104 protein-coding genes, 1 tRNA gene and 3 pseudogenes (2 of these 108 only partly in view) are annotated in these 115343 nt (G+C 40.2%); 86 read left to right on the top strand and 22 right to left on the bottom strand.

Annotated features, from left to right (window positions below; all coding sequences use genetic code 11):
• The 4 genes in view from AXE83_RS07375 to AXE83_RS07360 are tightly spaced (at most 11 nt apart) and all read right to left on the bottom strand, a layout consistent with a single transcriptional unit that may run on beyond the window.
• Window positions 1–1886, bottom strand: partial view of a cation:proton antiporter gene (locus tag AXE83_RS07375; protein ID WP_060955972.1) — the 5' portion only. It extends 169 nt beyond the left edge of the window; 1886 of the gene's 2055 nt are visible here — the first part of the coding sequence; its start codon is at window positions 1884–1886; the stop codon falls past the left edge of the window.
• An 11-nt stretch (window positions 1887–1897) separates the two neighbouring features.
• Window positions 1898–2152: a hypothetical protein gene (locus tag AXE83_RS07370; RefSeq protein ID WP_060955971.1), complete on the bottom strand. Its 255-nt coding sequence runs from the start codon at window positions 2150–2152 to the stop codon at window positions 1898–1900.
• Window positions 2145–2702 carry a tRNA (mnm(5)s(2)U34)-methyltransferase gene (locus tag AXE83_RS07365; protein ID WP_060955970.1) on the bottom strand — a complete coding sequence of 186 codons (558 nt, stop codon included), beginning with the start codon at window positions 2700–2702 and terminating at the stop codon, window positions 2145–2147. The genes AXE83_RS07370 and AXE83_RS07365 overlap by 8 nt, the downstream gene beginning before the upstream one ends.
• Window positions 2686–3633, bottom strand: a complete 948-nt coding sequence (locus AXE83_RS07360) for a TIGR01212 family radical SAM protein (RefSeq protein ID WP_060955969.1) — start codon at window positions 3631–3633, stop codon at window positions 2686–2688. The genes AXE83_RS07365 and AXE83_RS07360 overlap by 17 nt, the downstream gene beginning before the upstream one ends.
• A gap of 200 nt (window positions 3634–3833) precedes the next feature.
• Between AXE83_RS07360 and AXE83_RS07355 the strand changes: the two genes are divergently transcribed.
• From AXE83_RS07355 to AXE83_RS07330, 6 genes and pseudogenes are all read left to right on the top strand, one after another.
• Window positions 3834–6020, top strand: a complete 2187-nt coding sequence (locus AXE83_RS07355; RefSeq protein ID WP_150114538.1) for a PTS transporter subunit IIBC — start codon at window positions 3834–3836, stop codon at window positions 6018–6020.
• A gap of 51 nt (window positions 6021–6071) precedes the next feature.
• Window positions 6072–6890, top strand: coding sequence for an endonuclease/exonuclease/phosphatase family protein (locus tag AXE83_RS07350; RefSeq protein WP_060955968.1), 819 nt, complete (start codon window positions 6072–6074; stop codon window positions 6888–6890).
• Window positions 6891–7038: 148 nt separating this feature from the next.
• Entirely contained in the window at window positions 7039–7764 is a 726-nt protein-coding gene (locus tag AXE83_RS07345) for a CppA N-terminal domain-containing protein (protein ID WP_060955967.1), read from the top strand.
• Entirely contained in the window at window positions 7761–8693 is a 933-nt protein-coding gene (locus AXE83_RS07340; RefSeq protein ID WP_060955966.1) for a serine hydrolase domain-containing protein, read from the top strand. Before AXE83_RS07345 ends, AXE83_RS07340 begins: the two co-directional genes overlap by 4 nt.
• Window positions 8694–8701: 8 nt before the next feature.
• Window positions 8702–9613 carry a DMT family transporter gene (locus AXE83_RS07335; protein WP_060955965.1) on the top strand — a complete coding sequence of 304 codons (912 nt, stop codon included), beginning with the start codon at window positions 8702–8704 and terminating at the stop codon, window positions 9611–9613.
• A 115-nt stretch (window positions 9614–9728) separates the two neighbouring features.
• Window positions 9729–10488: pseudogene (locus tag AXE83_RS07330) on the top strand (CPBP family glutamic-type intramembrane protease).
• A 110-nt stretch (window positions 10489–10598) separates the two neighbouring features.
• Here AXE83_RS07330 and AXE83_RS07325 read toward each other — a convergent pair.
• Together AXE83_RS07325 and rsmG are read right to left on the bottom strand one after the other, a co-directional pair.
• Window positions 10599–11882, bottom strand: coding sequence for a uracil-xanthine permease family protein (locus AXE83_RS07325; protein WP_060955964.1), 1284 nt, complete (start codon window positions 11880–11882; stop codon window positions 10599–10601).
• Between the two features lie 460 nt (window positions 11883–12342).
• On the bottom strand, window positions 12343–13056 hold the full coding sequence (gene rsmG / locus AXE83_RS07320; RefSeq protein WP_060955963.1) for a 16S rRNA (guanine(527)-N(7))-methyltransferase RsmG: 714 nt from the start codon (window positions 13054–13056) through the stop codon (window positions 12343–12345).
• A 94-nt stretch (window positions 13057–13150) separates the two neighbouring features.
• Between rsmG and AXE83_RS07315 the strand changes: the two genes are divergently transcribed.
• On the top strand, window positions 13151–13711 hold the full coding sequence (locus AXE83_RS07315) for a LemA family protein (RefSeq protein ID WP_060955962.1): 561 nt from the start codon (window positions 13151–13153) through the stop codon (window positions 13709–13711).
• A 1-nt stretch (window position 13712) separates the two neighbouring features.
• Window positions 13713–14612 carry a zinc metalloprotease HtpX gene (gene htpX, locus AXE83_RS07310; protein WP_060955961.1) on the top strand — a complete coding sequence of 300 codons (900 nt, stop codon included), beginning with the start codon at window positions 13713–13715 and terminating at the stop codon, window positions 14610–14612.
• A 44-nt stretch (window positions 14613–14656) separates the two neighbouring features.
• Here the strand turns inward: htpX and AXE83_RS07305 are convergent, their stop codons facing one another.
• Both AXE83_RS07305 and AXE83_RS07300 read right to left on the bottom strand, forming a co-directional pair.
• Entirely contained in the window at window positions 14657–16216 is a 1560-nt protein-coding gene (locus AXE83_RS07305) for an ATP-binding cassette domain-containing protein (protein WP_060955960.1), read from the bottom strand.
• Between the two features lie 345 nt (window positions 16217–16561).
• Window positions 16562–16891, bottom strand: a complete 330-nt coding sequence (locus AXE83_RS07300; protein ID WP_060955959.1) for a hypothetical protein — start codon at window positions 16889–16891, stop codon at window positions 16562–16564.
• 169 nt (window positions 16892–17060) lie between these two features.
• Between AXE83_RS07300 and AXE83_RS07295 the strand changes: the two genes are divergently transcribed.
• The 7 genes from AXE83_RS07295 to AXE83_RS07265 all read left to right on the top strand — a co-directional run bounded on the left by AXE83_RS07295 (window position 17061) and on the right by AXE83_RS07265 (window position 26333).
• Window positions 17061–17603 carry a YceD family protein gene (locus tag AXE83_RS07295; protein WP_060955958.1) on the top strand — a complete coding sequence of 181 codons (543 nt, stop codon included), beginning with the start codon at window positions 17061–17063 and terminating at the stop codon, window positions 17601–17603.
• The gene (gene nth, locus AXE83_RS07290) at window positions 17604–18233 is read left to right on the top strand and encodes an endonuclease III (protein ID WP_060955957.1); all 630 of its coding nucleotides are present in this window, start codon (window positions 17604–17606) and stop codon (window positions 18231–18233) included.
• 209 nt (window positions 18234–18442) lie between these two features.
• Window positions 18443–18964, top strand: a complete 522-nt coding sequence (gene pyrR, locus AXE83_RS07285) for a bifunctional pyr operon transcriptional regulator/uracil phosphoribosyltransferase PyrR (protein ID WP_049530069.1) — start codon at window positions 18443–18445, stop codon at window positions 18962–18964.
• 19 nt (window positions 18965–18983) lie between these two features.
• Window positions 18984–19907 carry an aspartate carbamoyltransferase catalytic subunit gene (locus AXE83_RS07280; protein WP_060955956.1) on the top strand — a complete coding sequence of 308 codons (924 nt, stop codon included), beginning with the start codon at window positions 18984–18986 and terminating at the stop codon, window positions 19905–19907.
• A 49-nt stretch (window positions 19908–19956) separates the two neighbouring features.
• Entirely contained in the window at window positions 19957–21036 is a 1080-nt protein-coding gene (locus tag AXE83_RS07275) for a carbamoyl phosphate synthase small subunit (protein WP_060955955.1), read from the top strand.
• Between the two features lie 337 nt (window positions 21037–21373).
• On the top strand, window positions 21374–24550 hold the full coding sequence (carB, locus tag AXE83_RS07270; protein WP_060955954.1) for a carbamoyl-phosphate synthase large subunit: 3177 nt from the start codon (window positions 21374–21376) through the stop codon (window positions 24548–24550).
• Window positions 24551–24998: 448 nt separating this feature from the next.
• Window positions 24999–26333 (top strand): Nramp family divalent metal transporter, encoded by a 1335-nt coding sequence (locus tag AXE83_RS07265; protein WP_000094598.1) that lies wholly within the window; start codon window positions 24999–25001, stop codon window positions 26331–26333.
• A gap of 158 nt (window positions 26334–26491) precedes the next feature.
• Here AXE83_RS07265 and AXE83_RS07260 read toward each other — a convergent pair.
• Window positions 26492–26579 (bottom strand) — tRNA-Ser (locus AXE83_RS07260).
• A 161-nt stretch (window positions 26580–26740) separates the two neighbouring features.
• On the opposite strand from AXE83_RS07260, the gene AXE83_RS07255 reads away from it, so the two are divergent.
• The 7 genes from AXE83_RS07255 (at window position 26741) to AXE83_RS07220 (ending at window position 49420) form a co-directional block, all read left to right on the top strand.
• A complete protein-coding gene (locus AXE83_RS07255; RefSeq protein ID WP_060955953.1) occupies window positions 26741–27481 on the top strand; it encodes a DeoR/GlpR family DNA-binding transcription regulator in 741 nt (246 codons plus the stop codon).
• Entirely contained in the window at window positions 27478–28389 is a 912-nt protein-coding gene (gene pfkB, locus AXE83_RS07250; protein WP_049549066.1) for a 1-phosphofructokinase, read from the top strand. The genes AXE83_RS07255 and pfkB overlap by 4 nt, the downstream gene beginning before the upstream one ends.
• Window positions 28386–30341: a PTS fructose transporter subunit IIABC gene (locus AXE83_RS07245; RefSeq protein ID WP_060955952.1), complete on the top strand. Its 1956-nt coding sequence runs from the start codon at window positions 28386–28388 to the stop codon at window positions 30339–30341. The genes pfkB and AXE83_RS07245 overlap by 4 nt, the downstream gene beginning before the upstream one ends.
• A gap of 256 nt (window positions 30342–30597) precedes the next feature.
• A complete protein-coding gene (locus AXE83_RS07240; protein ID WP_060955951.1) occupies window positions 30598–31386 on the top strand; it encodes a HEAT repeat domain-containing protein in 789 nt (262 codons plus the stop codon).
• Between the two features lie 131 nt (window positions 31387–31517).
• A complete protein-coding gene (locus AXE83_RS07230; protein WP_083501002.1) occupies window positions 31518–33848 on the top strand; it encodes a DNA translocase FtsK in 2331 nt (776 codons plus the stop codon).
• 329 nt (window positions 33849–34177) lie between these two features.
• Entirely contained in the window at window positions 34178–41035 is a 6858-nt protein-coding gene (locus AXE83_RS07225) for a SpGH101 family endo-alpha-N-acetylgalactosaminidase (RefSeq protein WP_083501001.1), read from the top strand.
• A gap of 156 nt (window positions 41036–41191) precedes the next feature.
• Complete coding sequence (locus AXE83_RS07220; protein ID WP_060955948.1) at window positions 41192–49420, top strand: SIALI-17 repeat-containing surface protein; 8229 nt, start codon at window positions 41192–41194, stop codon at window positions 49418–49420.
• A gap of 178 nt (window positions 49421–49598) precedes the next feature.
• Here AXE83_RS07220 and AXE83_RS07215 read toward each other — a convergent pair whose 3' ends face one another.
• Window positions 49599–50015: a DUF6556 family protein gene (locus AXE83_RS07215; protein WP_060955947.1), complete on the bottom strand. Its 417-nt coding sequence runs from the start codon at window positions 50013–50015 to the stop codon at window positions 49599–49601.
• Between the two features lie 136 nt (window positions 50016–50151).
• Between AXE83_RS07215 and AXE83_RS07210 the strand changes: the two genes are divergently transcribed.
• From AXE83_RS07210 to AXE83_RS07165, 10 genes are all read left to right on the top strand, one after another.
• Complete coding sequence (locus AXE83_RS07210; RefSeq protein WP_060955946.1) at window positions 50152–51294, top strand: cysteine desulfurase family protein; 1143 nt, start codon at window positions 50152–50154, stop codon at window positions 51292–51294.
• Between the two features lie 8 nt (window positions 51295–51302).
• Window positions 51303–52517 (top strand): tRNA uracil 4-sulfurtransferase ThiI, encoded by a 1215-nt coding sequence (gene thiI / locus AXE83_RS07205; RefSeq protein ID WP_060955945.1) that lies wholly within the window; start codon window positions 51303–51305, stop codon window positions 52515–52517.
• A 135-nt stretch (window positions 52518–52652) separates the two neighbouring features.
• Window positions 52653–53477 (top strand): alpha/beta hydrolase, encoded by an 825-nt coding sequence (locus AXE83_RS07200; protein ID WP_049509803.1) that lies wholly within the window; start codon window positions 52653–52655, stop codon window positions 53475–53477.
• Between the two features lie 21 nt (window positions 53478–53498).
• Window positions 53499–54239: an esterase family protein gene (locus AXE83_RS07195; RefSeq protein ID WP_060955944.1), complete on the top strand. Its 741-nt coding sequence runs from the start codon at window positions 53499–53501 to the stop codon at window positions 54237–54239.
• Between the two features lie 12 nt (window positions 54240–54251).
• A complete protein-coding gene (locus tag AXE83_RS07190; RefSeq protein WP_060955943.1) occupies window positions 54252–55418 on the top strand; it encodes an ATP-grasp domain-containing protein in 1167 nt (388 codons plus the stop codon).
• Between the two features lie 158 nt (window positions 55419–55576).
• A complete protein-coding gene (gene gla / locus AXE83_RS07185; RefSeq protein WP_060955942.1) occupies window positions 55577–56446 on the top strand; it encodes an aquaglyceroporin Gla in 870 nt (289 codons plus the stop codon).
• A gap of 273 nt (window positions 56447–56719) precedes the next feature.
• A complete protein-coding gene (locus tag AXE83_RS07180; protein WP_060955941.1) occupies window positions 56720–57253 on the top strand; it encodes a YutD family protein in 534 nt (177 codons plus the stop codon).
• Window positions 57254–57269: 16 nt separating this feature from the next.
• Window positions 57270–58355: a 23S rRNA (adenine(2503)-C(2))-methyltransferase RlmN gene (gene rlmN / locus AXE83_RS07175; protein ID WP_060955940.1), complete on the top strand. Its 1086-nt coding sequence runs from the start codon at window positions 57270–57272 to the stop codon at window positions 58353–58355.
• A 1-nt stretch (window position 58356) separates the two neighbouring features.
• On the top strand, window positions 58357–58830 hold the full coding sequence (locus tag AXE83_RS07170) for a VanZ family protein (protein ID WP_060955939.1): 474 nt from the start codon (window positions 58357–58359) through the stop codon (window positions 58828–58830).
• Window position 58831: 1 nt separating this feature from the next.
• The gene (locus tag AXE83_RS07165) at window positions 58832–60373 is read left to right on the top strand and encodes an ABC-F family ATP-binding cassette domain-containing protein (RefSeq protein WP_049503000.1); all 1542 of its coding nucleotides are present in this window, start codon (window positions 58832–58834) and stop codon (window positions 60371–60373) included.
• Between the two features lie 61 nt (window positions 60374–60434).
• Here AXE83_RS07165 and AXE83_RS07160 read toward each other — a convergent pair whose 3' ends face one another.
• The 4 genes and pseudogenes from AXE83_RS07160 to AXE83_RS11620 all read right to left on the bottom strand — a co-directional run.
• Window positions 60435–60674 carry a zinc-ribbon domain-containing protein gene (locus AXE83_RS07160; protein ID WP_083501000.1) on the bottom strand — a complete coding sequence of 80 codons (240 nt, stop codon included), beginning with the start codon at window positions 60672–60674 and terminating at the stop codon, window positions 60435–60437.
• Between the two features lie 28 nt (window positions 60675–60702).
• Window positions 60703–61509, bottom strand: coding sequence for a peptidylprolyl isomerase (locus AXE83_RS07155; RefSeq protein WP_060955938.1), 807 nt, complete (start codon window positions 61507–61509; stop codon window positions 60703–60705).
• Between the two features lie 81 nt (window positions 61510–61590).
• Window positions 61591–61806: a hypothetical protein gene (locus tag AXE83_RS07150; protein ID WP_060956389.1), complete on the bottom strand. Its 216-nt coding sequence runs from the start codon at window positions 61804–61806 to the stop codon at window positions 61591–61593.
• Between the two features lie 739 nt (window positions 61807–62545).
• Window positions 62546–62742, bottom strand: a pseudogene (locus AXE83_RS11620) (hypothetical protein); the annotation flags it as partial.
• 178 nt (window positions 62743–62920) lie between these two features.
• Here AXE83_RS11620 and rpsP point away from each other — a divergent pair.
• The 7 genes and pseudogenes from rpsP to AXE83_RS07110 all read left to right on the top strand — a co-directional run bounded on the left by rpsP (window position 62921) and on the right by AXE83_RS07110 (window position 66431).
• Window positions 62921–63193, top strand: coding sequence for a 30S ribosomal protein S16 (gene rpsP, locus AXE83_RS07140; protein ID WP_000268760.1), 273 nt, complete (start codon window positions 62921–62923; stop codon window positions 63191–63193).
• A gap of 19 nt (window positions 63194–63212) precedes the next feature.
• The gene (gene kphA, locus AXE83_RS07135) at window positions 63213–63452 is read left to right on the top strand and encodes an RNA-binding protein KphA (protein WP_000379617.1); all 240 of its coding nucleotides are present in this window, start codon (window positions 63213–63215) and stop codon (window positions 63450–63452) included.
• A 186-nt stretch (window positions 63453–63638) separates the two neighbouring features.
• Window positions 63639–63938: pseudogene (locus AXE83_RS07130) on the top strand (MazG nucleotide pyrophosphohydrolase domain-containing protein); the annotation flags it as partial.
• A gap of 95 nt (window positions 63939–64033) precedes the next feature.
• Window positions 64034–64816, top strand: a complete 783-nt coding sequence (locus tag AXE83_RS07125; RefSeq protein WP_060955937.1) for an alpha/beta fold hydrolase — start codon at window positions 64034–64036, stop codon at window positions 64814–64816.
• Window positions 64817–64852: 36 nt separating this feature from the next.
• Window positions 64853–65371 carry a ribosome maturation factor RimM gene (gene rimM, locus AXE83_RS07120; protein WP_060955936.1) on the top strand — a complete coding sequence of 173 codons (519 nt, stop codon included), beginning with the start codon at window positions 64853–64855 and terminating at the stop codon, window positions 65369–65371.
• A complete protein-coding gene (gene trmD, locus AXE83_RS07115; protein WP_060955935.1) occupies window positions 65361–66080 on the top strand; it encodes a tRNA (guanosine(37)-N1)-methyltransferase TrmD in 720 nt (239 codons plus the stop codon). The genes rimM and trmD overlap by 11 nt, the downstream gene beginning before the upstream one ends.
• A gap of 12 nt (window positions 66081–66092) precedes the next feature.
• A complete protein-coding gene (locus AXE83_RS07110) occupies window positions 66093–66431 on the top strand; it encodes an ATP cone domain-containing protein (RefSeq protein WP_001196044.1) in 339 nt (112 codons plus the stop codon).
• 30 nt (window positions 66432–66461) lie between these two features.
• Here the strand turns inward: AXE83_RS07110 and AXE83_RS07105 are convergent, their stop codons facing one another.
• Complete coding sequence (locus AXE83_RS07105; RefSeq protein ID WP_060955934.1) at window positions 66462–66782, bottom strand: hypothetical protein; 321 nt, start codon at window positions 66780–66782, stop codon at window positions 66462–66464.
• A 98-nt stretch (window positions 66783–66880) separates the two neighbouring features.
• Between AXE83_RS07105 and AXE83_RS07100 the strand changes: the two genes are divergently transcribed.
• Window positions 66881–67096, top strand: coding sequence for a YdbC family protein (locus AXE83_RS07100; protein ID WP_060955933.1), 216 nt, complete (start codon window positions 66881–66883; stop codon window positions 67094–67096).
• A 51-nt stretch (window positions 67097–67147) separates the two neighbouring features.
• Here the strand turns inward: AXE83_RS07100 and AXE83_RS07095 are convergent, their stop codons facing one another.
• Window positions 67148–67687, bottom strand: a complete 540-nt coding sequence (locus AXE83_RS07095; protein ID WP_060955932.1) for a biotin transporter BioY — start codon at window positions 67685–67687, stop codon at window positions 67148–67150.
• Window positions 67688–68023: 336 nt separating this feature from the next.
• The gene (gor, locus tag AXE83_RS07090; protein ID WP_060955931.1) at window positions 68024–69370 is read right to left on the bottom strand and encodes a glutathione-disulfide reductase; all 1347 of its coding nucleotides are present in this window, start codon (window positions 69368–69370) and stop codon (window positions 68024–68026) included.
• A 241-nt stretch (window positions 69371–69611) separates the two neighbouring features.
• On the opposite strand from gor, the gene AXE83_RS07085 reads away from it, so the two are divergent.
• From AXE83_RS07085 to AXE83_RS06995, 19 genes are all read left to right on the top strand, one after another.
• Entirely contained in the window at window positions 69612–70799 is a 1188-nt protein-coding gene (locus AXE83_RS07085) for an efflux RND transporter periplasmic adaptor subunit (RefSeq protein ID WP_060955930.1), read from the top strand.
• The gene (locus tag AXE83_RS07080) at window positions 70783–71484 is read left to right on the top strand and encodes an ABC transporter ATP-binding protein (protein ID WP_060955929.1); all 702 of its coding nucleotides are present in this window, start codon (window positions 70783–70785) and stop codon (window positions 71482–71484) included. Before AXE83_RS07085 ends, AXE83_RS07080 begins: the two co-directional genes overlap by 17 nt.
• A 1-nt stretch (window position 71485) precedes the next feature.
• Window positions 71486–72745 (top strand): ABC transporter permease, encoded by a 1260-nt coding sequence (locus tag AXE83_RS07075; RefSeq protein WP_060955928.1) that lies wholly within the window; start codon window positions 71486–71488, stop codon window positions 72743–72745.
• A 134-nt stretch (window positions 72746–72879) separates the two neighbouring features.
• Window positions 72880–74877: a methionine--tRNA ligase gene (gene metG / locus AXE83_RS07070; protein ID WP_060955927.1), complete on the top strand. Its 1998-nt coding sequence runs from the start codon at window positions 72880–72882 to the stop codon at window positions 74875–74877.
• A 100-nt stretch (window positions 74878–74977) separates the two neighbouring features.
• Entirely contained in the window at window positions 74978–75904 is a 927-nt protein-coding gene (locus AXE83_RS07065; RefSeq protein ID WP_060955926.1) for an aldo/keto reductase, read from the top strand.
• A 98-nt stretch (window positions 75905–76002) separates the two neighbouring features.
• Complete coding sequence (locus AXE83_RS07060) at window positions 76003–76239, top strand: DUF2829 domain-containing protein (protein WP_049479736.1); 237 nt, start codon at window positions 76003–76005, stop codon at window positions 76237–76239.
• Window positions 76232–76930, top strand: coding sequence for a 3-oxoacyl-ACP reductase (locus AXE83_RS07055; RefSeq protein WP_060955925.1), 699 nt, complete (start codon window positions 76232–76234; stop codon window positions 76928–76930). Before AXE83_RS07060 ends, AXE83_RS07055 begins: the two co-directional genes overlap by 8 nt.
• 36 nt (window positions 76931–76966) lie before the next feature.
• Window positions 76967–77302, top strand: a complete 336-nt coding sequence (locus AXE83_RS07050; RefSeq protein ID WP_060955924.1) for a hypothetical protein — start codon at window positions 76967–76969, stop codon at window positions 77300–77302.
• Between the two features lie 18 nt (window positions 77303–77320).
• Window positions 77321–77740: an SMI1/KNR4 family protein gene (locus AXE83_RS07045; protein WP_060955923.1), complete on the top strand. Its 420-nt coding sequence runs from the start codon at window positions 77321–77323 to the stop codon at window positions 77738–77740.
• Between the two features lie 18 nt (window positions 77741–77758).
• On the top strand, window positions 77759–78097 hold the full coding sequence (locus AXE83_RS07040; protein WP_060955922.1) for a DUF7716 domain-containing protein: 339 nt from the start codon (window positions 77759–77761) through the stop codon (window positions 78095–78097).
• A gap of 53 nt (window positions 78098–78150) precedes the next feature.
• The gene (locus AXE83_RS07035; protein WP_060955921.1) at window positions 78151–78522 is read left to right on the top strand and encodes an Imm51 family immunity protein; all 372 of its coding nucleotides are present in this window, start codon (window positions 78151–78153) and stop codon (window positions 78520–78522) included.
• 50 nt (window positions 78523–78572) lie between these two features.
• Window positions 78573–79178: a DUF6707 family protein gene (locus AXE83_RS07030; protein WP_060955920.1), complete on the top strand. Its 606-nt coding sequence runs from the start codon at window positions 78573–78575 to the stop codon at window positions 79176–79178.
• Window positions 79179–79217: 39 nt separating this feature from the next.
• Window positions 79218–79718 (top strand): NUDIX hydrolase, encoded by a 501-nt coding sequence (locus AXE83_RS07025; RefSeq protein ID WP_060955919.1) that lies wholly within the window; start codon window positions 79218–79220, stop codon window positions 79716–79718.
• Window positions 79705–80433, top strand: a complete 729-nt coding sequence (locus AXE83_RS07020) for a GNAT family N-acetyltransferase (protein ID WP_060955918.1) — start codon at window positions 79705–79707, stop codon at window positions 80431–80433. Before AXE83_RS07025 ends, AXE83_RS07020 begins: the two co-directional genes overlap by 14 nt.
• 41 nt (window positions 80434–80474) lie before the next feature.
• Window positions 80475–81323, top strand: coding sequence for a putative PEP-binding protein (locus tag AXE83_RS07015; protein ID WP_060955917.1), 849 nt, complete (start codon window positions 80475–80477; stop codon window positions 81321–81323).
• A complete protein-coding gene (locus AXE83_RS07010; RefSeq protein WP_060955916.1) occupies window positions 81320–81760 on the top strand; it encodes an ASCH domain-containing protein in 441 nt (146 codons plus the stop codon). The genes AXE83_RS07015 and AXE83_RS07010 overlap by 4 nt, the downstream gene beginning before the upstream one ends.
• A 122-nt stretch (window positions 81761–81882) precedes the next feature.
• Window positions 81883–84429 (top strand): M1 family metallopeptidase, encoded by a 2547-nt coding sequence (locus AXE83_RS07005; protein ID WP_060955915.1) that lies wholly within the window; start codon window positions 81883–81885, stop codon window positions 84427–84429.
• Between the two features lie 115 nt (window positions 84430–84544).
• Window positions 84545–85216, top strand: coding sequence for a response regulator transcription factor (locus AXE83_RS07000; RefSeq protein ID WP_000590624.1), 672 nt, complete (start codon window positions 84545–84547; stop codon window positions 85214–85216).
• On the top strand, window positions 85209–86543 hold the full coding sequence (locus AXE83_RS06995) for a sensor histidine kinase (protein WP_060955914.1): 1335 nt from the start codon (window positions 85209–85211) through the stop codon (window positions 86541–86543). Before AXE83_RS07000 ends, AXE83_RS06995 begins: the two co-directional genes overlap by 8 nt.
• Window positions 86544–86652: 109 nt before the next feature.
• Here AXE83_RS06995 and AXE83_RS06990 read toward each other — a convergent pair whose 3' ends face one another.
• On the bottom strand, window positions 86653–86928 hold the full coding sequence (locus tag AXE83_RS06990) for a DUF3270 family protein (protein ID WP_060955913.1): 276 nt from the start codon (window positions 86926–86928) through the stop codon (window positions 86653–86655).
• A 361-nt stretch (window positions 86929–87289) separates the two neighbouring features.
• On the opposite strand from AXE83_RS06990, the gene AXE83_RS06985 reads away from it, so the two are divergent.
• The 10 genes from AXE83_RS06985 (at window position 87290) to AXE83_RS06940 (ending at window position 96951) form a co-directional block, all read left to right on the top strand.
• Window positions 87290–88345: an ABC transporter permease gene (locus AXE83_RS06985; RefSeq protein WP_060955912.1), complete on the top strand. Its 1056-nt coding sequence runs from the start codon at window positions 87290–87292 to the stop codon at window positions 88343–88345.
• 13 nt (window positions 88346–88358) lie between these two features.
• Complete coding sequence (locus tag AXE83_RS06980) at window positions 88359–89039, top strand: ABC transporter ATP-binding protein (protein WP_060955911.1); 681 nt, start codon at window positions 88359–88361, stop codon at window positions 89037–89039.
• A gap of 238 nt (window positions 89040–89277) precedes the next feature.
• Complete coding sequence (locus AXE83_RS06975; RefSeq protein ID WP_060955910.1) at window positions 89278–90207, top strand: peptidase U32 family protein; 930 nt, start codon at window positions 89278–89280, stop codon at window positions 90205–90207.
• A 105-nt stretch (window positions 90208–90312) separates the two neighbouring features.
• The gene (gene rpiA, locus AXE83_RS06970) at window positions 90313–90996 is read left to right on the top strand and encodes a ribose-5-phosphate isomerase RpiA (protein ID WP_060955909.1); all 684 of its coding nucleotides are present in this window, start codon (window positions 90313–90315) and stop codon (window positions 90994–90996) included.
• A gap of 12 nt (window positions 90997–91008) precedes the next feature.
• On the top strand, window positions 91009–92220 hold the full coding sequence (locus tag AXE83_RS06965; RefSeq protein WP_060955908.1) for a phosphopentomutase: 1212 nt from the start codon (window positions 91009–91011) through the stop codon (window positions 92218–92220).
• A gap of 1 nt (window position 92221) precedes the next feature.
• Window positions 92222–92779 (top strand): DUF1697 domain-containing protein, encoded by a 558-nt coding sequence (locus AXE83_RS06960; protein WP_060955907.1) that lies wholly within the window; start codon window positions 92222–92224, stop codon window positions 92777–92779.
• On the top strand, window positions 92779–93588 hold the full coding sequence (locus AXE83_RS06955; RefSeq protein ID WP_060955906.1) for a purine-nucleoside phosphorylase: 810 nt from the start codon (window positions 92779–92781) through the stop codon (window positions 93586–93588). The genes AXE83_RS06960 and AXE83_RS06955 overlap by 1 nt, the downstream gene beginning before the upstream one ends.
• A gap of 2 nt (window positions 93589–93590) precedes the next feature.
• A complete protein-coding gene (locus AXE83_RS06950) occupies window positions 93591–94871 on the top strand; it encodes a chloride channel protein (RefSeq protein ID WP_060955905.1) in 1281 nt (426 codons plus the stop codon).
• A 408-nt stretch (window positions 94872–95279) separates the two neighbouring features.
• Window positions 95280–95990 (top strand): purine-nucleoside phosphorylase, encoded by a 711-nt coding sequence (deoD, locus tag AXE83_RS06945; protein WP_049502964.1) that lies wholly within the window; start codon window positions 95280–95282, stop codon window positions 95988–95990.
• Window positions 95991–96219: 229 nt separating this feature from the next.
• Complete coding sequence (locus tag AXE83_RS06940; RefSeq protein WP_060955904.1) at window positions 96220–96951, top strand: NAD-dependent protein deacylase; 732 nt, start codon at window positions 96220–96222, stop codon at window positions 96949–96951.
• A gap of 230 nt (window positions 96952–97181) precedes the next feature.
• Here the strand turns inward: AXE83_RS06940 and AXE83_RS06935 are convergent, their stop codons facing one another.
• The 3 genes from AXE83_RS06935 to coaA all read right to left on the bottom strand — a co-directional run bounded on the left by AXE83_RS06935 (window position 97182) and on the right by coaA (window position 98980).
• Complete coding sequence (locus tag AXE83_RS06935; protein WP_060955903.1) at window positions 97182–97694, bottom strand: DNA topology modulation protein; 513 nt, start codon at window positions 97692–97694, stop codon at window positions 97182–97184.
• Between the two features lie 64 nt (window positions 97695–97758).
• Window positions 97759–98007, bottom strand: a complete 249-nt coding sequence (gene rpsT, locus AXE83_RS06930) for a 30S ribosomal protein S20 (protein WP_029689628.1) — start codon at window positions 98005–98007, stop codon at window positions 97759–97761.
• Between the two features lie 52 nt (window positions 98008–98059).
• Entirely contained in the window at window positions 98060–98980 is a 921-nt protein-coding gene (gene coaA, locus AXE83_RS06925; RefSeq protein ID WP_060955902.1) for a type I pantothenate kinase, read from the bottom strand.
• Window positions 98981–99181: 201 nt separating this feature from the next.
• Between coaA and AXE83_RS06920 the strand changes: the two genes are divergently transcribed.
• From AXE83_RS06920 to AXE83_RS06875, 10 genes are all read left to right on the top strand, one after another.
• Window positions 99182–99586: a hypothetical protein gene (locus AXE83_RS06920; protein ID WP_000698113.1), complete on the top strand. Its 405-nt coding sequence runs from the start codon at window positions 99182–99184 to the stop codon at window positions 99584–99586.
• Between the two features lie 169 nt (window positions 99587–99755).
• Window positions 99756–100034: a hypothetical protein gene (locus AXE83_RS06915; protein ID WP_060955901.1), complete on the top strand. Its 279-nt coding sequence runs from the start codon at window positions 99756–99758 to the stop codon at window positions 100032–100034.
• A gap of 107 nt (window positions 100035–100141) precedes the next feature.
• Window positions 100142–100732 carry a class I SAM-dependent methyltransferase gene (locus AXE83_RS06910; protein WP_150114537.1) on the top strand — a complete coding sequence of 197 codons (591 nt, stop codon included), beginning with the start codon at window positions 100142–100144 and terminating at the stop codon, window positions 100730–100732.
• The gene (locus AXE83_RS06905; protein WP_060955900.1) at window positions 100729–102012 is read left to right on the top strand and encodes a pyrimidine-nucleoside phosphorylase; all 1284 of its coding nucleotides are present in this window, start codon (window positions 100729–100731) and stop codon (window positions 102010–102012) included. Before AXE83_RS06910 ends, AXE83_RS06905 begins: the two co-directional genes overlap by 4 nt.
• Before the next feature lie 17 nt (window positions 102013–102029).
• A complete protein-coding gene (gene deoC, locus AXE83_RS06900) occupies window positions 102030–102692 on the top strand; it encodes a deoxyribose-phosphate aldolase (protein WP_060955899.1) in 663 nt (220 codons plus the stop codon).
• Complete coding sequence (locus AXE83_RS06895; protein WP_060955898.1) at window positions 102679–103068, top strand: cytidine deaminase; 390 nt, start codon at window positions 102679–102681, stop codon at window positions 103066–103068. The genes deoC and AXE83_RS06895 overlap by 14 nt, the downstream gene beginning before the upstream one ends.
• 90 nt (window positions 103069–103158) lie before the next feature.
• On the top strand, window positions 103159–104214 hold the full coding sequence (locus AXE83_RS06890; protein WP_060955897.1) for a BMP family lipoprotein: 1056 nt from the start codon (window positions 103159–103161) through the stop codon (window positions 104212–104214).
• 141 nt (window positions 104215–104355) lie between these two features.
• Complete coding sequence (locus AXE83_RS06885; protein ID WP_060955896.1) at window positions 104356–105885, top strand: ABC transporter ATP-binding protein; 1530 nt, start codon at window positions 104356–104358, stop codon at window positions 105883–105885.
• The gene (locus tag AXE83_RS06880; protein ID WP_000038693.1) at window positions 105885–106943 is read left to right on the top strand and encodes an ABC transporter permease; all 1059 of its coding nucleotides are present in this window, start codon (window positions 105885–105887) and stop codon (window positions 106941–106943) included. The genes AXE83_RS06885 and AXE83_RS06880 overlap by 1 nt, the downstream gene beginning before the upstream one ends.
• 2 nt (window positions 106944–106945) lie before the next feature.
• Window positions 106946–107902 carry an ABC transporter permease gene (locus tag AXE83_RS06875; RefSeq protein ID WP_049509105.1) on the top strand — a complete coding sequence of 319 codons (957 nt, stop codon included), beginning with the start codon at window positions 106946–106948 and terminating at the stop codon, window positions 107900–107902.
• Between the two features lie 30 nt (window positions 107903–107932).
• Here AXE83_RS06875 and plsY read toward each other — a convergent pair whose 3' ends face one another.
• Window positions 107933–108574, bottom strand: a complete 642-nt coding sequence (plsY, locus tag AXE83_RS06870) for a glycerol-3-phosphate 1-O-acyltransferase PlsY (RefSeq protein ID WP_049504383.1) — start codon at window positions 108572–108574, stop codon at window positions 107933–107935.
• 215 nt (window positions 108575–108789) lie between these two features.
• Between plsY and AXE83_RS06865 the strand changes: the two genes are divergently transcribed.
• The 7 genes from AXE83_RS06865 to AXE83_RS06835 all read left to right on the top strand — a co-directional run.
• Window positions 108790–109431 (top strand): amino acid ABC transporter permease, encoded by a 642-nt coding sequence (locus tag AXE83_RS06865; protein ID WP_060955895.1) that lies wholly within the window; start codon window positions 108790–108792, stop codon window positions 109429–109431.
• 10 nt (window positions 109432–109441) lie between these two features.
• Window positions 109442–110071: an amino acid ABC transporter ATP-binding protein gene (locus AXE83_RS06860; protein WP_060955894.1), complete on the top strand. Its 630-nt coding sequence runs from the start codon at window positions 109442–109444 to the stop codon at window positions 110069–110071.
• Window positions 110072–110080: 9 nt separating this feature from the next.
• On the top strand, window positions 110081–110923 hold the full coding sequence (locus AXE83_RS06855; protein WP_060955893.1) for an amino acid ABC transporter substrate-binding protein: 843 nt from the start codon (window positions 110081–110083) through the stop codon (window positions 110921–110923).
• Window positions 110924–111071: 148 nt separating this feature from the next.
• Entirely contained in the window at window positions 111072–113021 is a 1950-nt protein-coding gene (gene parE, locus AXE83_RS06850; protein WP_060955892.1) for a DNA topoisomerase IV subunit B, read from the top strand.
• 1 nt (window position 113022) lies between these two features.
• The gene (locus AXE83_RS06845) at window positions 113023–114060 is read left to right on the top strand and encodes a hypothetical protein (protein WP_060955891.1); all 1038 of its coding nucleotides are present in this window, start codon (window positions 113023–113025) and stop codon (window positions 114058–114060) included.
• Between the two features lie 81 nt (window positions 114061–114141).
• Window positions 114142–114825: a hypothetical protein gene (locus tag AXE83_RS06840; protein WP_060955890.1), complete on the top strand. Its 684-nt coding sequence runs from the start codon at window positions 114142–114144 to the stop codon at window positions 114823–114825.
• A 116-nt stretch (window positions 114826–114941) separates the two neighbouring features.
• Window positions 114942–115343: the 5' portion of an aminoglycoside 6-adenylyltransferase gene (locus tag AXE83_RS06835; protein WP_060955889.1), read on the top strand. 441 nt of this gene lie beyond the right edge of the window; only the first 402 of its 843 coding nucleotides appear in the window; it begins with the start codon at window positions 114942–114944; its stop codon lies beyond the right edge, outside the window.

Raw genomic sequence — 115343 nt, 5'->3', positions numbered from 1 at the left:
CCTCTTAACATTTCGTCGATATTATTGGGTTTGATACGATTGATAACCCGTTCCACAAAGGCACCACTGGTAATATGACTGGTTTCACGGAGACGTGATTCCTGCATAAAGCTAATCAAGGAACTCTTATAAATCCCTTTCAGGTTTTCCAAACTTTCGATGATGATTTCAGTGTTGGCTAGGTAGAGTTCAGCAATCTGGTCATAATCAATGGCAAGAAGTCTCTGTTTTTCCTTGTCTTTCCATGAACGGAATGTTTTCCCAAATGTGAGCAATTCATGAAGTAGAAAACGAAGAATGCGTATGGAGACAAGGAAGTAGTAGGTTAGTCGAGAAGCAAAGTTTCGCTTAATATTTTTCTCCATGCTTTTCAAGTAGCGTTGGTAGACACGATAAGCACGATCTCCAATCTTTCCTTCTTCATAGGCTTGTTCCAAGCCATCGCTTTCAACACTGAGAATCAAGAGTTTAAGAGCTTCCCAGTCCTCCTGAATTTCTTTGTTTTCTTGACTAAGAATAAGATTTTCAATACGTCCATGATAATTGTCAATAGCCGCATAGAGTGGAACCTTGTTTTTTGTGTTCTTTAAATCCTTCTCTAATTCCATGGCGACATCGTTTAAGATAGCGATGTGCATGAGCTGATCCTTAGATGGTTCTTTCTCTTCAGAAAGGTGTGGGAGTACTAGTAATCCCGTCAGGAAACTTACCAGGGTTACACCAGCTACGAGGAAGAGAAGAAGAGGGTATTCTTGTTCCAGATTAGACGGTATCAAAAGGATAGTGGCAATGGATACAGTTCCCTTAACACCAGAAAAGGTAAGGAGGAGCATGTCTTTGACATATTTGTCTAAACTTTTATGAAGCTTCTTAATCCGAAATGCGTAAAATCCATAGATCATGACAAAGCGGATAGCAAAAAGCAGGAAGGTCAAGAGAAAAACACTGAGTAAGAGAAGTACTTTATTGTAGAAAGCACTCTTAAGAATTGGTTCCGCGATCATTTCCAGTTCCATCCCAAGAATGACAAAGACTGAACCATTGAGCATAAAGGTTACAGTCTGCCAAACAGTCTCAGTAACTGTATCAACTTGCGCTTCAAGGAGATTTATTTTCTTGAAACGACTGGCTTTCAGAATCCCAGCAACAACAACGGCGATGATGCCTGAAACATGAATTTCTTCGGCTATGAAAAAAGTCAAGAGAGGTAAACTAAGTTCCAATAAGAGCTCACTTGCGATATCTGTTGCTCGGACACTGAGTAGAAAAGTATGGAGGAAGCGATTGATTAGGGCTGTTATAAAGCCGACTGCAAATCCTCCAACGATGGAAATGGCTAATGAAGTTCCGGCTTGGGTAAGGGAGAATGTTCCTGTTGTCCAAGCGATGAGAGCCATTCGAAAGGCTACTAGTCCAGAAGCATCATTCAGAAGACCTTCCCCTTTTAGGATATTAGAAACCCGCTTTGGGAATGAAAAGCGTTGAGAAAGGGATGCGAAGGCTACTAGGTCTGTAGGCCCTAAAGCGGCACCAACTGCTACGCAGGCGGCTAATGGAAGGCTAGCCCAAAGGACATGAGCGACTCCCCCCATGCTCAGAGCTGAGATAAAGATAACTGGAAAAATCAAGTAGAGGACAATCCGCCAGTGTTTTAGGATAGAAGTAATGTCTGCTTCTTGAGCCTCTCGAAAGAGAAGCGGGCCAATGACTAAAGCTAGGAATAACTCAGTATCTAAATGATATTGGTTGTTGGGTAAACAAAGTCCAATTCCAATCCCTAACAAAATTTGAATCAGAGGCATGGGTAAAAAGGGCAGAAGCTTATTGGTCGTACTAGAAACAATAAGAACTAGTAAAAACACCAAGAGATAAAAAAGTAAATTCATTTTCCACCTCCCTATTTTTGTTTACGACAATTTTCAAAAAGTTCCTTTTGTTCTTGGATTTTTTGATCAATCTTCGAGCAATCCTTGTGCTCAATTTTCTTTTGACAGCGCTCCATTTCAAGTGTTATCATTTTTTTCTTGATTTTTAACATCTTCTTGCTCATATGAGCTTCATCTAACATACCAACTGCTCGTTCATGTTGGGTTGATTCAACGAATTTTTGGCGAAGACCTTCTATTTTATCTCGTAGGTATTGTTTATCCATGGCGATACCTTTCTAATTTTTCAATCATGACTAAAAACGGTGGATTGTTGATTTGGTTGAGAGTGCGATAGATCGTAGCAGTATATTCTTGTTGTGGTAAGTGACTGACAAAATCCATGACTGCATCCCGTTCTATATCTCCGCCTTCATGCCCGTAATAAATCATGATGGCTATTCGTCCACCTTTAACGAGCATCTGACAGAGTTTGTCTAGTGCCTCAAGGGTTGTATGGGGTTGAGTGATAATGCTTTTATCAGCAGAAGGAAGATAACCTAGATTAAAGATAGCTGCCTTGACTTCGCCTACAAATTGGTCCACAGTCTCATGGCCTTGTAGGATTAATTCTGCATTGGCCAAACCAGCTTCTTGTAGGCGTTGACTAGTTTTTTCCAGAGCTTGTTCCTGTATATCGAAAGCATAGACTTGTTTAGCTAACTGAGCTAGAAAAAGGGTATCATGGCCATTTCCCATGGTCGCATCAACGACAATATCCTCTTGGGTGATGACTTGGGCAAGAAAATCATGCGCCATTTCAAGTGGTCTTTTCATTCATAAACTCCTGTTTTACAGCCTTGCATCCTTGGACGCTACCGCGTCGTCTCATTTCAGCCTCAATGCTATTTAGAACTTCCCATTTATTGAGACTCCACATAGGACCAATCAACATATCCCTAGGCGCATCACCCGTAATCCGATGGATAACGATATGCTTGGGAATAATTTCTAGTTGATCACAGATGACCTTGACATATTCATCCTGACTCATGAGTTGCAAACGACCTTCATGATAATCCCTTTGCATTCGAGTGTTGGTCATGAGGTGAAGTAGGTGAAGTTTAATCCCTTGGATATCATTGTCCCTTACACAACGCTGAACGTTTTCCACCATCATGTCATGAGTTTCACCGGGCAAACCATTGATCAAATGGGCAACAATCTCGATCTTCGGATACTTCCGAAGTCGTTTGACTGTATCTACGTAGAGTTCATAGGAGTGGGCGCGGTTAATCAATTCTGAAGTTTCTTCATAAGTAGTTTGTAAGCCTAACTCTACGGTGACATGCATGCGTTCCGACAATTCGGCCAAATATTGGATAGTCTCGTCGGGTAAACAGTCTGGGCGTGTTCCGATGTTGATACCGACAACCCCAGGTTCGTTGATAGCTTGTTCATAGCGTTCGCGAATCACTTCCAATTTTTCATGGGTATTGGTAAAGTTTTGAAAATAAACCAGATATTTTTTGACATCTGGCCACTTACGATGCATAAAGTCAATTTCCTTATAAAATTGTTCGCGAATAGGGGCATCAGGAGCAACGATTGCGTCTCCAGAACCAGAAACCGTACAAAAAGTACAGCCCCCATGTGCTACAGTTCCATCACGGTTTGGACAGTCAAAGCCAGCATCAATAGGAACTTTAAAAGTTTTTTCTCCGAATAAATTTCGATAATAATCATTCAAGGTATTATAGGATTTCATAGCTAATATTATAACAAAAAATGGCAGTAAACTCAAAAATGGTCAGTAAGAGATAGCCTACCAGAAAGTGAAGCGAAAGAAAAAGTCAAATTTTTTTTATAAAAGCCTTTACAAAAAAATAAAAAGTGGTAAAATTAAAACATAAACATGCGCAAACGTTTTCGTAAAACGTTTGCCGAATAAATATAAAGGAGATTTGAATGATGAAAGATACATTCAAAAATGTCTTGTCTTTCGAGTTTTGGCAGAAATTCGGTAAGGCTCTAATGGTGGTTATCGCTGTTATGCCAGCGGCTGGATTGATGATTTCAATCGGTAAGTCACTTGCAATGATTGACCCAAACCTTGCTCCCCTAGTTATTACTGGTGGCGTACTAGAGCAAATTGGTTGGGGTGTTATCGGTAACCTTCATATTTTGTTTGCCCTTGCTATTGGAGGAAGCTGGGCTAAGGAACGTGCTGGTGGTGCTTTTGCGGCAGGTCTTGCATTTATCCTTATTAACCGTATCACTGGTACAATCTTCGGTGTATCAGGGGATATGTTGAAGGATCCTAACGCTATGGTTTCAACAATCTTTGGTGGATCTATCAAGGTTTCTGATTACTTCATTAGCGTACTTGAGGCACCAGCGCTTAACATGGGGGTATTTGTAGGGATTATCTCAGGTTTTGTTGGAGCGACTGCTTTTAACAAATACTACAACTTCCGTAAACTTCCTGATGCACTTTCATTCTTTAACGGGAAACGTTTTGTACCATTTGTAGTTATTCTTCGCTCAGCAATCGCTGCAATTCTTCTTTCAGCTTTCTGGCCACTGATTCAGACAGGTATCAACAACTTCGGTATCTGGATTGCCAATTCACAAGAAACAGCACCAGTACTTGCACCATTCTTATATGGTACTTTGGAACGCTTGCTCTTGCCATTTGGTCTTCACCACATGTTGACTATCCCAATGAACTATACAGCTCTTGGTGGTACTTACGATATTTTAACTGGTGCAGCAAAAGGCACTCAAGTATTTGGACAAGATCCACTTTGGCTTGCATGGGTAACAGACCTTGTAAACCTTAAAGGTACTGATGCTAGTCAATACCAAACATTGCTAGATACAGTTCATCCAGCTCGTTTCAAAGTTGGACAAATGATTGGTTCATTCGGTATTTTGATGGGTGTGGCTGCTGCTATTTACCGTAATGTTGAAGCAGACAAGAAACACCAATACAAAGGTATGATGATTGCGACAGCTCTTGCAACTTTCTTGACAGGTGTTACTGAGCCAATTGAATATATGTTCATGTTCGTTGCAACACCTCTTTACCTTGTCTACGCTGTTGTTCAAGGTGCTGCCTTTGCTATGGCTGATATTGTTCACCTTCGTGTGCACTCATTCGGTTCAATTGAATTCTTGACTCGTACTCCACTAGCTATCAATGCTGGTCTTGGTATGGATATCATTAACTTTATCTGGGTAACAGCACTATTTGCAGTTATCATGTACTTTATCGCCAACTTCATGATTCAAAAATTCAACTATGCTACTCCAGGACGTAACGGAAACTACGAAACTGCTGAAGGTTCATCAGAATCTGCTGCTTCTGGTGAGTCAAAAGTTGCAGAAGCTTCTCAAGCTGTTAACATCATTAACCTTCTTGGTGGACGTGCTAACATCGTTGATGTGGACGCATGTATGACTCGCCTTCGTGTTACTGTAAAAGACGCTGAAAAAGTTGGAACAGAGGAACAATGGAAAGCTGAAGGAGCTATGGGACTTGTCATGAAAGGACAAGGTGTCCAAGCTATCTACGGACCTAAAGCTGACGTTTTGAAATCAGATATTCAAGACCTTCTTGACTCAGGTGAAGTGATTCCTGAAACTCTTCCAAGTCAAAAGGCAGCAGCTCAACAAGATGCTGTTGTATACAAAGGTGTGACTGAAGAAGTATACTCAGTTGCTGACGGTCAAGTGATTGAATTGGACCAAGTGAAGGATCCTGTATTCGCACAAAAAATGATGGGTGATGGATTTGCAGTGGAACCAGCAAACGGAAACATTGTATCTCCAGTATCAGGTACTGTGTCAAGCATCTTCCCAACTAAACACGCTCTTGGTCTTGTAACTGAAGCAGGCCTTGAAGTACTTGTTCACATTGGTTTGGACACAGTAAGTCTTGAAGGAAAACCATTTACAGTTCGTGTTACTGAAGGACAACAGGTTGCTGCTGGTGATCTTCTTGTCACAGCTGACTTGGGTGCAATCCGTGAAGCTGGTCGTGAAACTACAACTGTGGTTGTCTTCACAAATGGTGACGCGATCAAATCAGTTAAATTAGAACAAACAGGTTCTCTTGCAGCTAAAACAGCAGTTGCAAAAGTAGAATTGTAATATTTAGGAGGTTGGAAGCTGTTTCCAACCTCTTGTTTATAGGAGAAAAGCATGAAGTTTTTAACACTCAATACCCATAGTTGGATGGAAAAAGATCCTGAACAAAAGTTTCAACTTTTACTTCAAGATATACTTGAAAACAGTTATGATTTGATTTGTTTTCAGGAAATTAACCAGGAAATTACTTCAGCGCAAGTAGAAGCTGGTGCACTTTATCAGCCATTACCATCTGCTGAGCCGATTCATCAAGACCACTATGTGCGACTTTTGGTAGAGAAGTTGGCTGAGCAAGGTCAAAACTATTATTGGACTTGGGCCTATAACCATATCGGTTATGATCGTTACCATGAAGGTGTTGCAATCCTATCTAAAACACCAATTGAAGCGCGTGAAATTTTGGTTTCAGATGTAGATGATCCGACAGATTACCACACTCGTCGAGTTGCTCTAGCAGAGACAGTAGTTGAAGGTAAAGAACTTGCAGTTGCGAGTGTCCATCTCTCTTGGTGGGATAAAGGCTTCCAAGAGGAATGGGCGCGCTTTGAAGCAGTTCTGAAAGAATTGCACAAGCCACTCTTGCTAGCAGGTGATTTTAATAATCCTGCAGGTCAAGAGGGCTACCAAGCTATTTTAGCTAGTCCACTAAACTTACAAGATGCATTTGAAGTTGCAAAAGAAAGAAGTGGTAGTTACACTGTTCCGCCTGAAATTGATGGTTGGAAGGGAAATAGCGAACCTCTTCGAATCGATTATATCTTTACAACAGAGGATGTGCAGGTAGAAAAACTTCACGTGGTCTTTGATGGTAAAAACAGTCCACAAGTTAGTGATCATTACGGTCTGCAAGCAATACTATCTTGGAAAGACTAAATAAGCTATTTTAGTAAAAATAATCAAGCCCCCTTCTACAAACAGAAGGGGGAATTTAATTTAAAGAGTTAATATAGTTAAAGTTTTTTATTGAATAACTTGTAAAAAAAGATAAAATCCTTTAAAATAAAAAGTGTTGGAGGAATTTATGATTGTAAATCAAATAAAGCGTATGATCCCGACGCTAAAGGTAAATAATAGAAATTTAAATGAGTTGTTTTATATTGAGACTTTGGGGATGAAACCCTTGCTTGAAGAGTCAGCCTTCTTATCACTAGGAGACCAGTCAGGCATTGAAAAGTTAGTTTTAGAAGAGTCACCAAGTATGAGGAGCCGTAAGGTTGAAGGAATTAAAAAATTAGCTAGATTACTTGTAAAGGTAGAGAAGCCATCTGAGATTGAAGCACTACTAGCTAGAATGGAAGCAATCCCTCAACTCTATAAAGGAAATAAGGGATATGCTTTTGAGGTTCTTTCTCCAGAAGGGGATTGTATTCTTATTCATGCCGAAGATGATATCAAGGATTTGAAAAAAGTTGAGGAAGAAGTCACTTTTTCAAAAGATGAGAAACTGAGATATTTGACAGCCTTTGAAATCTCTGTGGAAATTAACTTGCCAGAAAAGACAGCTAGTCTGCTTGAAAAAGAAGAGATCGAAAACCGACTAGCTTTTAATCAAGCTCAAGGTAGTGATTTGCTGGTTGAAAATAATGTAACTTGGGACTTGTCCATGTTGAAATTTCAAGTAGAGAATCTGGATCTTGCTGTATTGCGTCAGCGTTTCGAAGAAGCTGGTTACTTTATTCCAAAAACTGAGAAGTTTTTCCTAAGTAAGGATACCAACAACATCGAATTGTGGTTTGAAGAAGTATGAAACAAGAAATCATTCAAAAAATAAAGCAACAAATTGAGGCAGGGATTTATCCTGGTGCCTCTTTTGCATATTATCAGGATGGCGCTTGGTCTGATTGGTATCTAGGAGAAGCAAATCCAGAAATTGGCGAGCAGACTCGTGAGGGTTTGGTCTATGATTTGGCCAGTGTGAGTAAGGTTGTTGGAGTAGGAAGTGTCTTAATCTTCTTGTGGAAGGAAGGTAAGATTGAGCTAGATAACTCCATAAGAGACTATCTTCCAGAGGTGGATTATCCAGACATCACTCTTCGACAACTCCTAACGCATGGGACGGATTTAGATCCTTTTATCCCAAATAGGGATCAGCTTTCAGCTGACCAGCTAAGAAAAGCTATGTTTCATTTGAATCGACGAGAGAAGAGGGCTTTTCTATACTCAGATGTGCATTTCCTCTTATTGGGATTTTGGCTGGAAAACTGTTTTAAAAAGGACTTGGATCAGATTTTACAGGAGCAAGTTTTGGATCCGTGGAAGTTGAAGGAAACACAGTTTGGTCCAGTTAGCAGTGCTGTTCCAACCGTTCGTGGACAGAAAGCAGGAGTGGTCCATGATCCCAAAGCTCGTATGCTTGGGAAACATGCAGGTAGTGCAGGTTTGTTTTCAACAGTTCATGATTTAAAAATCTTTCTTGAGCATTATTTGCAGGATAATTTTGCTGCAGACTTAAGTCAGAATTTTTCGGTTCTGAGTGATAAAGAACGCTCATTGGCCTGGAATCTTGAAGGTGACTGGCTAGACCATACAGGCTATACTGGGACCTTTATCATGTGGAATCGTAAGAAGCAAGAGGCGGCAATTTTTCTATCTAACCGAACCTACGAAAAAGATGAGCGTGCTCAGTGGATATTAGATCGTAATCAGGTCATGGACTTGATTCGAGATAGAGACTAGGGGGAAGTATGTCAAAAGCTTTAAAAGGAACTCTTTTTACAGTGATTGCAGGTATTGCCTGGGGCTTGTCTGGCACCAGTGGTCAGTACTTGATGGCTCATGGGATTTCTGCTCTTGTTCTGACCAATATCCGTTTGATAATTGCTGGATTACTCTTGGTTCTTCTGGCCTATACTAAATCGAGGGATAAATTTGTGGCCTTTCTGAAGGATAAATCAAGTCTGATTTCTCTCTTGCTATTTTCTTTATTTGGTCTTTTTCTGAATCAATTAGCTTATCTATCGGCTATTCAGGAGACAAATGCTGGGACAGCGACAGTCCTCCAGTATGTCTGTCCAGTTGGGATTCTTGCTTACACTTGTATCAAGGATAAGGTGGCTCCGACGCTTTCAGAAATCATCTCTATGTTTTTAGCTATAGGTGGGACCTTTCTCATTGCAACCCATGGGCAATTGGATCAACTCTCGATGACTCCATCTGGTCTATTTTGGGGTTTGTTCTCGGCCCTGACCTATGCTCTTTATATCATTTTACCCATAAAATTAATTCAAAAATGGGGGAGCATATTGGTTATTGGTGTTGGAATGACCATCTCAGGTTTTCTAGCAGTACCTTTTACAGGCCTTATTGGGGCCAGTATTCCCATATCTTTTGATATCTTTCTAGCTTTTGCTGGCATCATTCTGATTGGAACGGTCTTTGCCTATACAGCCTTCCTCAAGGGAGCCAGTATGATAGGACCAGTCAAGTCTAGCCTTTTGGCTTCGATTGAGCCTATCTCGGCAGTATTTTTTGCCTTCATGATTATGGGGGATATCTTTTATCCAGTAGATTTTCTTGGTATGGCAATGATTTTATTAGCCGTGACTATCATTTCATTGAAGGATTTAATGCTTGAAAAGAAACATCATTCCGTTTAATGGATTAAAACAGTCTTTGATAAGGCTGTTTTTTAATCTTCCAGCAAGTTGGTTCATATAACTTTAAGAATGAATGTTTATAATCAATTCATACATTTAAAGATAAGGAGGAAATATGAATTTGCTACAAAGTATTCATCCAGCTAAACCTTTAAGATACTTAAAATGGTTCGATATCCTCATCATCACTGTTTTAATGTTTGGAGAGTTTATCATTCGTTCTACTCAACGATTTATGGAGAGTTTATCGCCCTCAACTCTTACTAGCGTCGCAGAAACTACGACAAATCTAGCAAGTGATGGGGCAGCTTATTCTAGTAATTTCAATTTTCAATTGATGATGTTAGGGATTACCTTCCTTTATCTTGTGATTCGAAATTATGATTTTAAACAGCTTCCTATACGTTGGAGCTGGTCTGTTTTAATTTGGATTCCCCTTATCTTTGCTGTAGTTGGTATCTTTGGTGATATCATTACAACCCTTAGTGGTGAGTATAACTACTTCAACCCCTAACTGCTTCCTTTTTATAGACCCTATGGAAATCATTCGAAAATTCATGGCTTTAACGCCGATGGCGATTTGCTATGCTTTATTAAATGGTTTTTACGAAGAATTTTTCTTCTTAGGCTTACTGACTTCAGTAAAAGAAAAGCACAAGTGGTTGGCTCTAGTCTACTCGGTAATTATACGGATTTCTTTCCATACCTATCAAGGCTTACTCTGGGCCTTGGTGATTGGGCTTGTTTATGGTCTCTTTTATTATTTCTTGTACAAGTATGTAGTCAAGAATTTACTGCCATTTTTTCTCATGTATGCTCTGGCAGATATGTTTGGTTCAAGTCTCTTGTATCTTTTGATCGCTTGGGGAAATTAAGAAATCAAACTTTTTGACAACAGTCCAATGAGTCACTGTATCAAAGGCTTCTTGTTCATAAAAACGAGGTCGGGATTTTTGGTCCCGACCTCTTGTTGATTCTATATGGATTAGTCTTTGTTTTCGTATGGCAAGATCAAGTTTAGGATGATACCTGTCATAGCTGATAGGGCAGTACCTGAAAGGGTAACTGGTCCAAGTTTAAGGATAGCACCACCAAGTCCAAGCACCAACATAGCACTTGCGATGATAAGGTTGCGCATCTGACCGAAGTCAACACGTTCTTTGATCAAGACTTTCAAACCGTTACTTGCGATAACCCCGTAAAGAAGGATAGACATACCACCAAGTACAGAGTTTGGAATTGTTGAAATCAATGCAGTGAATTTACCAAGGAAGCTAAGGGCAATTGCGATAAAGGCAGCGTTACGGATAACTGAGACAGAAGCGATACGAGTCATTCCGATAACCCCTGTATTTTCACCGTAGGTTGTATTGGCTGGTCCACCGAGGAAGGCAGAAACAGATGTTGCAATACCATCACCAAGAAGGGTACGGTGAAGACCTGGTTCTTTCAAGAATTGGCGTCCACAGATTTGACCTAGAACGGTGTGGTCTCCGATATGTTCAGAAATGGTTACGATTGCGATTGGTAGGATGGCAATTGTTTCAGGACCGAAGTAAAGGTCGTATTGTTTGAAGGCACCACCTGTATTGAATGGTAGGTAGAAACCAGGGATTTCAAACCAGTTAGCTTCAAGAACAGGAGTGAAGTCAACCAATCCAAGTGCTAGGGCAAAGAGGTAACCACCGATAATGGCAAATAGGAATGGGATAATTCGTAGGAAGCCTTTTCCTTTTGTATTGATAAAGGCAGCAATCAAGAAAGTAACAACTGCTACAAGAGCGTTTTTCCAATTTCCGTCCGCTACAAGACCAGCGTTGGTAACAGCTGAACTAGCAAGTCCAAGACCGATAACGATGATCATAGGACCGATAATGATTGGAGGTAAGAGTTTGTCGATCCACTTTGTACCTGCAAAGCGAACACTTGCAGCAACAAGGACATAGACAAAACCTGTAAGAATAACCCCAGTTTGAGCGGCAGATACATCGCCACCCATTTCTTTCATAGCAAGTGACATGGCTGTGATAAAGGCGAAAGAAGAACCCAAATAAACTGGAACTTTAAAGCCAGTACAAACCATGTAAATGAGTGTTCCTACACCTGATGCAAAAAGGGCAACCGATACAGGCATTCCCAAGATTAAAGGTACCAAGATAGTAGCACCAAACATGGCGAATACGTGCTGGAAGCTAAGAAGAATTCCCTTTCCAGCTGAAGGACGTTGGTCAACGTCTAAAAGCAAATCAACAGTTGATTCCTGTTTCATAAATACCTCACTTTTTGGGCATCAAAAAAGAGCCCATTATTTTATAGCAATAGGCTCCCAGAGTAAGACCTCTCTAAAACAAGACTCCTTCATCAAGTTTTAAAGAGTTTTATATAGATCTGCGCCTTCGTCACCTCACGGGATGACATTAAAAACCTTTGCTTAGGATAGTATAGCAGAAAAAAATGATTTTGTAAATCATTTTTTCCTGAGCCTTGAAATGAGAAAGCGAGGTATGATTTTGTAAATCATTTTTTCCCGAGCCTTGAAATGAGAGAGCGAGGCATGATTTTGTAAATCATTTTTTCCCGAGCCTTGAAACGAGAAAGCGAGGTATGATTTTGTAAATCATTTTTTCCCGAGCCTTGAAACGAGAAAGCGAGGTATGATTTTGTATATCATTTTTTCCCGAGCCTTGAAATGAGAGAGCGAGGTATGAGTTTGCAGATTTTTAATTTTTCTAAAGTGGACGTTTGTTAGGCATGCCAGCCTTTCTTGGGTATTTATTTGGAGTTTCTTTTTTCTTTTCTACAATAGTAATGTAGCGAGGGTCTCCGTTAGGAAGTGTGTAACTGAGATTATCTTCAACCTTACTAAAGAGAAGGTTAAGGGCATTTTTAGCCTCAGTTAATTCCTCTGGGGCATTGCTAGCCTTCAGTGCTAGCAATTTTCCACCGACTTTTAAGTAGGGAATAGTCAACTCGGACAAGACCTGCATACGGGCAACAGCACGAGCTGTAACGATATCAAACTGAGCACGGAAATTCTTATCTTGGGCAAAATCTTCGGCACGTCCATGATAGAAGTGAACATTTTCTAAGCCTAGTTCTTGGGCTAATAGATTCAGAAAGTTAATTCGTTTATTAAGGGAATCAATAATGGTCACATCTAGCTGAGGATAGAGAATCTTCATAGGGAGGCTAGGAAAACCTGCTCCAGCACCAATGTCTAAGAGTTTAATGGGCTGGTTTTCAATCAATCCCTGTAAAATAGGAGCGATGGAATCATAGAAGTGTTTGAGATAGACTTCTTCTTTTTCTGTAATAGCAGTTAGGTTGATTTTTTCATTCCATTCGACCAAGAGTTCAAAATAACGCTCAAATTGAACTTTTTGCTGGTCAGAAAGATGGATATTTTGTTCAGCTAGTAGTTGATAAAATGTTTCTGGTTTCATAGTAGTTTCCTTCTTTAGTATCATCTTATTTTACCACAAAAAGATGGAAATTTGATATACTGGTACTAATCTAAAAGCAGAAAGGAATTATATGATGACTTGGATTATTCTTGGAGTTCTTGCTCTTATTGTTACTTTCGTAATTGTTAGTTATAACGGTTTGGTTAAAAATCGCATGCAAACTAAGGAGGCATGGAGTCAGATTGATGTTCAGTTGAAACGTCGTAACGATCTCTTGCCAAACTTGATTGAGACTGTAAAGGGATATGCAAAGTATGAAGGTTCAACACTTGAAAGAGTTGCAGAGCTTCGCAATCAAGTAGCCGCTGCAACATCACCGGCAGAAGCTATGAAAGCTAGTGATGCCCTTTCACGCCAAGTATCAGGAATTTTTGCTGTTGCAGAAAATTATCCAGACCTAAAAGCGAGTGGCAACTTTGCACAATTGCAAGAGGAGTTGACCAATACTGAAAATAAAATTTCTTACTCTCGCCAACTTTATAATAGTGTTGTTAGCAACTATAATGTTAAATTGGAAACTTTCCCTAGCAACCTAGTTGCTGGACTCTTTGGTTTTAAAGTGGCTGATTTCCTTCAGACTCCTGAAGAAGAAAAGGCAGTACCAAAGGTTGATTTTAGTGGTTTAGGTGACTAGGATGTTGTATGATCAAATCGCGAGTAATAAGCGAAGAACTTGGATTTTACTACTAGTATTCTTTTTACTTTTGGCTTTGGTTGGATATGCAGTTGGTTATCTCTTTATGCGATCTGGTCTTGGTGGCTTAGTTATCGCTCTGATTATCGGCTTTATCTATGCCTTGTCCATGATTTTTCAATCAACAGAGATAGTCATGAGTATGAATGGTGCGCGTGAGGTGAATGAGCAGACTGCACCAACCCTCTATCATGTTGTGGAAGATATGGCTATGGTGGCGCAAATCCCTATGCCACGTGTCTTTATCATCGATGATGCTAGTTTAAATGCCTTTGCTACGGGTTCAAATCCCCAAAATGCAGCTGTAGCCGCAACTTCAGGACTCTTAGCGGTTATGAATCGTGAAGAGTTAGAAGCGGTTATAGGTCATGAAGTCAGTCACATTCGTAACTATGATATTCGTATTTCTACTATCGCGGTTGCCCTTGCCAGTGCCATTACGCTTTTATCAAGTATGGCTGGACGCATGATGTGGTGGGGTGGTGCAGGTCGTGGTCGTAGAAGTGATGACCGTGATAGTGGTGGACTTGAAATTATTATGCTAGTTGTTTCTCTCCTAGCAATTGTTTTGGCTCCCCTAGCAGCAACCTTGGTACAACTAGCCATCTCTCGTCAACGAGAATTTTTAGCAGATGCTTCCAGTGTGGAGTTGACTCGTAATCCTCAAGGGATGATTAATGCTCTACGTAAGTTGGACAATAGTAAACCCATGAGCCGTCATGTAGATGATGCTAGCAGTGCACTTTACATCAACGATCCTCAAAAACGAGGTGGGTTGCAAAAACTCTTCTATACCCATCCGCCAATCTCAGAACGGATTGAGCGTCTGAAACATATGTAAAAACATCCAGAGATTTTCCTCTGGATGTTTGCTATTTTCTACAGTTATAAATCTTGTAAATCAACTATTTCCAAACCATGTTCTGTCAAACGATAGATATTCGTACAGACTTCTTTTAAGAAACGTCGATCATGCGAAACAGTAACCAGACCACCGGGATAATTGGCAAAGAGTTTTCTGATTTCTGGTTGAGAAGTTGGAGAAAAATTTCGTGTGGGTTCATCCAGAAGGAGAAAATTTGGTTTTCGCAGCACTAAATTCAAAAGAAGAAGTTTACCTTGTTGACCGCCCGATAATGAGCGGATATGGTGGTGCATCTCTGGATAGCTGAAGTTGAGGCTAGCTAAGTGAGATTGGATTTTCTGTAATTCCTCTTTGTGTCCAGTCTGGCTAAGAAATTCTACTGGAGATAGATCCAAATTCAATGTTTCTTGGTAATCTTGTGGCATAAATCCAAGCGAAATCTCTCTTTTGTCGCTTAGTAGTTGCTGCAACTTGCCTAACAGAGTGGATTTGCCAACACCATTTGGCCCGATGATACCGATTTTTTCTTGACCACGGACAGTTAATTGTAGCCCTTGAGCTAAAACACGCTGGCCAATGGATAAAGTCTCATTTTCCAGTCGAACCAAGACTTTTGAAGCAGCTAATGGCTCTATATCTGAAAAGAAAAGTTGGATTTCTTCCTCTTCAAGTGGCTTTTGGGTCATGGACTGAGCTTCCTTTTCAAAGCGTTTTTCTTGAGAGAGAACATTTTTCATCTTTTTAGCCAGTAGGCGCCCGGCAACATCATTTTTAGTGTTTCGCAAGGTATTTTCTACATTTTGCTTAACTCGGCGATGTTTTTCCATGGTTTTGTCATAGGCTCTCTGGTCGTTAGCAGCTTGCTGACTTTGTCTTGCAAAATTAGCCTTTCTCTGCTCACTATAGCGATCATAATCTAAGTGCTCGACTAGGGTTTCAGCCTCCTTCCGATGCTTGACCAGTCGCAAGTGGATAATGGTGTCTGCCGTTTGAGAGAGGAAGTCTTCATCATGAGAAATGAAAATAACGGTCTGCCCAATCTTCTGAACCTGCTTTTTTAGCCAATTAACTGTCTCAAGGTCCAGGTCATTTGAAGGTTCATCTAAAAATAGAATCTCAAAGGGCTTAGCCAATTCATGGATGAGCTGAATTTTCAAAGCTTCACCACCCGATAGGCTACCTATCTCTTGGTCACTAGCAAAACGACTGCTATCAAATTGCAATTCCTCAGCTAAACGATAGAGAATACTGTAGTCCAAATCAGCAGACTCTAAAAAGAAGTAGTCCTGTAGAGATTTTATCTTCAGTTCTTCAGGGAGGTGTTGGGGAATGTAGGCCAGGGACTGAAGGTCAGATTGGATTTCTCCTCTGATAGTGAAATCAGCTAATCTTTCCCCCATTAAAGCTCGAAGCAAGGTTGATTTGCCATTTCCTTCTTCCCCAATAATAGCAACCTTCTCCCCGTCTTGGATAGTCATGGTTAGGTCAGATACAAGATCTCGGAGATCTTTGTTTTGTGTAATGGTTAGATGATTGATTTTTATCATTTTGTTGCCCTTTCTAGAATGTCCATATTGCATAACAAAAAGCTCTACTTTACCTAGTAGAGCCAATGTCTATGTCAAAAAAACTCTATTAATACTCTTCGAAAATCAAATTCAAACCACGTCAGCGTCGCCTTACCGTACTCAAGTACAGCTTGCGGCTAGCTTCCTAGTTTGCTCTTTGATTTTCATTGAGTATAAAATGCCAGAAAAAGAGCATAAAAGAGCACACAAAAAGAGACAAAAACAAAATCTACTAAATAAAGTTTCTTTATTTGATAGACTTAGTTGTTCATGTCTCCCTTACCTCCGAGTATTGTTGCAATCATCATACTCTTTTTGAGAAACTTTGTCAAGATTAAGCCAGAAAATCCTCTATTTTTAAAAACCAAAAACAGGTCCACAGAGTGTCAAAACGTGCTTTACTTGATCGTAGTGGAATTTGTCATAGTTTCGCCAAGCAGTGCGGGCTTGGTCATTTAATTTCAGTGAACCAAGTCCAATCAAAAGACTAGTCCGTTGGTAAAAAGATTCCAGTTCAATTAAGATGGCGTTGTCTACTTTCTCAGCCTTTTTGAGTTGATTGAGAAGCTCGTCAATATTTTGCTGCAAGCGTATATCATCAGGCAATCCTTGTTTGCAGGTCTGATAGGCTTTATTTAACTCGGAAATGAGTTGATAAGCTTCTAAAATTAGTTCTTTGTCTTCCATATGAGCGTCCTCCTTTGCTCATGTATTGATGTCTATAGTATAGCACTAAAAGCAAAATATGTCATAGTAAATATATCAAAAATTCATTAATATTTAAAACAAGGTCTGCAGCGATTAAATTAGGTGATTTCATGGTATAATCAAGATAGAAAATCTTTATGGAGGAAGTATGAAATTAAATATTCAAGAAATCCGTAAGCAGCCTGAAGGCTTGCACTTTGAGCAGACTTTAGACTTAGCAGCTGACTTGCGTGCCCGTAATCAAGAAATTTTAGATGTAAAAGATATTGTTACGGTAGGGAAGGTTCAGTACGAAGACCGTATGTTTTTCCTAGACTATCAATTGTCTTATATAATCGTTTTAGCTTCTAGTCGTAGCATGGAACCGGTAGAATTGAAAGAGTCTTATCCAGTAACGGAAATCTTTATGGAAGGTGCTACCAATCAACTGGACCAAGAAGTTCTAGATGATGACTTGGTTTTACCGATTGAAAATGGGGAAATCGACTTGTCTGAAAGTGTTTCAGATAATATCTTGCTCAATATTCCAATCAAGGTCTTAACAGCTGAGGAAGAAGCTGGTCAGGGATTTGTTTCTGGAAATGACTGGCAAATTATGTCTGAGGAAGAGTATCAAGCTCAACAGGCAGTCAAGAAAGAAGAAAATAGTCCTTTTGCAGGTTTACAAGGGCTGTTTGATGGAGATGAATAGATGGTTTTATCCAAGAAACGTGCCCGTCATGTCATTGAGGAAATCATCGCTCTTTTTCCAGATGCAAAACCTAGTCTAGACTTTCGCAATCATTTTGAACTTCTGGTTGCTGTTATGCTGTCAGCTCAGACGACAGATGCAGCAGTCAACAAGGCTACACCTGGACTTTTCGTGGCCTTTCCAACCCCACAAGCTATGGCAGATGCAAGTGAGAGTGAGATTGCCTCGTATATTTCTCGTCTTGGGCTTTATCGAAATAAAGCTAAGTTCCTTAAGAAGTGTGCCCAGCAACTACTGGATGATTTTGATGGTCAAGTCCCTCGGACTAGAGAAGAATTAGAGAGTTTGGCAGGAGTTGGCCGAAAAACTGCTAACGTAGTTTTGAGCGTAGGCTTCGGTATTCCGGCCTTTGCAGTTGATACTCACGTAGAGCGAATCTGTAAACACCACGATATTGTTAAAAAATCAGCTACACCCCTTGAGGTCGAAAAACGTGTTATGGATGTATTGCCACCAGAAGAATGGTTGACAGCCCATCAGGCTATGATTTACTTTGGTCGTGCTATTTGTCATCCGAAAAATCCAGAATGCGATCAGTATCCGCAATTATATGATTTTAGTTCGTTATAAGGCTTAGCATTGAATGTTTTTACTTGCTTTGAACTAGGCTTTGTGATATAGTAAGGACAATAAAATATTCCTTTAAACCTGTCCCGTGAGGCAGGCAAGGAGCTCGATTAAGTAGAAGGGTAAGTCTATACTGTTTACAGTAAGGCTCGCTTAGTTATACATTCTCAAGTCTCCTTGAAAAAGGAGACTTTTCTTTTTGGAGGTTTGTCATGAAGACAAAAGAAGTTGTAGACGAATTGACCGTCAAACGAGCGATTACTCGGATTACCTACGAGATTATCGAGCGCAATAAAGATTTAAACAAGATTGTATTGGCTGGGATAAAAACACGTGGTGTCTTTATCGCCCACCGCATCCAAGAGCGCTTGGAACAATTGGAAAACATTTCTGTTCCTGTTGTAGAATTAGACACAAAACCTTACCGTGACGATGTCAAAAGTGGTGAAGATACTTCGTTAATTTCTGTTGATGTGACAGATCGCGAAGTCATTTTGGTGGATGACGTACTTTATACAGGTCGTACAATCCGAGCTGCTATCGATAACATTGTCGGACATGGTCGCCCAGCGCGCGTGAGTCTTGCGGTACTGGTTGACCGCGGGCATAGAGAATTACCGATTCGTCCAGACTATGTAGGGAAAAATATCCCAACCAGTCGTTCAGAAGAAATCATCGTAGAGATGACTGAACTAGATGGACAAGATCGTGTTCTTATTACCGAAGAAGCTTAGATAGCCAAAGGAGTTAGACATGTCAGAAAATCAACAAGCCATTCAACATGTAGTCTCAATGGAAGACCTTACTGTAGAACAAGTCATGAAATTGATTAAACGCGGGATCGAATTTAAAAATGGAGCAAAGGCTTCTTATGAAGACCAACACATCGTCTCTAATCTCTTCTTTGAGAGTTCGACTCGTACCCACAAATCTTTTGAAGTAGCAGAGATTAAACTGGGCCTTCAGCTACTGGACTTCGATGTGAAAACAAGTTCAGTCAACAAGGGTGAAACACTCTACGATACAATTTTGACCTTGTCAGCCTTGGGAGTAGATGCCTGTGTCATCCGACATCCAGAGGTAGATTACTACAGAGAGTTGATCGATAGTCCGACGATTACGACTTCGATTATCAATGGTGGCGATGGTTCGGGGCAACACCCAAGCCAGAGCTTGCTTGATTTAATGACGATTTATGAAGAATTTGGACACTTTGAAGGACTCAAGGTAGCCATTGCTGGTGACCTTGACCATTCGCGTGTGGCCAAATCCAATATGCAAATCTTAAAACGCTTAGGAGCAGAACTCTACTTTGCTGGGCCTGAGGAATGGAGAAGTCAAGAGTTTGCAGACTATGGACAGTTTGTAAGCATTGATGAAATCATTGACCAAGTTGATGTGATGATGTTTCTCCGTGTTCAGCATGAGCGTCATGAAAGTGGAACAGTCTTTTCAAAAGAAGGCTATCATGCCCAGCATGGTTTGACTCAAGAACGCTATGATCGCTTGAAAGATAAAGCTATTCTGATGCATCCTGCTCCTGTAAATCGCGATGTTGAAATTGCTGATCACTTGGTCGAAGCACCAAAATCACGTATTGTTCAACAAATGACCAATGGTGTCTTTGTCAGAATGGCAATTTTAGAATCTGTATTGACTTACAGAAACGCAAAATAAGACACAAAACGTTAAAAGATGCCTGAGAGCATCCACGAGAGGTGAATTTATGACTAAACGACTTCTAGTTTTAGAAGATGGAACAATTTTTGAAGGAAAAGCCTTTGGGGCTGACATCGATGTAACTGGTGAAATTGTCTTTAATACCGGGATGACTGGCTACCAAGAATCCATTACAGATCAGTCTTACAATGGACAAATCCTAACCTTTACCTATCCCTTGGTTGGAAATTATGGGATTAACCGTGATGACTACGAGTCTATCAGTCCAACCTGTAAAGGTGTAGTAGTATTTGAAGAAGCTCGTAGAGCCAGCAACTGGCGCAACCAGATGACACTGGATGAATTTTTGAAGTCTAAGAAAATCCCTGGTATTTCAGGTATTGATACACGTGCTTTGACAAAAATCATTCGCAAACATGGGACTATGAGAGCGACTCTGACACATGTGGGAGATAGTATCGATCACATCACAGATCAGCTACAAGCAACTGTTCTACCAATTGACAATATCAAACAGGTTTCTACAAAAACTGCTTACCCAGCTCCAGGAGTAGGTTTGAGCGTGGTACTTGTAGACTTTGGTCTTAAGCATTCAATCTTAAGAGAGTTGTCTAAGAGAGATTGTAATGTAACGGTCGTTCCTTATACTACAACAGCAGAGGAAATCCTCCACCTAAATCCAGACGGAGTTATGTTGTCAAATGGACCGGGAAATCCAGAAGATGTACCAGAAGCACTCGAAATGATTCGTGGTATTCTCGGGAAAATTCCAATCTTTGGTATTTGTATGGGGCACCAGCTCTTTGCAATGGCAAATGGTGCCAAGACCTATAAGATGAAGTTTGGTCACCGTGGATTTAACCACGCTGTACGCGAAATTGCGACAGGGCGCGTGGACTTCACGAGTCAAAACCATGGATATGCAGTGAGCCGTGAAGATTTTCCAGACCATTTGATGATTACTCATGAAGAAATCAATGACAAGTCAGTTGAAGGTGTACGTCACAGATACCAACCAGGTTTCTCTGTGCAATTCCACCCAGATGCTGCACCAGGTCCGCACGATGCAAGTTATCTATTTGACGAGTTCATCGAGATGATGGAAGCCTTCAAACAAACAAACTAAAGACGAGTGTGAAATCGTCGGAGAATTTATTTAATGGCAACCCGAGAGTTGCCGAATAGAAAGGCAGGTCGTTTCTTTTAGTCGCTATTAGGCGAACTAAAAACTCCCTGCACTAGATTTTTTACAGAAAAGTATCGTTTCGCTAAAAAATCGTCGGAGAATTTATTTAATGTCGCCCTGTGAGGCGACGAATAGAAAGGAGAAGGGTGAGCCGTATTTGCTGAACTGAATACGGGCTACGGACGGTGCTAAAAAGATAGTTATTCCTAGAACTGACAGTTCTTCGTCATAACTCCTATTTTAGCTTTGTCCACTTGACGCCCTTAATATCTTATAAATGCCTAAACGTACTGATATTCAAAAAATTATGGTGATTGGTTCTGGTCCGATTATTATTGGTCAGGCTGCTGAGTTTGACTATGCTGGGACTCAGGCTTGCTTGTCTTTGAAAGAGGAAGGGTATGAGGTTGTCTTAGTAAACTCAAACCCTGCAACTATCATGACTGATAAGGAAATTGCAGACAAGGTTTATATCGAACCGATTACACTTGAGTTTGTGACTCGTATTCTCCGTAAAGAACGTCCAGATGCCTTGCTTCCAACTCTTGGTGGTCAAACAGGGCTTAACATGGCCATGGAATTGTCTAAAAATGGCATTCTTGATGAATTGGGAGTAGAACTTCTCGGGACTAAATTGTCTGCCATAGACCAAGCTGAAGACCGCGATCTCTTTAAACAATTGATGGAAGAATTGAATCAACCTATTCCAGAATCTGAAATTGTTAACACTGTGGAAGAAGCCGTTGCCTTTGCAGCGACAATTGGCTACCCAGTGATCGTCCGTCCAGCCTTTACCCTAGGTGGTACTGGTGGTGGTATGTGTGCCAACGAGGAAGAATTGCGTGAAATCGCTGAAAATGGGTTGAAGCTATCACCTGTTACTCAATGTTTGATTGAGCGTTCGATTGCTGGTTTTAAGGAAATCGAATACGAAGTCATGCGTGACTCGGCTGACAATGCCCTTGTTGTATGTAACATGGAAAACTTTGACCCAGTCGGGATTCATACAGGGGATTCCATCGTATTTGCCCCAGCGCAAACCATGTCAGATTATGAAAATCAAATGCTTCGTGATGCCAGCTTGAGCATTATTCGTGCCCTCAAGATTGAAGGTGGATGTAATGTTCAGCTAGCACTTGATCCACATAGCTTTAAGTACTATGTCATCGAAGTAAATCCTCGTGTATCTCGTTCTTCAGCTCTTGCCTCTAAGGCAACAGGTTACCCAATCGCCAAATTGGCTGCCAAGATTGCGGTAGGGTTGACCTTGGATGAAGTTATTAACCCAGTTACAGGTTCAACTTATGCAATGTTTGAGCCAGCCCTTGACTACGTAGTTGCCAAAATTCCGCGCTTCCCATTTGACAAGTTTGAAAAGGGTGAGCGCCGTCTTGGTACTCAGATGAAGGCGACTGGAGAAGTTATGGCCATCGGTCGTAACATCGAGGAGTCACTTCTTAAAGCTTGTCGCTCTCTAGAAATTGGTGTCCATCACAATGAAATGCCTGAACTTGCAGATGTTTCAGATGATGCCTTGATTGAAAAAGTTGTTAAGGCTCAAGATGACCGTCTCTTCTACGTATCAGAAGCCATTCGTCGTGGTTATACACCTGAGGAAATTGCTGAGCTTACAAAAATTGATATCTTCTATCTGGATAAACTCTTACATATCTTTGAAATTGAGCAAGAATTGGTCTCACATCCACAAGATCTTGAAGTTTTGAAAACTGCAAAATTGAATGGTTTTTCAGACCGTAAGATTGCTGAACTCTGGAATACTACAGCTGATCAAGTTCGTCAACTTCGTTTAGAAAACAAGATTGTTCCAGTTTACAAGATGGTTGATACCTGTGCGGCAGAGTTTGAATCAGAAACTCCATATTTCTATTCAACCTATGGTTGGGAAAACGAGTCTATCAAGTCTGATAAGGAATCCGTTCTAGTTCTAGGTTCTGGTCCAATCCGTATAGGTCAAGGGGTTGAGTTTGACTACGCAACTGTTCACTCGGTTAAGGCTATTCAGGCGGCTGGCTATGAAGCTATCATTATGAACTCAAACCCAGAGACCGTTTCAACAGACTTCTCTGTATCAGACAAGCTTTACTTTGAGCCATTGACATTCGAAGATGTCATGAATGTCATCGATTTGGAGAAACCAAAAGGTGTTATCGTTCAGTTTGGTGGTCAAACAGCTATCAACCTTGCTGAGCCATTAGCAAAAGCAGGTGTGACTATCCTTGGTACGCAGGTTGCTGACCTAGACCGTGCCGAAGACCGTGACCTCTTCGAACAAGCCCTAAAAGATTTGGATATCCCACAACCGCCTGGACAGACTGCTACAAACGAAGAAGAAGCAGTACTTGCAGCCCGCAAGATTGGTTTCCCAGTCCTTGTTCGTCCCTCTTATGTCTTGGGTGGACGTGCTATGGAAATTGTAGAAAACGAAGAAGATCTCCGTTCTTACATGCGCACAGCCGTTAAGGCAAGTCCAGATCATCCAGTTCTTGTAGACTCTTATATCGTCGGTCAAGAGTGTGAAGTAGATGCTATCTCAGATGGACAAAATGTCCTCATCCCAGGTATCATGGAACATATCGAACGTGCCGGTGTCCACTCAGGTGACTCCATGGCTGTTTACCCTCCACAAACCTTGTCTCAAAAAGTGCAAGAAACGATTGCAGACTACACAAAACGCCTAGCAATCGGCCTTAACTGTCTTGGTATGATGAACATTCAGTTTGTCATCAAGGATGAGAAAGTCTACGTTATTGAGGTCAATCCACGTGCCAGCCGTACTGTTCCATTCCTATCAAAAGTAACCAATATCCCGATGGCTCAGGTTGCAACTAAGTTAATTCTTGGTCAAAGTCTTGAAGAACTTGGTTACCAAGATGGACTTTACCCAGAAAGTAGTCGTGTTCATATTAAAGCACCAGTCTTCTCATTTACCAAGCTAGCGAAAGTAGATAGCTTGCTTGGTCCTGAAATGAAGTCAACAGGGGAGGTTATGGGTTCTGATACGACTCTTGAAAAAGCTCTCTACAAGGCCTTTGAAGCTTCTTATCTTCACTTGCCAACCTTTGGAAATGTTGTCTTTACTATCGCTGATGATGCCAAGGAAGAAGCTTTGGATTTGGCTCGTCGTTTCCAAAATATTGGTTATGGTATCCTTGCGACTCAAGGAACAGCAGCTTTCTTTGAAAGTCATGGCTTGAAGGCTCAACTCGTTGGTAAGATTGGTGATGATGAACATGATATCCCAAGCTATGTTCGTAAAGGGAAAATCCAAGCTATCATCAACACAGTTGGTACTAAGCGAACTGCTGATGAAGATGGTGAACAAATCCGCCGTTCAGCTATTGAACACGGAGTTCCTCTCTTTACAGCTTTGGATACAGCGGATGCTATGCTTAAGGTACTTGAAAGCCGTAGCTTCGTTACAGAAGCCATTTAGTTTCTTGTTAAATGATCTAAGTAGCTTTTATCCAGCGTCAAAAGACGCTGGTTTTTCCTCTTTTATAGAGAAATCGAGTTAGAAATAATAGTTACAGTTCACCATTAAATGTCAAAGTTTATCAATAGATTTATCATTATCGTTAATGAGTAGACTTATTCTGACTTTCCCTAAAATTTTGTTGAATTTTCTTAAGTTTTTATCATATTTTTTATAATTAAGGTGCCTTAAGAAAAATAATGAAAAAACTAAATGTTTTTCATATAGTTTTCATTTTTTGTGTTATAATTAAGGTGCCTTAAGAAAAATATTAAGGTGACTTAAGAAAAATAATGAAAAAACTAAATGTTTTTCATATAGTTTTCATTGTTTTAATAGTTTAAAGTCAATCTTATTTTTCTCTAATAGAAAATAATGAAAAAGTAGGTTTAGAAAGAGGTAAGTATCTATGTCTTCTCATAAAAAAGTGTCACTCTCTGAGATTAATCAATCTATCGATACTCCAAATAACAATCATTTCTGGCAAAATTTAAAGGCCTTTTTAGGTCCGGGTGCTCTTGTCGCAGTTGGTTATATGGATCCAGGAAACTGGATTACCAGTGTAGTCGGTGGTGCTTCCTATAAGTATAGTCTCTTGTTTGTTATCTTGATTTCATCTCTCATTGCCATGCAACTTCAGCAGATGGCAGGAAAGCTTGGTATTGTAACCCAGATGGACCTGGCTCAAGCAACGGCTCATCATTCACCTAAATGGCTTCGTTATAGTCTATGGGTGATTTTAGAATTAGCCTTGATGGCGACAGATCTGGCAGAAGTTCTAGGTTCAGCGATTGCTCTCAATCTTCTCTTTAAGATTCCGATTATGATAGCCATCCTTTTGACGGTTCTAGATGTCTTTCTCTTATTGCTTTTGATGAAATTTGGCTTTAAGAAGATTGAAGCTATTGTGACAACACTGATTTTAACGATTTTAGCAATCTTTACTTATCTGGTAGCTTTGTCACATCCAAGCTTCCAAGGAATCGTTGAGGGTTATCTACCGAATGCAACCTTATTTGAAAGTCCTTTGCCAGGGCATGAAAGTCAATTAACCTTGGCGTTAGGTATCGTGGGTGCGACAGTGATGCCCCATAACCTCTATTTGCATTCTTCCTTGTCTCAAACTCGGAAAATCAATCACAAGGACAAGAATGATGTTCGAAAAGCCGTGCGCTTTATGACCTGGGATTCAAATCTCCAATTATCCTTGGCCTTTGTGGTTAACTCCCTTCTATTAATTCTCGGGGCGGCTCTCTTTTTCGGCCATGCATCTGAGATTTCTGCCTTCTCTCAAATGTATAATGCCTTGCAGGATTCTACTATTGCAGGAGCTATAGCTAGCTCGACCTTATCAACCTTGTTTGCCTTGGCTTTATTAGCCAGTGGTCAAAATTCGACAATTACGGGTACCTTGACTGGACAAATCGTTATGGAAGGTTTCTTGCATATGAGATTACCTCAATGGTTCATTCGTTTGGCAACTCGTCTCTTTGCCTTGTTGCCTGTCATGATTGTAGCGGTTCTGTTTGGTCATCAGGAAAAAACATTGGATCAGTTATTGGTTTATTCACAAGTCTTTCTTTCGATTGCTCTTCCATTTTCAATCTTCCCACTGATTTATCTAACTTCTAAGAAATCACTGATGGGAGAATTTACCAATGCCAAATGGAATACTATCCTTGGTTATATTGTTTCCATTATCTTAACTGTTCTCAATGTGAAATTGCTATTTGATATTTTTTAAGACCTTTTAACATGAAGTAGAAAAAATATCATTTTGATAATTAAAATTGAAGAAAAAAACACCCAAGATTCAATTCTTGGGTGTTTTTTTGGAATTCTCATCTTAGATGAAAAATCCATTATAAAAAGCTGCATGAAGATGCAGCTACACTATAGCAACGGAAGACATGGGATTCGAACCCACGCACGCTTTCACACGCCTACCGCGTTTCCAACACGGCCTCTTAAGCCTCTTGAGTAATCTTCCAATACTTACTAAGATAGTTTAACATAAAGGCAAGTATCTTGCAAATAAAATTCAAACAATTGGCAAAATGATAGAAAATGAAAGAAAATGACAAAATGTGCTTGACTTTGCTATTTTTTGTGATAGAATGATTATTGTAATCGTTAACAGGAGGTGAGTAAGTGCTAAAAACTGAGAGAAAAAAGTTGATTTTAGAGGAGCTGGGTAAACATAAAGTCGTTACTTTAGAGAAATTAGTAGGCTTGCTAGATACTTCAGAATCAACAGTTAGACGCGATTTAGATGAATTGGAGTCTAAAAATAAACTTCGCCGAGTGCATGGAGGAGCAGAGTTGCCTCACTCCTTGCAAGAAGAAGAAACCATTCAAGAGAAATCTGTCAAAAACCTTCAAGAGAAAAAATTGATTGCGCAGAAAGCAGCTTCCCTCATCAAAGAAAAAGATGTTATCTTTGTGGATGCAGGAAGTACAACAGCCTTTCTCATTAAGGAATTGGAGCGAAAAGACATTACTGTTGTGACCAACTCCATTCACCATGCGGTTCAATTAGTGGATAAGCAAATCCCGACAGTTATTATTGGCGGTGGGGTTAAAATGACAACTGATGCCAGCATCGGTGGTGTCGCGCTTAATCAGATTAACCAACTTCACTTTGATCGTGCCTTTATCGGAATGAACGGTGTGGATGAAGGTTATTATACAACTCCAGATATGGAGGAGGGAGCTGTTAAGCGTGCTATTCTAGAAAATGCCAAACAAACCTATGTCTTGGCGGATTCGTCTAAGGTTGGTCAGTCTTGTTTCGCTAAGGTCGCCCCTATAAAACGAGCTATTGTCATTACAAGCAAGGGTCACGAACTCTTGTCAGCTATCAAAGAGAAAACGGAGGTTATCGAAGTATGATTTATACAGTCACACTAAATCCATCTATTGACTACATTGTCCGTCTGGATAAAGTGGAAGTTGGTAGTGTCAATCGTATGGACAGTGATGATAAGTTTGCTGGTGGTAAGGGAATCAATGTTAGCCGTGTCTTGAAACGCTTGGATATTCCAAATACAGCGACAGGCTTCATCGGTGGCTTTACAGGTAAATTTATCACTGATACTTTGGCTGAAGAGCATATTGAAACACGCTTTGTCCAAGTAGCAGAAGATACGCGTATCAACGTCAAGATAAAAGCAGATCAAGAAACAGAAATCAATGGGACTGGTCCTACTGTTGAAGCTGAACAACTTGAAGAGTTAAAAGCTATTCTTTCAAGTTTAACAGCAGAAGATACAGTTGTCTTTGCGGGTTCGAGTGCAAAAAACTTAGGCAATGTCATTTATAAGGATTTGATTGCCTTGACTCGTCAGACAGGCGCTCAAGTAGTCTGTGACTTTGAAGGTCAAACCTTGATTGATAGTTTGGATTATCAACCACTTTTGGTCAAACCAAATAATCATGAACTGGGAGCTATCTTTGGAGTCAAGCTTGAAAGCCTTGATGAAATAGAGAAATACGCTCGAGAATTGCTAGCTAAAGGTGCTCAAAACGTAATTATCTCTATGGCTGGCGATGGAGCACTTCTGGTAACATCGGATGGAGCATACTTTGCTAAACCGATCAAGGGAACAGTGAAAAACTCAGTGGGTGCTGGTGACTCGATGGTTGCTGGATTTACTGGTGAGTTTGTCAAATCAAAAGACGCAGTAGAAGCCTTCAAATGGGGAGTGGCTTGTGGAACAGCAACAACCTTCTCAGATGACTTGGCGACTGCAGCATTTATTAAAGAGACTTATGAAAAAGTTGAGGTAGAAAAAAGATGAAAATTCAGGATTTATTGAGAAAAGATGTCATGTTGCTTGATTTGCAAGCAACTGAAAAAACAGCAGCTATCGAAGAAATGATTCATAGCTTGGTAGAGCACGGATATGTGACAGATTTTGAAACTTTTAAAGAAGGAATCTTAGCGCGTGAAGCTTTGACTTCTACAGGTTTGGGTGATGGTATTGCAATGCCACACAGCAAAAACGCTGCTGTCAAAGAAGCGACTGTTCTCTTTGCTAAATCAAACAAGGGTGTTGACTACGAAAGTTTAGATGGACAACCAACTGACCTCTTCTTTATGATTGCTGCTCCAGAAGGTGCCAATGATACTCACTTGGCTGCCTTGGCAGAATTGTCACAATATTTGATGAAAGACGGCTTTGCTGACAAACTTCGTCAAGTAACATCAGCTGATCAAGTTATTGACCTCTTTAACCAAGCTTCAGAAAAAGATCAAGAGCCAGTACAAGCTCCTGCGAATGAATCTGGTGACTTTATCGTTGCTGTAACTGCTTGTACAACAGGAATTGCCCACACATACATGGCACAAGAAGCTCTTCAAAAAGTGGCCGCGGAAATGGGTGTCGGTATCAAGGTTGAAACCAATGGTGCTAGCGGTGTTGGCAACAAATTGACATCAGAAGATATTCGTAAGGCTAAAGCTGTTATCATCGCTGCAGATAAGGCAGTTGAAATGGATCGTTTCGATGGCAAACCATTGGTAAATCGTCCAGTTGCAGATGGTATTCGTAAGACAGAAGAGTTGATCAACTTGGCTCTTTCTGGTAATGCTGAAGTATATCGTGCTGCTAATGGAGTGCAAGCTTCAACAGCATCTAACGAAAAACAAAGTGTCGGTGGTGCTTTCTACAAACACTTGATGAGTGGTGTATCTCAAATGTTGCCATTCGTTATCGGTGGTGGTATCATGATTGCCCTTGCCTTCTTAATTGATGGTGCTATGGGTGTGCCAAACGATAGCCTCGGAAATCTTGGATCTTACCATGAACTCGCTTCTATGTTCATGAAAATTGGTGGTGCGGCCTTTGGTTTGATGCTTCCAGTATTTGCAGGATATGTTGCTTACTCAATCGCTGAAAAACCAGGTTTGGTAGCAGGTTTCGTAGCTGGAGCTATTGCCAAAGAAGGTTTTGCCTTTGGTAAAATCCCTTACGCTCAAGGTGGTGAAGCAACTTCAGCTCTTGCAGGTGTATCATCAGGTTTCCTAGGAGCCCTTGTTGGTGGATTTATCGCTGGTGCCTTAGTTCTCTTGGTTAAGAAATACGTGAAGGTTCCACGTTCTCTTGAAGGTGCTAAATCAATCCTTCTCTTGCCACTTTTTGGAACAATCTTGACAGGATTTGTTATGCTGGCTGTGAACATCCCTATGGCTGCTATCAACACCGGTATGAACAACTTCCTTTGTGGTCTTGAAGGTGGTTCGGCTGTCCTTCTAGGAGTCGTTCTTGGAGGAATGATGGCTGTCGATATGGGTGGACCTGTTAATAAAGCAGCTTATGTCTTCGGTACTGGTACTCTTGCAGCAACAGTGTCAACAGGTGGTTCAGTAGCCATGGCAGCGGTTATGGCTGGAGGAATGGTTCCACCACTTGCAATCTTTGTCGCAACTCTTCTTTTCAAAGATAAATTCACCAAAGAAGAACGTAACTCTGGTTTGACAAATATCGTAATGGGCTTGTCATTCATCACTGAAGGTGCGATTCCGTTTGGTGCAGCTGACCCAGCTCGTGCTATCCCAAGCTTTATCCTTGGTTCAGCAGTAGCAGGTGGACTTGTTGGTCTTGCAGGAATCAAACTGATGGCACCTCACGGAGGAATCTTCGTTATCGCTCTTACAACAAATGCCCTTCTTTACCTTGTCTTTGTCTTGGTAGGAGCACTTGTTAGTGGTGTAGTTTATGGTTACCTTCGTAAACCATTAGAAAAATAATCACAAATAGATTCAAATGACTGAACACGAAAGTGGGCAGTCATTTTTTGATAATGGAGTTAGAGAGACCGGTCTCTAAAGTGATATAATAGAGGTAAATCGTAGAGAATTTAATACTCAATGAAAATCAAAGAGCAAACTAGGAAGCTAGCCGCAAGCTGTACTTGAGTACGGTAAGGCGACGCTGACGTGGTTTGAATTAGTATAAATAACAGAATTCTAAAGTTCTACAAATACCTTAGAGGAGAAAAGTGTCATGAGTGATTCTAGAAAAGAAGAAATCGACAAACGAGAGAAATCTAAGATTTGTTGCCAAAATCTTACAAAGGAAGAGTTGCAAGAGACCTATTCCAGCTTGGTGAAAGAGAATTTTCCCGATTCTAAACGAATTCATTTTATAGCTGATTTAGGTAGGAGCCCAGAAATTGCCTATCATTTTGAGCTTATTTGCAACGATTGGGAGGAAGGAACTGACCTGAATTTTGAAGCGAGTTTTGACCAGCATGGGCAGGCGGGAATCGATTATCTTTTAGAAACTCTCAATCAAGAGGAAGTGGAGAGTCAACGCGTTTTGATTGTATATCTTCTAGCGAAAATCCTCTCCAAAGCAAGACATAGAGATTTTTATGCGTTTTCTTGCAAGCAAGTACTTCCTGTTCTAATCTCTCTTTTACCTAGTTCAGAAGCTTCGAATCGTAGAAAGCTAATCATTTCTCTAGGTTGGATTGGTTCAATAAGTGAGATAGAAATCTTAGGACAACATCTCTTGACTGACCAAGATGCTCTTTGTCGTGCCTGGTCTGCCAGTAGTCTAATGCAATTATCTTTTCATCAAGTAAAAAAAGAAATCTTAATGGAAAAAACGAAGGATTTGTTTTGTGAAGCAATTACAGAAGAAAAGGACTTGCAGGCTTGCGCTCTGATGATAGAAGCAGCCCAGGTATTGTTTGGGAAAAGATGGATCCCTACATCTGCTGTAGAGAAGTTGGAAATCGAAAAGATTGAGAAAGCAAGAAAATCAGCAATTAGATTTTTAAAGAAATAGTGAGACAAGGTTGTTGAAAAATCATATAGAAAAGAAAGTGCAGAAATATCAACGAAAAATGATTGTATCTAGCAGATTCAGTCATTTTTTTGATTTTTCTAGATGTTTCTGAAATATGGTATAATAGAAGCATGGCAAACAAGAATACAAGTAAAACAAGACGGAGACCGTCAAAAGCTGAATTAGAAAGAAAGCAAGCTATCCAACGGATGTTAATTTCCTTAGTCATAGCTTTTTGCTTAATGTTCGCTGCTTTGAGATTAGGAGCAGTTGGACTCACCCTCTATAATCTTATTCGATTACTAGTAGGAAGTCTGGCCTATCTGGTCATCTTTGTCGTTCTAGTCTATCTTTTTTTCTTCAAATGGATTCGGAAGCAAGAAGGTCTGATCTCAGGTTTTCTTTGCATTTTTTCAGGCTTATTGCTGATTTTTGAAGCTTATCTTGTATGGAAATATGGCTTAGAGCAGTCGGTCTTTAAGGGAACTTTAGCCCAAGTATTGACAGATTTGACCGGTTTTCGTGTGACTAGCTTTGCTGGAGGAGGGTTGCTAGGTGTTGCCCTTTATATTCCAGTCGCCTTTCTTTTTTCAAATATTGGTACTTACTTTATCGGAGCCATCTTAATCTTGATTGGTGCTCTTCTAGTCAGTCCCTGGTCTGTCTATGACGTTGCTGATTTTCTTGGAGCACGTTTTTCGCTTTGGATGGAGCGACGCGAGCTGAAGAAACAAGAACGCTTCATCAAACGGGAAGAAGAAAAAGCGCGTAAGGAGATAGAGGAGCAGGAAAGACTAGAAAAAGAACAAGCAGAGCAAGCCTTGTTGGATATACCTCCTGTTGATATGGAAACTGGCGAGATTTTAGAAGCTCCCCCTGTTCACTTTGATGATTTACCACCTCTTCCTGAGGAAGAATGGATAGAACCTGAAATTATTCTCCCTCAAGCAGACTATGAAGTTCCTAGCGAAGTTGATATTCCAGAGGAAGCTGAATTCTTAGATGATGAGGATGTTGAGGTAGATTTTTCTGCTAAAAAAGCTTTAGAGTACAAACTCCCCAGCTTGCAACTCTTTGCACCTGATAAACCAAAAGATCAGTCAAAAGAAAAGAAAATCGTTCGCGAGAATATCAAGATTTTGGAAGAAACCTTTGCGAGTTTCGGTATCAAGGTAACGGTTGAACGTGCTGAAATCGGACCATCAGTTACCAAGTACGAAGTCAAGCCAGCCGTTGGTGTTCGTGTCAATCGTATTTCCAATCTAGCAGATGACTTGGCTTTGGCCTTGGCTGCGAAAGATGTCCGTATCGAAGCTCCAATTCCAGGGAAATCCTTGGTCGGGATTGAAGTGCCTAACTCTGAAATTGCGACCGTATCTTTCCGAGAACTCTGGGAACAATCGCAAACTAAACCTGAAAATCTGCTAGAAATTCCCCTTGGCAAAGCCGTTAATGGAACTGCACGTAGTTTTGATTTGGCTAAAATGCCTCACTTACTTGTGGCTGGATCGACCGGTTCAGGTAAATCTGTTGCAGTTAATGGGATTATCGCAAGTATTCTCATGAAGGCTCGCCCAGACCAAGTCAAGTTTATGATGGTGGATCCTAAGATGGTCGAGTTGTCGGTCTACAACGATATTCCCCATCTCTTGATTCCGGTTGTAACCAATCCTCGAAAGGCAAGTAAGGCTCTTCAAAAAGTCGTAGATGAAATGGAAAATCGCTATGAACTCTTTGCTAAAGTCGGCGTTCGGAATATTGCTGGTTTCAATTCGAAAGTTGAGGAATTCAACGCTCAGTCCGAGTACAAACAAGTACCTCTGCCTTTGATTGTCGTGATCGTGGACGAGTTGGCTGATCTTATGATGGTTGCTAGCAAAGAAGTAGAAGATGCCATTATCCGACTCGGACAAAAGGCGCGTGCAGCTGGTATTCACATGATTCTTGCAACCCAACGTCCTTCAGTAGATGTTATTTCTGGTCTTATTAAGGCCAATGTACCGTCACGTGTAGCCTTTGCTGTTTCTTCAGGAACGGATTCACGTACGATTTTGGATGAAAATGGTGCGGAAAAATTGCTTGGTCGAGGGGACATGCTCTTTAAACCAATCGATGAAAACCACCCTGTTCGTCTGCAAGGTTCCTTTATCTCGGATGATGATGTGGAACGTATTGTTAGCTTTATCAAGGCTCAAGCAGATGCTGATTATGATGAAAGCTTTGATCCCGGAGAGGTTTCTGAGACAGAAGGTGAGTCTGGCACAGGAGATGAAGGTGGAGATCCGCTATTTGAAGAAGCTAAGGCTCTGGTCATTGAAACTCAAAAAGCGAGCGCATCCATGATTCAACGTAGATTATCAGTTGGTTTTAACCGAGCAACTCGCTTGATGGAAGAGTTAGAGATGGCTGGGGTTATTGGTCCAGCAGAAGGAACGAAGCCACGAAAGGTTTTACAACAATAAAAAACGTAAAAATAGTATAAAAATGCATGGAAACTTTATTGAAAAGTTAGTCAAAAATGGTCTAACTTTTACGATGAAGTTTCCTTTTTATAGCGATTTCTTTAGAAATAAGGCTATCTGAAAATCGTTTCAGACTTGCCTAATAATCGGATTTTACTTTTACTAGTTTTACCTGTTAAAGTATTGATTTTTTAAACTGTTTTTGATATATTAATTTGGTATAGAAAAAATTATATGTTTATCCAGAAGTGTTTAAAAATTGAGGAGGATATTTTTTTAAAATAAAATGCAAACGCTTACTTGGTAAACTGAAAGGAACAAAAAAACCGATGGATAAAGGATTATTTGAAAAACGTTGCAAATATAGTATTCGGAAATTTTCATTAGGGGTTGCTTCTGTTATGATTGGTGCAGCTTTCTTTGGAACTAGCACTGTTCTCGCAGATTCTGCACAAACAGGTTCAACAGCGACTATGCCAGCTGATTTGGCGGCAGCTCTTGCCAATGCTAAAGAGGATGATGGGCATGACTTTGAAGCACCAAAACCAGGTGAAGATCAAGGCTCTCCTGAAGTAACTGAAGGACCAAAGACTGAAGAAGAATTGCTGGCAAAAGAAAAAGAAACTGCAACAAGCTCAGCAACTTCAGATACTCTTCCTGAAGAACTACGTGGAAAACTTGATAAGGCTGAAGAAAATGGCCGCACTGCCTCAAAAGAAGAACTAGAAAAAGAAGATAAAAGTTTAGTCCCAGAAGATGTTGCTAAAACAAAAAATGGAGAATTAAACTACGGCGCGACTGTCGAAATTAAAAGCCCTGCTGGTCTCGGTAGTGGTATCGTTATCGGGGAAAATCTCGTTTTGTCTGTTTCTCATAACTTTATCAAAGATGTTCCAGATGGCAATAATCGTAAGGTAGCTGATAATGTTGAAAGTGATGAAGATGTTTACACAATTTCTTATCAAGGGGCACCAGACGTCAAATTCAGTAAAAATGATGTGAAACACTGGGATCGTGAAGGATTCCTCAAAGGATATAAAAATGACCTGGCAATCATTAAGCTTCGTACACCTCTTGCAAACGCGCCTGTTGAAGTGACTGATAAACCTGCGACAACTAAGGTAGGAGATAAGGTCCATGTATTTGGATATCCAAAAGGAGAGCTTGATCCGATTCTGAATACAACTGTTGAGGATATTAATAATCACGGAGAAGGTGTTCGTGGAATTAGCTATCAAGGAAGTGAACCAGGTGCCAGTGGTGGTGGCATTTTCGATGAAAATGGGAAATTGATTGGTATTCACCAAAATGGTGTATCTGGTAAACGTAGTGGTGGTATACTCTTCTCACCTGCTCAGCTAGAATGGATTCAAAACTATATCAAGGGTATTGAAACAACGAAACCAGCTGGTCTAGATGCTCTCGATAAACAAGATGAGGACAAGGAAGAAAAACCAAAAGAGGATAAACCTCAAGAAGAAAAACCAGCTGACAATAAGCCAGCAGAAAACAAACCAGCAGAAAATAAACCTGCTGAGAATAAACCGGCTGAATCGAAAGAAGTGACTCCAGAATGGAAAACGGTTGAGAATAAAGACCAACAGGGAACAGTAACAATCCGTGAAGAAAATGGAGTTCGTTATAACCAACTAGCTTCAACTGCTCAAAATGACAATGGTAAGAAACCAGCCTTGTTTGAAAAAGATGGTTTGACAGTTGATGCTAATGGGAATGCCACAGTTGATTTGACCTTTAAAGAAGAATCTGAAACAGGTAAATCTCGCTTTGGTGTCTTTATGAAATTTAAAGATACCGATAACAACGTTTTTGTAGGTTATGACCAAGGCGGATGGTTCTGGGAATACAAGTCAAATGGAAGTGGACTTTGGTACCAAGGTGGACGTGTTGCAGCTCCAGTAAATGGTTCTGAGAATCACTTGACGATTAGCCTTAAATCGGATGGACAGCTCAATGCAACTAACAATGATGTCAAACTCTTTGACACAGTGACCTTGCCATCTGCAGTAAATGACAAACTCAAAGATGAGAAGAAAATTGTTCTTAAAGCTGGAACTTATAACAGTAGCGAACGAACAATTGTCAATGTCAAAACTGATGACCAAGAAGGTGTGAAAAACAATCAAGAAGCCGCTGAAAAAGAAAAGGGAAATACAGTGGATGATAGCAATGTCAAGTACGATACTATCGAATCTACAGTCTTAAAAGCAGTCATCGACCAAGCCTTCCCACGTATTAAAGAATACGTCCTAAACGGCAACAAACTTCCAGGTCAAGTGCAACCAATTAATCAAGTGGTGATTAACAAGCACGCTGTGACTCCTGAAGTTACCTATAAGAAGGTCAATGCAACGACTGCCGAGTATGAAATGAAACTCCGTGATGAGGAAAACCTCATCAATGCAGATATGACTGTTCGTTTGCAAGTAGTGGACAACCAACTTCACTTTGATGTGACTAAGATTGTCAACCATAACCAAGTGACACCAGGACAAAAGATTGATGACGAACGTAAATTACTTTCTTCCATCAGCTTCCTAGGAAATGCCTTGGTATCTGTTTCTAGCGAGCAAGCAGGAGCTAAGTTTGATGGGGCAACCATGTCAAACAACACTCACGTCAGTGGTGATGACCATATCGAAGTAACAAATCCAATGAAAGAATTAGCCAAAGGCTACATGTACGGATTTGTTTCAACAGATAAACTCGCTGCAGGTGTATGGAGCAACTCACAAAATAGCTATGGTGGTGGTTCTTACGACTGGACACGTTTGACAGCTTACAAGAATACGATTGGCAATGCCAACTATGTGGAAATTCATAGCTCTGAATGGCAATGGGAAAAAGCCCACAATGGAGTTGTCTTCCCAGCATACACTCAAGAACTTCCAAGTGCAAAAGTTGTCATCACTGAAGATGCTAATGCTGACCATAAGGTTGACTGGCAAGATGGTGCCATCGCTTACCGTAGCATCATGAACAACCCTCAAGGTTGGGAAAAAGTTAAAGACATTACAGCTTACCGTATCGCTATGAACTTTGGTTCACAAGCACAAAACCCATTCCTCATGACCTTGGATGGTATCAAGAAGATCAACCTCCACACCGATGGTCTTGGTCAAGGTGTTCTTCTTAAGGGATACGGAAGTGAAGGACATGACTCTGGTCACTTGAACTACGCGGATATCGGTAAACGTATCGGTGGTGTTGAAGACTTTAAGACTCTTATTGAGAAAGCTAAGAAATATGGTGCACACCTTGGTATCCACGTTAATGCTTCAGAAACCTATCCTGAGTCTAAATACTTTAATGAAGATATTCTTCGTAAAAATGCAGATGGTAGCTACAGCTACGGTTGGAACTGGCTTGACCAAGGTATCAATATTGATGCTGGTTATGACCTCGCTCATGGGCGTCTAGCCCGTTGGGAAGAGTTGAAGAAGGAATTGGGTGAAGGTCTAGACTTCATCTATGTCGACGTATGGGGTAACGGTCAATCAGGTGACAACGGTGCCTGGGCAACTCACGTTATTGCTAAAGAAATTAACAAACAAGGTTGGCGCTTTGCTATTGAGTGGGGTCATGGTGGTGAATATGATTCTACCTTCCAACACTGGGCAGCTGACTTGACCTACGGTGGCTATACAAATAAAGGTATTAACAGTGCCATCACTCGCTTTATCCGTAACCACCAAAAAGATTCTTGGGTTGGTGACTACAGAAGTTATGGTGGTGCAGCTGACTACCCACTTCTAGGCGGTTATAGCATGAAGGACTTCGAAGGATGGCAAGGACGTAGTGATTATAACGGTTATGTAACAAACTTGTTTGCTCATGACGTTATGACTAAGTACTTCCAACACTTCACAGTCAGCAAATGGGAAGATGGTAAACCAGTAACCATGACTGACAATGGTAGTACCTATAAATGGACTCCAGAAATGAAAGTCGAATTGGTTGATGCTGCAAATAACAAGGTTGTGGTAACTCGTAAATCCAATGATGTCAACAGCCCACAATATCGTGAACGAATTGTTACACTTAACGATCGTGTCATTCAAGATGGTTCAGCCTACTTGACACCTTGGAACTGGGATGCAAATGGTAATAAGCTTGAAAGTGACAAGGAAAAAATGTACTACTTCAATACTGAAGCAGGTGCAACAACTTGGACACTTCCTAGCGACTGGGCAAATGGTAAGGTTTACCTTTATAAACTAACTGACCAAGGTAAGACTGAGGAAAAAGAAGTTGCCGTGAAAGACGGTAAGATTACCCTTGATCTCACTGCAAATCAGCCATATGTTCTCTATCGTTCTAAACAAACAAATCCAGAAATGTCATGGAGTGAAGGAATGCACATCTATGACCAAGGATTTAACAGTGAATCTTTGGATCATTGGAAGATTTCAGGAGATGCTTCTAAGGCTGAAATCGTGAAGTCTCAAGGTGCAAACCAAATGCTCCGCATCCAAGGCAATAAAGAAAAAGTTAGTCTCACTCAAAAATTGACTGGCTTGAAACCAAATACTAAATACGCAGTGTATGTCGGTGTCGACAACCGTAGTGATGCTAAAGCAAGTATTACCGTTAATACTGGTGAAAAAGAAGTAACCAACTACACAAACAAGTCACTCGCTCTCAACTATGTAAAAGCCTATGCTCACAATACTCGTCGTAGCAATGCAACAGTTGATAACACAAGTTACTTCCAAAATATGTATGCTTTCTTCACAACAGGTTCAGATGTATCAAATGTAACCTTGACCTTGAGTCGTGAAGCAGGCGATGAGGCAACTTACTTCGATGAAATTCGTACCTTTGAAAATGAATCAAATATGTACGGAGACGGTCACGATACTGCAACAGGCGTCTTCAAACAAGACTTTGAAAATGTTGGTCAAGGTATCTTCCCATTTGTCATCGGTGGTATCGAGGGTGTTGAAGATAACCGTACTCACTTGTCTGAAAAACATGCTCCATACACACAACGTGACTGGAACGGCAAGAAAGTTGATGATGTTATCGAAGGAAATTGGTCACTCAAGACAAATGGACTTGTAAGTCGTCGTAACTTGGTTTACCAAACAATTCCGCAAAACTTCCGCTTTGAAGCAGGCAAGACCTATCGTATTACATTTGACTATGAAGCTGGATCTGACAGTACTTACGCCTTTGTAGTCGGTAAGGGAGAATTCCAATCTGGACAAGCAAGTAATTTGGAAATGCATGAATTGGCAAATACTTGGACAGATTCTAAGAAAGCGAAACGTGCAACCTTCCTAGTAACAGGTGCAGAAACTGGCGATACCTGGGTAGGTATCTACTCTACAGGTAATGCAAGTAACACTCGAGGAGACTCAGGTGGTAATGCTAACTTCCGTGGCTACAATGACTTCATCATGGACAGACTTCAAATCGAAGAAATTGTCTTGACTGGTAAGATGATGACAGAAAATGCTGTCAAGAACTATCTTCCAACTGTTGCGATGACTAACTACACTAAAGAAACAATGGATGCTTTGAAAGAAGCTGTCTTCAACCTCAGCCAAGCAGACGATGATATCAGTGTAGAAGAAGCTAAGTCTGAAATTGCTAAGGTCAATGCTCTTAAAGACGCTTTAGTGATGAAGAAAACAGCTCTTGTAGCAGATGACTTTGCAAGTCTTACAGCTCCTGCTCAGGCTGGTGAAGGTCTTGAAAATGCCTTTGATAGCAACGTGTCAAGTCTATGGCATACATCATGGAGCGGAGGAGATGTTGGTAAACCTGCAACTATGGTCTTGAAGGAACCAACTGAAATTACTGGCTTCCGTTACGTTCCACGTGGTTCAGGATCAAATGGTAACTTGAGAGATGTCACTCTTGTGGTTACTGATGAAACAGGTAAGGAACATACCTTCAATGCAACCAATTGGGCTAACAATAATAAACCAAAAGATATTGACTTTGGTAAGACTATCAAGGCTAAAAAGATTGTTCTAACTGGAACAAGAACCTACGGTGATACTGAAAACCAATATCAATCAGCTGCAGAATTGATCTTTGCTCGTCCACAAGTTGCTGAAACTGGTCTTGATACTGCAGCCTATGAAGCAGCCTTGGCAAAAGCTCAAAAATTGACTGATAAGAGTAATCAAGAGGAAGTAGCAAGTGTTGTTGCCAGCATGAAATTTGCAACAGATAATCATCTCTTAACAAATAGAATGCTTGAATTCTTTACAGATTATCTCGACCAATTGAAAGACCAAACACCTACCCCAACTCCAGATCCAGAACCAACTCCAGAACCTAAACCTGAAACTCCAACTTCAAGCAAGGGTGATGAAGCAGCACCAGTTGTTGACCTTCCAGAATTCACAGGTGGTGTAAATGGTGTTGAAGCCGCAATCCATGAAGTACCAGAGTTTACTGGTGGTGTGAACGCAGCTGAAGCCGCTGTACACGAAGTTCCAGAGTATACAGGTGCAATCGGAACAGCAGGTGACCAAGCTGCACCTACAGTAGACAAACCAACTGAAGGTGTTCGTGTCTTGTCAGATAAGACTACAGGAGTTGTAGTTGCAGGACTTGCAAGAGATTTGGCTACAGATCTTAATCTTAAAGTTCAAAAAGTAACAGACCAAAGTCTACAAGGTGTGAAATTTGATGCTTATGCTCTTCATCTAGTTGATAAAGATAAGCATGAGGTTCAAGCGAAGGGTGTAGTGCTCGTTCGACTTCCAGTTTCTGGTGAAGTAGCTGGAGTATATTACACTGCATCAGGTGAAGCAGTAAGCTTTACAAATGGTCAAGGTACAGTTGAGTTTACAACTAGTCAGCTAGGACACTTTGCAGTAGTTTATAAACAAGTTTCTAAACCACAAACGCCATCAGTAGGAGAGCCAGGACATAAACCACAAACTCCATTAACTGAGGAACCTGGAAGTCAAGTACAGACTCCATCAACAGAGAAACTGGATCATAAACCACAGGATGCTGCAGTACAAAAACTTGATCAGAAATCAGTTGATACTGCTAAACCAGAAATGAAGGAAGTAGCAGCTAAACAAGAAGCGAAGGATAAACTTCCAGAAACTGGTACTAGCAAGTCAGAGCATCTCTTCTTCCTTGCCAGCCTCAGTCTAGCAATGTCTGCTCTATTTCTTGCAAAAAGAAAAGAAGATTAAAATACAAAAAAGTTTTCATTAAAAGAGAGCTTAGACTCCACATTCATTGTCGTGGAGAAAAAGAAAACCCAGAGAGGACCCTCTAGGTCCTCTCTTTTTCTAAAGGGGAATGAGAGCGCTTACCACTCGTGAGCGTATGAAAGGAAATAGGAAAAAATGGGAAAACATTTTTTTGAGAAACGGTGTCATTACAGTATACGTAAATTTACAATCGGCGCAGCTTCTGTTATGATTGGTGCCAGTATCTTTGGAGCTGGTATGGTTCAAGCTGCTGAAACAGAAGGAACTGCTGAGACAGAAGGAACAATAACACAGGCTCAGCCTCTGGATAAACTGCCAGCAGATATAGCAGCAGCTATTGAAAAAGCAGAAGCGAGTGCTGGAACTGTAGATGATCAACCTGCAGCATCAGAAACTGAAGTAACTGCAGCTGAAACAACTACTCCAAAACCAACTGAAACTCCTGCTCCTAAGGAAGAAGCAGCTCCAAAACCAGCAGAAACTCCAAAAGAAGAAGTAACTCCAGCAGTTGAACCAGCTGCAAGTCCTGCGACTAAAGATGTAGTAGATACACCAGATGTCAATCATTTAGAAAAAGCTTCTGCTACAGCATCAAACCATGAAGCCAACACACAATACACAGCAGAAAAGGCAATTGACGGAAAACCTGACACTCGCTGGGCTACTGACCAAAATGTTGAGAAACCAACCATCGAATTTACGCTTGAAAAGACAACAGTGATTAAGCATGTGGAGATTGATTGGGACCGCCGCGTTCGTGGTGAACAAAATGATCCAAATATCAAATCATGGAATCTCTACTATGCTGGTCAAGATGATGTGAATGGCTCAGGAGCTAAAGAATGGAAGTTAGCCTATCAAAGAACAGGAACTCCTCTTCTTGATGAAAAAATTGACTTGAAAGAAGCTATCCAAGCCAAATACCTTAAACTTGAAATTACAGATTATCAAGCAGGTACAATGAACTGGAAAAATGTTGGAATTCAAGAAATTCGAGCTTACTCAAACATTCCAGACGCTAGCAAACCAACAGATATTCGCCAAGTGACAGAATTAGCTGTTGCTGAAGATGGGAAATCACTTGTCTTGCCTAAATTACCAGGTCAAGTCAGCTTGATTGGTAGCAACAAACAGGGAGTTGTTGATCTTAATAACAAAATCTACAAACCCTTAACAGATCAAACTGTTAAGGTTATGGTCCAACAAGTCAAGGATACTCATACCTTCACAAAAGAATTTGAAGTAGTCATTAAAGGCTTGCATACGGACGAAGGCGTTGGCACTAAACCAGCAGTTGCTCCAGCAGTTCAACAATGGTATGGAACTGAAGGCAAAACTTCTATTACAGCTGATACCGTTATTTCAGTCGGAGAATCTGGATTTGGTCAAGAAGCTAAATTTTATCAGACTGACCTTGAAAGTCGTGGGTTAGAAATCGCTACAGGTGATCAAACAGCTCAAAAACGGATCGAATTTAAAAAGGTTGAAGACAAGGGCTATGGCAAGGAAGGCTATGGTATCACTGTAAAAGATGGTGTTATCACCGTAGAAGCTGCGACCAATGCAGGAGCATTTTATGCTACACGTACCCTTCTTCAAATGGGCGAAAATGATTTGCAAAATGGGGAAATCCGTGACTTCCCAAGCTTTAGCTATCGTGGTTTTATGCTAGATACAGGTCGTAAGTTTATCCCTTATGATACGCTTGTAGATATCATGCTAAACATGGCCTACTACAAGATGAACGACTTGCAGTTGCACTTGAATGATAACTATATCTTCTTAAAAGATCATTTAGCAGGAAAAAATCTTACTCCTCAAGAGGAACTGGATTATGTTCTTAAAAATGCTAAGACAGGTTTCCGTGTAGAGACTGATGTTGTCGGTGAAAATGGTGAAAAATTAACATCTGACGAGCATTATACCAAGGAAGAAATGCAAGAAATTATCAAGTTAGCTAAAGCTTTGCATATCAACCTTGTTCCTGAAATTGACACACCAGGCCACGCCCTCTCATTTGTTAAGGTCCGTCCAGACTTGATGTACAAGGGGCAACTTAGTGCGAGAAAACACAATGTAGAACGTGTAGCTATGTTGGACTTAGATAACAAGTACGAAGAAACGCTCGCTTTTGTTAAATCAGTCTATGATAAATTGCTCGATGGTGAAGACGCACCACTTCATGGCGTTTCTACTGTTCATATCGGTACAGATGAGTACTATGGAAGTCCAGAAAGCTATCGTCGCTATGTCAATGATATGATCCAGTACATCAAAGGCAAAGGCCTAACACCGCGTATTTGGGGTTCCCTCAGTGCTAAACAAGGAACTACACCTGTTGATTGGAAAGATGTAGAAGTTGATATCTGGAGTATTGGTTGGCAACGACCAGCAGCGGCCATTGCTCAAGGTGCAAAAATTATCAATATCACAGATATTCCAACCTATAGTGTTCCAAGTGGAAGCAATAGTCAAGGTGGCTATGGAGATTATGCAAACTATGAAACTCAATACAATCGCTGGACACCAAATGATTTCTCAACAGGTGGAGGACCACGTCTAGAAGCCTCTAATCCAAATATCCTTGGTGGTGGTCATGCAGTATGGAATGATAATATTGACCTCCATGAAACTGGACTCACTTCTTACGATATCTTTAAACGCTTCTTCAAGAGTATGCAATCAACTGCAGAACGCACTTGGGGTTCAGACCGTGCAGCCAAGACCTATGCAGAACGTGTTCAACCAGCAAGTGTCTATGCACCACAATCTAACCCAGATAAGACCGTAGCTGAAGAAGACTTGTTCAAGATCAATCCTGAGACTGTCAAAGATTATCTTGCTAAGAAAGTACAGAAGACTGAAGCAGGTTTGAACTTCGAAAAAGATAGCACTATCGAAGGCCTAGTTGGTGATGCTGGACCAAGTCATGTCTTGAAATTGGATGTGACAGTGACTGGTGATGGCGAGCAAACCTTCTCAACAAGTGGAAACAATCAACTCTATCTTGCGGACAAAGATGGATACCTTGCCTATACTTTTGAACAATTCCATATTCAATTTAACAAGAAACTTGAAAAGAACAAACGTTATCAAATTTCTGTTGTAACCAAACCTCAAGTGACTGAAGTTTATGTGGACGGTGAAAAGGTTGAACGGATTGCAAATCCAGCTAATCCACGTTTGGCTCATAATAGCTTAGTCTTACCACTTGAAACAATCGGTGGCTTCAAAGGAATCTTGCATAGTGCTGAGTTGTCAAATGAAGCATTTGTAAACCCACGTTTGATTCCAAATGATCATTTTACAGTTTCTGCAACAAGTCAGGAATTGCCAGGAACCAATGCAGAAGGTCCAGTCGAAAAAGCATTTGACAATGATCCAAATACCTTCTGGCATTCAAAATGGTCTGGTCATCAGGCTCCATTTACAGTGGCAATGAATTTGAAAGCAGCTGAAACAGTGAATGGTTTGACTTATCTTCCACGTCCAGGTGGAGGCAACGGTGTTGTGACATCTTATGAAATCTATGCTCAAAAAGATGGTCAAATGGTTAAAGTTGCTTCAGGAACTTGGGAAAACAATGCCAAAGAGAAAACAGTTAACTTTGATGCCATTGAAACCGATAAGGTAGAATTTAAAGTTCTAGCTGGTGCTGCAGGATTTGGTAGTGCTGCAGAAATTCAACTTCTGAAACCAGTTTCTACTAACAAGGTAGAAGAGCCAGTTAGTCCAGAGAAACCTGTGACACCAGAAAAACCTGAAACTCCAGAAAAACCTAAAGTTGAGGAAATGGGCGATGGTACAACTGAGCTTGCTGATAGCTTTGTAGCTACGAAACCTACAAGTGACGAAGCAGTTGCCGCAGCAGCCCAAAGTCAGGATTATCTCAAGAAAGAGTACAAGGTCTTCCCAACACCACAAAAAGTAACTTACGATGAAGGTGTTACGAAACTCCATAAACAAGTCAATCTTGTCATGGGCGATCAATTAGATATCTATACTCGTAACCGCTTGAAGAGTGTCCTACAAGATCATCAAATCTCATACACAAGCAGTCAAACAGCAGTGGCAGGTGCTACCAACATTTACCTTGGTGTTCATGGTCAAAATTCACAGGCTGAAAAAGAAGTGTCTGGCATTTCTCAAGGACTCTTTGATAAGATTGATGCCTATGCCTTGTCTATCAAGAACAATACAATCTCTATCGTCGGTAAGGATACAGATGCTGTCTTCTACGGTTTGACAACTCTCAAACACATGCTTAATGAAAGTGAAGCTCCAGTCTTGCGTAATGTAACAGTTGAAGACTTTGCTGAAATTAAGAACCGTGGTTTTATCGAAGGTTACTATGGAAATCCATGGAGCAATGCCGATCGTGCTGAATTGATGCGCTATGGTGGTGACTTGAAGTTGACTCAATACTTCTTTGCACCAAAAGATGATCCATACCACAACAAGAAATGGCGTGAACTTTATCCAGAAGAAAAATTAGCTGAAATCCGTGAATTGGCGCGTGTCGGAAACCAAAACAAGACTCGTTATGTTTGGACCATCCACCCATTCATGAACAACCGTATCCGTTTTGGCAACGATGCTGATTACCAAAAAGACCTTGAAACCATTAAGGCTAAATTCACTCAATTGATGGATGTCGGTGTTCGTGAGTTCGGTATCCTAGCTGATGACGCTCCAAGTCCAGTTGGTGGCTACAATAGCTACAACCGCTTGATGAAGGACATGACAGACTGGTTGACTGAAAAACAAGCAACTTATGTTGGTCTTCGTAAGGAAATGATCTTCGTTCCAGGTCAATATTGGGGTAATGGTCGTGAAGATGAGTTGAAATCTCTAAATGAAAATCTTCCAACTTCAACTTCTATGACCCTTACTGGTGGTAAGATTTGGGGTGAAGTATCTGAAAGCTTCCTTTCAAACCTTAAGAATAATCTGACTGCAGGAGGTAAGACCTACCGCCCAGTTTCTCTATGGATTAACTGGCCTGTTACAGATAACTCTAAACAACACTTGATTTTGGGTGGCGGTGAGAAATTCCTTCATCCAAATGTGGACCCAAGTCTCCTATCAGGTATCATGTTGAACCCAATGCAACAATCTGAGCCTTCTAAGATTGCCCTCTTCTCTGCAGCTCAATATGCATGGAAACAATGGAAGTCAGAAGAAGAAGCTAAGAGAGTGAATGATATCGCCTTCAACTTTGTTGAAACTGGTAAGTTTACAGATAGCGAAGCATCTGTTGCTTTCCGTGAGCTTGGTAAACATATGATCAACCAAAACATGGATGGTCGTGTTGTGAAGTTGGAAGAATCTGTTGAACTTGCACCGAAATTGGCAACCTTCATGTCTAAGTTGAAAGCTGGTCAAGATGTTGGTGCAGAGCGTGAAGGTTTGCGTGCAGAATTTGCTAAACTAAAAGCAGCAGCTCAACTTTATAAAGCATCTGGTGATGAAAAGATGCGTGCTCAAATCCACTATTGGTTGGATAATACCATTGACCAAATGGACGCCTTGAGTGCTCTTCTTGATGGTACAGAAGCTATCGAAAAGAACGATTCTGCAAAACTTTGGGATAGCTACTATAAGGGCTTGAAACTCTACGAACAATCACAAACTTATACCTTCCACTATGTAGACCATGATGAAAGAGCTGAGTTGGGTGTTCAACATATCCGTCCATTCTTGCTTGGCCTTCGTGAAATCCTTGCAACAGAAGTTCAAAAAGCCTTGCATCCTGACCAAGTCATTAGTACCTTTATCACAAACCGTACAGGTGTCGAAGGTGGACTTGCTGAAGTGACTGACGGAGATTTAGGAACACATGCCCTTATCAAGTCACCAAATAGCATTCAAACTGGTGACTACATTGGCTTGAAATTTAATAAGGCTGTTTCAGTTCAAAACTTGACCTTTGCAATGGGAACTCAAGCAAATCCTCGTGATACCTTCAACAACGCTAAAGTTGAGTATCTCAATGAAAATGATGAGTGGGTAACCCTTTCAGAACCAAGCTACACTGGTAATGAGCCTCTGCTTAAATTTGAAAACCTCAACATCAATGCTAAAGCTGTTCGCATGATTGCAACTTCAGATCGTGGAAACACTTGGTTTGCGGTAAGAGAAATTGCTGTTAACCGTCCTGTAGAAGTTGTTCGTAACAAACAGGCAGCTACAGTGACCATCAGTCCAAATCTTATGTACAAGTACAACACAACAGTTGGACAGATTACAGATGGACGTGATAATACTGAAGCCATGCTTGCAAATGCTGATAGAACAGACACAACTCCAGTCAATGGTTGGGTACAACTTGACTTGGGTGAGGTCAAACCTGTGACCAAGGTTCGTCTGGTTCAAGGATCAGGAGATAAATTGGCAGAAGGTGTTCTTGAATATTCTGCAGATGGTAGCTCATGGCAAGAATTGGATCGCTTGACTGGTGAACAAACCAAAGAAATCGAAACTCCAATTTCAGCTCGCTACGTCCGTGTTCGCAATACTAAGAACATCAACTTATGGTGGCGTATCGCTGACTTCTCAGTTGAAACACGTGCAGGCAATAGCGAATTGACGGATACAAACGTTGAAAGCTTGAAGTCAACTCCAGTTTATGACAGCCTAGGCCGTTATGACCTTCAAATTCCAAGCGGAACTAAGCTTCCAGCTAATAGCTACTTGGGTATGAAACTTGATCGTCTGCACCAAGCTGAAAGCATTCAAGCACTTGGTACAGAAAATCCATCTCTCAACTTGGAATACTCTCCAAATGCTCAAGAATGGTATCCAGCTGATCAAGTGACAGATAAGTCCTTGGTACGTTATGTTCGTTTGATTAATAAGACTGACCAAGAACAAGCAGTGACAGCGACATCACTACTCGTTCAGACAAAAGAAGTTCAACCAACAACACTTGATTCTACATCAATGGGAATCCACCCAACATACGGTCGAAATGACGTTCGTAAGATCAAGAACTTGGATCAATTATTTGATGGTGTTTACAATAACTTTGTGGAGTTTTCAGACTATGCTCGTAAAGACGGTCATATCACCTTGAAACTTGGTAGCGAACGTGACATCAAGAAGATTAGAGCCTACATCCAAGACGGCACTCAAAACTATCTACGTGATGGTAAGATTCAAGTCAGTCAAGATGGTAAGACTTGGACAGATGTTGTAACAGTTGGTGACGGTCTTGCTAATGAAACACGTGATGATTCCTTGACAGATGGATGGACACATGATTCTAAGATGCCAGGAAATCGCTACATCGAGGGTGAACTTTCAAGCCCAGTTAAAGCTAACTATCTCCGTGTTCTATTTACAGCAGACTATGATGCTCGTTTTGTAGGCTTCACTGAGTTGGTGATTAATGATGGCGAATTCGTAAAACCAATCAATGACCCTACTGTTCAAGGAAACAGCGGTGAAAGCCAAGGCAACCTTTACACGAACCTCGTAGATGGTAAAGTCTTAACAAGCTACAAGGCTGAGAAAGAACAAGGTGAGCTTGTTTACCACTTGTCAGAACCAACAGACGCTAACCATATTCGCCTTGTTTCAAGTATTCCTCAAGGAGTGAAAGCTCGTGTGCTTGCTCGTACTCTGAAAGAAGATAAAGCAGATGCTTGGTCAGAACTAGGTGAAATTACCTCAAGCTTCCAAACATTTGCAGTGAGAGAAAAAGCGCCATTGTTGGATGTCAAACTCGTTTGGGAAGGTGGCAAACCTGAGTTTTACGAAATGACGACCTTCCACCAAGAACTTCCGGAAGAACCAGAGAAACCAGCTCCAACTACAAGTAAGGGTGACGAACCAGCACCAGTAGTAGAAGTCCCAGAATTCACAGGTGGCGTAAATGGTGTCGAAGCGGCTATCCATGAAGTCCCAGAGTATACTGAAGCTACAACAGAAGCAGACAAGATTCCAGCACCAGTAGTAGAAGTCCCAGAATTCACAGGTGGTGTCAATGGAGCAGAAGCAGCTGTTCATGAAGTCCCAGAATATACTGGTGGGGTGAATGGTGTCGAAGCAGCTGTTCATGAAGTCCCAGAGTTTACTGGTGGAGTGAATGGTGAAGCAGCAACTGTTCAAGAAGCAGGTCCAGAATTCACAGCTGGTGTCAATGGGGCAGAAGGAGCAATCCATGAAATTCCAGAATACACAGATGAGCAGTCTCTTGTAGCTCTTGCTATGTCACAAGATAAGACTTATCAAGCACCTGCAAGTCATCCATACAAACTCCCAGAGACAGGTACTAAAGAAAATGCTGGCCTTGCAGCTATTGGTGTTGTAGGAGCACTTCTTGGTATGTTTGCTATGGGAAAGAAAAAAGATGACGAATAAAATGATGTTATAGCATCCAAGTCATAGAGATTGGATCAAGAGACTAATCTCGATTATAAAAAGCGGACAAAACTAGTTTTCTGATAAACAGAATCTGGTCTTGTTCGCTTTTTTATGGGATTGATAATGAATCATGTAAAAAACCAGCGATTCAATCACTGGCTGTTAGATCGTTCTTTTAGGAAGCTCCATTAGTATTAGACGTTTTTGTATCTGTTGTTTGAGTGCTAGATGAAGGAACAGTCGGTTGTTCTTGTTTACTGCTAGTATCTTCTTTCTTACTTTCTACACTGCTACTAGATTGAGTTGTTGTTTCTTCTTGTGTGTTTTCTTTTGTAGAAGTGTTGTCCTTGTTTGGAGTAGTATTCTCTTGAGGGGATTCCTTTTGAATCTCTTTTATGACTGTTGTCTGGGTTGTCGTAGTTTCTTTTTTAGAGTTATTGTTGTTATTATTATTCATAGCATTCATGATGGTGATACTTGCAGTAATCAGCCCCAGAATACTACCGATAGTAGCTATCGTTTTTTGAAAAACAGTAAATCCTTTTTTGATGTGTTCTGTTTTGGGTTTTGATGTTCTACGATAATTAGACATAATATCTCTCCTTTACTAAAATTCATTATACCGAAAATCTTTAAAAAAAACTTAAATGAACCTGAATTGCCTTTCTTGTCGCCTGAACTGTTTCGTGATACAATAGAAGGAGTGATTTTAGAAAGCGTGAGAAACCATGATTTACTTTGATAATTCGGCAACGACTAAGCCTTATCCAGAAGCACTTGAAACCTATATGCAAGTGTCTGCAAAAATTATTGGAAATCCTTCAAGTCTCCATCGTTTGGGAGACCAATCTAGCAGAATTTTAGAAGCTTCTCGACAGCAGATTGCAGATTTGATTGGCAAGAAAAGCGAAGAAATCTTCTTTACCTCTGGTGGGACTGAAGGAGATAGTTGGGTTATCAAAGGTGTGGCTTTTGAAAAAGCGCAATTTGGTAAACACGTTATTGTGTCTGATATTGAGCACCCAGCAGTCAAGGAGTCGGCTCTCTGGCTCAAGACTCAAGGTTTTGAAGTGGATTTTGCACCTGTAAATGAAAAAGGATTTGTAGATGTAGCTGCTTTAGAAAACCTACTTCGTCCTGATACAACGCTAGTCTCTGTTATGGCAGTCAACAATGAAATCGGCTCAATCCAGCCTATTGAAGCTATATCAGAACTATTAGCTGATAAGCCAACGATTTCCTTCCATGTTGATGCGGTTCAAGCTTTAGCTAAGATTCCGACAGAAAAGTATTTGACTGACCGAGTGGATTTTGCGACCTTCTCTAGTCATAAATTCCACGGAGTTCGTGGTGTTGGATTTGTCTATATCAAGTCTGGCAAGAAAATTACACCGCTTTTAACTGGTGGTGGCCAAGAGCGTGACTATCGTTCAACAACTGAGAATGTAGCAGGAATTGCAGCAACAGCCAAGGCACTGCGTCTAGCTATGGAAAGATTGGAATTGTTTTCTAACAAAACGAGTCAGATGAAGGAAGTCATCCGTCAAGCTCTTCTCGACTATCCAGATATTTTTGTTTTCTCAGGTGAGGAAGACTTTGCTCCTCATATTCTGACCTTCGGAATTAAGGGAGTTCGTGGGGAAGTTATCGTTCATGCTTTTGAAGACTATGATATTTTCATTTCTACAACATCAGCTTGCTCGTCCAAGGCTGGGAAACCTGCTGGAACCCTGATTGCCATGGGGATTGAAAAGGATAAAGCCCAGTCAGCAGTACGCCTCAGCCTAGACCTAGAAAATGACATGAGTCAAGTTGAGCAATTTTTGACCAAACTAAAATTAATCTACAATCAAACTAAAAAAGTAAGATAGGAGCATTCATGCAGTATTCAGAAATTATGATTCGCTACGGAGAGCTTTCAACCAAGGGTAAAAATCGGATGCGTTTCATCAATAAACTACGTAATAATATCTCAGACGTTTTGTCCATTTATCCTCAAGTCAAAGTGACAGCAGACCGCGATCGTGCCCATGCTTATCTAAATGGTGCCGACTATGCAGCAGTTGCCGAGTCACTCAAGCAAGTTTTCGGAATTCAAAACTTTTCGCCAGTATACAAGGTTGAAAAATCTGTAGAAGTTCTGAAATCTGCTGTCCAAGAGATTATGAAGGACATCTACAAGGAAGGTATGACCTTTAAAATCTCAAGCAAGCGAAGCGACCACAACTTTGAGTTAGACAGTCGTGAGTTGAACCAAACTCTTGGTGGTGCAGTCTTTGAAGCCATTCCCAATGTACAAGCACAAATGAAAAATCCTGACATCAATCTTCAGGTGGAGATTCGTGAAGAGGCGGCCTACCTTTCTTATGAAACCATTCGAGGAGCTGGTGGTTTACCGGTTGGAACTTCAGGGAAAGGCATGCTCATGTTGTCAGGTGGGATTGACTCACCAGTAGCTGGTTATCTAGCTCTAAAACGTGGAGTGGATATCGAAGCTGTTCACTTTGCTAGTCCACCATATACCAGTCCAGGTGCCCTCAAAAAAGCCCAAGATTTGACCCGTAAATTGACTAAATTTGGTGGCAATATCCAGTTTATCGAAGTACCTTTCACGGAGATTCAAGAAGAGATTAAGGCTAAGGCTCCAGAAGCTTATCTCATGACTCTGACTCGCCGCTTTATGATGCGCATTACGGACCGTATCCGAGAAGTGAGAAATGGTTTGGTCATCATCAATGGTGAAAGTCTTGGTCAGGTGGCAAGCCAAACCCTGGAGAGTATGCAGGCTATCAATGCGGTGACTAATACACCGATTATCCGACCAGTTGTGACCATGGATAAGTTGGAAATCATAGATATCGCTCAGGAAATTGACACCTTTGAAATTTCTATCCAGCCTTTTGAAGACTGTTGTACGATTTTTGCACCCGATCGTCCGAAGACAAATCCAAAGATTAAGAATGCAGAGCAGTATGAAACACGTATGGATGTCGAAGGTCTGGTTGAACGTGCAGTAGCAGGAATCATGATTACTGAAATTACGCCTCAAGCTGAGAAGGATGCAGTTGATGAGCTAATTGACGATCTCCTCTAATTAGAAAATCCAGAAGAATAGAGAAAATAAGTAGAAAAAGTTAGTTTTTTGTTCTAAATTTAGACGGAAACTGACTTTTTTTCTATTTTTGTGCTATAATAAGATAAAATTTTGAATATAGAGAGTTTTCTGACAATGAATCAATCCTACTTTTACCTGAAAATGCGAGAGCATAAATTAGTGGTTCCCTACACAGGTAAGGAGCGTCGCGTACGTGTTCTCCTCCCCAAAAACTATGATAAAGATACGGATAGAAGCTACCCAGTTGTGTATTTTCACGATGGACAAAATGTCTTTTATAGTAAGGAATCTTACGTTGGACATTCATGGAAGATTATCCCAGCCATCAAGCGAAATCCAGATATCAGCCGTATGATTGTTGTGGCTATTGACAATGATGGACTTGGACGGATGAATGAGTATGCAGCATGGAAATTCCAAGAGTCCAACATTCCTGGCCAACAATTTGGTGGTAAGGGAGTCGAGTACGCTGAGTTTGTCATGGAAGTGGTCAAACCCTTTATTGACGAAAACTATCGGACAAAGTCGGATCGCAAGCACACTGCTATGGTTGGGTCTTCTCTAGGCGGCAATATTACCCAGTTTATTGGCTTGGAGTATCAGGATCAAATTGGATGTTTGGGAGTTTTCTCATCAGCTAACTGGCTTCACCAAGAGGCCTTTGATCGCTATATCGAGCGAAAAAAACTCTTGCCTGACCAGCGTGTCTTTATCTATGTTGGTACGGAAGAAGCAGACGACACAGACAAGACCCTCATGGCTGGCAATATTAAGCAGGCCTATATCGACTCTTCCCTTCGCTATTATCATGATTTGATAGCAGGAGGAGTTCAGTTGGAAAATCTCTCTCTCAAGGTTCAGGCTGGAGCCATTCACCATGAAGTGCCATGGTCAGAAAATCTCCCAGCTTGCCTACGCTTTTTTGCAGAAAATTGGTAACTAGTATAAAGGAGACAGGATATGAATATTGAACATCTTAGCCACTGGAGTGGTCATCTTAACCGTGAAATGTATGTTAATCGTTACGGACACGCAGGTATCCCAGTTGTTGTCTTTGCTTCCTCAGGTGGTAGCCACAATGAATACTATGATTTTGGCATGATTGATGCTTGTTCATCCTTCATCGAAGAAGGCCGTGTTCAGTTCTTTACACTGTCAAGTGTCGATAGTGAGAGTTGGCTAGCAACATGGAAAAATGGTCATGACCAAGCTGAAATGCACCGTGCTTATGAGCGATACGTTATTGAAGAAGCCATTCCTTTTATCAAGCACAAGACAGGCTGGTTCGACGGCATGATGACGACAGGCTGCTCTATGGGAGCCTATCATGCCCTCAACTTTTTCCTGCAGCATCCAGATGTCTTTACCAAGGTTATCGCCCTCAGTGGTGTCTATGACGCACGCTTCTTTGTAGGGGACTACTATAATGATGATGCTATCTATCAAAATTCACCAGTAGACTATATCTGGAATCAAAATGATGGTTGGTTTATTGACCGTTACCGTCAGGCTGAGATTGTGATTTGTACTGGCTTAGGTGCTTGGGAGCATGATGGCCTGCCTTCTTACTACAAGTTAAAAGAAGCCTTTGACCAAAAACAAATTCCTGCCTGGTTTGCAGAATGGGGACATGATGTTGCCCATGATTGGGATTGGTGGCGCAAACAAATGCCATATTTCCTCGGTCACATGAGTCTATAAAAGGAGTAGCTTATGAATTATCTTGTAATTTCACCCTATTACCCACAAAATTTCCAACAGTTTAGTATTGAGCTAGCCAATAAAGGAATCACCGTTCTAGGGATTGGGCAAGAACCCTATGAACAACTAGATGAGCCATTGCGCAATAGCTTGACTGAGTATTTCCGTGTTGATAATCTTGAAAATATTGATGAAGTTAAACGTGCAGTTGCCTTTCTCTTTTATAAGCATGGTCCAATTGACCGCATCGAATCTCACAATGAATACTGGCTAGAGTTGGATGCTGCTCTTCGTGAACAATTTAATGTCTTTGGTGCCAAACCAGACGACCTCAAAAAGACCAAGTTCAAGTCTGAAATGAAGAAACTCTTCAAAAAAGCTGGAGTTCCAGTGGTTCCAGGTGCTGTCATTGAAACAGATGCAGATGTTGACAAAGCTGTGAAAGAAATTGGCCTTCCTATGATTGCCAAACCTGACAATGGAGTGGGAGCGGCAGCAACCTTCAAGCTTGAAACAGAAGAGGATATCCATCATTTCAAGGCAGAGTGGGACCATTCAACCGTTTATTTCTTTGAAAAATTTGTCACCTCTAGTGAAATCTGTACCTTTGATGGTTTGGTAGATAGAGATGGAAATATCGTCTTTTCTACGACCTTTGACTATGCCCATACACCCCTTGATCTCATGATTTACAAGATGGACAATTCTTATTATGTTCTTAAAGATATGGATCCAAAATTGCGCAAGTATGGTGAGGCAATCGTTAAAGAATTTGGCATGAAAGAACGTTTCTTCCATATCGAGTTCTTCCGTGAAGGTGATGATTATATTGCCATTGAGTACAATAACCGTCCAGCGGGTGGGTTCACCATAGATGTTTATAACTATGCCCATTCTTTTGATTTGTACAAGGGCTATGCAGCGATCGTTGCGGGTGAGCCATTCCCTGCTTCACAATTCGAGCCCCTGTACTGCTTGGCGACATCACGTCGTGCCAACGCCAACTATGTTTATTCAGAAGAAGACTTGCTCGCCAAATACGGTCAGCAATTTAAGGTTAAGAAAATCATGCCTGCAGCCTTTGCTGAATTGCAAGGAGACTTTCTCTATCTGCTAACGACACCAAGTCGTGAGGAAATGGATCAGATGATTAAGGACTTTGGTCAGCGTCAAGAATAATCAAAATTTTGACTTAACAAACTAGGTTTGTTAGGTCTTTTTTTAAGAACTAAAATAAAAGCGTTTTCCCGTAGTATTCTTTTAGAAAATCTGTTGCTAAAAGGCTTAAAAATTGATAGAATAGGGATTGTCTAAAAAATATTAAGGAGAATCTATCAATGGATTTCGCATGGGCAGTCAAATATGCCACTGAATTTTTGGGAACAGCCATCTTGATCATCTTGGGAAATGGTGCAGTTGCCAACGTTGAACTTAAAGGTACGAAAGGTCACCAAAGTGGCTGGCTCGTTATCGCTGTTGGTTACGGTATGGGGGTTATGATCCCTGCCTTGATGTTTGGTAATGTTTCTGGTAACCACATCAACCCAGCCTTCACTCTTGGTCTAGCAGTTAGCGGACTTTTCCCTTGGGCACAAGTAGTACCATACATCGTTGCACAAGTCTTGGGAGCAATCTTCGGACAAGCCTTGGTTGTTGCAACTCACCGTCCTTACTACTTGCAAACTGAAAAAGCAAACAATATCTTGGGATCATTCTCAACTATTTCAAGTTTGGACCAAGGTACAAAAGAATCACGCTTCGCTGCAACAGTTAACGGTTTTATCAACGAGTTTGTTGGTTCATTCGTTCTTTTCTTTGCAGCTCTTGGTTTGACAAAGAACTTCTTTGGAGCTGAAGTCCTCCAATACATGAAACAAATGGCAACTCAAGCTGGTCAAAATGTTGACTTCTCTGATTTGGCAATTAAAGCTCAAGTAGCGCCTCATACAGCATCAGGACTTTCTGTTGCTCACTTGGCACTTGGTTTCCTAGTAATGGCTTTGGTTACTTCACTTGGAGGACCTACAGGACCTGGTTTGAACCCAGCTCGTGACTTTGGACCACGTCTCCTTCATGCCTTCCTTCCAAAATCAATCCTTGGTCAACACAAGGGTGATTCAAAATGGTGGTATGCTTGGGTACCAGTAGTTGCACCGATTGCAGCGGGTATTGCAGCAGTAGCACTTTTCAAATTACTTTACCTATAATCACAAGAAAAAACTGGGAAGCCCCAGTTTTTTCTTGTCTAGGAAAGTCGAGTTTTTAGATAGAGATTCTTATACTCAATGAAAATCAAAGAGCAAACTAGGAAGCGAGCCGCAGGCTGTACTTGAGTACGACAAGACGAAGCTGATGTGGTTTGAATTTGATTTTTGAAGAGTATTAAATCGTCAGATTTTTTTCATTTTAATACTAAAGGTGAAAATGTGGCGAAAATATGGTAAAATAGAGTATTAAGTAATCGTTGAAAAAGGAAGATTATGCGTAAAGAAATTGCACCCGAATTATATAATTACAATAAATTCCCTGGTCCCGAATTTCAACTGACTGGAAACAGAGTGGAAGCTGAAGATTTTGTTTTTACTCTAGTTGAAAATAGCAAGGATGCTTTTGATGCAACAGCTTTTACTCAACGCTTTTCAGAAGTACTAACCAAGTTTGATTATATTGTTGGAGACTGGAGTAATGAGCAGTTACGCTTACGGGGATTTTATAAGAATGAACGAGCTGAAGAGTCTTTAGAAAAAATTAGTCGCTTGCAAGACTACCTACTAGAGTATTGTAGCTATGGTTGTGCCTATTTTGTTTTAGAAAATGAAGTTCCTAAACGAGCACCATTTGACCAAAAGATGCGCAAAAAAGAGGAAGAAAAGGACTCTCGCAAAGGGAAAAAGACTTCTCAAAGTAAGAAAAAAAATCATACGGATAAGAGAAATAGACGCCGTTCAAAAGACCAAAAATCTCAGAAAGAAGACAAGGTGCAACGTCATTTTGTCATCCGTAAGAAGGACTAGAAAGTAAGGAGAAAAGATGAAACCGTCGATTTATAGTTTAACACGTCAAGGAATGCAAGAGTGGGTCTTGGAGCAAGGAGAAAAGAAATTCCGTGCTGATCAAATCTGGGAATGGCTTTACCGTAAACGTGTTCAATCATTTGAAGAAATGACCAACTTGTCTAAGGATTTGATTGCCAAACTCAATGAGCAGTTTGTGGTAAATCCTTTGAAACAACGCATTGTGCAAGAGTCAGCCGATGGTACTGTCAAGTACCTCTTTGAGTTGCCTGATGGTATGCTAATTGAGACAGTGCTTATGCGTCAGCACTATGGTTTGTCAGTCTGTGTAACCACTCAGGTAGGCTGCAATATTGGTTGTACCTTCTGTGCATCAGGCTTGATCAAGAAGCAACGTGACCTCAATAACGGAGAAATTGTTGCCCAAATTATGTTGGTTCAAAAGTATTTTGACGAACGTGGACAAGATGAACGTGTTAGTCATATCGTTGTTATGGGTATTGGAGAACCTTTTGATAACTACAATAATGTCTTGAACTTTATCCGTACCATCAATGACGATAAGGGAATGGCTATCGGTGCTCGCCATATCACCGTATCAACTTCAGGTTTGGCTCACAAAATCCGTGAATTTGCTAATGAAGGAGTTCAGGTCAACCTTGCTGTTTCTCTTCATGCGCCAAATAATGAACTTCGTTCAAGCATCATGAAGATTAACCGTGCCTTTCCAATTGAAAAACTCTTTGCAGCTATCGAGTATTATATTGAAACAACTAACCGTCGCGTAACTTTTGAATACATCATGCTCAATGAAGTCAATGATGGAGTTGAACAAGCACTTGAATTGGCTGAATTGCTTAAGAATATCAAGAAATTGTCTTATGTCAACTTGATTCCTTACAACCCAGTTAGTGAGCATGACCAGTATAGCCGTAGTCCTAAGGAGCGTGTTATGGCCTTCTATGATACGCTCAAGAAAAAAGGTGTCAACTGTGTCGTTCGCCAGGAACATGGTACAGATATCGATGCGGCTTGTGGACAATTGCGTTCAAATACTATGAAGCGTGATCGCCAAAAAGCAGTAGCTGAAGTAAATCCATAAGATGAGTCGAAAAACATTACTAAGCTTGGGAGTGCTTTTATACAGTCTTTGTATTGTCTGTTTTTGTTTTACTCCCCAGCCTCAACTTCCTACAGGAGTGGAAACTCCAGGTATTCAAACTTTTGGACGCCTGGTTTTTCTTTTGACGCCTTTTAACTCTTTGTGGAAATTGGGAGAAGTAACAAGCCTTTTTCAGTTATTTTGGATTTTTTTGCAAAACGCCTTAAATATCCTTTTACTTTTCCCACTGATTTTCCAACTTCTCTATCTTATGCCAGGTCTAAGAAATACTAAGAAAGTGATTTTGTTCAGTTTTCTATTGAGTCTAGGAATCGAATGTACACAGTTAGTTCTTGACTTTTTCTTTGATTTTAATCGGGTCTTTGAGATTGATGATTTGTGGACCAATACCTTGGGTGGCTATCTAGCTTGGCTTCTCTATAAACTATTACATAAAAACAAGATAAGGAATTAGAATGAGTATCTTAGAAGTAAAAAATTTAAGTCACGGTTTTGGTGACCGTGCAATTTTTGAAGATGTATCTTTTCGCCTCCTCAAAGGTGAACATATCGGCTTAGTTGGTGCCAATGGTGAAGGAAAATCAACCTTCATGAGCATCGTAACTGGTAAAATGTTACCTGATGAAGGTAAGGTGGAATGGTCTAAATATGTGACAGCTGGCTACCTAGATCAGCATGCTGTGCTTAAAGAAGGCCAAACTGTGCGTGATGTTCTTCGTACAGCTTTTGACGAATTATTTAAAGCCGAAGCACGTATCAATGAACTCTATATGGAAATGGCAGAAGAGGGCGCTGATATTGATGCATTGATGGAAGAAGTTGGAGAACTCCAAGACCGTTTGGAAAGTCGTGATTTCTATACCTTAGATGCTAAGATCGATGAGGTAGCGCGTGCCCTTGGTGTCATGGATTTTGGGATGGATACGGATGTAACAGCCTTGTCAGGTGGACAAAGAACCAAGGTACTTTTGGCCAAACTCCTTCTTGAAAAACCTGATATCTTGCTTCTTGACGAGCCAACTAACTACCTCGATGCCGAACATATCGACTGGCTTAAACGCTATCTTCAGAACTATGAAAATGCTTTCGTACTCATTTCGCACGATATTCCTTTCCTCAACGACGTTATCAATATCGTCTATCATGTAGAAAATCAGCAGTTGACTCGCTACTCTGGAGACTATTACCAGTTCCAAGAAGTCTATGCCATGAAGAAATCACAACTGGAAGCAGCCTATGAACGTCAACAGAAAGAAATTGCGGATCTCAAGGACTTTGTAGCTCGAAACAAAGCTCGTGTTGCAACACGAAACATGGCCATGTCTCGCCAGAAGAAATTGGATAAGATGGACATTATTGAGCTCCAAAGTGAGAAACCAAAGCCATCCTTTGAATTTAAATCTGCACGTACACCTGGACGCTTTATCTTCCAAGCCAAGGACTTGCAGATTGGTTATGACCGTCCCCTTACCAAGCCATTAAATCTTACCTTTGAGCGCAATCAAAAGGTTGCCATTATCGGTGCCAATGGTATCGGGAAAACAACTCTATTGAAGAGTCTTTTGGGGATTATTCCACCCATTGCTGGGGAAGTTGAACGCGGTGACTACTTAGAACTTGGTTACTTTGAGCAGGAAGTAGAAGGTGGTAATCGCCAAACACCACTAGAAGCGGTATGGAATGCCTTTCCAGCCCTCAATCAAGCAGAAGTTCGTGCAGCTCTTGCCCGCTGTGGTTTGACAACGAAGCATATCGAAAGCCAGATTCAAGTCTTGTCAGGTGGGGAACAAGCCAAGGTTCGTTTCTGTCTCCTGATGAATCGTGAAAACAACGTTTTAGTGCTGGACGAGCCGACCAACCACTTGGATGTGGATGCTAAGGATGAGCTCAAACGAGCTCTAAAAGAGTACAAGGGCTCTATCCTTATGGTTTGCCACGAACCAGACTTCTATGAAGGCTGGATGGACCAAATCTGGGATTTCAATGAGCTAACATAAAAAGAGAAACTCGTAAAACTAGAATAGGAAAAAGCCAAGTCACACAGACTTGGCTTTTTGGCTAGTAATTCAAATAGGTTTCAATATCAGATTTTTGGATTTCTTTACCGTAGTGACAAATCGGGCAAGAAACGAAATAAGTTTTTCCGTAAGGAAAGAGTGGAATCCAGTAAAGGGTAAACTTACGTCCAGTTTCTGAAATTTCCCAAGTGTCGGCATTGTTACAATGACCACACTCGATAGTGGTTTGAGTATGTCCTAAGACCTTTTGATAACCTTTCGAACCCCAGAATAAAATCATTGTCTCATCTCCTTATTTTAGAGTTATCCTATTTTTTACTGAAATCGTAGTCCTTTACAATTTCAATGCTGTCGATAGTGATAGCAGTAGTTGGTTTGTCTTTTTCGTCTTTTTCAGCCTTGGCAATCTTGTCAACAACATCCATACCATCAATAACTTGACCAAAGACTGGGTGTTTTCCGTCTAGACTAGGGTTCCCACCTTCTTTGTAGGCTTCGATAATTTTCTTTGGATAGCTACTTGTAGGAAGTTTGGCAGAAATGTCTGTTGTATTTTGGTTGATGAAGAACTGGCTACCATTGGAATTTGGTTGGCCAGTATTAGCCATGGAGAGAGAACCACGGATGTTATAGAGATATGGAGAGATTTCGCTCTTGAAACCAGTTCCATGGTCTTTAGTCTTGTCCTTATCGTGCCAGATGGATTCACCACCTGTACCATCTCCTTTTGGATCACCAGTCTGAACCATAAAGCCATCAATCACTCGGTGGAAAGTAACGCCATTGTAGTAGCCTTCCTTAGCGTGAGTTAGGAAATTTTCAACCGCAAGAGGCGCTAGCTTTGGAAAGAGTTTGATGCGGATATCTCCTTGACTTGTATGGAGAATGACTTCAGCCTCGTCTTCAGCAACTTCTTTAGATAGTTGCGGGAAATTAGCATTTTCATTTGTCAAGGCGTCTTTAAGATCCTTGGCAGATTGGGCAGCTGCTTTGGAACTTTCTTCGGCAGCCAAGCTAGAATCTACATAGTCATCCCCTCGCAGACTACGTTGGATACTGCTACATCCAGCAAGGGCAAAAGTTGAGATTAATAGAAGTGTTACTATTTTTTTCATGGGAATCCTTTCAAAAATCATTTCTACCATTGTACCCTAATTGAAAGTGGATTTCAAATATTAGTAGTTTACAGAACGGGCTTAGATAATAGTTGGGATTTCATCATCATCTTGAAAATCTTCAACTTCTTCTTCCCCAGCAAATGGTTTCTGAAAAGAACTTAGTATAAAACGGGCAATTGGTCCAACAATTAGGAAATTTAGAGGAAGAGCTGCAATAAAGTTTACGATCCAGGCACTTAGATAGGTCTTGGGTGTGATAGCAATGCCATTGTAGAAAAGTCCATAGAAGGACATGAAAGTGACCATGAGAACTGCCATTCCTCCAGAAATTGTAATGATTTTCTGCCAGCGTTTATGATGATCCTTGAGGATACGAAAGGCAATTGACTTAACGATTGGTCCAACAAGGATTACATCCAATAAAAAGGCTGTGACAAAACCAGGAATGTAGTCAATGGTTAAATGATGTAGTGAAAGTTGACCAACAATAAAAAGATTCCAAATAGACATACCGAGTACCATCATGGAACACATTAGTGTTGTAAATAAAAGAGCTTCTTTAAAATTTCTAGGCATTATAGTCTCCATTTCTTTTTGATTAGACATCAGTTTATCATAAAAAATTTTTTCTCGTAAGTGAATTGATTAGATTTTTTTAGAAACTGTTTTCAAAAAAAAACCAACCTGACTTGGTTGATTAGAGATTCTTTTTAGGATGGCGGTCAATGATTGCTTGATGGTCTTTGAGTGCCTGTTCTCCTTTTGGAGTTAGTCTATAACCGCGAATCGAGAAGTGACCAGCTAGTTCTTCTTTTGAAAAATGGTCATGAAGGGCTTGATTCAGGTCGGCAGCCTTCATTTTAGAAAGTCCAGTAACTCCCTTCTTCTTCAGGATATTCTTTTTCATGGTGCTATTTAGATGATCAAGTGAGTCAAAAGCAGTTTCGACAAGAGCATAGCCTTTTTCAACAAGCATTTCTAAATGTTTTGGGGCATCAATGCCATAAGTGTACTCGAAGTATTTAGGGAACCAGCTTTCGGTGGTAAAAGTACCAAAGTTGATTCTCCATAGGAGGATAATATCACCTGCCAGGAGATTGTCTTCTAATAATTCCATATTTCGTTTTGGACAGGTTTGGGATTTAGTAGCCAAGTCTCGATATCACGATTTGGAGAGATGTAAGGTTTGACTTGATGGTCTTTGTAAATGTTCTCTAGACTAGTATTCATAAAGTTTCTCTTTCTAATTTATCCCTATTACTCTAACAAATTTCAAAAAAATTTAAAAATTTTAAAGTCTGTCAAGTTTTTTTCTTGACACCTATCAGAAATCTGCTATAATAGAACATGTGCTAAATAGCTCAGCTATTTCACCGAACTAAAAAATAAAAGAAAAGAGATATTAAAAATGGCAGTTAAAATCCGTTTGACTCGTATGGGTTCTAAGAAAAAACCTTTCTACCGTATTAACGTAGCAGATTCACGTTCACCACGTGACGGACGTTTCATCGAAACAGTTGGAACTTACAACCCACTTGTTGCTGAAAACCAAGTAACTTTGAAAGAAGACCGCGTTCTTGCATGGTTGGCTGATGGAGCTCAACCTTCAGATACAGTACGTAACATCCTTTCAAAAGAAGGCGTATTGAAGAAATTCCACGATTCTAAATTCTCTAAATAATTCTAAAGTAGGTTGACAGATGGATACGATTGAAAATCTCATTATTGCAATTGTGAAACCTTTGATTTCACAACCAGATGCCTTAACTATCAAGATTGAAGATACACCAGAATTTTTGGAGTATCATCTGGATCTTGACCAAAGCGATGTGGGTCGTGTGATTGGTCGTAAGGGTCGCACTATCTCTGCGATAAGAACGATTGTCTACTCTGTCCCAACTGAAGACAAAAAAGTAAGAATCGTTATTGACGAAAAATAAGAAAAGCGGGACGGATGTCTCGCTTTTTTTGCAAGGAGCAGGATATGAAGGATTTAACGTTTAGACAATTACAAGACTAGTTATACTAAATGAAAATCAAAGAGCAAACTAGGAAGCTAGCCGCAGGCTGTACTGGAGTACAGCAAGGTGAAGCTGACGTAGTTTGAATTTGATTTTCGAAGAGTATTACTCGAACATTACCAGTAGTCTCGAACTGAGGAAGGTCTTTTTATCAAGCTAGTGGAGGAAGTCGGAGAAGTAGCCGAAGTTTTGAATGGTCGCTCTGGTCGAAAAGAGGGAGTTCAAGATTCGAACGAGGAACTTGCCAAAGAACTGGTTGATATCATTCACTACACCATTGCAATTGCAGCCATCAACGACATTGATCTAACCAAGACCATTTTTGAAAAAGACAAAAAGGCAGCTATCAAATATCAGCATGAACGAGATTTGGAAGGATTTTTAGAAGCCGAAGATCAGAACTAGCTTTTTCCTCCAACTTGTGAAAATCCCTGGAACGTGATAAAATAAAGGATAAGGATTTTTAATAAATCATTGTTATAGAATGAGTGGATTTCTTTATGAAGAGGTTTGAAGTAACTACAAAAATTGGCGGTCTCTTTGTTACTTATCAAAAGCAAAAGAAAGTGCTAGTTTGTCTAAATGGAGCAGGTTTGCTACCAAGTTATGAAAATTTTTCACTTATATTTGAAAAACTTCCTCCTACAATTGGTTATTTGACAATTGATTTTCCGAACACAGGTAGGAGTCCGATTTATGACCAAACTGGAAATAATCTGGATAATCTTGCAGATGCGGTTTATAAAGTACTTGAAGAATTGGCGATTTCTGAATATATACTTTGTGCACATAGTTTGAGTGGAATTTTAGCTTGCAAATTGCTCAACAAACCAATTAAGTGCCAGGCTTTAGTAGCGCTTGAACCGACCACTAAAAAAGTAATGTTTGCTGATTTTTCAGAAAATCCTTATCCAGAAATGGAAGAGCAAATGAGACTGATTGAAGAATTTGGTCCTGAACTTTATTTTAAGAACTTAACTCAATCCACATTTAACCCTGAAACTAACAAAGAAATCTGGAAATTAATGCAAGAAAAAGGCTTAGAGTTGGAAAATCAAGATCCAGAATTTCAGATATCTGGAGAAATTACTGAGGAAGATTTTGAGAATTTGTCGATAGAATCTCATGTCCCTGTATTTATTTTTTGTCAGCCTTATAGAGAAAAAGAGTACAGAGAATCAGAATATTGGACTTCCAATACTAAACTCATTTTAGGAGGGAATCACCATTATTTACAGTGGTCCGAATCAGAGAAAATTGTAGATATTATTAAAAAATTGTAAGAAGAAAATGGAGATAAGGAAATTACAGGAGATCAAATGAACTATTTTAACGTTGGAAAAATCGTCAATACGCAAGGTTTGCAAGGTGAGATGAGAGTCTTATCTGTGACGGATTTTTCGGAAGAACGCTTTAAAAAAGGTGCAGAGCTGGCCTTATTTGATGAGAAGGATCAATTTGTTAAAACTGTGACTATCGCAAGTCACCGTAAGCATAAAAACTTTGACATCATCAAATTTAAGGATATGTATCACATCAATGATATCGAAAAATACAAGGGCTACAGTTTGAAGGTTGCGGAAGAAAACCTTAATGGCCTAGATGAGGGTGAATTTTACTATCACGAGATTATTGGACTAGAGGTCTACGAGGGTGATAACTTGATTGGAACCATTAAGGAAATTCTTCAACCAGGGGCCAATGATGTTTGGGTAGTTAAGCGTAAGGGAAAACGTGATCTGCTTTTACCATATATCCCACCGGTCGTGCTCAATGTTGATATTCCTAATAAGCGCGTGGATGTAGAACTCTTAGAAGGGTTAGACGATGAAGATTGATATTTTAACCCTCTTTCCAGAGATGTTCTCTCCGCTAGAACATTCTATCGTTGGAAAGGCCCGTGAAAAGGGACTTCTTGACATCCAGTATCATAATTTTCGTGAATATGCTGAAAAGGCTCGTCATGTCGATGACGAACCCTACGGTGGTGGTCAAGGCATGCTCCTGCGAGCGCAACCGATCTTTGATGCCTTTGATGCTATTCAAAAGAAAAATCCGCGCGTGATCCTTTTGGATCCTGCTGGGAAACAGTTCGATCAAGCCTATGCTGAAGATTTAGCACAAGAAGAGGAACTCATCTTTATCTGTGGTCATTACGAGGGCTATGATGAACGGATCAAAACCTTGGTAACAGATGAGATTTCCCTAGGTGATTATGTCTTGACTGGTGGTGAACTGGCAGCAATGACCATGATTGATGCGACGGTTCGCTTGATACCAGCAGTAATTGGGAAGGAAACCAGTCATCAAGATGATAGCTTTTCATCAGGCCTCCTTGAATATCCTCAGTACACACGTCCCTATGATTATCGAGGTATGGTGGTTCCAGAAGTGCTTATGAGTGGGCATCATGAGAAGATTCGCCAATGGCGTCTCTATGAAAGTCTCAAAAAAACTTATGAGCGTAGACCAGATTTGTTGGAACATTATGAATTAACAGCAGAAGAAGCTAAAATGTTAGCGGACATTAAAGAAAATACAAATTAAAAGGAGAAGCCTATGCAAGTCATTAAACGTGATGGACAAGTTGCCGACTTTGATCCAGATAAAATCTATCAAGCCATTCTCAAAGCTGCTCAAACGGTTTATGTTTTGACAGATGATTTACGTCAAAATCTAGCTCAGGTAACTAAGAAAGTTGTCTTGGATCTAGAAGAGGCAAAAGTGGAGCGTGCAACAATCAGCATGATTCAATCAATGGTTGAGCATCGCTTGCTTGGTGCAGGTTACATTACCATCGCTGAACACTATATCTCTTACCGTTTGCAGCGGGATTTAGAGAGAAGTGGTTACGGAGAACATATTGCTGTTCACCTTCATTTTGAACAAATCCGTTAATAGAAAAGAGTGAGATGAAGAAAACTCATCTCACTCTTTCTTAAATCGATTTTTTTGGGCAGTTTGGACAGTTGAGGGAACAAAACTTATTTTTTGAATATCTGGGACTCGAATAATGCGGGTCACATTTTTTGCAAAATTTTTAACGATAATTTGCTGGCGGTCCGTATCAAATTTGATGATATCCCCTGTAAAACTTGTATCTGATAAAATAATGTGGACAGCAGTTTTTTTCAGGAGTGCCTCTTTAATGGCACTTGTCAGGGAGTCAGCTTTGGAATGATCTGGTTCTTCTCGTCCGTTGAGAAATCCTTGGAATTTTTGTTGAATATGTTTAAATAAATCTTTCATCGGAGCCTCCCTTCTTTTTACCATTATTATATACAATTTTAAAAAAATCTACAAGATTTTACGAATAATCAAGTGAAGACAATTAAAAGGAGAATACAATGGCAGAATTTTCATTTGAAATCGAAGAACACTTACTTACGCTCTCAGAGAATGAAAAAGGTTGGACCAAGGAAATCAATCGTGTCAGCTTTAATGGAGCACCAGCAAAGTTTGACATTCGTGCTTGGAGTCCAGACCACACTAAGATGGGGAAAGGAATCACGCTCTCAAACGAGGAGTTTCAAGTGATGGTCGATGCCTTTAAGAATCAATAAGCAATCATGTAAGAATAATCCAAAAGAAGCTGGGAAAAACCCGGCCTCTTTTTATTTGCTTGAAAAATAGGATTGAGTATGGAGACGTTGAAGGAGTGGTCGACCGATAAAACTGATGGCAAGGATTTTTGCAAGATCAGGAATGATAAAGGGAATAACACCGACAGCTAGTGCTTTATCAAAAGGCATACCAGCAAGGAAGTGGAGGCTGAGAATACCACCAACAAAGACAAGGGAATCTCCCAAGAGATTTGCAAGAAAGATACGAATATAGCTACTTTTCTTATGGATAAGATAGGACGTAAGCCCAGCATAGACAAGGTCAAACCAAAGATAGCCAGCGCTTGGACCTACCAAAACATGAAAACCAGCTCCTCCACTGGCAAAGACAGGAATACCGATAGCACCCAGCAAGAGATAGAGACCAACAGAAAGAACGGCTTCCCTTGGTCTAAAAACAGTAGCAATGAGTCCGATAGCAAAGTTTTGTAGAGTAAATGGTACTGGTCCAATTGGGATACTGATTTGGGCTAATACTGCAATCAGAGCAGCTCCAATAGCAGGAATAGCGTAAATGTGTGCTTTTTTCATAATAGTTAACCTCTTTTTTAATTTATAGTAACTATTATACTGGAAGGGGGATGATTGTCAACCTATTTTAAAAATAAAGGTTACAAATTTGTAACGGCCGATTGAGACAAAAAAGTCGGCTAGGATTTTTTTCAGAACACAGATAGATCTTATCCGTAATAAAAAAAGCACCCTTATGGAGATTGGTTATCACATAGTGAAAATTCTTAGGAATCCTGATGGGATGCTATTTTTAAGTGTTTTATAATTTGCTCTAATAAAAGAAAAAGATTGAAGAAAATGCTCTTATATAGGCTTTTTCTTCAATCTGAGTGACCAAGATGGTCTCTTTTTGTATTAACGCATGGTCACAAATTCTTCTGAACCTGTAGGATGAATAGCGACCGTCGCATCAAAGTCAGCTTTTGTAGCTCCCATCTTGATTGCTACAGCAAAACCTTGAATCATTTCATCAACGCCGTAGCCGATGCCATGAAGACCAACTACCTTTTCGTCTGCACCAGCTGTAACTAGCTTGAAGCGAGCTTCTTGACGGTGGCTAGTTACTGCTGAATACATAGAAGTAAATTTTGAAGTATAAACTTTAATGTTTTCTTGTCCATACTCTTTGATAGCTTCTTCCTCAGTTAGACCGACAGTTCCGATAGCTGGGTGAGAGAAGACAACAGTTGGAATAGTCGTGTAGTCCATTTTGGCATTGGTTTTGCCGTTGAAGAGTCTTTCGGATAGAGTGCGGCCAGCCTTGATTGCGACAGGAGTAAGTTCTTTCTCACCTGTGACATCTCCAAGAGCGTAGATACCATCAACGACAGTGTTTTGATATTCATCAACCTGGATAAAGCCACGTTCATTGAGAGTAACACCAGCTTTTTCGAGTTGAAGTCCTTCAACATTTGGACGGCGACCAGTTGCCCAGATAACTTGACTGGCGGTATGGGTGCTCCCATCTTCAAAATGAATCCTAATGCCTTCTTCGGTTTCTTCAAGTTTTGCTGGAACCTTATGGGTGTGGAGGTTTAGTCCTGTATTTTCCATTTCCTGAACTAGACTCTCAACGATATAGCTATCAAATCCACGAAGTGGACGTTCACGACGGACGAATAAATCAGTCTGTACACCAAGGGTATGGAGTACGCCAGCTAATTCGACAGCAATGTAACCAGCACCTAGAATAGCTACCGATTCAGGCAATTCTTCCCAGGCAAAGACATCATCAGAACTACCACCTAGTTCAGCACCAGGAATGGCAGGAATATGAGGATGGGCCCCAGTTGCAATCACGATATGCTTAGCACGGATCAACTCACCATTGACACTGACTGTATGAGCATCAACGAACTCGGCACGTCCTTCAATCAAATCAACTCCGTTACGCTTAAAGCTTCCACCATAAGAAGAACGAGCACGGTCAATATAGGCTTCACGATTCTTACGAAGCGTTGCATAATCAAATTCGTTCCCAGTGCTTGTGAAACCATAGTCAGGTCCATATTTGTGGATACTCTCTGCGATTTGAGCACCGTACCACATAATTTTTTTAGGGACACAGCCGAGGTTGATACAAGTTCCACCTAATTTCTTTTCCTCAATAACTGCCGCCTTAGCACCATGTTCACCAGCACGATTCATGGTAGCAATTCCCCCGCTACCTCCTCCAATGGCGATAATATCATATTCTCTCATAGAAAGCTCCTTTACTTGTTTTCTAGTCATATTCTATCTTTTTTTGGAGGTCAATGCAAAAATCTGCTACGCTTAAAATTTTTAAGAAAATGCTTGCAAAAATAAAAAAGAAAGTGTATTATATAACTAATACAACAATAAAAGATTTTAGCAAATGTTTTTGGATAATGAGAAATTAATTGTCCATTTTTAGGATGTGTGCTATAATCTTAACATATATATTTATAAAAGGGGTATTACTATGAAAAGAAAGTCAAAAGCTAAGAAATGGCCTTTATTTACTGCTATTGGAGTGGCGTCAGTACTTGTAGTGGGAGCAGCAGCTGTTCTTCTATTGAGACAACCAAATCAAGCTGCAGCAAAAGATGAATCTGCTAAGATTGTCCTTGCCAAAGAGGGGTCTGTGGCATCTTCAGTTCTTTTATCTGGTACAGTAACTGCTCAGAATGAACAATACATCTATTATGATGCAAGCAAGGGTGACTTGGATGAGGTCTTGGTTTCTGTTGGTGATCAGGTCAGCGAAGGACAGGCTCTCGTTAAGTATAGTAGCACAGAAGCCCAGGCTGCCTATGATGCTTCCAGTCGTGCTGTTGCTAAAGCTGACCGTCATATCAATGAACTGAATGAGTCTCGAAATACCGCCGCAGCAACACCTAGCCTTCCGCAAGCAGGTTTAGAAGGAGCAACTGGACAAGCGCCAGCTCAGTCATCCGGTTCTGCTACAGCTGCTATTGATTCTCAAATCAGCGATGCTCGTGATGTGCGTGCAGATGCAGAAGCGCAACTCGAAAAAGCTCAAGCCCAGTTGAATGCAGCTACAGTTTTGAGTACGGTAGAGGGAACAGTTGTTGAAGTGAATCGGAACGTTTCAAAATCTCCAACAGGAAATAGTCAAGTTTTGATTCATATCGTAAGTAACGATAACTTGCAGGTCAAGGGAGAGCTTTCTGAGTACAACCTTGCCAATCTATCTGTAGGTCAAGAAGTCACTTTCACTTCCAAGGTTTACCCAGATAAAACTTGGAATGGTAAGATTAGCTATATTTCAAATTATCCAAAAAATAACAGTGAAGCAAGCAGTAGCTTAGCTGGTTCAAACACAGGTTCTAAATACCCATATACAGTCGATGTAACTAGTGAAATCGGTGACTTGAAACAGGGCTTTACAGTCAGTGTTGAAGTCAAGAATAAGAGCAAGGCCTTGATTGTTCCAATTTCGAGTGTAGTTATGGAAGAAGATAAAAACTATGTTTGGATTCTTGATGAAAATCAAAAAGCCAAAAAAGTTGAAGTTGGATTGGGCAATGCAGATGCAGAAAATCAAGAAATCACATCTGGTCTGACAGATGGAGCAAAAGTCATCAGTAATCCGACAGCTTCCTTGCAAGAAGGAAAAGAGGTGAAGACTGATGAAGCAACTAATTAGCCTCAAAAATATTTGCCGTAGCTATCGTAATGGTGATCAAGAACTACTAGTCCTCAAGAATATTAACCTAGAAGTTCATGAGGGAGAATTTGTGGCAATCATGGGACCATCTGGTTCTGGGAAGTCTACCCTCATGAATACCATTGGTATGTTAGATACCCCTTCAAGTGGGCAGTATTTTCTAGATGGAAAAGAAGTAGCTGGTTTGGGTGAAAAACAATTAGCCAAGGTTCGAAATCAGGAAATCGGCTTCGTCTTTCAACAATTCTTTCTCTTGTCTAAGCTTAATGCTCTTCAAAACGTAGAATTGCCCTTGATTTATGCTGGAGTTTCAGCTTCAAAACGTCGCAAATTAGCAGAAGAGTATCTGGAAAAGGTTGAGTTGACTGAGCGTAGCCATCACTTACCTTCGGAGTTGTCAGGTGGTCAGAAGCAAAGGGTTGCCATAGCGCGTGCACTTGTTAACAATCCTTCGATTATCTTGGCAGATGAGCCTACTGGAGCTTTGGATACTAAAACTGGAAATCAGATCATGCAACTCTTAGTTGAACTAAATAAAGAAGGAAAAACCATCATTATGGTTACGCATGAGCCTGAAATCGCTGCTTACGCTAAGCGTCAGATTGTCATTCGTGATGGCGTCATTTCATCTGATAGTGGTTTCGTAGAAAAGGAGGAAAACTAAGATGCAGAATCTGAAATTTGCCTTTTCATCCATTATGGCCCACAAGATGCGTTCTTTCTTAACCATGATTGGTATCATTATCGGCGTATCATCCGTTGTCGTCATCATGGCCTTGGGAGACTCCCTGTCGCGTCAAGTCAATAAAAACATGACCAAGTCCCAGAAAGATATCCATGTCTTTTTCTCACCTACCAAGAGTAAGGACGGATCCTTTACTCAGAAGCAATCTGCTCTAACCCTGTCTGGTAAAGAGGAAGATGTTTTTGTTGAACTACCTAAACCACAAGAAGCCTGGGTTAAAGAAGCTGCTAAACTCAAGGGAGTGGATAGTTACTATGTGACTAACTCAGCCAATGTGACCTTGACTTATAAGGATAAGAAGGTTGAACGTGCCAGCTTGACAGGTGGAAACATCACCTATATGGATGCGGTTGAAAATGAAATCATTGCAGGCCGTAGTTTAAGAACACAAGATTATAAGGATTTCGCTAGTGTTATCATTTTAGATGAAGAACTTGCTAATAGCCTTTTTGGTTCTGCACAAGAAGCACTCAATCAGCTTGTTGAAGTAAATGAAATCAGTTACCGTGTTATTGGTGTTTATGCAAGTAAAGAAGCTAAGGCTGCAAAAGCCTTTGGAGTCGGAGGACTACCAATCACGACCAATATTTCTCTTGCGGCTAATTTTAACACCGACGAAATTTCTGATATTGTTTTTCGTGTTAACGATACGACTCTGACTCAGACTTTGGGACCTGAGTTAGCAAGAAGAATGACGGAGATTGCAGGTCTCCAACAAGGGGAGTATCAGGTAGGAGATGCTTCTGCCGCCTTCCAAGAAGTGCAACAAATGTTTGGCTTTGTAACAACGATTATTAGTGCCATTGCGGGGATTTCTCTCTTTGTTGGTGGTACCGGTGTTATGAACATTATGCTTGTTTCGGTGACAGAGCGTACCCGTGAGATTGGTCTACGAAAAGCACTAGGAGCTACACGAGCTAATATTCTGGTTCAATTTTTGATTGAATCCATGATTTTGACCATGTTAGGTGGATTCATCGGTCTGGTGCTTGCTGCAGGGGTGACCATGCTTGCAGGAGTTCTTCTTCAAAATATGATTGCAGGAATCGAAGTTGGCGTATCCATCCCAATCGCTCTCTTTAGCTTAGCTGTCTCAGCTGGCATCGGTATGATATTTGGTGTTCTACCAGCCAATAAGGCTTCTAAGTTAGATCCGATTGAAGCTCTTCGCTATGAATAAGATAATCAACAGGAAAAACAAGATGGACATCAGTCTGTCTTGTTTTTGTATGGATTTCCTTATCGAAAATCATCAAAATATGATATAATGAAGTGTTAGAAAAACAGGTTTCATTTGCCTGGAAAGGAAAAATTATGTCTGAAAAGAATTTTTATATTACAACACCGATTTACTATCCATCTGGTAAACTTCATATCGGTTCTGCCTACACGACTATCGCCTGTGATGTCCTAGCTCGCTACAAACGCCTGATGGGCTACGATGTCTTTTATCTGACTGGTCTTGATGAACATGGCCAAAAGATTCAACAAAAAGCAGAAGAAGCTGGCATCACACCTCAAGCCTATGTTGATGGCATGGCAGTTGGAGTTAAAGAACTCTGGAAATTATTGGATATCTCATACGATAAATTTATCCGTACAACTGATGACTACCATGAAAAAGTAGTGGCTCAAGTTTTTGAACGCTTGCTTGCTCAAGATGATATTTACTTGGGTGAATACTCTGGTTGGTATTCAGTTTCAGATGAGGAATTCTTTACAGAAAGTCAACTTGCGGAAGTTTTCCGTGACGACTCTGGAAATGTAACTGGTGGTATCGCTCCATCAGGCCACGAAGTGGAATGGGTTTCAGAAGAATCTTACTTCCTTCGCCTCAGCAAATACCAAGACCGTTTGGTCGAATTTTTCAAATCACATCCTGACTTCATCACTCCTGATGGCCGTCTTAATGAAATGCTACGTAACTTCATTGAGCCTGGTTTGGAAGACTTAGCAGTTTCTCGTACAACCTTTACCTGGGGTGTACCTGTCCCGTCAAATCCAAAACACGTTGTCTATGTATGGATCGATGCCCTTCTTAACTATGCGACAGCTCTTGGTTATGGTCAAGATGAGCATGGTAACTTTGATAAGTTCTGGAATGGAACCGTCTTCCACATGGTAGGAAAAGACATTCTTCGTTTCCACTCCATCTACTGGCCAATCCTTCTTATGATGTTGGATGTTAAATTACCTGACCGCTTGATTGCCCATGGTTGGTTTGTCATGAAAGACGGTAAGATGTCCAAGTCTAAGGGGAATGTCGTTTACCCTGAAATGTTGGTAGAACGCTATGGTCTAGATCCGCTTCGCTACTACCTCATGCGTAGCCTTCCTGTTGGTTCAGACGGAACCTTTACTCCAGAAGACTATGTAGGGCGTATTAACTATGAATTGGCAAATGACCTCGGAAACCTCCTCAACCGTACGGTTTCAATGATTAACAAGTACTTTGATGGTCAAATCCCTGCCTATGTAGAAGGTGTGACAGAATTTGACAATGCTCTTGCTGACGTTGCAGAACAATCAATCGCTGACTACCATACACACATGGAAGCAGTTGACTACCCACGTGCGCTTGAAGCCGTCTGGTCTCTTATCTCACGTACTAACAAATACATAGACGAGACAGCTCCATGGGTCTTGGCTAAGGATGAAGCTCTTCGTGACCAATTGGCAAGTGTGATGAGCCACTTGGCAGCTAGCCTTCGTGTCGTAGCTCACTTGATTGAGCCATTTATGATGGAAACTAGTCGTGCAGTCTTGACTCAACTTGGTCTAGCAGAAGTTACTAGCCTTGAAAACTTGAGCCTGGCAGATTTCCCTGCAGGAGTAACAGTAGTTGCCAAAGGAACCCCAATCTTCCCACGTCTCGATATGGAAGAAGAAATCGCCTATATCAAGGAACAAATGGAAGGCAACAAACCAGCCGTCGAAAAAGAATGGAATCCAGATGAAGTTGAACTCAAACTCAACAAGGATGAAATCAAGTTTGAAGACTTTGACAAGGTCGAAATCCGTGTTGCAGAGGTCAAAGAAGTTTCTAAAGTGGAAGGCTCTGATAAGTTGCTTCAATTCCGCCTTGATGCTGGTGACGGTGAAGACCGTCAAATCCTTTCTGGTATTGCAAAATATTATCCAAACGAACAAGAATTGGTCGGCAAGAAAGTCCAAATCGTTGCCAACCTTAAACCTCGTAAGATGATGAAGAAATATGTCAGCCAAGGTATGATCCTCTCAGCTGAACATGATGGCAAATTAACCCTTCTCACAGTTGATCCAGCTGTACCAAACGGAAGTGTGATTGGATAAGATTAAAGAACCAGTTTGAGCTGGTTCTTTTCTTTTGTGAGATAGCAGTTGATAAAAGTGTCATTCTGCTTTATAATGAAGAAAAACGGAGGAAATTGCCATGAAATACATTCCATTTGGTCAAGAGAAAAGAGAATTGTCCGAAATCGTTCTAGGCATGATGCGAATCAGTGACAAGTCGGTTAAAGAGGTTGAGGAGTTGGTTGAAACAGCCCTATCCGTAGGAATCAATGCCTTTGACTTGGCAGATATCTATGGTGGAGGTCGTTGCGAAGAATTACTGGGACAAGTGTTAAACAATCGTCCTGACCTGCGAGAAAAGATGTGGATCCAGTCCAAGTGTGGCATTCGCATAGAAGAATTTACCTATTTTGATTTTTCAAAAGATTATATTTTAGAGTCAGTAGACGGGATTCTAAAAAGATTGCAGGTTGATTATCTAGATAGCTTGCTTCTCCATCGCCCAGATGCCTTGATGGAAGCTGATCAAGTGGCTCAAGCCTTTGATATTCTACACAAATCAGGTAAAGTTCGAGACTTCGGTGTGTCCAATCAAAATCCTATGATGATGGAATTACTGAAGAAAGAAGTCAAACAACCTTTATCTATCAATCAATTACAACTAAGCGCAGCTTTCACGCCAGGATTTGAATCAGGTTTCCATGTCAATATGGAAGGTGACAAGGCAGCTTTGCGTGATGGAAGCATCTTTGAATACTGCAAATTAAACGACATGGTTATTCAGGCCTGGTCAGTCTTGCAGTTCGGATATTTCAAAGGGAATTTTGTCGGCAATGAGAAGTTTCAACAACTAAACCAAGTCCTAAATCGATTAGCCTTAAAATACGGTGTGAGCCCATCAGCTATTGCTATCGCTTGGGTGTTACGCTATCCAGCTAAGATGCAGGCAGTAGTAGGAACAACCAATCCAAAGCATTTAATAGAGGCAAGCCAAGCAAGTCATGTTAACCTAACTCGAAAAGAATGGTATGAGATTTACCTAGCAGCTGGGAATGATTTGCCATAGGAAAAAATGCATTTTAAGAAATCACAGTCAAAAAGCCGTTGGAAAACGGTTTTTTGTTATAATTAAATTAAGATTCATAGATAACAAAGGAGAAAAACATGACATTTGAAGAAATTTTGCCTGGACTAAAGGCTAAGAAAAAATATGTACGAACTGGCTGGGGCGGAGCTGAAAACTATGTCCAGCTCTTTGATACCATTGAACAAAATGGCATCGCCCTTGAAGTGACACCCTATTTCCTCATCAATGTATCTGGTGAAGGGGAAGGTTTTTCTATGTGGAGCCCAACTCCTTGTGATGTCTTAGCGACAGATTGGGTGGAAGTTCATGACTAGACGAGTTTTGGTGACAGGAGTTAGCTCTGGTATCGGTCTTGCTCAAGCTCAAATTTTTTTGAAGAATGGCTATCAGGTTTATGGGGTGGATCAGGGTGAAAATCCTGATTTACAGGGTGACTTTCACTTTTTACAACGTGATTTAACGCTTGACTTGGAACCAATTTTTGACTGGTGCCCTCAGGTGGATGTTCTCTGCAATACAGCTGGAGTTTTGGATGACTATAAACCTTTACTAGAACAATCTGCTCAGGAAATCCAAGAGATTTTTGAAATCAACTATGTGACTCCAGTAGAGCTGACTCGTTATTATTTGACGCAAATGCTAGAGAATAAGAAGGGAATCATTATCAATATGTGTTCCATTGCCTCAAGTCTAGCAGGCGGGGGTGGTCACGCCTATACCTCGTCCAAACATGCCTTGGCAGGCTTTACCAAACAATTAGCTCTAGACTATGCAGAAGCTGGGATTCAGGTCTTTGGCATTGCTCCTGGTGCAGTTAAGACTGGTATGACCGCAGCTGATTTTGAACCAGGTGGTCTGGCAGACTGGGTAGCCAGTGAAACACCCATCAAACGCTGGATTGAGCCAGAGGAAGTGGCAGAAGTTAGTCTCTTTTTGGCCAGTGGGAAGGCATCTGCCATGCAAGGGCAAATTATGACAATTGACGGTGGATGGTCTTTGAAGTAGCATAGTTGGTATTCTGTGAATATCTGGAGGTAAGCTATGAAAAGAGATGAGTTTGGATTTGTTTTGCCCAATCTCTACTATCAGTTTTTAACGGACTGGAAAGAGATTGACCCCTATGAAATTGGAGATACAGGTATCTGTTTGTATGCCAAGGAGGATCTAGAGGAGCGTAATGAGACTTATCAGATTGAGGAAGTAGAGCCAGATTATTTTATGATTGGACAGGAAGGAGATTTGGCCTACTTTATCAAGAAAAATGCTGATGATTGCATTTATGAAAATGACTTGGGCGCTTTAGGCTCCTTAGAAATGCAAAAAGTTGCTGCAAACGTCTATGACTTTATTGATAAGGTGTTGGAAGAAGAATTGTAAAAAAGGAAGAAATTAATCATGTTTAGAGTGCTAGATGCAGATTCACCGATTTCAAAAGAAGATTTTTTACAATTTGAGGAGATTCTTGGGAAGAAATTACCGGAAGCCATGAAGGATTTTTACCTCAAGTACAACGGAGGCCAGCCCCAAGTAAGGGGTGTCCACGATGAACATCATCTCTTTCCTTTTAATTCCTTTGATTCACTTGATGAGATGAGGAAGTCTCTTACATGGTTTGACGATGAGGCGGTGCCTGCAGGATTTAAGGCCACAGACCTTCTTCATTTCGCCTATGATCCTGGATCTGGCAACTATGCTCTTTCGCTAAGGGCAGAGGATTATGGCAAGATTTACTTCTATGTTTTAGAAGAAAAAGCTGATTTGTATGGTCAATGGCCATCTTTTGAGGATTTTTTGAATTCCTTTGTTGAAGAGTGAGACTAAAAAGGAGAAGGGATGCGGAAATACCAAGAACTTTCACTAGATCAGATCATCGAGCAGGTACGCATGGACAAGTTATCATCAGATGATTTTTGCCTCTATGGCAAGGAGGATGGAGAACTAGCACTAGCTAGGTCCTATTGGGTATCAAATTATCCGGATGTCGTAGAAGACCGTGATATTTACCCTGCTGATGTAGTGGAGCAAGATCTCCAGCTAGTCTACTATGGAGAGCAGTTGATTGACGTTCTTTCCGTAGCACTTGAAGAAAAGCCAAATGCAAGTCCCCAAGACTTGGTCGAGGCTTTGAATTATTATCAGCAGCATGATAGTTTTATGCCCTTTGAACCCTAGTTACAAAGCTAGAATGTTGCAGTTCCATTGACAATATAAAAAGGAGTTAAGAAATGATAGATTACGAAAACATAAATGAAAAAATTGCCCCTTTTAACTTGCTTGTTTATGATGAGGATCCTCAAAATGTTCGCGGATCGCTCATTTATTACCCTGATGGAGAATACAGACAGGAAGTGTTTGATACTCGAGAAGAGGAGGGATTTGAAGGAAATGGCTACGATTGGGAATCGCTAGCTTTGGTATTTTTGGAGGAAAAAATGCCTGAATTAAGCGATGCTATCGACTTTGATCCTGAAGGAAGTATGTTTTGTGCCTATTCTTCCAAGGTGGACGCCTTGGCTAAATTCGCTTTAGGATTTAAAGAGTTTTGCGATGATATCGAAGCCATGAAAGACTTGTTTAGTCGAGCAGAGTTGGATTAATTGACTAAAATTGTTTTAAATTATTGGGAAGATAATAGAAAGGATTTCAGATGAAGTTACCAGAAGTAGTTGAGCTAGTGGAAAATCATCCAGACCTACATCTCTATTTAGATAAAATTTTAAAAAAGAATAAGAAAACCCAAGCTAGCTATCTCGAATCACTGAATCATCTAGCCTATTTACTTTATCTAGATGACCAAGAGGAAATGGCTAAGGAATTATTAGATAGGATCATACAAGTCCCATTTGAAGGAAATTATAACACTTGGACCTTTGTTGATAGCTCTCTAGTTTTATTGGCCTATCTGGAAAGAGAGGCAGAAAATCAGGTATTCGTCTATAAAAAACTCCTTTTATCTCCGTTAGAACAAGGGGAGGAATCCACTCAAAAAATTAGAAGGAGAGTTCATCAGAGATTTTTGAATGGTGATAGCTTGGAGCAAAAGCTTGCAAAAATCGAGCAGGCTCTAAGCCCTGAATCAGAAATGGAACGTCGTCTGCTATACCTGACTGATTTATTAAAAATTCACCTCTTTATTGCTGAGTCAACGTGTGAAGAGACAGATATTCAGGCAAAAATCGAAGAGAATATGGAGATACTGAAGAAGTATATCAAGGAGCATGAAATCTATAGCCTCTATCCATTTAAGGGATGATGTAAGTTTTCAATCTTGGATTGTTAGAAAGAGTAGAATATGGAAATCAAAAAACACTTTGGTGTCTATGGCGTTTGCTATGAGAATGGGAAATTGCTTTGCATTGAGAAAACGAGAGGGCCTTATCAGCATCGTTTTGATTTACCTGGTGGTAGTCAGGAAATCGGTGAGGGTTTGACAGAAACTCTCAAGAGAGAAGTTTTGGAAGAGACAGGCTATACTCTTAGCCGTTATTGCAATCCTAGGATTTATGATGTGCTGGTTCAAGAAGAAGGGCAAGACTTCGCAGTACATCATATCATGGCATTTTATGATATAGTACTCGATTTCGAAGGCTCTCAAAAATCCCTTCCTCATGAAGTTCTTGATGGAAGTAACGATTCAGCAAAGGCAATTTGGCTTTCTCTTGAGCAAATTACCGAAGAAAATGCCTCACCTTTAATATTAAAAGTGAAGGCAGAGTCACGTGGATTTCCTGAATTAGAACTGACAAGATATAGAAATTGGAAGGTAAAGATGGGGGATAATGGAACTATTTAAAACATGGAAGAAAAATATGGTTCTCTATGGTCTTAAATCTCAAATTGGAACTGTATACCGAAACAGTGATGGGACAACAAGTTTTTATGATATTGGGAATTTTCTATACCTAGCAGGGGAGTTGAATCCCAGATTTTGGGAAGATTTTGTTAGGAAATATGGTTTAGATTATAAGATTATTATTTCAGAAAATACCAATTGGCAAGATTTTCTGCATCAGAAAGTGGAGCTAATTTCTTTTACTCGCTATTCTTTTAAAGATAGGGCAAATTTTCAAATTGAATTTCTAAATGATCTAGTTAGTCATTTAGAGGAAGGTTACAATATTGTACCTATTGATAATCGTATTTATAACTGCCTTTCTGAGGAAGAATGGTCACAAGATTTAAAGGGAGATTTTGAGTCTTATCAGGATTTTTCTTTAAAAGGTGGATTTGGCTTTGTGGTTCTTAAAAATAAAGAACTGATTGCTGGGATTTCCTCAGGGTTAGTTTACCGTGGAGCAGTTGAAGTGGAAGTTGCAACTAGACCAAACGAACAAGGAAATGGCTTTGCTAAAAAGCTTGGTGCTGCAATGATTCTAGAGAGTTTAAATAGGGATATATTTCCTCTTTGGGATGCTCATAACGAGGCTTCTAAAAAAGTAGCAGAATTTTTAGGATATGAGTTAGTTGAATCTTATGAAGCTTTTGAACTAGATGAAAGCGTCATATAATGATATCTGATATTGTATCTCTTAAGACGAGGTGAATGGACATGCAAAATCAACTGGCTCTTAGTGGCGAAAGAATTGTTGAAAAAATTTACCCACAACTATTTCATCATGTTGGTATGATTCGTGGCGAATATTTGGTGAGGGAGATCAGTCAAAATATACTGCTAAAAAGTTGTCAGCAATTTGTAAAAGATTATCTAGACACTATTTGCCATCTATACTCAGATGAAGAAGTCTGGTATCGCTTTTCAGAGTTAACAAATGCAGAAGCAAATAGTCTAGACGGGACTAAAGAGTATTTTGACGAACGCCACCCCTTATTTGGATATAGAGGGACTAGGCGTTTATTGGCGTGTCCAGATGAATTTCAGGCTGAGGCACATGTCGTTACAGAAGTTTATCAAACCAATCCTAATCTGTCTCTTATTTTTCCTTTTGTCAATAATGCTGAACAGTTAAAACAAGCAATTAGAGTATTGCGCCAGCATGGTTTTACTGGAAAAGTTGGAACAATGATTGAATTACCGTCAGCTTATTTTGACTTGGACAGGGTACTGGAAACTGGTATTTCAAAGATTGTAGTGGGAATGAATGATTTGACTTCTTTTGTTTTTGCAACTGTGAGAAATAGTCAATGGCATGATATGGAAAGTCCCATTATGTTAGAAATGCTGAGACAGATGCAGGATAAAGCAAGGATGAAAAAGATAGATTTCGCTGTAGCAGGCTATCTGAATCCTTCTTTCATACAAAAAATGAATCAGATGGGGATTGAGTGCATGATCCACTACAGTTCTATTCCGGAGATTTTTAATTTAGAGATTGACCATCCAGATCATCTCAAACGTGTAAAAGAAGAAAGTAAAAAAATACAAAGGAGCAACTTATGACACCTCAAGAAATGTGGAATGCCTATAAGCAAATCAACCCCTCTATCGGAGATGAAATCGATGCCTGGGCTTTTGGAGTAGAAGCCGATCTCTTGGCAGATTTGGTTTTAAAAGGCGAAAAAACAGCAACTGCCTCAGCTTACGATCTTTACGCAGTAGAGGACGAACCCCTTCCCCAAGAAGGGACCTTTGATGTTATTTTAGACAGTAAGGATCAAGCTATCTGCATTATTGAAATTACAAAGGTTTCCGTTCAGCCTTTCCATCAGGTTTCAGCCGACCATGCCTTCAAAGAAGGGGAAGGTGACAAATCTTTAGCCTATTGGCGTCAGGTTCATGAAGACTTTTTCAAAGACTGCTTAGGAGAAGCAGGTCTGACTTTTACACCTGACAGCAAGGTTGTTTTGGAAGAATTTCGCAAGGTCTACCCTCTGTAGACTACTAGAAGGAAGAAAGTTTTGGAAATCGCTGTCCAAAGCTTTTTTCTGACTTAAAATATGATAAAATAGGTATGTTTGAACTAGAGCATTTGCTCAGAAATATAGAATAGGAGAAAATGATGCAAGCAGTAGAACATTATATCGATACATTTGTTCCTGAACATTATGATTTGTTTTTAGACTTGAGTCGTGAGACTAAGACGTTTTCAGGAAAAGTAACCATTACTGGTCAAGCTAAAAGTGACCGTATTTCCCTCCACCAAAAAGACTTGGAAATCGCTTCAGTTGAAGTTGCAGGTCAAGATCGTCCATTTACAGTTGATAATGAAAACGAAGCTCTTCATATCGAATTGGCTGAGGCTGGTCAAGTTGAATTGGTTCTTGCCTTTTCTGGTAAAATCACAGATAACATGACAGGGATTTATCCTTCATACTACACAGTTGATGGTGTCAAGAAGGAAGTCTTGTCAACACAATTCGAGAGCCACTTTGCTCGTGAAGCCTTCCCATGTGTGGATGAGCCAGAAGCCAAAGCAACCTTTGACCTAGCTCTTCGATTTGACCAAGCGGAAGGCGAACTTGCCTTGTCTAACATGCCAGAGATTGACGTTGAAAACCGCAAGGAAACTGGTATCTGGAAATTTGAAACAACTCCACGTATGTCTTCGTACTTGCTGGCTTTCGTTGCTGGTGATTTGCAAGGGGTAACTGCTAAAACTAAAAACGGTACGCTGGTAGGTGTCTACTCAACAAAGGCACATCCACTTTCAAACCTTGATTTCTCACTAGATATCGCTGTTCGCTCAATCGAGTTTTACGAAGACTACTATGGGGTTAAATACCCAATTCCTCAATCTCTCCACATCGCCCTTCCTGACTTCTCAGCAGGTGCTATGGAAAACTGGGGTCTGGTAACTTATCGTGAAGTTTACTTGGTTGTGGATGAAAACTCAACCTTTGCCAGCCGTCAACAAGTTGCTCTAGTCATTGCCCATGAGCTTGCTCACCAATGGTTCGGTAACCTAGTAACTATGAAATGGTGGGATGACCTCTGGCTCAATGAAAGTTTCGCTAACATGATGGAATATGTCTGTGTGGATGCCATCGAACCAAGCTGGAATATTTTTGAGGACTTCCAAACAGGTGGAGTACCTCTTGCTCTTGAACGCGATGCGACGGATGGCGTTCAATCTGTTCACGTTGAAGTCAAACACCCAGATGAAATCAATACGCTCTTTGATGGAGCTATCGTCTATGCCAAAGGTAGCCGCCTTATGCACATGCTTCGTCGTTGGCTAGGAGATGCTGATTTTGCTAAAGGATTGCACGCTTACTTTGAAAAGCATCAATACGGAAACACCATTGGTCGTGACCTTTGGGATGCCCTTGGTCAAGCATCAGGCCGTGATGTGGCAGCCTTCATGGATTCTTGGTTGGAACAACCTGGTTATCCAGTCCTTACTGCCACTGTTGAAAATGATGTTTTGAAGATTTCGCAAAAACAATTCTTCATCGGTGAACACGAAGACAAGAATCGTCTCTGGGTTGTACCACTCAACAGCAACTGGAAAGGAGTACCAGATACTCTCGAAACTGAAAGTATCGAAATCCCTGGCTATGCAGCACTTCTTGCTGAAAACAAGACAGCCCTTCGTCTTAACACTGAAAATACAGCCCACTACATTACTGACTATCAAGGTCAATTACTTGATGCTGTGCTTGCAGACCTAGTAGAACTTGATAACACAAGTAAACTTCAAATCGTCCAAGAACGTCGTTTACTTGCTGAAGCAGGACACATTTCATATGCAGACTTGCTTCCGGTAGTGGATCAATTAGCACAAGAAGAATCTTATCTTGTTGTTTCAGCAGTTTCACAAGTTATCGGAGCGCTTGATCGCTTTATCGATGAAGGAACTGAGGCAGAAAAAGCCTTTAAAGCCCTTATTGCTAAACTGGCTCGCTACAACTATGATCGTCTTGGTTTTGAAGCTAAAGAGGGTGAATCTGATGAGGATGAATTGGTTCGTCAATTGACAATTTCCATGATGATTCGTTCAAATGACGGGGAAGCCAGTCAAGTTGCTAGCCAAATTTTCGCAGCCCACAAGGATAATCTTTCAGGACTTCCAGCAGCTATTCGTTCACAAGTTCTCATCAATGAAATGAAACACCATGAGACTAAGGAATTGGTCGCAACTTATCTCGATCTTTATACTCATGCGACAGATGCTGCCTTTAAACGCCAATTGGCAGCTGCTCTTGCCTACAGTACAGATGCGGATAATATCCAAACCTTGATTGCTTCTTGGAAGGACAAATTTGTGGTAAAACCACAAGACTTATCAGCTTGGTACTTCCAGTTCTTAGGTCATCAAGCAACCCAGGAAACAGCGTGGTCTTGGGCGCGTGAAAACTGGGCTTGGATTAAGTCGGCCCTTGGAGGAGATATGAGCTTTGATAGCTTTGTTATCCTTCCTGCCCATGTATTCAAGACAGAGCAACGCTTGACAGAATACAAGGAATTCTTTGAGCCACAACTTTCTGACCTAGCTCTTAGCCGTAACATCGGTATGGGAATCAAGGAAATCGCAGCTCGCGTTGAATTGATTAAGCGTGAAAAAGCAGCAGTTGAAGCAGTTGTAGCTCAATATAGCAAAGCTTAAAAGATTCTAGTCTAACTAGATTACAAAAACTCAACTTTCTCTTGGAAAAACAAGGGAAGTTGAGTTTTTTTTAAGATATTTTTGCTATAATAGGCGTAATAAGGAGGAATTTTTGATGATCAAGATTCTATTAGTGGAAGATGACCTAGGCCTATCAAATTCAGTCTTTGATTTTTTGGATGATTTTGCGGATGTCATGCAGGTTTTTGATGGTGAAGAAGGTCTTTATGAGGCTGAAAGTGGCGTTTATGACTTGATTTTATTGGACTTGATGTTACCTGAGAAAAATGGGTTTCAAGTTTTAAAAGAATTGCGTGAAAAAGGAATTTCGACTCCTGTTCTGATCATGACAGCCAAGGAAAGTCTTGATGATAAGGGACATGGATTTGAGCTTGGGGCAGATGATTATCTAACAAAACCATTTTATCTAGAAGAGCTCAAGATGCGTATCCAAGCACTGCTCAAACGTTCTGGTAAGTTCAATGAAAATACCCTCTCTTATGGTGATTTGACGGTTAATCTATCTACCAATGAGGTTAGAGTTAATGATACTGTTGTGGAACTATTGGGTAAAGAATTTGATCTCTTGGTTTATTTCCTCCAAAATCAAAATGTTATCTTACCAAAAACACAAATTTTTGACCGTTTGTGGGGATTTGACAGTGACACAACCATCTCCGTGGTAGAAGTCTATGTATCAAAAGTTCGTAAGAAATTGAAGGGCTCAGTCTTTGCTGAAAACCTCCAAACCTTGCGTAGTGTTGGGTATATTTTAAAACATGTTTAAAAAAATTAAAAAGAATTGGTATGCGGAGGATTTCAGTTATTTTATCCGTAACTTTGGAGTATTTACTCTGATTTTCTCTGCTATGACCTTGATTATCTTGCAGGTTATGCACTCCAGTCTCTACACATCGGTGGATGAAAAACTCTTATCACTGAGCAAAAATCCTCAGGACGTTATTCAATTGGCAGTCAATCGTGCAACTGAGGACGTTAAGGATTTAGGTAGTGCCAATGTTGCTCCAGCTTCTGAAAAAAAACCAACGGTTAGTTCCAATACAGAAGTGATATTGTTAGATTCAAATTTGAATCAATTAGTGACTGGCAACCGCTTTCTAGGTCTTGATAAGATTACTTTTAATAAAAAGGATTTGAATCATATTCGACAACTTCATGTTCAGAATAGTTATGGTCAGGACGAGATTTACCGAGTGATTCTATCTGAAATAAATATCGATTCTGTCTCGACCAATATTAAGTATGCAGCGGTTTTGATAAATACCAGTCAGATAGAGCAAACTAGTCAAAACAATGAGCAATTAATCGTGGTAGTCATGGCTAGCTTCTGGATTTTATCCATTATTGCCAGCCTTTATCTTGCGCGTGTCAGTGTTAAACCTTTACTTGAAAGCATGCAAAAGCAACAGAGTTTTGTGGAAAATGCCAGTCATGAGTTACGAACTCCATTAGCTGTTCTGCAAAATCGACTAGAAACTCTTTTCAGAAAACCTGAGGCAACTATTATGGAGTCAAGTGAGAGTATTGCTTCTAGTCTAGAAGAAGTTCGTAATATGCGCTTTTTAACGACTAATCTCCTTAATTTAGCTCGTCGTGATGACGGCATTAAACCGGAATTAGGAGAGGTAGAGCCAGCCTTCTTTAATACAACTTTTACCAACTATGAAATGATTGCGTCTGAAAATAACCGTGCTTTTCATTTTGAAAATCGCATCCATCGGACCATCATAACAGATAAGCTTCTTCTTAAACAACTGATGACTATCTTGTTTGACAATGCTGTCAAGTACACAGAAGAAGAAGGAGATATCCATTTTGTCATTGCTACGACGGAGCGTAATCTCTATTTGTCAGTAGCTGATGATGGAATTGGTATTTCTGCAGTAGATAAAAAGAAAATTTTTGATCGCTTTTACAGGGTTGATAAGGCTCGTACTCGGCAAAAAGGTGGTTTTGGGTTAGGCTTATCCTTAGCCAAACAGATTGTCGATGCTCTTAAAGGAACCATCAGTGTCAAAGATAACAAACCTCATGGTACGATTTTTGAAGTAAAGATCGCTATCCAAACACCATCCAAGCGTAAAAATAAATAAGAAAAGGCTGTGACTTAGAAAGCGGTAGACCAAGTATCGCTTATCTAGTCGCAGCTCTTTAGCTATCGTAGAAAAAATAGGTCGGGACAAAAATCCCGACCTTTTGAATCTAATATAATTTCTTCTTAATCATCGAACGTTGAACGTTTGATGCTGCTAAACTCAAGGCAATTGCTAGGCTAAAAGCTAAGACTGTATTGAACTTGAGGGCTAAAAAGATAAAGCTAAACAAGGCCAAAAAGACGCAAAAACAAGCAATGTTTACAAAGAAAAGAACTTCCTTCAAACTAGCAACGGAAGTGGTTTCTGGAACATAGTCTTGGTATGGCGTTGTTTGAGTTTCCTCTTCTTCAAACTCATACGGTTGATATTTTCTTACGGGCATGATTCTCTCCTTAACAGTACTCTTTCATTTTACCATTTTTCAAGAAAAAAATTATTACAGTAAGGTTACAAAAAGAATAAAGTCTGTTATCAAATGATGAAACAAATTTCTTGACACTCATACCTAAAGGTGATAGGATGGGTGGACAACTCACAACATCTTGACCGTTCAACTTTTTGTTATGAGGATGAAAATGGATAATGGAAACAAATCTAGATCGTAATTGTTGGTTCTACTATAGTTTTATATCCACTTAGTAGGATGGAAGAGAAGATTTGCAAGAAAGACAGATTTTTCTGTCTTTTATTTTTGAAATTGAGTGAGCTTTTACCACTCTTAGAAAAGTTAAAGGAGATTTGCAGTGTATCTTGCAATCAAGGAAATTTTAAAAAATAAACTTCGTTATAGTTTGATTTTAACGACGATCTTTCTAATAGCGTTTATGGTCTTTTTTATGACAAGTTTAGCTCTGGGGCTCGTTAGAAATAATAGAGCAGCCGTGGATAATTGGAAAGCGACAGGGATTGTTTTATCAGATTATGCAAATGATAATCTGACAGCATCCTTTATTCCAGAAAAGAATTATAAGGATCAGGTTTCAAAAGATGTAGTACCTTTGGGGTATATGTTTGCGGTGACAAATCTCGTCAATGATAGTGAGAAGGTAAACATCTCTATTTTTGCACAGGATTGGAACAGTTTTATCTCTCCTTCCTTGATTGAGGGCCATTACCCAGAAAGTGACAATGAAGTTGTCGTGGATCAGTCTTTAGAAAACTATGGAATTAAACTAGGCGATGTCATTCAACTGAATGGAAGTGAAAATTCTTATACCATCGTTGGACTTACGAAAGGGAATAAATTTTTTACAGAACCTGTAGTATTTACAAATTTGACTAGCTATTGGACCTTGCAAGGTAGTCTGAATGCAGGTCGCGCTATTTCTGCCTTGGTCTTAAAAAATGATGCTCAGTTATCCGCGGACGGTTTAAGTCAATTAACCATTCAAAACATGATTGCCCATATTCCGGGCTATACACCTCAAGTAAACGTATTTTCAGGAATGATTTTAGCGATGATTATCATATCAGGCCTGATTATTGGTATTTTTATTTATATTATTACCATTCAAAAACTAGGCCTCTATGGGATTATGAGAGCCCAGGGAATTCAGGCTAGAACCATTGTTTGGTCGCTTTTTTGTCAAATTATATTGCTGGCAGGTTTTGGGATCGGTCTAGCCTTATTGGCGATTGTAGGTGTTATCCTTGTTCTACCTGCAACCTTCATTTTCTATCCAAGTTGGTTAGCATATTTAGGATTGAGTTTGGGAATTTGTTTGATGGCACTACTTGGAGGAGTGATTTCTCTCCCTCGTTTGCTCAAAGTTGATCCTATAACGGCTATTGCAGAATGATAAGGAGACTTATATGACACCATTGATAGAAATGAAGCAAGTGACGAAAAGCTACGGAGAAGGAAATATGAAAGTCGTTGCCCTACACGAGACGAACTTTCAACTAAATGCTGGTGAATTTGTTGCCATAGTTGGTCCTTCTGGATCTGGTAAAACAACCTTTTTGACCACCTTAGGACAGTTGCAGGAGCCTTCAGGTGGTAAGATTTTAGTTAAGGGAACAGAAACTGGTGATTTGACTGAAAAAGAGAAAACAGATCTTCGGTTTAAGGAATTTGGTTTTATTTTACAGGCTTCAAATCTGATTCCATTTTTAACCGTTAAGGAACAATTAGACCTAATTGATCGACTAGATAAAGATAAATCTACGAAAAGTGACCGTCAACAGTTATTTGATTTGTTGGATCTGAACAAAGTTCAAAATCATTATCCAAAGGCCTTGTCAGGTGGAGAACGTCAACGTGCAGCAATTGCCAGAGCTCTCTATAACAATCCTAGCATCGTACTTGCTGACGAACCAACAGCCAGTCTTGATACCCAAAGAGCCTACCAAGTGACGGATATGCTTGCATCAATTGCCCATGAGCAGGGAAGAGGAGTAGTGATGATTACGCATGACACCAGACTTCTTGATAAGGTGGACCGTGTCTTTATCATGAATGATGGTCACCTTGTTGAAGAAATACAAGCATAAAAGAATATAAAGTGAACTCTAGTAAAGGTGGTTCACTTTTCTTTTTCTAATACTCTTCGAAAATCAAATTCAAACCACGTCAGCTTCACCTTGCCGTACTCAAGTACAGCCTGCGGCTAGCTTCCTAGTTTGCTCTTTGATTTTCATTGAGTATAAAAGTGAAGGGGAAAAAACTAACTTTTCTTAAAAAATAGATTGCCCATAGCTGATTTTTCAGAAATGTGGTATAATTTTTCTTATGGAAAAGATTATTATTACAGCAACTGCTGAAAGCATTGAACAAGTAAAAGAATTACTAGAGGCGGGAGTTGACCGCATCTATGTCGGTGAGAAAGATTTTGGACTTCGCCTACCAAAGACTTTTTCTTATGATGAACTGAGAACCATCGCTGGTCTGGTTCATGATGCAGGTAAGGAATTGATCGTAGCGGTCAATGCTCTTATGCATCAGGATATGATGGATCGTATCAAACCCTTCCTTGATTTCTTGGAAGAAATTAAAACAGACTACATTACTGTTGGAGATGCGGGTGTCTTTTATGTTGTCAATCGTGATGGTTATTCTTTTAAAACCATCTATGATGCCTCAACCATGGTAACTAGTAGCCGTCAGATTAATTTCTGGGGACAAAAGGCTGGCGCTTCTGAGGCAGTATTGGCTCGTGAAATTCCATCAGCTGAACTCTTTAAAATGCCTGAAATTTTGGAAATTCCTGCTGAAGTTTTAGTTTACGGTGCTAGTGTCATCCACCACTCTAAGCGTCCACTCCTGCAGAATTACTATAATTTTACTCAGATTGATGATGAAAAAACACGTCAACGCGACCTCTTCTTAGCAGAGCCTAGTGATCCAGATAGTCACTACTCAATTTTTGAAGATAATCATGGAACTCACATTTTTGCCAATAACGACCTCGATTTGATGACAAAATTGCCAGAGTTGGTAGAGCATGGTTTCACTCATTGGAAACTAGAAGGACTTTATACTCCAGGTCAAGATTTTGTTGAGATTGCAAAACTCTTCATCCAAGCCCGTAGCTTGATTCAAGAGGGAAGCATTACGCATGACCAAGCCTTCTTGTTGGACGAGCAAGTCCGTAAACTCCATCCCCAAAATCGTTTCCTTGACACAGGATTTTATGACTACGATCCTGACATGGTTAAATAAGAATCAGAAACCCGAAATAAAATGTTCGGGTTTTTCTAGTGCAAGGATGAATTTAAAGCGTATTCATGTTATAATAAAAGTAGCTTTTTGTTTGGAGGTGTTTAAGTGGAAAATCTGAAAAAAATAGCAGGCATCAAGGCTGCTGAGTTCGTAACCGATGGAATGGTTGTAGGACTTGGAACAGGCTCGACTGCCTATTATTTCGTAGAGGAGATCGGACGTAGAATCAAGGAGGAAGGACTTCAAATTACAGCCGTAACAACTTCGAGTGTAACGACAAAACAGGCACAAGGATTGAATATACCGCTTAAGTCTATCGATGAGGTGGATGAGGTTGATGTGACTGTTGATGGAGCTGATGAGGTGGATCTTCAGTTTAATGGTATCAAAGGAGGCGGTGGTGCACTTCTAATGGAAAAAGTAGTTGCGACACCAACTAAACAGTATATCTGGGTGGTAGATGAGAGCAAGATGGTTGAGAAACTGGGCGCTTTCAAACTACCTGTCGAAGTTGTCCAATACGGAGCAGAACAGGTTTTCCGTCGTTTTGAAAAAGCTGGTTATAAGCCAAGTTTTCGTGAAAAAAATGGCCAACGCTTTGTGACGGATATGCAGAATTTTATCATTGATCTGGATCTAGGTGTTATTGAAGATCCGGTCGCTTTTGGTCGTCAATTGGATCTTCAGGTTGGTGTTGTTGAGCACGGTTTATTTAATCAAATGGTTGATAAAGTGATCGTTGCAGGACAAGCTGGCGTTCAGGTTTTAACTTCAACAAAAGGGAAATAAAGGAGGCAAATGATGTCAAAATTTAAACGTATTCACTTGGTGGTACTCGATTCTGTAGGAATCGGTGCGGCACCAGATGCTAATAACTTTGTCAATGCAGGGGTTCCAGATGGAGCATCTGATACATTAGGACACATCTCTAAATCAGTTGGTTTAAATGTACCGAATATGGCTAAGATTGGTCTTGGGAATATTGAACGTGAGACAGCCCTTAAAACGGTTCCTGCAGAGGCAAATCCTAGCGGTTACTACACTAAACTTGAGGAAGTGTCACTAGGTAAAGATACCATGACCGGTCACTGGGAAATCATGGGGCTTAATATTACTGAACCGTTTGATACTTTCTGGAATGGATTCCCAGAAGAAATTCTTACTAAAATCGAAGAATTTTCAGGACGTAAGGTTATTCGTGAAGCCAACAAACCATACTCAGGAACAGCTGTCATCGATGACTTTGGACCACGTCAAATGGAAACTGGTGAGTTGATAATTTATACGTCCGCTGACCCTGTTCTTCAAATTGCAGCCCATGAAGATATCATTCCTTTGGATGAACTTTACCGTATTTGTGAGTACGCTCGTTCCATCACATTGGAACGTCCAGCCCTTCTAGGTCGTATCATTGCACGTCCTTATGTTGGGGAGCCTGGAAACTTCACGCGAACTGCAAATCGTCGTGACTTGGCTGTATCACCATTTGCGCCGACTGTTTTGGATAAGTTGAACGAAGCTGGTATTGATACCTATGCGGTTGGTAAGATCAACGATATCTTCAACGGTGCTGGTATTAACCACGATATGGGCCACAATAAGTCAAATAGCCACGGTATGGATACCTTGATTAAGACGATGGGACTTGCTGAGTTTGAAAAAGGATTCTCATTCACTAACTTGGTAGACTTTGATGCTCTTTACGGTCACCGTCGCAATGCCCATGGATACCGTGATTGCTTGCACGAGTTTGACGAACGCTTGCCAGAAATCATCGCAGCTATGCGTGAAGATGATCTACTTATGATTACTGCTGACCATGGTAATGACCCTACTTATGCAGGTACAGACCATACTCGTGAATACATTCCACTTTTGGCCTACAGCCCATCATTAAAAGGAAATGGACACCTACCAATCGGTCATTTTGCTGATATTTCTGCGACAATCGCTGATAACTTTGGCGTTGATAAAGCTATGATTGGTGAAAGCTTCTTAGATAAATTGGTTTAAGATGACTCGCTTGGCATTACTGGTTAGAGGGATCAATGTCGGTGGGAAACATAAGGTGGTCATGGCCCAGCTTCGTCAAGAATTGACAGAGTTGGGATTGGAAAATGTTGAAACCTACATCAATAGTGGCAATATTTTCTTTGACACAAGTATCTCGAAGACTCAACTAGTGGAGATCTTACAGGCTTTCTTTGACAAGCATTATCCATTTATCCAACATTTTTCCTTGTTAAGTCAAGAAGATTACGAAGAGGAGCTTAGAACTCTTCCGGAATGGTGGTTCCAAGAAATGGCTCGAAAGGATGTTCTCTTTTATACTGAGGGACTGGATATCAAGCAAGTCATCGAGAAAGTCGAAAGTATGGAACTGGTAGATGAAGTGCTTCATTTCGGGAAACTGGGAATCTTCTGGGGCAAATTCTCAGAAGAAACCTATAGCAAAACAGCCTATCACAAGTACCTGCTTAAGATGCCTTTCTATCGTAATATTACGATTCGAAATGCAAAAACCTTTGACAAAATCGGTCAATTTTTAAAACATAAAGAAGGAGATACCTAATGACATTTTTAAATAAAATCAATGAAACAGCTGCTTTCTTAAAAGAAAAGGGAGTAGAAGCACCAGAGTTCGGCTTGATTCTTGGATCAGGACTGGGAGAACTTGCTGAAGAAATCGAAAATCCAGTTGTGGTAGACTATGCTGAGATTCCAAACTGGGGACGTTCTACTGTTGTTGGACACGCTGGAAAATTGGTGTACGGTGAGCTTGCAGGACGTAAGGTTTTAGCACTTCAAGGACGCTTTCATTTCTATGAAGGAAATCCGCTTGAAGTTGTTACTTTCCCAGTTCGTGTCATGAAAGTTTTGGGCTGTGAAGGTGTGATTGTAACCAACGCTGCTGGAGGTATCGGCTTTGGTCCTGGTACTTTGATGGCTATCACTGACCACATCAATATGACAGGCCAAAACCCTCTAATCGGTGAAAACTTAGATGACTTCGGTCCACGTTTCCCAGACATGTCAAAAGCCTACACTCCAGAATATCGTGCTACAGCTCATGCAGTTGCTGAAAAGCTTGGTGTTAAACTTGATGACGGTGTTTATATCGGTGTAACTGGTCCAACTTATGAAACTCCAGCTGAAATCCGTGCTTATAAGACACTTGGTGCAGATGCTGTCGGAATGTCAACCGTTCCTGAAGTTATCGTTGCAGCACACTCTGGCTTGAAGGTTCTTGGTATTTCATGTATTACCAACTTTGCGGCTGGTTTCCAAGAAGAACTCAACCACGAAGAAGTGGTAGAAGTGACCGAACGTGTAAAAGGCGACTTTAAAGGCTTGCTGAAAGCGATTCTTGCTGAATTATAATCATGGTACATGAGTTGAGGAGGAGTCTTCAGAAAATCCCATATAACCTCAAATTAGTCCTAGCGGTTATCATGCTAGGGCTAGTTACAGGTATATTCGGAATTTTGCTCCATTATCTTTTAGAGCTGGTTGAAGGGATTGCTTTTGGTCAGACAGAGCATAACACTGGATTCTTGACAGATGGTGTTGCTTCATCACGAATAGGCTTCAGTTTAATCATCGTGGGTGTCAGTTCTGCCTTGATCTGGTATTTCTTGCAAAGAAAAGCAAAGATTTTTTCCATCAAAGCGCAGATGAAAGATGAAACATCACAATACAAACTTCATTTTTTAAAACAGCTAGTTCATTCAATTTGGCAGATTATTGCGGTTGGAGGAGGGGCACCTATCGGTAAGGAAGCTGCACCACGGGAGATTGGAGCTTTATTTTCAAGACCTATTGCCAATATTTTTTCTCTCTCCGTGAAGGACCGAATCTTTCTCATTGCCTGTGGAGCTGGTGCGGGTTTAGCGGCTGTCTATCAGGTTCCATTAACGAGTGTGTTTTTCGTTTTTGAAACCTTGGGAATTGCTTTATCTGTCAAACGTTTTTTCTTGGTCGGTCTGACTACATATGTATCAGCCTTTACAGCAGGCTTTGTTGTTTCAGATCATGCTCTCTACCAGCTTCCAATTCTGACTTGGTCACTAGGTGATATGTGGCTTGTTCCCCTATTAGTTCTTTTTCTGACTCCACTCGCTTGGCTTTTTGCTCACTTCAACAAACAAGCTTCTTCAAAGAGAATAAAGAACAAGCGGATACTCTATACACTGCCGATAACATTCCTTTTCCTTGTTGGATTGGCTAGCCATTTACCTCATCTACTTGGTAATGGGCGTATGATGGCTCAGGAGATTTTAAACGGCAGTAATGCCAAGACGGTAATCCTTTTATTTGTCTTGAAAGCCTTGGTCGTTTTAGTCACCCTTTGGGCAGGTGCCTATGGCGGTACCTTGACCCCATCTTTTGCCTTGGGGATAGCAGGAGCTGCACTCTTGACCATGATTTTAGGTAGTGGCAACCAGCCAGCAGTCTTACTATTAGGTTCGATTTGCTTTTTAGCTGTGACCTTGAAGGCACCCCTATCTGCAAGTGGATTGGTAATGGGGTTCACTGGTCAGTCATTTGAGGCTATACCTATTCTTTTGGTGACTGCTTACTTGGCATTTGGTTTTGCTAAGATGCTGGACCGAATCCCTTTGGAGAAATACTTACGACTAAAGACAAGGATAATAGAAAATTAATAAGAATACTCTAGTTTTTCTAATCCAAAATATATTTTAAATTTATAATCAATATCATTTAATAAAGAAAGGTTGAGCGTGTGTTCTAATTGAACACGAGCGGAAAACTTTTCTAAACAAAAAATACACACAGAAAGGATGGGTTAACCGTATTAGCTGAACTGAATACGGGCGGAGAATTGTGTAAAAAAGATAAACTTTCTAGCATCTGTGATGCGTCGTCAGTTTCCTATTTTTACTTTGTTCTCTGTCGCCTGTCCTATTAATAAAAAAGAAAGGTAGAGCGTGTGTTCTAATTTGAACACGAGCGGAAAGCTCGGAAAATAGATAATCTAACTGAGAAATCAGGATTTCTCGTCAGATTCCTAATTTTCAGTCGCTTTCTGGTCGCTCTTTGTATCATAAATTATGTCTATCCATATTGCTGCTAAGCAGGGTGAAATTGCTGATAAAATTCTTCTTCCTGGAGATCCTCTTCGTGCGAAATTTATCGCTGAGAACTTTTTAGAAGATGCTGTTTGCTTTAACGAAGTGCGTAACATGTTTGGTTACACTGGAACTTACAAGGGTCACCGTGTATCTGTCATGGGAACTGGGATGGGAATGCCATCCATCTCTATCTATGCGCGTGAGTTAATTGTTGACTACGGAGTGAAAAAATTGATTCGTGTTGGAACTGCGGGCTCTTTGAATGAGGATGTTCATGTCCGTGAATTGGTTTTAGCACAGGCTGCTGCTACCAATTCAAATATCATCCGCAACGATTGGCCTCAATACGATTTCCCACAAATTGCTAGCTTTGATCTTTTAGACAAGGCTTACCACATTGCCAAAGACCTTGGTATGACTACTCACGTCGGAAATGTCTTATCATCAGACGTTTTCTATTCTAACTATGGTGATAAGAACATTGAGCTTGGTAAGTGGGGAGTAAAAGCGGTGGAAATGGAAGCGGCAGCGCTGTATTATCTTGCAGCTCAACATCATGTTGATGCCCTTGCTATCATGACTATTTCAGATAGTTTGGTTAATCCAGATGAAGATACAACTGCAGAAGAACGTCAAAACACCTTCACTGATATGATGAAGGTTGGTTTGGAAACATTGATTGCTGACTAAAGGTAGGCTATATTCAGAATGATTTCTCTTGTTCTCAAAATGATAACCATCAACAATGAATCAATCCTGAAATAGGTAAGAATAAGGAAATTGAAGAAAGCCTAATTGTGTCAAAGGACCGAGACTAGTCAGTTTAATATCTAAATCATAATCAAATGAAGTTGGAAGCCAAGTTGACAAGAAGTCAAGGCTTTCAACTTTTTAACTTGAAAATTCCTAGGAGTACAGAATGGATAAAATTGAACAACTACAGGGTATTATTGATCAAAGTCAGAGAATTGTCTTTTTCGGTGGTGCAGGGGTTTCTACAGAGTCAAATATTCCAGATTTTCGTAGTTCAGATGGTATCTATAGTCTGAAACTAGGTCGCCATTTTACTGCCGAGCAACTGGTTTCACGCACTATGTTTGAGCGCTATCCAGAGGATTTTTTTGATTTCTACAAAAAGTATCTGGTCTATCCAGATGCCAAGCCGAATTTAGCACATGATTATCTAGCATCGTTGGAAAAAACAGGCAAATTAAAGGCGATTGTGACGCAAAATATCGATAGCCTCCATGAAATGGCAGGATCTCAGAAAGTTTTGAAACTGCATGGTAGTGCAGATCGTAATTACTGTTTGGGCTGTCATCGCTTTTATGATTTGACTGCATTTTTGGCACTTGAAGGTCCAGTTCCTTACTGCTTAGATTGTGGTAAGGTGGTCAAACCTGACGTAACCCTTTATGAAGAACCTCTGGATATGGATGTTTTTAGTCGAGCAGCCCAAGTCATTCAGCAAGCAGATTTATTGATCATTGGTGGAACTTCCTTAGTCGTTTATCCTGTAGCTAGCCTAATCAATTATTTTTCAGGGTCAAATCTTGTCGTTATCAACAAGTCCAGCACTCCTCAAGATAGCAAAGCAGATTTAGTTATCGAAGGTAAGATTGGAGAAGTTTTTTCTAAATTGAGACAATAAAAAACTGAAAGAAGTAGGACTATACTTCCTTCAGTTTTTTTGTATCACGAACTCAGAAACTATGAACAAGATTCTCTTCATTTCTAGGGGAACTTTATTGTTGATTTATAAATTGCTTGAGTTATTTTTAATTGTTGAATAAAAGGAAAAAAGGAAGACTTTCTGGATGAAAATCTTCCTTTTTTAGTCAATCAGTACATGCTGATTTTAATGAAATGCTACTATATTGTTTACTTTTTTAAAGATCGCAAAAAACAATCAATCTCTGCTTGAGAATGGAGAATGCTCATCTTTTCTGGGTAAGTATTGTTTAAGTATTGGTATCTTTCCTTAGCATTTTTTGTACGTCCATCCCAGAGAATCCAACGGATAAATTCCCAATTGAATTGCTCAGGGCATCCCGCTGCCATACTTTCTCTCACTTTTCCTCTGTACTTTAAATACCGCTTAAAGGCTCTTAGCAGACAATTCCAAGCAGAGAAGTTTAAAAAGATGATATGGTCAGCTTGCTCCATTCTTTCCTCATAGCAACACCAAGAGTAGTTGCCATCAATGACCCAGTTTTCGTTGTTGGCTAGAAAAGTTTTCATTTCGTTCAGCATCCAGTCGCGGTCACTATCTTGCCACCCTGGCTGAAATTGGAGAGTATCCATATGAAGTTTGGGGATAGAGTAGTGATTAGCTAGTTTTTCTGCAAGAGTGGATTTGCCTGATCCAGAATATCCAATGATAGCTATTTTCATAATAACCTCCAGAAAATGTGCACAAAAAAAGCTCCGAGGAGCTCATTTTGTATGCAGTTAATGATTAACCAAGTTTAGCTGCAAGACGTGCTTTATCACGGCTAGCTTTGTTTTTGTGGATCAAACCTTTAGTTTCTGCTTTATCGATAGCTGAGCTGGCAGCACGGTAAAGTTCTTCAGATGGGTTTGCTTCAAAAGCTTTGATAGCAGTACGCATAGCTGATTTTTGAGCTGAGTTCTTTTCGTTTTGTTTAACGTTCAATTCAGCGCGTTTGATAGCTGATTTAATGTTTGCCAATGTTCTTACCTCCATTTTTACTAACTATACCATTATATCTGAAAACTTACGTTTTGACAAGGGGAAATTATTTTTTTAAGTAAATTTCATCAATTTCGTGATTTTTAGATTTATGGAGAATGACCTCGGCACGATTTCGTGTCGGTTCAATGTAATTCTGGAGATTGGTTAGGTTGATACTGGTCCAAACTTGGTGGGCAAAATCCTTGACTTCGCTAAGAGGAAGTTGAGTGAAACGATAGTAATAGTTGCCTGGATCATCTTGAGCAAAGCTAAGAAGTTTTAAGAAACGATCCAAATACCAACTTTCAATGTCTTCGACAGCGGCATCGACATAGATTGAAAAGTCAAAGAAATCAGTAATATAGAGACGGGCATTATGTGGATTTTGGAACACATTGATTCCCTCAACAATAACAAAATCAGTGGCTTCTACTCGTTGTTTTTGACCTGGCACGATATCATAGATTTCATGGGAATAAACAGGGATATCAACATCCTGTCCATTTTTGAGTTGGTCTAGGAAATTGAGCAAAGCTTCCATGTCGTAGCTCTCAGGAAAACCCTTGCGGTTGAGAATGTCTTGCTCAATTAAGACACTGTTTGGGTATAAAAAACCATCCGTCGTAACCAGTTCAACACTTGCTCTAGGGACTATACGAGAAAGCAAAATTTGCAAGAGACGACTAGTGGTTGATTTACCTACGGCAACACTTCCAGAAACTCCGATAATAAAGGGCTGTTTTTTGCTCTCTCTTTGAAGGAAAATGCCTTTTGAAAAGGCAAGATCTTCTTTGGAACGTTTGTAAATCTGAATCAGATGTGCCAGTGGCAGATAGATATCAGTAACATCTTGTAGGCTAATCTGGTCATTGAAACTCTTAATAGAATCTAACTCCTCCTCGGTCAAGGGAGGAGTTGTTTTGCGATGCAAGGATTGCCAAGTTTTGCGATTTATCTTTTCAAAATGTAAAAATTCGTTGGTCATTTGTCTTCCCCTAGATATTTTGTCTATCATACCATAAAAAGCTAAAAAAATGAAGCGGTTTCTTGAATGTGGTAAGTCGGTAGTATATACTATAAGTAGATAGAGGATGAACAAATTATTGATGAAGTAGGAGCTGGTTTCTCCTGATTTTATCAGCTAATAAAGGGGGCTTTTTAGTTCACAACTTATAGGAGGTGTACTATGAAAATCTTAAAAAGTTACATATTGGAACTCTGTTTTATTTTAAGTTTTGCTTTACCTTTTATAAAAGGAGCCAATGCAGATAATGGTAGACGCTTTGTGGAAACCTATTACGGTTTTACTTTTTTGATGGAACATGCTATTGTAACAGCTGTCTTTATCTGTTCGCTCTTAATTGCTTTCTTACTAAAAAAACGGTGGACGAAATGGCTTGCTGCTAGTAGTTATCTATTTTTGATTTTGTGGATTGCTACAGAGGGTTATTTATTCCGCATGTCAATAGAAGATTTGATACGACTGTGGACAAGTTTGGAAATCCTAACACAAACTTATCAGTTGGGCTTTTATCTAAACATCTTATTGGGAATACTGTTGATAATTAAGTATTTGAAGGTAAAGCAATAGTAATCAAAATGCGTCTGATTATAGACAATAAATTTGTTGTTTTATCCTGACTGTGATACCTTGTAGCTCCCAATGACTTGTCATTCGTTTCCAATAATTGATTGAGATTGAAGAATAGCGCTCTCTTTGTTAAAATATAAGTGGGAAAATCTATAAAGGAGGTGCTAAGATGAAAGCTAGATTAAGAGAAAAAATACTGGTTTTTATCAACCTATTTGTAGTTGTTTTATGGTTATCACCAAACTGGGTGAATTTCTCCTTTTCAATAGGACCTTACTCCTATAACTGGACTATTTTTGTCCTTTTTATCTTATTGCCACTCATAGGACTTGGCTACCTTGTGTTAGCTTTCTTTAAAAGAAAGTGGTGGCTCTTCTTTTTTGGTTTAGCTTGTATCTTTGCTTTTCCGATTACCATGGCAGTGGGGAGCTTTTTACTAGGTCCCTAATGTTAATCCGAATTTATATTATTTTTGAAAAAATACAATGTGATTTAAGGGCTTGATACCTTTGTAAACGATTTACAAATAACTTATTTTTATGGTAAAATAGTATCATGAGTAAAATGTATTATGCAGAAAATCCAGACGCAGCCCATGATGTTCATGAGCTTAGAGTTGAGCTACTTGGGCAAAAGATGACCTTTTTGACGGATGCAGGTGTCTTTAGCAAAAAAATGATTGACTTTGGAAGTCAGTTGTTGTTAAGATGCCTTGATGTTGAAAAAGGTGAAAAAATTCTTGATGTTGGTTGTGGCTATGGTCCAATAGGTTTGTCTTTGGTTAAGGCTTATGGTGTCCAAGCGACAATGGTGGATATCAATAACCGTGCTCTGGATTTAGCCCAGCAAAATGCAATGAAAAACAAGGTTCAAGCGACTATCTTCCAGTCTAATATTTATGAGCAGGTAGAAGGACAATTTGACCATGTCATTTCGAATCCTCCTATACGTGCTGGCAAGCAAGTAGTCCACGAAATCATCGAAAAAAGTATAGACTTTTTAGTAGATGGTGGAGATTTGACTATTGTTATCCAGAAAAAACAAGGAGCCCCAAGTGCCAAAAGTAAGATGGAAGACGTATTTGGCAATTGTGAGGTTGTAAAGAAAGATAAGGGATATTACATCCTTAGAAGTGTAAAAGAATGAGAGCAGTAGATCTAATCCAGAAAAAAAGAGACGGGCAAGAACTCAGTTCGAACGAAATCCAATGGTTGATTGAAGGCTATGTCGCAGGAACTGTTCCTGACTACCAGATGTCAGCATTTGCCATGGCAGTTTACTTCCAAGGAATGACCACGAGAGAAATTTCTGATTTAACCATGAATATGGTTAAGACAGGCCAGGAGTTTGATTTGTCTGCTATAAATGGTGTGAAGGTTGATAAACACTCTACGGGTGGTGTTGGTGACAAGGTAACTTTAATCCTAGCACCATTGGTAGCTAGTTTTGATGTCCCAGTGGCCAAGATGAGTGGTAGAGGTTTGGGGCATACCGGTGGTACTATCGATAAATTAGAATCCATCAAAGGTTTTCAGATTGAACAAAGTCAGGATGAATTTATCAAACAAGTTCAAGATATTGGGGTTTCAGTTATTGGTCAGTCGGATCAACTAGTTAAGGCGGATAAGCTTCTCTATGCCCTTCGTGATGTGACAGCAACAGTGGATACTATTCCCTTGATTGCTAGTTCGGTCATGAGTAAAAAAATTGCAGCTGGAGCTGATGCTATCTTACTTGATGTAACAGTGGGTGAAGGTGCCTTTATGAAGACAGTTGATGAGGCACGCCAACTGGCTCAAACCATGGTAAACCTTGGTAAGGCTGTAGGTCGTAAGACAGTAGCAGTTATTACTGATATGAGTCAACCTTTGGGACGTGCCATTGGTAATCGTTTAGAAATCCTAGAAGCTCTGGAAATTCTTCAAGGTAAAGGCCGTCAAGATATTAGCCACTTTATCTGTGAGTTGGCCCAGATTATGTTATCATTAGCAAATGTTGAAAAAACTATTGAGGTAGTAAGGCAACATCTTGAAAATGGTAAGGCTCTCAAGAAATTTGAAGAGATGGTTCTAGCTCAGGGTGGAGACCTAGAAGACCTCTATCGTCCAGTAAAAGTTGACCATGTAGTTGATATTCCTGCTCAAGAAGACGGACTTATCGCAGAACTTCCAGCCATGGAGTTTGGTCTTTTTGCTATGAGATTGGGTGCTGGTCGTGCCGTTAAAACAGATGCTCTTGACTATGAGACAGGTATCGTTTTTGAGAAGAAAGTTGGAGAATCAGTCAAAAAGGGTGAAATTGTCGCAAAAGTATATACAAATGGGAAAATTTCTCCGGAACTAGTTACAGATTTCCAAAATTATGTTAAAATTAAGATAAGTGATGAAGCGATAAAAACGCGTGAAATCATTGAAATCATCTCCTAATTTAAGGAAAAACCGAAATGAAATTAAATAAATACATTGATCATACGCTTTTAAAACAAGATGCAACAGAAGAACAAATCGATCGTTTGTTATCTGAAGCTAAAGACTATGATTTTGCCAGTGTTTGTGTCAATCCTTGCTGGGTTTCTCATGCAAAAGCTGGTCTAACAGATACTGATGTCAAGGTTTGTACAGTTGTAGGATTCCCTCTTGGAGCTACAACTTCAGCAGTCAAAGCTTATGAAACCAAAGAAGCAATCCAAAATGGTGCTGACGAAATTGATATGGTTATCAATGTTGGTGCACTCAAATCAGGAAATGCTGCAGTAGTTGAGTCAGACATTCGAGCTGTTGTTGAAGCAAGCGGAGATAAACTCGTTAAGGTTATTATCGAGGCTTGTTTGTTAACTGATGAAGAAAAAGTTCTAGCTTGTCAGCTAGCTCAGAAAGCAGGAGCAGACTTTGTCAAGACGTCAACAGGTTTCTCAACAGGTGGTGCAACTTTGCCAGATGTTCAATTAATGCGTCAGATAGTTGGTCCTGATATGGGGGTCAAAGCAGCTGGTGGAGCTCGTTCTTATGCAGATGCAGTTGCCTTTGTTGAAGCTGGAGCTACTCGTATCGGAACATCTTCTGGCGTAGCAATCTTAAAAGGAGAGTTAGCAGATGGCGACTACTGAGTTGATTGACTTAGCGATTGAGACTAGTAAAAATGCCTATGTTCCTTATTCACATTTTCCGATTGGAGCTGTTTTGGTTGCCAAGGACGGCAGTGTTTATACAGGATGCAATATTGAAAATGCTAGCTACCCCTTGACCAACTGTGGCGAAAGAACTGCAATCTTTAAGGCGGTTTCTGAAGGACAACGAGAGTTTTCAGAATTGATTGTCTATGGTCAAACTGAGAAACCTATTTCTCCTTGCGGAGCTTGTCGCCAAGTCATGGTCGAATTTTTTGAACAAGATCTAAAGGTGACTCTAGTTGCCAAAGATAAATCGACGGTCGAGATGACGGTCGGGGAATTACTTCCATACTCATTTACAGACTTGCATTAGTCTGTGTCACTCTTTGAGTGACAAGGGTCCTTGTGGCCAATCAATCCATACTTGCAACTTCGTTGCGCATCTTATTTAGGAGGTTCAGTAATGAACAAGAAACAATGGCTAGGCCTTGGTCTAGTTGCAGTAGCAGCATTTGGACTTGCTGCATGTGGTAATCGCTCTTCTCGTAACGCAGCTTCATCTTCTTCTGATGTGAAGACTAAAGCAGCTATCGTTACAGATACTGGTGGTGTTGATGATAAATCATTCAACCAATCAGCTTGGGAAGGTCTTCAAGCTTGGGGTAAAGAGCACAATCTTGCAAAAGATAAAGGATACACATACTTCCAATCAACAAGTGAAGCTGACTACGCTAACAACTTGAACCAAGCAGCAGGAAGCTACAACTTGATCTTCGGTGTTGGTTTTGCCCTTCACAATGCAGTTGAAGAAGCAGCGAAAGAACATGCAGATTTGAACTATGTTTTGATCGACGATGTGATTAAAGATCAAAAGAACGTAGCAAGCGTAACATTTGCTGATAACGAAGCAGCTTACCTTGCAGGTGTAGCAGCAGCTAAAACTACTAAAACAAAACAAGTTGGTTTTGTAGGTGGTATGGAATCTGAAGTTATTTCTCGTTTCGCAGCTGGTTTCAAAGCTGGTGTTGAGTCAGTTGACCCATCTATCAAAGTACAAGTAGACTACGCTGGTTCATTTGGTGATGCTGCTAAAGGTAAAACAATCGCTGCAGCTCAATACGCTGCAGGTGCAGACGTAATCTACCAAGCAGCTGGTGGTACTGGTGCAGGTGTCTTCTCAGAAGCTAAATCTTTGAATGAAAGCAAAAACGAAGGCGAAAAAGTTTGGGTTATCGGTGTAGACCGTGACCAAGTTGACGAAGGTAAATATACTTCTAAAGACGGTAAAGAATCAAACTTCGTACTTGCTTCTACTTTGAAACAAGTCGGAACAACAGTTCAAGATATCGCAAACAAAGCTGAAAAAGGTGAATTCCCTGGCGGTCAAGTGATCGTTTACTCATTGAAGGATAAAGGGGTTGATCTAGTAACAACTAACCTTTCTGAAGAAGGTAAAAAAGCTGTTGAAGATGCAAAAGCTAAAATCCTAGATGGCAGCATCAAAGTTCCTGAAAAATAATAGATAAAAGTCATTTCTTAGGGAAGCGGCCTGTGGCCGCTTCTTTAAGAATTGAGACAAATTGTTTTGTCTCAATAGAGCTTGCTAAATCTCTTTAGCAGGTTTTATTGAAATAAAATAAAACTCTGAAAGGAAGAGCACATGGCACACGAAAATGTCATTGAGATGCGTGAAATTACCAAAGTTTTCGGTGAATTTGTCGCTAACGACAAGATTAACCTTGAACTTCGTAAAGGTGAAATCCATGCACTTTTAGGAGAAAATGGAGCTGGGAAGTCCACTCTTATGAACATGCTAGCAGGGCTTCTAGAACCAACTAGTGGTGAAATTGTGGTCAACGGTCAAGTTGTAAAACTAGACTCGCCATCAAAAGCCGCTAGCCTAGGGATTGGAATGGTTCACCAACACTTTATGTTGGTAGAGGCTTTCACTGTTGCTGAGAATATTATTTTAGGAAGTGAATTGACTAAAAATGGTGTCCTAGATATTGCTCGAGCAACTCGAGAAATTCTTGAATTATCAGAGCGTTATGGTCTTGCTGTGGATCCTTCTGCCAAAGTAGCAGATATCTCTGTTGGTGCTCAACAACGTGTTGAAATCCTAAAGACACTTTATCGTGGTGCCGATATTCTCATCTTTGATGAACCAACGGCCGTTTTGACGCCATCAGAAATCGATGAGTTGATGGCCATCATGAAGAACCTGGTCAAAGAAGGTAAATCAATTATCTTGATTACCCATAAGTTGGATGAGATTCGCGCAGTATCTGATCGTGTTACAGTTATCCGTCGTGGTAAATCTATCGAAACAGTTGAGATTGCTGGTGCGACTAACGCTGACTTGGCAGAAATGATGGTAGGGCGTTCAGTTTCCTTCAAAACTGAGAAGCAAGCACCACAACCTAAAGAAGTCGTTCTTTCCATCAAAGACTTGGTTGTTAATGAAAACCGTGGCGTTCCTGCTGTTAAAAATCTTTCACTCGATGTTCGAGCTGGTGAGATTGTCGGAATTGCGGGTATTGATGGAAATGGTCAATCTGAATTAATCCAAGCTATCACAGGACTTCGTAAGATTGAATCTGGTAGCGTAGAGTTGAAAGGCCAGTCCATTGTAGGATTGCATCCACGTCAAATTACCGAACTGAGCGTTGGTCACGTTCCTGAAGACCGTCATCGTGATGGTCTGGTTTTGGAAATGATGATTTCTGAAAATATCGCTCTTCAAACCTACTATAAAGAACCTCTTAGCAAAAAGGGAATTTTAAATTATACGAATATCATTGACTATGCAAAAAAATTGATGCAAGAGTTTGATGTTCGCGCTGCTAGCGAGATTGTTCCAGCTTCAGCCCTTTCTGGAGGAAATCAACAAAAAGCAATCATCGCTCGTGAGATTGATCGAAATCCTGATCTCCTCATCGTAAGCCAACCAACTCGTGGTTTGGACGTCGGTGCTATTGAGTACATTCACAAACGCTTGATTCAAGAACGTGATAATGGGAAAGCTGTCCTTGTAGTCAGTTTTGAACTAGATGAGATTCTAAATGTCTCAGATAGAATCGCTGTTATCCATGATGGTAAGATTCAAGGAATCGTAACACCAGAAACAACCAACAAGCAAGAACTTGGTGTCTTGATGGCTGGTGGTGAATTGGAAAAAGGAGAAGAGTGATGTCTAAAAAATTACAACAAATTTCGGTTCCCTTGATTTCTGTTATCCTTGGAATCTTGCTTGGAGCCATCGTCATGTGGATTTTTGGCTACGATGCTATTTGGGGTTATGAAGAGTTGTTCTACACAGCCTTCGGTAGTGTTCGTGGGATCGGTGAAATTTTCCGTGCCATGGGGCCATTAGTCTTGATTGCTCTTGGATTTGCAGTTGCCAGTCGTGCAGGCTTCTTTAACGTTGGTCTTCCAGGACAAGCACTCGCTGGTTGGGTTATGAGTGGTTGGTTCGCTCTTTCAAATCCAGATTTACCACGTCCATTGTTGATTCTTGCGACAGTTGTCATTGCGCTGGTTGCTGGAGGAATTGTTGGTGCCATTCCTGGTATTTTAAGAGCCTATCTTGGAACATCTGAAGTTATCGTAACCATCATGATGAACTACATTGTTCTCTATACAAGTAATGCCTTTATCCACTCTTTCCCTAAAGATATTATGCAAAGTACAGACTCATCAATCCGAGTAAGTGCAAACGCAACTTATCAAACACCTTGGCTTGCTGAGTTAACAGGAAACTCTCGTATGAATATTGGGATTTTCTTTGCCATCATTGCAGTTGCAGTTATCTGGTTCTTGCTTAAGAAGACAACTCTCGGTTTTGAAATCCGTGCAGTTGGTCTCAATCCAAATGCTTCTGAATACGCAGGTATTTCAGCTAAACGCACCATCATCCTATCAATGATTATCTCAGGTGCCCTTGCAGGTCTAGGTGGAGCAGTAGAAGGACTTGGGACCTTCCAAAACGTTTATGTCCAAGGTTCATCATTGGCGATTGGCTTTAACGGAATGGCGGTTAGTCTACTTGCTGCAAACTCACCAATTGGAATTCTCTTTGCAGCCTTCTTGTTCGGAGTGCTTCAAGTTGGAGCCCCTGGTATGAATGCAGCACAAGTACCATCAGAGCTTGTAAGTATCGTTACAGCCTCAATTATCTTCTTTGTCAGCGTTCACTACATCATCGAGCGCTTTGTCAAACCAAGAAAACAACTTAAAGGAGGTAAATAAGGATGTCGATTACAACAATGTTAACCCTTATGGTTTCTTCAATGTTGATTTATTCAGCACCACTTATTTTCACAAGTATCGGAGGCGTTTTCTCTGAACGTGGGGGAGTTGTTAACGTTGGACTTGAAGGAATCATGGTTATGGGTGCCTTTTCTGGAGTTGTGTTTAATCTTGAATTTGCACAGGATTTGGGAGCATTAACTCCTTGGTTGGCTTTGCTAGTTGGTGGATTAGTTGGAGCTATCTTCTCTCTCATTCACGCAGTGGCTACAGTTCATTTCCGTGCTGACCATGTTGTCAGTGGTACCGTACTTAACTTGATGGCGCCAGCCTTGGCTGTTTTCTTAGTCAAAGTGCTTTATAACAAGGGACAAACGGATAACTTAACGCAAACTTTTGGACGTTTTGATTTCCCTCTTTTGGCTAATATCCCAGTTATCGGAGATATCTTCTTCAAGTCAACAAGTTTACTTGGTTACCTAGCAATTGCCTTTTCATTCTTAGCGTGGTTTGTCCTTTTTAAAACTCGCTTTGGACTTCGCCTCCGTTCAGTTGGTGAACACCCACAAGCAGCAGATACTTTGGGGATTAATGTCTACAAGATGAGATATCTTGGAGTTGTGATTTCAGGTTTCCTTGGAGGAATCGGTGGAGCTATCTACGCTCAGTCAATTTCCGTTAACTTCTCAGTTACTACCATCGTTGGACCTGGATTTATCGCACTTGCTGCTATGATTTTCGGTAAGTGGAATCCTGTTGGAGCTATGCTTTCAAGTCTCTTCTTCGGACTATCACAAAGTTTGGCGGTTATCGGTTCTCAACTTCCTTTCTTGCAAGGAGTTCCAGCCGTTTACTTGCAAATTGCACCATATCTCTTGACCATCGTCGTCCTAGCAGCCTTCTTTGGTAAAGCAGTTGCACCGAAGGCAGATGGTATCAACTATATCAAATCTAAATAAACAAAAAAGCGTCAGTTTGAAACTGACGTTTTATTGTTTAGGTTCTTGGTGTGTGAGGTTTAAGCCCCAGGGAACAAGATTTTCTGTTTTATTACGAATACGATTGATATTATCTTTGTGGCGGATAATAATTAAACCTGCGAGAGCTAGGATAATCGCTACGAATAATAAATCGTAACTTGGCAGTAGGAAACCGATAAGCGGAAAGAGGATCACCCCAAGTACAGCTGCGAGAGCAGCAGTAACACTAGAGAGAGAAATCATGCTTCCTAGATATAGAGTTCCAAAGAAGACAACTGCTAGATAGAGGCAAAATAGAGGAGCAAATCCGAAAATGACTCCAGCACTAGTTGCGACAGCCTTTCCTCCTTTAAATCCTGCAAATACCGGGAAGGTATGCCCAATCACAGCTAAAAGGCCAAAGACTAGAGGTGAAACACCTTGAACATGAAAGATAAGTGGAAGCAAGGTTGCGATGGTTCCTTTGAAAAAGTCAATCACGAAGGTTGCCATACCCGCTTTCTTACCTAAAATACGAAAGGTATTGGTCGTTCCAGTATTACCTGAACCATGTTCTCTTAGATTGATCTTAAAGAAGATTTGCCCAATCCACAGTCCTGAAGGGATAGAACCCAATAAATAAGCTAAAATTAATAATACTATTGTCATCATGCTTCTATTATACCATGAAATAGGAGAGAAACGGAAAGGAATCTTTTCTCAAATTGTGACATCTGATACTTTATGTAAGTAGATAAATTTTCTCATGAACACTATTGTTCGGAAATTAAGGCTAAAGTTTTAAAAATTCATGGTAACTTCTGAAAATCCTTGATTTTGTGTTTATTTATGCTATAATAGGAACAATTATTTTTAGGAGGTGGAATATGTCTTATTTATTCGAGATATTACCAAGTTTATTGAGCGGTGCTACAATGACTATACAAGTTTTTGCACTGGTCTTGCTCTTTTCAATCCCTTTAGGTATTTTGATTGCCTTTTGCTTACAGGTCCATTGGAAACCCCTCCATTACATAATTGATGTTTATATCTGGGTGATGCGTGGGACACCCTTACTTTTGCAACTAATTTTTATTTATTATGTCCTACCAAGTATCGGAATTCGATTGGACCGGGTGCCAGCAGCTATTATTGCTTTTACGCTTAATTATGCAGCCTACTTTGCAGAAATATTCCGTGGAGGAATTGCAACGATTCCTCAGGGGCAATACGAAGCAGCCAAGGTTTTGAAATTTAATCCTATCGATACCGTTCGCTATATCATCTTGCCACAGGTGACCAAGATTGTCTTACCAAGTGTATTTAACGAGGTTATGAGTTTAGTTAAGGATACTTCTTTGGTCTATGCATTGGGTATTTCAGATTTAATCCTAGCCAGTCGTACTGCAGCCAATAGAGATGCTAGTTTGATTCCAATGTTTCTAGCAGGAGCTATTTATCTGCTTATGATTGGTATCGTTACAATTTTAGCTAAGAAACTTGAGAAGAAGTTCAGCTACTATAGATAGGAGGTTATCCATGTTAGAATTAAGAAATATCAGCAAAAAATTTGGGAAAAAAGAAATTTTATCCAATTTCAGTTTAACAATTTCTGAAAAGCAAATTTTGGCCATTGTTGGCCCTTCTGGTGGTGGGAAGACTACCTTGCTTAGAATGTTAGCTGGACTTGAGACCATTGATTCAGGAGAGATTTTTTATAATGGAGAATCCCTACCTTTGGATGAACTTGAAAAGCGCCACTTGTTAGGTTTTGTTTTTCAAGATTTTCAGCTTTTTCCTCACTTATCCGTTATGGAAAACTTGATTTTGTCACCTATCAAGACTATGGGGATGTCTGAAACAGATGCAAAGAAGAAGGCGGTCGACTTATTAACTCGTCTGGGACTCGAAGCTCATGCAGATGCTTATCCATACTCATTATCTGGTGGTCAAAAGCAACGGGTTGCCTTAGCGCGCGCTATGATGATAGATCCTGAAGTGATTGGTTATGACGAACCAACTTCAGCCCTTGACCCAGAGTTGCGTCTCGAGGTTGAAAAACTGATCCTACAAAATCGAGAATTAGGCATGACTCAAATTGTCGTGACTCACGATCTCCAGTTTGCAGAGAATATTGCTGATCAGATTCTCAAAGTAGAGCCTAAGTAGGAGGTGTCTATGAATCTAAAGAAAATCAGTCTTGTTTTGGTATTCTTTCTGGCTTTTTTCCTAGTAGGATGTACGCAAAAAGCTAGTGATCCCAAAGTCGATAATTGGGATAAATACCAACAACAAGGAAGCATTACTATTGGATTTGACAATACCTTTGTTCCTATGGGCTTTGAAGAAAAGAATGGGCAATATGTCGGATTTGATATTGACTTAGCCCAGGCTGTTTCTGAGAAACTGGGGTTCAAGGTACAGTTTCAACCCATTGATTGGGATATGAAGGAAACAGAACTTCAAAACGGCACTATTGATGCTATCTGGAATGGATATTCAGCGACTGATGAACGCCGTGAAAAGGTTGCTTTTACCATTCCCTACATGGAAAATCAACAAGTTCTCGTCTCTAAAAAATCGCAAAATATCCAGTCGGTTTCGGATATGAAAAATAAGATTTTGGGAGCCCAAGCAGGTTCTTCTGGTTATCTAGATTTTGAAGCTCAGCCAGAACTCTTGAAAAACATTGTAAAAGATCAGAAAGCCAACCAATATCAGAGTTTTAATGAAGCCTTGATTGACTTGCAAAATGATCGGATTGATGCCCTTTTAATTGACCGTGTTTACGCCAATTATTATCTTGAAACTGAAGGAATTTTAGACCAGTATGAGATTTTCCCAGCTGGTTTTGAGAGTGAGTCTTTTGCAGTTGGAGTAAGACCAGCAGATAAGACCTTGTTAGCAAATTTGAATCAAGCTTTTGTGGAACTCTATCAAGAAGGTAAATTCCAAGAAATTAGCCAAAAATGGTTTGGTGAAGATATAGCAACAAGCCAAGTTAAAGGAAAAGAAAACTGAGACTCGCGTCTTGGTTTCTTTTTTTAGGGTGGAAATGAGTGCTTTTTTTACTAAAAAGGACTTGTGAATAGGCTTTTTAACTTGAAAATTTTGCAAAATCCTTAGAAAACCTGTAAAATAGTAAAGATGAACGAATAGGAGGTTCCTTGTGTCAAAAAAGGAAATCAATATTAACAATTATAATGATGACGCCATTCAGGTGCTAGAAGGGTTGGATGCGGTCCGTAAACGTCCAGGGATGTATATCGGATCGACCGATGGTGCTGGTCTCCACCACCTAGTCTGGGAAATCGTCGATAATGCGGTCGATGAAGCTCTGTCTGGGTTCGGCGATCGTATTGATGTGACCATTAATAAAGACGGCAGTTTAACGGTTCAAGACCACGGACGTGGAATGCCGACTGGGATGCACGCTATGGGAATTCCAACTGTTGAGGTTATCTTTACTATCCTTCACGCCGGAGGGAAATTCGGTCAGGGTGGTTATAAGACATCAGGAGGTCTTCACGGGGTTGGATCTTCTGTCGTCAATGCCCTCTCTAGTTGGCTAGAGGTAGAAATTACTCGTGATGGGGCTGTTTACAAACAACGCTTTGAAAATGGTGGCAAGCCAGTTACGACTCTTAAAAAGGTGGGGACAGCACCCAAGTCTAAGACAGGTACTAAGGTTACCTTCATGCCGGATGCTAGTATCTTTTCTACGACTGACTTCAAGTACAATACCATTTCAGAGCGCCTCAATGAGTCAGCTTTTCTCTTGAAGAATGTAACCTTGTCATTAACGGACAAGCGAACAGATGAAGCAATCGAATTCCACTATGAGAATGGAGTACAGGACTTTGTTTCTTATCTCAATGAAGACAAGGAAACCTTGACGCCAGTCCTTTACTTTGAAGGAGAAGACAATGGTTTCCAAGTAGAAGTAGCCCTCCAGTATAATGATGGATTCTCAGATAACATCTTGTCCTTTGTCAATAACGTCCGTACCAAAGACGGTGGAACGCATGAGACAGGACTCAAGTCTGCCATTACCAAAGTCATGAATGACTATGCGCGAAAAACTGGCCTTCTCAAAGAAAAAGATAAAAACCTAGAAGGTTCAGATTACCGTGAAGGATTAGCGGCAGTTCTTTCCATCCTTGTTCCGGAAGAACACCTTCAGTTTGAAGGACAGACCAAGGATAAACTGGGAAGTCCCCTTGCTCGTCCCGTTGTAGATGGGATTGTAGCTGATAAGTTGACCTTCTTCCTCATGGAAAATGGGGAATTAGCTTCAAATCTGATTCGTAAAGCTATCAAGGCGCGTGATGCCCGTGAAGCGGCTCGTAAGGCGCGTGATGAGAGCCGAAATGGCAAGAAAAACAAAAAAGATAAGGGATTGCTTTCTGGGAAATTAACGCCAGCCCAGTCTAAAAATCCAGCTAAGAATGAACTTTACCTAGTCGAGGGTGATTCTGCCGGTGGATCTGCTAAACAAGGACGTGATCGTAAGTTCCAGGCTATTTTGCCTCTTCGTGGTAAGGTCATCAATACAGCCAAAGCCAAAATGGCAGATATCCTCAAAAATGAAGAAATCAACACTATGATTTATACCATCGGTGCCGGTGTAGGAGCAGACTTCTCCCTTGAAGATGCCAACTATGATAAGATCATTATCATGACCGATGCGGACACCGATGGTGCCCACATTCAAACCCTTCTCTTAACCTTCTTTTATCGCTACATGCGTCCACTAGTCGAGGCAGGACACGTCTATATCGCCCTTCCGCCTCTTTACAAGATGTCCAAAGGTAAAGGCAAAAAAGAAGAAGTGGCCTATGCTTGGACTGATGGAGAGCTAGAAGAACTTCGCAAACAGTTTGGTAAAGGCGCTACCCTTCAACGCTATAAAGGTCTTGGTGAAATGAATGCGGACCAACTCTGGGAAACAACTATGAATCCAGAGACTCGAACTCTCATTCGTGTCACGATCGAAGACTTAGCACGCGCAGAACGCCGCGTCAATGTCCTCATGGGTGATAAGGTTGAACCACGTCGTAAGTGGATTGAAGATAATGTCAAATTTACGCTGGAAGAGAGTGGGGAGATGGTGTTTTGAGATGTTAATTACAAGATTACTTAGAAAAATAAAGAATTATTTTATAAATAATGAAGCAAGTAGTCTAAAATTTTTAAAAATCTTAGATAGTACAGATTATCTTGCTAAAAATACTAGAGTTAAGATGATTAAGTATTTGCTTTATATGTTTATTATAGGGATATTAATGAATATTTTTATTGAGATTGATAAAAAGGTTCCGTCTGAATATATAAATAACTTTATATCTTTGCTTTTACTTCTTGTAATAACAGTTTTAGTAATGCTTGGTTATAATTTTTTGATCCTGTTTATCTTTTATCTGTTCAAAGATTTTTATCATAGTTATTTAAAAAAGAGATTGAATATGAGACGAGTGTTTGCCACTTTATCATTTGTTAAAAATTTTCGGATGAAACTTTTAGTATTAATGATTGTGGCTGCATTTATTATAGGCTCTCTGACTATCTATATGGTTCAAAATAATAATAATTTAAAAATAGTAGAGAGTTTTATAAATTTTCCATTTAAGGAGTATGACTTGAACTGCGAATTGAATTCTGAAGTTTGGGCGTTTTGGTTGATAATCTTTTTGGTGTCGATTGCTTCTTGCCTTTCATTTTATATCGTTTTAAAATCTCAGAATATTTTTGAATTAGAAGGTATGGAATTGGAAAATCGTCTCATACTTGGAGTTCTTGCGATAGTAACATTCATTGTTGGAGTTGATATTGATAAAGTTAGACCGATAGGTATTGCTCTTCTAGTATTGATTATTCAAACAGCATTTTTTGAATTTCGTCAGTCACAATTTCTTTCAAAAATGTATGATAAAGCCCAACAAATTTTCCAAGAGCAGCTTCTTAAAAACGAAGATGGTATTGATTACAATAGGCTAGTAGAATGTTATTATTATGGTGGTGAGAAATATAAAGAGAAGTTGCTGAGTACGAAGAAATTTTTAGTTATTATTGTTAAAAATGAGTTGAAATCACTAAAAGATTTGAAAAACTATGATGACTATAAACTTTATAAAGCGATTAGAGCAAGAAATATATAAAGTCAATTTTTACAATTAAACAACTCGGTTATCGATGAACCATATTTTAAATTTAATCATAGTATTCACAAGGATAATAATATGAATGTTGAAATGTTTGAAGAATTGATTAAAGCGATTGATTCAACTGATTGGATTTCCAATTGGATTCAAATAGGTATAGGTGGTTTTTCAATTCTAATACCTATAATTTACGCAACTTGGATTTCAAAAAAAGATACTAAAGAAATTGATGAACGACAACGAAGGCTAGAAATTATTCAGTCTTCAATCGCGAAAAATATTGTAGAACTGACAGGTCAACAAAAGCAACTATCTGAAACTCAAAAAAAGGTTGAAGAGAGTTTAAGAGAACTTAAAGAAATGGCTCGACAATCAAGGAAGTCAAATCTATTAAAATTACAAAGTGATTTCCCAATATTCTATAGAGCACTAGATGATTTTGAATGGGAATATAACAAACTTTTGAATTCTATTAATGATTTTAATTCTAAAAAGAATTTATCTTATAATATTGAAGATGAAATAGGTGAAATATTCGCAGCAATTGAGGATTTAATTGAATCAGAAATTAATCATCTGAATACCGAAGAAGTTCCGCCGTTGGCTCTAGCTTATTTTAACAAACTATTAAGAGCTTTAAACTCTTTATCAAAGTATTTTTCTACAAACTTTGATGATGTCCAATGTACTAATTTTATAATTGATGATTTTTTAAGAATAAAGATTGCTAGAGAAGAATTACTTGTTTTTGTATATAATTGAAAATCTTTAGATAATTTAGTTTTATAGAACTTGTATAGTTTTTTTAGCTTTTTAAATCTTAAGAAACTGTTCGATATAATAAATCTGTTACCTCATAGAAAAAGAGGGGGAACCACATGAGAAATGACCAGGAAATGCTTGCCCTGATTTTACAAATAGCTAAAAAGTTACAGGTTGATGCTGTGGCTCTATCTGGTTCGCGTACAAACCAAAAGATTCAAAAAGATGATTTTCAAGACTATGATGTTGTCTATATTGTGGATGGCTTAGATTATCTGACGAGTGACCTTTCTTGGTTGGACCAGTTTGGCAAGCGCATCATTGAGCAGCATAACGTACTTGACCATCGCCATCTGTACCTCATGCTCTTTGAAGATGGCAATCGGATCGATTTGACCCTCTGCCCCAAAGAGCACATCAAAGAGTGGGTGGATAGTGAAGCAGATTTCACGGTGCTGAATGACCCGCAGGGGCTCTTTGTCCCTTATGCACCGACGCCTAAGCGCTATTGGACGTCA

This window comes from Streptococcus sp. oral taxon 431, assembly GCF_001553685.1.
Classification (GTDB): Bacteria; Bacillota; Bacilli; order Lactobacillales; family Streptococcaceae; genus Streptococcus.
Note: the sequence above shows the minus strand (reverse complement) of the source record. Positions and strands in the feature narration are given on the sequence as shown.

Excerpts from the sequence above, each read along its gene's own strand:
- AXE83_RS07220 (WP_060955948.1), top strand. The coding sequence starts at position 41,192 with ATGGGAAAACATTTTTTTGAGAAACGGTGTCATTACAGTATACGTAAA.
- AXE83_RS07300 (WP_060955959.1), bottom strand. The coding sequence starts at position 16,891 with ATGGAAGACAAAGAACTAATTTTAGAAGCTTATCAACTCATTTCCGAG.
- AXE83_RS07315 (WP_060955962.1), top strand. The coding sequence starts at position 13,151 with ATGACTTGGATTATTCTTGGAGTTCTTGCTCTTATTGTTACTTTCGTA.
- AXE83_RS07085 (WP_060955930.1), top strand. The coding sequence starts at position 69,612 with ATGAAAAGAAAGTCAAAAGCTAAGAAATGGCCTTTATTTACTGCTATT.
- AXE83_RS07355 (WP_150114538.1), top strand. The coding sequence starts at position 3,834 with ATGATGAAAGATACATTCAAAAATGTCTTGTCTTTCGAGTTTTGGCAG.
- AXE83_RS06975 (WP_060955910.1), top strand. The coding sequence starts at position 89,278 with ATGGAAAAGATTATTATTACAGCAACTGCTGAAAGCATTGAACAAGTA.
- AXE83_RS07160 (WP_083501000.1), bottom strand. The coding sequence starts at position 60,674 with ATGATTTTATTCTGGGGTTCGAAAGGTTATCAAAAGGTCTTAGGACAT.
- pfkB (WP_049549066.1), top strand. The coding sequence starts at position 27,478 with ATGATTTATACAGTCACACTAAATCCATCTATTGACTACATTGTCCGT.
- AXE83_RS06875 (WP_049509105.1), top strand. The coding sequence starts at position 106,946 with ATGTCGATTACAACAATGTTAACCCTTATGGTTTCTTCAATGTTGATT.
- AXE83_RS06920 (WP_000698113.1), top strand. The coding sequence starts at position 99,182 with ATGAAAATCTTAAAAAGTTACATATTGGAACTCTGTTTTATTTTAAGT.
- AXE83_RS07080 (WP_060955929.1), top strand. The coding sequence starts at position 70,783 with ATGAAGCAACTAATTAGCCTCAAAAATATTTGCCGTAGCTATCGTAAT.
- AXE83_RS06865 (WP_060955895.1), top strand. The coding sequence starts at position 108,790 with ATGTCTTATTTATTCGAGATATTACCAAGTTTATTGAGCGGTGCTACA.
- AXE83_RS07025 (WP_060955919.1), top strand. The coding sequence starts at position 79,218 with ATGGAAATCAAAAAACACTTTGGTGTCTATGGCGTTTGCTATGAGAAT.
- rpsT (WP_029689628.1), bottom strand. The coding sequence starts at position 98,007 with ATGGAGGTAAGAACATTGGCAAACATTAAATCAGCTATCAAACGCGCT.
- AXE83_RS06955 (WP_060955906.1), top strand. The coding sequence starts at position 92,779 with ATGACATTTTTAAATAAAATCAATGAAACAGCTGCTTTCTTAAAAGAA.
- AXE83_RS07365 (WP_060955970.1), bottom strand. The coding sequence starts at position 2,702 with ATGAAAAGACCACTTGAAATGGCGCATGATTTTCTTGCCCAAGTCATC.
- AXE83_RS06895 (WP_060955898.1), top strand. The coding sequence starts at position 102,679 with ATGGCGACTACTGAGTTGATTGACTTAGCGATTGAGACTAGTAAAAAT.
- AXE83_RS07240 (WP_060955951.1), top strand. The coding sequence starts at position 30,598 with ATGAGTGATTCTAGAAAAGAAGAAATCGACAAACGAGAGAAATCTAAG.
- AXE83_RS07050 (WP_060955924.1), top strand. The coding sequence starts at position 76,967 with ATGAAAAGAGATGAGTTTGGATTTGTTTTGCCCAATCTCTACTATCAG.
- AXE83_RS07360 (WP_060955969.1), bottom strand. The coding sequence starts at position 3,633 with ATGAAATCCTATAATACCTTGAATGATTATTATCGAAATTTATTCGGA.
- metG (WP_060955927.1), top strand. The coding sequence starts at position 72,880 with ATGTCTGAAAAGAATTTTTATATTACAACACCGATTTACTATCCATCT.
- rpsP (WP_000268760.1), top strand. The coding sequence starts at position 62,921 with ATGGCAGTTAAAATCCGTTTGACTCGTATGGGTTCTAAGAAAAAACCT.
- AXE83_RS07105 (WP_060955934.1), bottom strand. The coding sequence starts at position 66,782 with ATGAAAGATTTATTTAAACATATTCAACAAAAATTCCAAGGATTTCTC.
- rlmN (WP_060955940.1), top strand. The coding sequence starts at position 57,270 with ATGAAACCGTCGATTTATAGTTTAACACGTCAAGGAATGCAAGAGTGG.
- AXE83_RS06840 (WP_060955890.1), top strand. The coding sequence starts at position 114,142 with ATGAATGTTGAAATGTTTGAAGAATTGATTAAAGCGATTGATTCAACT.
- gor (WP_060955931.1), bottom strand. The coding sequence starts at position 69,370 with ATGAGAGAATATGATATTATCGCCATTGGAGGAGGTAGCGGGGGAATT.
- htpX (WP_060955961.1), top strand. The coding sequence starts at position 13,713 with ATGTTGTATGATCAAATCGCGAGTAATAAGCGAAGAACTTGGATTTTA.
- AXE83_RS07125 (WP_060955937.1), top strand. The coding sequence starts at position 64,034 with ATGAAGAGGTTTGAAGTAACTACAAAAATTGGCGGTCTCTTTGTTACT.
- AXE83_RS07020 (WP_060955918.1), top strand. The coding sequence starts at position 79,705 with ATGGAACTATTTAAAACATGGAAGAAAAATATGGTTCTCTATGGTCTT.
- AXE83_RS07325 (WP_060955964.1), bottom strand. The coding sequence starts at position 11,882 with ATGAAACAGGAATCAACTGTTGATTTGCTTTTAGACGTTGACCAACGT.
- AXE83_RS07280 (WP_060955956.1), top strand. The coding sequence starts at position 18,984 with ATGTCAGAAAATCAACAAGCCATTCAACATGTAGTCTCAATGGAAGAC.
- AXE83_RS07225 (WP_083501001.1), top strand. The coding sequence starts at position 34,178 with ATGGATAAAGGATTATTTGAAAAACGTTGCAAATATAGTATTCGGAAA.
- AXE83_RS06960 (WP_060955907.1), top strand. The coding sequence starts at position 92,222 with ATGACTCGCTTGGCATTACTGGTTAGAGGGATCAATGTCGGTGGGAAA.
- carB (WP_060955954.1), top strand. The coding sequence starts at position 21,374 with ATGCCTAAACGTACTGATATTCAAAAAATTATGGTGATTGGTTCTGGT.
- gla (WP_060955942.1), top strand. The coding sequence starts at position 55,577 with ATGGATTTCGCATGGGCAGTCAAATATGCCACTGAATTTTTGGGAACA.
- AXE83_RS07170 (WP_060955939.1), top strand. The coding sequence starts at position 58,357 with ATGAGTCGAAAAACATTACTAAGCTTGGGAGTGCTTTTATACAGTCTT.
- AXE83_RS06935 (WP_060955903.1), bottom strand. The coding sequence starts at position 97,694 with ATGAAAATAGCTATCATTGGATATTCTGGATCAGGCAAATCCACTCTT.
- AXE83_RS06915 (WP_060955901.1), top strand. The coding sequence starts at position 99,756 with ATGAAAGCTAGATTAAGAGAAAAAATACTGGTTTTTATCAACCTATTT.
- AXE83_RS07000 (WP_000590624.1), top strand. The coding sequence starts at position 84,545 with ATGATCAAGATTCTATTAGTGGAAGATGACCTAGGCCTATCAAATTCA.
- AXE83_RS07305 (WP_060955960.1), bottom strand. The coding sequence starts at position 16,216 with ATGCAATATGGACATTCTAGAAAGGGCAACAAAATGATAAAAATCAAT.
- AXE83_RS06910 (WP_150114537.1), top strand. The coding sequence starts at position 100,142 with ATGAGTAAAATGTATTATGCAGAAAATCCAGACGCAGCCCATGATGTT.
- AXE83_RS07345 (WP_060955967.1), top strand. The coding sequence starts at position 7,039 with ATGATTGTAAATCAAATAAAGCGTATGATCCCGACGCTAAAGGTAAAT.
- AXE83_RS07150 (WP_060956389.1), bottom strand. The coding sequence starts at position 61,806 with ATGTCCTTCTATGGACTTTTCTACAATGGCATTGCTATCACACCCAAG.
- trmD (WP_060955935.1), top strand. The coding sequence starts at position 65,361 with ATGAAGATTGATATTTTAACCCTCTTTCCAGAGATGTTCTCTCCGCTA.
- AXE83_RS06905 (WP_060955900.1), top strand. The coding sequence starts at position 100,729 with ATGAGAGCAGTAGATCTAATCCAGAAAAAAAGAGACGGGCAAGAACTC.
- AXE83_RS07190 (WP_060955943.1), top strand. The coding sequence starts at position 54,252 with ATGAATTATCTTGTAATTTCACCCTATTACCCACAAAATTTCCAACAG.
- kphA (WP_000379617.1), top strand. The coding sequence starts at position 63,213 with ATGGATACGATTGAAAATCTCATTATTGCAATTGTGAAACCTTTGATT.
- AXE83_RS06940 (WP_060955904.1), top strand. The coding sequence starts at position 96,220 with ATGGATAAAATTGAACAACTACAGGGTATTATTGATCAAAGTCAGAGA.
- AXE83_RS06950 (WP_060955905.1), top strand. The coding sequence starts at position 93,591 with ATGGTACATGAGTTGAGGAGGAGTCTTCAGAAAATCCCATATAACCTC.
- coaA (WP_060955902.1), bottom strand. The coding sequence starts at position 98,980 with ATGACCAACGAATTTTTACATTTTGAAAAGATAAATCGCAAAACTTGG.
- AXE83_RS07015 (WP_060955917.1), top strand. The coding sequence starts at position 80,475 with ATGCAAAATCAACTGGCTCTTAGTGGCGAAAGAATTGTTGAAAAAATT.
- AXE83_RS06995 (WP_060955914.1), top strand. The coding sequence starts at position 85,209 with ATGTTTAAAAAAATTAAAAAGAATTGGTATGCGGAGGATTTCAGTTAT.
- AXE83_RS07030 (WP_060955920.1), top strand. The coding sequence starts at position 78,573 with ATGAAGTTACCAGAAGTAGTTGAGCTAGTGGAAAATCATCCAGACCTA.
- AXE83_RS07265 (WP_000094598.1), top strand. The coding sequence starts at position 24,999 with ATGTCTTCTCATAAAAAAGTGTCACTCTCTGAGATTAATCAATCTATC.
- AXE83_RS07370 (WP_060955971.1), bottom strand. The coding sequence starts at position 2,152 with ATGGATAAACAATACCTACGAGATAAAATAGAAGGTCTTCGCCAAAAA.
- AXE83_RS07195 (WP_060955944.1), top strand. The coding sequence starts at position 53,499 with ATGAATATTGAACATCTTAGCCACTGGAGTGGTCATCTTAACCGTGAA.
- AXE83_RS07295 (WP_060955958.1), top strand. The coding sequence starts at position 17,061 with ATGAAATTAAATATTCAAGAAATCCGTAAGCAGCCTGAAGGCTTGCAC.
- AXE83_RS07065 (WP_060955926.1), top strand. The coding sequence starts at position 74,978 with ATGAAATACATTCCATTTGGTCAAGAGAAAAGAGAATTGTCCGAAATC.
- AXE83_RS07335 (WP_060955965.1), top strand. The coding sequence starts at position 8,702 with ATGTCAAAAGCTTTAAAAGGAACTCTTTTTACAGTGATTGCAGGTATT.
- AXE83_RS07005 (WP_060955915.1), top strand. The coding sequence starts at position 81,883 with ATGCAAGCAGTAGAACATTATATCGATACATTTGTTCCTGAACATTAT.
- AXE83_RS07095 (WP_060955932.1), bottom strand. The coding sequence starts at position 67,687 with ATGAAAAAAGCACACATTTACGCTATTCCTGCTATTGGAGCTGCTCTG.
- nth (WP_060955957.1), top strand. The coding sequence starts at position 17,604 with ATGGTTTTATCCAAGAAACGTGCCCGTCATGTCATTGAGGAAATCATC.
- AXE83_RS07055 (WP_060955925.1), top strand. The coding sequence starts at position 76,232 with ATGACTAGACGAGTTTTGGTGACAGGAGTTAGCTCTGGTATCGGTCTT.
- AXE83_RS07275 (WP_060955955.1), top strand. The coding sequence starts at position 19,957 with ATGACTAAACGACTTCTAGTTTTAGAAGATGGAACAATTTTTGAAGGA.
- AXE83_RS06855 (WP_060955893.1), top strand. The coding sequence starts at position 110,081 with ATGAATCTAAAGAAAATCAGTCTTGTTTTGGTATTCTTTCTGGCTTTT.
- AXE83_RS07045 (WP_060955923.1), top strand. The coding sequence starts at position 77,321 with ATGTTTAGAGTGCTAGATGCAGATTCACCGATTTCAAAAGAAGATTTT.
- AXE83_RS07165 (WP_049503000.1), top strand. The coding sequence starts at position 58,832 with ATGAGTATCTTAGAAGTAAAAAATTTAAGTCACGGTTTTGGTGACCGT.
- AXE83_RS07035 (WP_060955921.1), top strand. The coding sequence starts at position 78,151 with ATGATAGATTACGAAAACATAAATGAAAAAATTGCCCCTTTTAACTTG.
- AXE83_RS07100 (WP_060955933.1), top strand. The coding sequence starts at position 66,881 with ATGGCAGAATTTTCATTTGAAATCGAAGAACACTTACTTACGCTCTCA.
- AXE83_RS07245 (WP_060955952.1), top strand. The coding sequence starts at position 28,386 with ATGAAAATTCAGGATTTATTGAGAAAAGATGTCATGTTGCTTGATTTG.
- AXE83_RS06845 (WP_060955891.1), top strand. The coding sequence starts at position 113,023 with ATGTTAATTACAAGATTACTTAGAAAAATAAAGAATTATTTTATAAAT.
- rsmG (WP_060955963.1), bottom strand. The coding sequence starts at position 13,056 with ATGAAACCAGAAACATTTTATCAACTACTAGCTGAACAAAATATCCAT.
- rimM (WP_060955936.1), top strand. The coding sequence starts at position 64,853 with ATGAACTATTTTAACGTTGGAAAAATCGTCAATACGCAAGGTTTGCAA.
- AXE83_RS06990 (WP_060955913.1), bottom strand. The coding sequence starts at position 86,928 with ATGCCCGTAAGAAAATATCAACCGTATGAGTTTGAAGAAGAGGAAACT.
- AXE83_RS06880 (WP_000038693.1), top strand. The coding sequence starts at position 105,885 with ATGTCTAAAAAATTACAACAAATTTCGGTTCCCTTGATTTCTGTTATC.
- AXE83_RS07010 (WP_060955916.1), top strand. The coding sequence starts at position 81,320 with ATGACACCTCAAGAAATGTGGAATGCCTATAAGCAAATCAACCCCTCT.
- AXE83_RS07040 (WP_060955922.1), top strand. The coding sequence starts at position 77,759 with ATGCGGAAATACCAAGAACTTTCACTAGATCAGATCATCGAGCAGGTA.
- thiI (WP_060955945.1), top strand. The coding sequence starts at position 51,303 with ATGCAGTATTCAGAAATTATGATTCGCTACGGAGAGCTTTCAACCAAG.
- AXE83_RS07060 (WP_049479736.1), top strand. The coding sequence starts at position 76,003 with ATGACATTTGAAGAAATTTTGCCTGGACTAAAGGCTAAGAAAAAATAT.
- AXE83_RS07075 (WP_060955928.1), top strand. The coding sequence starts at position 71,486 with ATGCAGAATCTGAAATTTGCCTTTTCATCCATTATGGCCCACAAGATG.
- AXE83_RS06890 (WP_060955897.1), top strand. The coding sequence starts at position 103,159 with ATGAACAAGAAACAATGGCTAGGCCTTGGTCTAGTTGCAGTAGCAGCA.
- AXE83_RS07230 (WP_083501002.1), top strand. The coding sequence starts at position 31,518 with ATGGCAAACAAGAATACAAGTAAAACAAGACGGAGACCGTCAAAAGCT.
- AXE83_RS07180 (WP_060955941.1), top strand. The coding sequence starts at position 56,720 with ATGCGTAAAGAAATTGCACCCGAATTATATAATTACAATAAATTCCCT.
- plsY (WP_049504383.1), bottom strand. The coding sequence starts at position 108,574 with ATGATGACAATAGTATTATTAATTTTAGCTTATTTATTGGGTTCTATC.
- AXE83_RS06885 (WP_060955896.1), top strand. The coding sequence starts at position 104,356 with ATGGCACACGAAAATGTCATTGAGATGCGTGAAATTACCAAAGTTTTC.
- AXE83_RS06965 (WP_060955908.1), top strand. The coding sequence starts at position 91,009 with ATGTCAAAATTTAAACGTATTCACTTGGTGGTACTCGATTCTGTAGGA.
- AXE83_RS07350 (WP_060955968.1), top strand. The coding sequence starts at position 6,072 with ATGAAGTTTTTAACACTCAATACCCATAGTTGGATGGAAAAAGATCCT.
- AXE83_RS07215 (WP_060955947.1), bottom strand. The coding sequence starts at position 50,015 with ATGTCTAATTATCGTAGAACATCAAAACCCAAAACAGAACACATCAAA.
- AXE83_RS06860 (WP_060955894.1), top strand. The coding sequence starts at position 109,442 with ATGTTAGAATTAAGAAATATCAGCAAAAAATTTGGGAAAAAAGAAATT.
- AXE83_RS07210 (WP_060955946.1), top strand. The coding sequence starts at position 50,152 with ATGATTTACTTTGATAATTCGGCAACGACTAAGCCTTATCCAGAAGCA.
- AXE83_RS06980 (WP_060955911.1), top strand. The coding sequence starts at position 88,359 with ATGACACCATTGATAGAAATGAAGCAAGTGACGAAAAGCTACGGAGAA.
- AXE83_RS07155 (WP_060955938.1), bottom strand. The coding sequence starts at position 61,509 with ATGAAAAAAATAGTAACACTTCTATTAATCTCAACTTTTGCCCTTGCT.
- AXE83_RS07340 (WP_060955966.1), top strand. The coding sequence starts at position 7,761 with ATGAAACAAGAAATCATTCAAAAAATAAAGCAACAAATTGAGGCAGGG.
- deoC (WP_060955899.1), top strand. The coding sequence starts at position 102,030 with ATGAAATTAAATAAATACATTGATCATACGCTTTTAAAACAAGATGCA.
- pyrR (WP_049530069.1), top strand. The coding sequence starts at position 18,443 with ATGAAGACAAAAGAAGTTGTAGACGAATTGACCGTCAAACGAGCGATT.
- deoD (WP_049502964.1), top strand. The coding sequence starts at position 95,280 with ATGTCTATCCATATTGCTGCTAAGCAGGGTGAAATTGCTGATAAAATT.
- AXE83_RS07110 (WP_001196044.1), top strand. The coding sequence starts at position 66,093 with ATGCAAGTCATTAAACGTGATGGACAAGTTGCCGACTTTGATCCAGAT.
- AXE83_RS07200 (WP_049509803.1), top strand. The coding sequence starts at position 52,653 with ATGAATCAATCCTACTTTTACCTGAAAATGCGAGAGCATAAATTAGTG.